The organism is Paraburkholderia sp. 40, from assembly GCF_050434105.1.
Taxonomy (GTDB): Bacteria; Pseudomonadota; Gammaproteobacteria; order Burkholderiales; family Burkholderiaceae; genus Paraburkholderia; species Paraburkholderia tuberum.
Window position 1 is genome coordinate 1787819 of sequence record NZ_JBNPVY010000004.1, and the last position, 114690, is coordinate 1902508.

Genomic DNA, 114690 nt, shown 5'->3' on the forward strand with positions numbered 1-114690 from the left:
AGCAGACCATCTATCGGACCGGCACCGACTCGCCGCTGATGGATGCGCTGATGCAGGCCGCGCGCAACGGCAAGGAAGTCACGGTGGTCGTCGAGCTGCTCGCGCGCTTCGACGAGGAAACCAACATCAACTGGGCCTCGCAGCTCGAAGCGGTCGGCGCGCACGTGGTCTACGGCGTAGTCGGCCATAAGTGCCACGCGAAGATGATGCTGATCGTGCGACGCGTGTTGGCGGGCGGCAAGGCGAGCCTGAAGCGCTACGTGCACCTCGGCACGGGCAACTATCACCCGCGCACCGCGCGCCTCTATACCGATTTCGGTCTGATGACCGCCGATCAGAAGATCTGCGAAGACGTGCACCATGTGTTCCAGCAGCTCACCGGCATCGGCGGCGAGCTGAAGCTGCACGAGCTGTGGCAGTCGCCGTTCACGCTGCATCCGAAGCTCGTCGACGCGATCCGCAAGGAAGCGGAGCATGCGCGCGCGGGCAAGAAGGCGCGCATCGTCGCGAAGATGAACGCGCTGCTCGAGCCGACGGTGATCGCCGAGCTGTACGAAGCATCGCAGGCCGGCGTGAAGATCGATCTGATCGTGCGCGGCGTGTGCTCGCTGCAGCCGGGCGTGCAAGGGCTCTCCGAGAACATCACGGTGCGCTCGATCGTCGGGCGCTTTCTCGAACACCATCGCATCTACTACTTCTACGACGGCGGCAAGGAACAGGTCTATCTGTCGAGCGCCGACTGGATGGATCGCAATCTGTTCCGGCGCGTCGAAGTCGCATTCCCGCTCAACAACCGGCGGCTGAAGCGGCGCGTGATCGCGGAAGGGCTGTCGGCGTTTCTCGGCGACAACCAGTCGGCCTGGCTGATGCAAAGCGACGGTCACTATCGCCGGCGCCGGCCGGGCAAGGCGTCGCGCAATGCTCAGATGAGTCTGCTCGGCAAGTTCTGTTCGTAGTGCGCGCATAAAAAAACCGCCTTTTTCAGGCGGTTTTTTTATGCGTCGACCAGTCGTATGACTGCCGCGTTCAAACCTGTGCGGTTTGACAGCGCGCCGTCCGATACACCGGAAAGCGCACCGTGAACGTGCTGCCGCGCCCTTCTTCGCTCTTCACGTCGAGTTGCGCATCGTGCCGTTGCAGTACGTGCTTGACGATCGCGAGACCGAGCCCGGTGCCGCCCGTGTCGCGCGAACGGCTGCGATCGACGCGATAGAAGCGCTCGGTGAGCCGCGGGATATCGGCGGCCGGAATGCCGAGACCGCTATCGGTGACCGAGAACACCGCATGGCCACTCTGCGCACGCCAGTTAACCTTGATCGAGCCGCCGTCCGGCGTGTAGCGGATCGCGTTCGTCACCAGATTGCCGAATGCGCTGAAAATCTCGGTTTCGACGCCGGTGACGGTCAGCGCTTCGTCGGCATCGAAGACGATCTTGTGATGATCGCTGGACAGGCTCTGCGCGTCGTCATGCAGATGCCGCAACACCGCGCGCATGTCGATCATCTGATCGCTCGGCGGCTTGTTGTCGCCTTCGAGCGTCGCGAGCACGAGCAGATCGCTGACGATATGACGCATGCGCGACGCCTGCTGCTCCATCAGCTCGAGATAACGCGCGCGCTCGGCTTCGCCCAACGGCAGCTCGCGCATCGTCTCGAGAAAGCCGGACAACACGGTGAGCGGTGTTTTCAATTCGTGCGACACGTTGGCGACGAAGTCACGCCGCATCGCATCGGTGCGCTCGAGCTCGGTGATGTCCTGCGACAGCACGAGCTTGCGATTGTCGCCGTAAGGAAACACCTGCACCGACAGCACGTTCTGGCGCTTGTCGCCCATGCCGCGCATGATCAGCATTTCCTCGTACCGATGCGAATTCAGATAGCGCACGAAATCCGGATGACGCACCAGATGCGTGATGTGCTGACGCAGATCGCGCTTCGCATCGAGCCCAAAGTGGCTTTCGGAAATCGCGTTGCACCACTCGATCTGATCATGATCGTCGAGCATCGCGACACCGTTAGGCGACGCCTGGATCGCCTGGATGAAACGCGAATGCTGCTGCTCGACCTGGCGCACCTGGGCGTGCCAGCGCTTCGCGAGCTTGTGCAGACGATAATAGATTTCGCCCCAGATGCCGGGGGCGCTCGGCACTTCGCCGTACACCGGCGCGTCGAGCAGACGCCACAGACGCTGCTTGTGGAAGGTACTGAAGACGCTCTGTGCGAGCAGCAGGACGATGGCGAGAGCGAGCCCTGCCTTGACGTTCAGCAGTGCGCCGACCACCGCGCACAGAACAGCAAGCAGCACGACCGATACGATGGAGCGCGCCCAGATGATGTTCATGGTCTAGCGATCGAAGAGAAAATACAGCGCAGGAGGGAGGTACGGCGGCACTGCGCCATGCGATGCAGCGCGCCGCCGACGGCTATCAGGCGCTCTTCGCCAGCCGGTAACCGCTGCCGCGTACCGTTTCAATCATAGCATCGCACCCGGCCGGCTTGAGTGCCGCGCGCAGACGTTTGATATGCACGTCGACGGTCCGCTCTTCGACGAACACGTGATCGCCCCACACCTGATCCAGCAGTTGCGTGCGGCTGTGCACGCGCTCCGGGTGAGTCATGAAGAAGTGCAGCAGACGGAATTCGGTCGGGCCGAGATCGAGCTTGATCTCGCTGCCTTCCGCATGCGCGGCGACGCGGTGCGTGGCCGGATCGAGCTTCAGACCGTTGATTGCGACCACGTCTTCGGTCAGCTGCGGCGCGCGGCGGCGCAGCACCGCCTTGATGCGCGCCATCAGTTCCTTCGGCGAGAACGGCTTCGTCACGTAGTCGTCGGCGCCGATCTCGAGGCCGAGCACCTTGTCCTGCTCGTCGCCTCGCGCGGTCAGCATGATGATCGGGATATGCTTCGTACGCTCGTTGTTGCGCAGATCGCGCGCGAACGAAATACCCGATTTACCCGGCAACATCCAGTCGAGCAGCACGAGATCGGGCAGCACGTCGCTGATCAGGTTGTGCGCTTGCTCCGCGTTGTACGCGCGAATCGGGCAGTGCCCGGCGTGTTGAAGATTGACCGAAATCAGTTCGGAAATGGCGGGCTCATCTTCAATGACGAGAATGCTGCTGGGCATCGGCACCTCTGTTCCTTATCTCTGGATTAGCTGAGCGCTTCGCGTTCGAGCGCGTCGCGCGACTGGTGCCGCACGTCGGTACCCTTGACGATGTAGATGATGAATTCCGCGATGTTCTTCGCGTGGTCGCCGATCCGCTCGATTGCCTTGGCGATGAACAGGAAGTCGAGGCCCACCGAGATCGAACGCGGATCTTCGGTCATATACGAAATCAGCTTGCGCACGAACGCGCGGAATTCCTCGTCGATCGCCTTGTCGTCGCGCACGATCTGCGCGGCGGCGACCGTGTCCAGACGCGCGAACGCGTCCAGCGCACGGCGCAAGATCGACACGGCCATTTCGCCCGACAGCTTGATCTCGGCGATGTTGATGGTGCGCGATGCGCCGTCTTCCATCAGACGCTTGGTGCGCTTCGCGATCTTTTCGGCTTCGTCGCCGGCGCGCTCGAGGTTCGTGATGGTCTTCGAGATCGCGATCAGCAGGCGCAGATCGCGCGCGGCCGGCTGACGGCGCGCGATGATGTTGCTGCACTCCTCGTCGATATCGACTTCCATCTTGTTCAGACGGTCTTCGGCGGCGATCACCTGCTCCGCGATGTTGAGGTCGAATTCGTTGAGCGCCTGCATCGCGTTGACGATCTGCGATTCGACGAGGCCGCCCATTTCTAGCACCTTCGACGAAACGAGGTTGAGGTCTGCGTCGAACTGGCTGGACAGATGTTTATCGGACATGTCGTACTCCGTTGTATTGCCCGGCGGATCAGCCGAAGCGGCCGGTGATGTAGTCCTCGGTTTCCTTGCGGACCGGCTTGATGAAGATCTTTTCGGTGTCGCCGAATTCGATCAGTTCACCGAGATACATATAGGCAGTGTAGTCCGAACAGCGGGCCGCCTGCTGCATGTTGTGCGTAACGATCACCACCGTGTAGTCGCTCTTGAGTTCAGCAATCAGCTCTTCGATGCGGCCCGTCGAGATCGGGTCGAGCGCCGAGCAGGGCTCGTCGAGCAGCAGCACTTCGGGGCGAATTGCAATACCGCGCGCGATGCACAGACGCTGCTGCTGGCCGCCCGACAAACCGTAGCCGCTCTGGCCGAGCTTGTCCTTCACTTCGTTCCACAGCGCCGCCTTGGTCAGCGCCCATTCGACGCGGTCGTCCATTTCCGAGCGCGACAGCTTCTCGAACATCTTCACGCCGAACGCGATGTTGTCGTAGATCGACATCGGGAACGGCGTCGGCTTCTGGAACACCATGCCGATGCGCGCGCGCAGCAGCGAAATGTCCTGGCGCAAGGTCAGCAGGTTTTCGCCGTCCATCACGATCTCGCCTTCCGCGCGCTGCTCCGGGTAGAGCGCGTACATCTTGTTGAAGGTACGCAGCAGCGTGGACTTGCCGCAGCCCGACGGGCCGATGAACGCGGTCACCTTGCCTTCGGGAATCTGCAGATTGATGTTCTTCAGCGCGTGATACTTGCCGTAGAAGAAGTTGAGGTCCTTGACCTCGATCTTCGGACGCGACGGCGTTTGCGCGTGAGCGCTGTGTTCGGGGTCGGATCCCGCGGGCGCAGCTGCGTGCCCGATCGGATTGAGTTGGGTTTCTGCCATGTTCATCGGGTTCACTCCGCCCTTACTTGTTCGAGAAGATCGTGCGCGCGAGGATGTTCAGTCCCAGCACCGCGAGCGTGATCAGGAAGACGCCGGCCCACGCGAGAGATTGCCACTGCGCGAACGGGCTCATCGCAAACTTGTAGATCGTGACCGGCAGGTTCGCGACCGGCTGGCCCATATCGACCGAGAAGAACTGGTTCGACAACGCGGTGAAGAGGAGCGGCGCGGTTTCGCCGGCAATCCGCGCGACACCGAGCAGCACACCGGTGACGATGCCCGCGATCGACGCCTTCAGCGTGATCGACAGCACCATCTTCCACTTCGGCGTGCCGAGCGCGAACGCGGCTTCACGCATCGCGCTCGGCACGAGTTTCAGCATGTTTTCGGTCGTGCGGATCACGATCGGAATCTGCAGCAGCGCCAGCGAGAGCACGCCGGCCCAGCCGCTGAAGTGGCCCATCTTCGCGACGACGAGCGCGTAGACGAACAGACCAATCACGATCGACGGCGCCGACAACAGGATGTCGTTGATGAAGCGCGTGAGGTTCGCGAGCCAGCCCTTCTGGCCGTATTCGGCGAGATAGACGCCCGCCATGATGCCGATCGGCGTGCCGACGAACGTTGCGAGCCCCACCAGCATCACGCTGCCGACGATCGCGTTGGCGAGACCGCCGCCATCGGTGTTCGGCGGCGGCGTCGACTGCGTGAACAGCTCGACCGACAGACCGCCGATACCAAGACGCAGCGTCGTATAGAGAATCCACACGAGCCACAGCAGGCCGAACGCCATCGCCGCGAGCGACAGCGTCAGCGCAAGCGCGTTGGTCATGCGACGGCGCCCTTGCAGACGCACGCGCATCGTTTCTAGCGTCGCGGCGTCCTTCAGACCCGGCATGTTCAGGGACGGCCCGCTCATTTCGCGCCCTCCCCTTTCTCGAGACGCAGCAGCATGATTTTCGAAATCGCCAGCACGATGAATGTAATCACGAACAGGATCAGGCCGAGTTCCATCAGGGCCGACGTATGCAGGCCCGGGTCCGCTTCCGCGAACTCATTGGCGAGCGCCGAGGTGATGCTGTTGCCCGGCGAAAACAGCGAAATATTGTCGAGCAGATTGGTGTTGCCGATCACGAACGTGACCGCCATCGTCTCACCCAGCGCGCGGCCGAGACCGAGCATGACGCCGCCTATCACACCGCTCTTCGTGAACGGCAGCACGATCTTCCACATCACTTCCCACGTCGTGCAGCCGATACCGTACGCCGATTCCTTCAGCAGGACCGGCGTGACTTCGAACACGTCGCGCATCACCGCTGCGATGTACGGGATGATCATGATCGCAAGGATCACGCCCGCGCACAGAATGCCGATGCCGATCGGCGGACCGGCGAACAGCGCGCCGACGATCGGAATGCTGCCGAGCACCGCGCCTAGCGGCTTCTGGAACCACACCGCGAAGATCGGCGCGAACACGAGCAGACCCCACATGCCGTACACGATCGACGGAATCGCGGCAAGCAGCTCGATCGCGATGCCGAGCGGCCGGCGCAGCCACGCGGGCGACAGTTCGGTCAGAAACAGCGCGATACCAAAGCTGACGGGCACCGCGATGAGCAGAGCGATGATCGACGTCGCGAGAGTGCCGTAGATCGGCACGAGCGCGCCAAATTGCTTGCTGGGTGGATCCCACACCGCCGTCCACAGGAACGCGAGACCGAACTCGCGAATCGACGGCATCGAGGCGATGATCAGCGACACGATGATGCCGCCGAGCAGCAGCAGCGTGACGATGGCGGAAAGGCGTGCGAGGCCGCCGAAAATCACATCGCCCGAGCGGCCAGGCGCCTTTTGCTGCGACGCGCGGCCAGGCGGAGTGGCCCGGCTCGTGCCGGACGCTAAATGAATATCGGACATGAGAGCCTGAGGGACCTGTTTCCAGTTGCCGGACGACACATGTCGGGCGGTCGGTGATGCATGCGGCGCATGCCGCGTGAAAGTCACAGGCCGTCCTCGCACGAGGACGGCCGGGGTGCTACAGGGCGCGGCCCAGATCGACCGCGCCAGCTTACGCCTGTTACTCGGCGAGCGTCTTGCCTGCCGAATCCTTGATCTTCTGCTTCCACTGCGTGCGGATTTCCGAGACGACCGACTGCGGCAGCGAGATGTAGTCCAGATCGTTCGCAGCCTGGCCGCCGTTCTTGAACGCCCAGTCGAAGAACTTCAGCGTTTCCGCGCCTTGCGGTGCCTTGTCCTGCGTCGTGTGCAGCAGCACGAACGTCGCGCCGACGATCGGCCATGCGTTCTTGCCCGGCTCGTTCGTCAGGATCTGATAGAACGACTTCGACCAGTCGGCGCCAGCCGCCGCTGCCTTGAACGTGTCGGTCTCCGGCTGAACCACCGCGCCGGATTCGTTCTTCATCGCGACGTAGTTCATGTGGTTCTGCTTGGCGTACGCCCATTCGACGTAACCGATCGCGCCCGGCAGACGCTGCACGAAAGCCGCGACGCCGTCGTTGCCCTTGCCACCCGTGCCGGTCGGCCAGTTGACCGTCGCACCTTCACCGACCTTCGTCTTCCATTCCGGGTTGACCTTCGACAGGTAGTTCGTCCAGATGAAGCTGGTGCCCGAACCGTCGGCGCGGCGCACCACGGCGATGTCCAGATCCGGCAGCTTGACCTTCGGGTTCAGCGCGACGATTGCCGGGTCGTTCCACTTCTTGATCTTGCCCAGGTAGATGTCGCCGAGCACTTCACCCGACAGCACCAGTTCGCCCGGCTTGACGCCCGGCACGTTGACTGCCGGCACCACGCCGCCGACCACCGTCGGGAACTGGAACAGGCCTGCCTTCGCGAGTTCGTCGTCCTTCAGCGGAGCGTCCGACCCTGCGAAATCGACGGTCTTCGCCTCGATCTGCTTGATGCCGCCCGACGAACCGATGCCTTGGTAGTTAACCTTGCCGCCGCCGCGTCTTCTGATAAGCGTCGGCCCACTTCGTGTAAATCGGTGCCGCGAACGTGCTGCCCGCGCCGGTGATGTCTGCGGCTTGCGCTGCGATTGCGAAGAGCGCGCCAGCGACGCCAGCGAACACGGTTTGCATCAATTTCATGAGACCTCCAAGGGGGTGTGAGCGTGTGGTGTGAGCGTGAAACTGAACACCGCGAAGCTTAGGGTCTCTTTATGACAAAAACGTGACTGATAATGAATCAAATGTGACAGTAATATTACCCCGTGAAAGGTGCCGAAGCCGCCGAATTGCCGCTGTGCCGATGCCCGTTGCATCGCATTTTTCAAGGTAGACGAAAAAGATGGGGCGCGAACGTTTGCGCTGCGCTCGGAGGTCGTTTTTGTGCGGGATGTGCCGTCCTTTTGGCGGCTGCGGAGTGGGGACTCGATGGGGTGAGGAATGAGCCTTCGTTGGGTGCGAAAGCCCGGCCGCCCAGTTTATGGAGCCCGCTGAATCTTCTGCCTGCGACGCTCAGGCAGGCGGCAAGCGGCCGCCACCGCCCGCCGTCGACTCGGGAATCGATCAGGCCGTCGCTACCCGCACGGCTTCGGCAATCGCTTCAGAATGCTCGAGCGCGTCCGCGACGTTCTGCGCCTCCACCATCACGCGCAGTACCGGCTCGGTGCCCGACGCGCGGATCAGCACGCGGCCGCGGCCGTCGAGCGCGCCTTCGGCCACTTTGATCGCACTGCGGATCGTCTCGCTGCCCTTCCAGTCCGAGCCGGGCTTCATGCGCACGTTGATCAGCTTCTGCGGAAACAGGGTGACACCGTCGAGCAGATCCGCGAGCGATTTGCCGCTGCGCTGCATCGCCGCCAGCACGAGCAGAGCGGACACGATGCCGTCGCCGGTCGAATGGCGATCGAGTGACAGAATGTGGCCCGAACCTTCGGCGCCGAGCTGCCAGCCGTGCTCGCGAAGCTGTTCGAGCACATAGCGGTCGCCGACCGCGGCGCGCACGAACTTGACGCCGACATTCTGCAGTGCGACCTCCACGGCCATGTTGGTCATCAGCGTGCCGACCGCTCCTTCCACGTGGCCGGCGGTCGCGATACGGTCCTTGACCAGCACGTACAACAGCTCGTCGCCGTTGAAAAGGCGGCCGGACTCGTCGACGACCTGCAGACGGTCGGCGTCGCCATCGAGCGCGATACCGAGGTCCGCGTGGTTTGCGCGCACCGCGCGAACCAGCGCATCCGGCGCGGTCGCGCCGACGCCGTCGTTGATATTGAAGCCGTTCGGCGAGACGCCGATCGGGATCACTTCCGCGCCGAGCTCATGGAACACGTGCGGCGCGACGTCGTACGCGGCGCCATGCGCACAATCGACGACGAGCTTCATGCCGCGCAGGTCGTACGCGGCCGGGAATGTGCTCTTGCAGAACTCGATGTAGCGGCCAGCTGCGTCATCGAGACGGCGCGCTTTGCCCAGTTGCTCGGAGGCCGCGCACGCGAGCGGCAGCTCGAGTTGCTCCTCGATCTGCGCCTCGACGTCGTCCGGCAGCTTGTTGCCGTCGGCCGAGAAGAACTTGATGCCGTTGTCGTAGTACGGGTTGTGCGACGCGCTGATCACGACACCCGCGGCAAGCCGCAGTGCGCGCGTCAGATAGGCGATGCCGGGTGTCGGCATCGGGCCGGCCAGCATCACGTCGACGCCGGCGGCCGAGAAGCCCGATTCGAGCGCGGCTTCGAGCATGTAGCCCGACACCCGCGTGTCCTTGCCGATCAGCACGGTCGGACGGGTGCCTGTTTTCGCCCATTGATCGGCGCCCGCGAGCACCTTGCCGGCCGCATAGCCGAGCCGCAACACGAATTCCGGCGTGATCGGGCCTTCGCCGACCTTGCCTCGAATGCCGTCCGTTCCGAAGTAACGACGTGCCATGTTTGTTCTCCCTGTCCGTGGCTGCGGGTTCAACCGTGCGCGCGGCTCTGCTTGTCCGCGTCGCGCAGGGTTGCCCATACTTTCAATGCATCGACTGTTTGCGCGACGTCGTGTACGCGCAGAATCGCGGCGCCCCGTTCGGCCGCGCACACCGCCGCGGCGATGCTGCCGGCCACGCGCTCCGGCGCCGGCCGCCCCGTCACCGCGCCAACCATCGACTTGCGCGACATGCCCGCAAGAATCGGATACGGCGAAGCGGCGCGCGGAGCCGTGTCGCGCAGATGCGCGAGCAGCGCGTAGTTATGCTCGACGACGACCTTGCCGAAGCCGAAACCCGGATCGACGCTGATACGCTCGCGCGCAATCCCCGCCTGCTGCAACGTCGCGACACGCTCCTCGAGGAAGTGGCGCACTTCGCCGACGACGTCGTCATAGTGCGGCTGGCCCAGCTGCATGGTCTGCGGCTCACCTAGCATATGCATGACACAAAGGCCGCAGTCGCTGTCGCGCACCGCGTCGATCGCGCCGGGCATGCGGAAGCCCCAGATGTCGTTGATCAGGTCGGCGCCCGCGTTCAACGCATGACGCATCACTTCCGGCTTGTACGTATCAACCGACAATGGCACGTTCGCGCCACGCAGTTGCTCGACGAGCGGCAACACGCGCTCCAGTTCTTCGTCGAGCGGCACCGGCGGCGCGCCAGGACGCGTCGATTCCCCGCCGATATCGATGATGTCCGCGCCCTCGAGCATCATGCGCTCGGCCTGGCGCAGCGCATCGCCGCGCATTGCGAACTTGCCGCCATCGGAAAAGGAATCGGGAGTGACGTTCAGGATGCCCATGACCAACGGGCGTTCGAACGTCAGCTTGAAACGGCCACACTGCAGCGGCTCTGGAAGGGGTACGGAAGAAGAATCGACTTTCGACACGTAGCAATGCTTCACTTGGAACGGATAAATGCAAAACGGGCCGGTGTGTAGCACACCGGCCCGCACTTTCTTCTGGCTGCCGATCAGGCCGGCGCCGTCGCGCTGCCCGGCTTGACTTCGGTGCCCGGGCTGCCGCCCGACGAGGCGTCGCTTGCCGACGGCGGCGAGCTCTTCGGTGAACGCGGCGGACGGCCTGCCATGATGTCGTTGATCTGATCGGCGTCGATCGTCTCCCACTCCATCAGGGCGGCGGTCATCGCTTCGACCTTGTCGCGGTTCTCTTCGAGCAGGCGCCGTGCGAGATTGTACTGCTCGTCCAGCACATGACGGATTTCCGCGTCGACCTTCTGTTGCGTCGCTTCCGAAATGGTCCGCGTGAAGCCTCGGCCGAACGGCGAAGCGTCGTTCTCGTCGTCGACATAGACCATCGGTCCGAGCGCATCCGTCATGCCGAAGCGGGCAACCATTGCGCGAGCCGTCTGCGTCGCCTTGTTGAAGTCGTCCGACGCGCCGGTGCTGATCAGGTTCAGGAACAGCTCTTCCGCGACGCGGCCACCGAACAGGATGGCAAGACGGTCGAGCAGATATTCCTTCGAGTACGTTTCGTTGTCATGCTCCGGCAATTGCCATGTGACGCCCAGCGCACGGCCGCGCGGAATGATCGTGACCTTGTGCACCGGATCGGCCTTCGGCAACAGCTTCGCGATCACCGCGTGACCCGATTCGTGATACGCGGTAGCACGCTTCGATTCTTCGCGGATCACAGCCGACTTGCGCTCTGGACCCATGAAGATCTTGTCCTTCGCGTCCTCGAAGTCCGTCATTTCGACGATGCGCTTGCCGCGCCGCGCCGCGAACAGTGCTGCTTCGTTGACGAGGTTTGCGAGATCTGCGCCCGAGAAACCCGGCGTGCCGCGCGCGATCACTGCCGCATCGACGTCGTTCGAGATCGGCACCTTGCGCAGGTGCACCTTCATGATGTGCTCGCGGCCGCGAATATCGGGCAGACCCACGTACACCTGACGGTCGAAACGGCCCGGACGCAACAGCGCCTTGTCGAGCACATCCGAACGGTTTGTCGCGGCGATCACGATGACGCCCGAGTTCGCCTCGAAGCCGTCCATTTCGACGAGCATCTGGTTCAGCGTCTGTTCGCGCTCGTCGTTGCCGCCGCCCATGCCGGCGCCTCGATGACGGCCGACCGCGTCGATTTCGTCGATGAACACGATACACGGCGCGTGCTTCTTGGCCTGCTCGAACATGTCGCGCACGCGAGCCGCGCCAACGCCGACGAACATTTCCACGAAATCTGAACCTGAAATGCTGAAGAACGGCACCTTCGCCTCGCCGGCGATGGCGCGCGCGAGCAGCGTCTTACCGGTTCCCGGCGGGCCAACGAGCAGCACGCCGCGCGGAATACGACCACCGAGCTTCTGGAATTTCTGCGGATCGCGCAGGAAGTCGACGAGTTCCGACACTTCTTCCTTGGCTTCGTCGCAACCGGCGACGTCGGTGAAATTGATTGCGTTGTTGTTCTCGTCGATCAGTCGCGCGCGCGACTTGCCAAACGAGAAGGCCCCGCCTTTGCCGCCCCCCTGCATCTGTCGCATCATGTAAAACCAGAAACCAATGATCAAGATCGTCGGTCCGAGGTAATACAGCACGGACATCAGTGCATTGGGTTCGTCGTCAGCCTTGCCGCTCACCTGTACGCCATACTTCATCAGATCGCCGACCATCCAGATGTCGCCGGGCGACACGATCTGGTACTTCTGGCCGTCTGCTGGAGTGACCGTGAGGTTCCGCCCCTGGACAATGACGTTCTTGACTTTGCCGTTCTTCGCGTCGTCCATGAACTGCGAATAGGAAACGCCTTCCTGGACACGGGGCTTGTCGAACTGCTTGAACACCGTAAACAGCACCAGTGCGATCACCAGCCACACTGCTGCTTTCGAAAACATATTGTTGTTCAAAGCACCACTCCTTCACTTAGACGGGCGCCTACATTTGCCTTGCGGCACCACGAAAGCATTCTAATCCAGTCCGCAGACCCCTGCCATAACGTTTCACTACCACGGAAATAGGGTAGCGGGCCGGCTTGACGCCCGTCTCCGGACGCATCGGGCTCATTATTGGCAGAGATGGAACCGGCTCGCCGCATCCCTACGCGGGACGCTTCAGATGCTTACCCAAAATAAATGTTTCTGACGATTTATCCCGCGACGCCTTCGGCTTGCGGGCCGCCACCACCTTGAATTGGCGTTTGAACTTTTCGACAATCTGACTATACCCGCTGCCGTGAAAGCATTTGACTAAAAGGGCACCATCCGGCTTCAGGTGATTTTGCGCGAATTCGAGCGCGAGATCGCATAAATGCTCGATCCGCGCCGCATCCGCGATCGCCACGCCCGACAGGTTGGGCGCCATATCCGAAATTACAAGGTCTACCTGGCGCGCACCGACCAATTCTTCGAGCTGGACCAGCACCGAGTCTTCGCGGAAATCGCCCTGGATGAAGTGCACGTCGGCCACCGGCTCCATCGGCAGAATGTCCAAAGCGATGATCGTGCCGTCGATGCCACCTTCGCGCTCCGCGTTGCGCTGCGAGCCGCCCGCGAGCTTGTTGCGCACGTACTGGCTCCAGCTGCCCGGCGAGGAACCGAGATCGACGATTACCTGCCCGGGACGGATCAGCTTGTCCTGCTCGTCGATTTCCTTGAGCTTGTAGGCCGCGCGGGCGCGATAACCTTCCCGCTGCGCCATTTTGACGTACGGATCGTTGATGTGGTCGTGCAGCCACGCGGTATTGAACTTGTTTTTTGCCATTAAAGATTGAACTATTGCTGCGTCGGGTCGCGCTTTAGGGGATAATACGCGGTTAATTCGCGCGGCCCCCGCCAGACTGGCGGCGATCCGCGATTCTGTTGTTCTGACGCGCGCCCTGCTGAATCGAGTCGCCCGAATCGCTCGGCGATCGGACGAAAACGCAGGAGCCGCCATTTTAGTCGAGTCTTCCACTTTTCATGCCAGCCCTCAAAGTCTCTTCCGACCAACGCGCCGAGTTGCGCTCCCAGGCACATCCGCTCAAACCGGTCGTGCTCGTCGGCGCCGAAGGCTTGACCGACGCTGTGCTCGCCGAAATCAAGGTGCACCTCGCCGCGCATCAACTGATCAAAATTCGTGTGTTCGGCGATGAGCGCGAGGAGCGCATCGCTATCTACGAAGAAATCTGCGACGCGTTGAACGCTGCACCGATCCAGCATATCGGCAAGCTGCTCGTGATCTGGAAGCCAGAATCGGCACCGCCGGCGGCAAAAGCGAAGCGCGGCGCGTTGCCGAGCGCCCGCGAAGCGGCGGCCGAAGAAACCCGGCCGGCCAAGGGACGCCCACCCCGCATCGTCAAGGTCGCCAAGCCGACAGACGTGCCGATGCGCAAGCCGCGAGCGAAAGCGGTGCTGGTGCGCGGCAATGAACGCGTGACGCAGGGCGGCAACATCAAGCGCGCGAAGAAGCGTCAAACCAGCGCGAAGCGTTCGCATCAGTCGAAGTAAGAGAACACGCGCCCAAGGTGCGGACCGACTCCGCACTGCGCATTGGCGGCCTTGAGCGCGAGGCCCGAAGCAGCGCGAATGAACCGTAGTTGGCCACCGGAATCGCGACGATTCGTCGCAATGTGATGAGGTTCATCGCGGGCATCGGCATCGGCCCGGCGGCCATGGCACGCGCACCGTCACACCATCAGCCACCCGCGAGCTTCAGCCCGCCACCTTGCCCGTGACGTCGCGCGCGCCCTCTTCCTCGGCCGCGGCACCAACAGGCGCCGGCAGCAGCCAAACGAGCGCAACCCCTAGCAGGCTCTCGATCAGGTAGAACAGACTGGACACGCCATGCAGGATGCCGAAGCGCGTCGCATAAACGGAATGCCCGATATCGCTGCCCGCTTCGAGCGCCGCCACGCGCATCGCGTTCATGAACGGCTGCAACGCGAAATAGCCAACCAGCACGCATACGAGCATACCGGCGAGCAGCCAGCGCAAGCGGCGATATGCGCCACTCCCGCGCCGCACGAGCAAATTGGCGAGACCGAGCAGCAAAATGCCGCACACGACGCCAATCACACCCTGAATACGAAACAACTGCGCGGCGACGGCGCCCGCCGTCATCCGGTCGAGCGTCGTGAACAGCACGGGCGCAACCGCATAGCCGATAGTCAACAGACTACCGACCCACACCACCGTCAACAGGCGGAAAAAACGATGCGGCATCAAAGGCACCGGCGCCACCCTCAGATGTAGCTGACCGCGATGATTTCGTATTCGCGCACGCCGCCCGGCGCTTGCACCGACGCGACGTCGCCTTCCGACTTGCCGATCAGCGCACGCGCGATCGGCGAGCTGATCGAGATCAGGCCGTGGTCGATGTCCGCTTCGTCGTCGCCGACGATCTGGTATTTGACCGACGCACCCGACTCGAGGTCTTCGAGCTCGAGCGTCGCGCCGAACACCACGCGGCCGTCCGCTTCCACTTGCGACGGATCGATCACCTGCGCGCCCGCGAGCTTCGACTCGATTTCGGCGATACGGCCTTCGATGAAGCCCTGCTTTTCCTTCGCAGCGTCGTATTCCGCATTTTCCGACAGATCGCCCTGGGCGCGCGCTTCCGCGATCGAGTTGATCACGGCCGGACGTTCAACCGATTTCAGGCGCTGCAATTCATCGCGCAGCATGTCTGCGCCGCGCTTCGTCAATGGAATAGTGCTCATAAACAACTCTGGAGGCAAAAAACGGCCATAAAAAAAATCACCGCGGTTAAGTGCATTCCGCGAAAGCCGCCGCCCGTGGACAAACCCGGGCCGCAGCACCTGCGGAACGCCGCTTAACCGCGGCACTTACATCTTGGACAGCTAGTCGAAGCCTTAGTTTAGGCGAGCATGGAGTCCTTGTAAATCATAGACTTCGAGGTTCTTCAGATAACGAAGACCCTCCACCGCCGCGCGTGCGCCCGACATCGTCGTGTAGTAGGTGACCTTGTTCGCCTGCGCGCTCATGCGGATCGAACGCGAATCGGCGATCGCCGCGCGCGTTTCGTCGACGGTCGTGAAGACGAGCGCGATCTCGCCGTTCTTGATCATGTCGACGATGTGCGGACGGCCGTCCTTCACCTTGTTGACGACCTTGACTGGCACGCCGGCCGCTTCGATCGCGGCAGCCGTGCCCTTGGTCGCGACGATCGGGTAGCCGAGCTCGTGCAGCATGCGCGCGACTTCGACTGCCTTCGGTTTGTCGGCGTCCATCACGGTCAGCAGCACCGTGCCCGATTCGGGCAGCCGCGAACCCGCCGCGAGCTGCGACTTGAACAGAGCCTCGCCGAACGTCTGGCCGACGCCCATTACTTCGCCGGTCGAACGCATTTCAGGTCCGAGCACCGGGTCGACCGCCGGGAACTTGACGAACGGGAACACCGCTTCCTTCACGCTGAAGTACGGCGGCTCGACTTCCTTCGTCACGCCTTGCGCGGCGAGCTTCTGGCCGACCATCGCGCGCGCTGCGATCTTCGCGAGCGGCAGGCTGGTCGCCTTCGACACGTACGGCACCGTGCGCGACGCGCGCGGGTTCACTTCGAGCACGTAGATGATGTCGTCCTTCGAGCCGTCAGCCTGCGGTACCTGCTGAATCGCGAACTGCACGTTCATCAGGCCGACCACGTTCAGCGCCTTCGCCATCGCGGCGGTCTGGCGCTTCAGTTCGGCCACGGTCGACTTCGATAGCGAATACGGCGGCAGCGAGCAGGCCGAGTCGCCCGAGTGCACGCCCGCCTGTTCGATGTGCTCCATCACGCCGCCGATGAACACGGCATCGCCATCGGAAATGCAATCCACGTCGCATTCGATCGCGTCGTTCAGGAAACGGTCGAGCAGCACCGGCGAGTCGTTCGACACCTTCACCGCCTCGCGCATATAGCGCTCGAGATCTCGCGGCTCGTGGACGATTTCCATCGCGCGGCCGCCCAGCACGTACGACGGACGCACGACGAGCGGATAGCCGATTTCGTCGGCGAGCTTCAGTGCTTCGTCTTCGGCGCGCGCGGTGCGGTTCGGCGGCTGGCGCAGACCGAGGTCCTGCAGCAGCTTCTGGAAGCGCTCGCGGTCTTCGGCCGCGTCGATCATGTCCGGCGACGTACCGATGATCGGCACACCGTTCGCCTCGAGGTCGAGCGCGAGCTTCAGCGGCGTCTGGCCGCCGTACTGCACGATCACGCCGACCGGCTTTTCCTTGTCGACGATTTCGAGCACGTCTTCGAGCGTCAGCGATTCGAAGTACAGACGGTCGGAGGTGTCGTAGTCGGTCGACACGGTTTCGGGGTTGCAGTTGACCATGATCGTTTCATAGCCGTCCTCGCGCATCGCGAGCGCGGCATGCACGCAGCAGTAGTCGAACTCGATACCCTGGCCGATCCGGTTCGGGCCGCCGCCCAGCACCATGATCTTCTTGTTGCTGGTCGGATTCGCTTCGCACTCTTCCTCGTAGGTCGAGTACATGTACGCGGTCCTGGTTGCGAACTCGGCCGCGCAGGTGTCGACGCGCTTATACACCGGACGCACGTTCAACTCGATACGACGCGCGCGCACGTCCGCCGGCTTCGCGCCGAGCAACTTGGCCAGACGACGATCCGAGAAGCCGCTCTGTTTCAGATACTTCAGCTCCTCCTTCGTCAGGCTCGCCAGCGCGCGGCCTGCCAGCGCCTTTTCCTTCAGCACGATCTGCTCGATCTGCGCGAGGAACCACGGGTCGATTGCGGTCTCCTCGAAGATCTCTTGCGCGCCCATGCCCACACGGAACGCGTCGCCAACATACCAGATGCGATCCGGACCAGCTTCGCCGATCTCGCGGATGATCTCATCGCGATTGGCGGTCTTTTCATCGAGACCGTCGACGCCGACTTCGAGGCCGCGCAGCGCCTTCTGGAATGACTCCTGGAACGTGCGGCCAATCGCCATCACTTCGCCTACCGACTTCATCTGCGTGGTCAGGCGCGAATCGGCTTCACGGAATTTCTCGAACGCGAAACGGGGGATCTTCGTGACGACGTAGTCGATCGTCGGTTCGAACGACGCCGGGGTCTGGCCGCCGGTGATTTCGTTCTTGAGTTCATCCAGCGTGTAGCCGACCGCCAGCTTCGCCGCGACCTTCGCGATCGGGAAGCCGGTTGCCTTCGACGCCAGCGCCGACGAGCGCGACACGCGCGGGTTCATTTCGATCACGATCATGCGGCCGTCTTTTGGATTGATCGAGAACTGCACGTTCGATCCGCCGGTGTCGACGCCGATCTCGCGCAGCACCGCGAGCGACGCGTTACGCAGAATCTGGTATTCCTTGTCGGTCAGGGTCTGCGCCGGCGCGACGGTGATCGAGTCGCCGGTGTGGATGCCCATCGGGTCGAGGTTTTCGATCGAGCAGACGATGATGCAGTTATCCGCCTTGTCGCGGACCACTTCCATTTCGTACTCTTTCCAGCCGAGCAGCGACTCTTCGATCAGCAACTCGCGCGTCGGCGACAGGTCGAGACCGCGCTTGCAGATCTCTTCGAACTCGTCGCGGTTGTACGCGATGCCGCCGCCCGAGCCGCCCAGCGTGAACGACGGACGGATCACGACCGGATAGCCGCCGCTGCCAGTTTCCACGGCGATCTTCGCCTGTACCTGCAGCGCTTCTTCCATCGAATGCGCGGTGCCCGACTTGGCCGAACCGAGGCCGATCTTCGTCATCGCGTCCTTGAACTTCTGACGGTCTTCCGCCTTGTCGATCGCTTCCGGCGATGCGCCGATCAGCTCGACCTCGTACTTCGCCAGCACGCCGTGCGCGTGCAGGTCGAGCGCGCAGTTCAGCGCGGTCTGGCCGCCCATCGTCGGCAGGATCGCGTCCGGGCGCTCCTTCGCGATGATGCGCTCGACCACTTCCCACGTGATCGGCTCGATATAGGTCACGTCGGCCGTGTTCGGGTCGGTCATGATCGTCGCCGGATTGCTGTTGACGAGAATGACCTTGTAGCCTTCCTCACGCAGCGCCTTGCATGCCTGCGCGCCCGAATAATCGAACTCGCACGCCTGACCGATGATGATCGGACCCGCGCCGATGATGAGGATGCTCTTGATGTCTGTCCGCTTGGGCATAACGCTCTCGCTAATGTATTCCTGAATTCTTTCCGTCGGCGCGCGGCGTATTCACGTTGCGCGCGCTGTTTCGCGGCATGCCCGCCGCGTAGCGCCGCGGGCTGCGGCGGCCGCCGCGAGCCGTTTCCGGCTGGCCTCTGCGGCCGGCCTGTACTACTTCAAGCCGCTGCGCTCTTGCCGTTCTTGTGCGCGTCCATCAACGCGGTGAAGCGGTCGAACAGGTACGCGATGTCGTTCGGACCGGGCGATGCTTCCGGGTGGCCCTGGAAGCAGAACGCCGGCTTGTCGGTCAGCGCGAAGCCCTGCAGCGTGCCGTCGAACAGCGACACGTGGGTCACGCGCGCGTTGGCGGGCAGCGTGTCGGCATCGACCGCGAAACCATGGTTCTGCGACGTGATCACCACGCGGCCGTCTTCGAGATCCTTGACCGGATGGTTCGCGCCGTGATGGCCGGTCTTCATCTTCATCGTCTTCGCGCCGACCGCGAGGCCCATGATCTGGTGGCCCAGGCAGATGCCGAAGGTCGGAATGCCGCGCTCGATGAACTCCCTGGTCGCCGCGATCGCGTAGTCGCACGGCTCAGGGTCGCCCGGGCCGTTCGACAGGAACACGCCGTCGGGGTTGAGCTCGAGCGCGTCAGCGGCGCTCGCTTGCGCCGGCAGCACGGTGACATGGCAGCCGCGCTCGGCCAGCATGCGCAGGATGTTCTGCTTGACGCCGTAGTCGAATGCGACCACGCGGTACGTCGGCGCTTTCTGCTCGCCGTAGCCCGTGCCCAGACGCCATTCGGTTTTGGTCCACTCGTAGGTTTCCTGGGTCGACACGACCTTCGCGAGGTCCATGCCGGCGAGGCCCGGGAACGAGCGCGCGAGTTCGATGGCCTTCGCTTCGTCGTCGGAACCAGCGAGGATCGCGCCGTTTTGCGCGCCCTTGTCGCGCAGGAGGCGGGTCAGCTTGCGGGTGTCGATGCCGGCGATGGCGACCACGCCTTCGTCCTGCAGATATTGCGGGAGCGTGCCCTCCATGCGGAAGTTCGACGCGAGAACCGGCAGATCACGGATGATCAGGCCGGCGGCATGGACTTTCGTCGCTTCGACGTCTTCGGCGTTCACGCCGACGTTGCCGATATGCGGGTACGTGAGGGTCACGATCTGGCGCGCGTAGCTCGGGTCAGTCAGGATTTCCTGATAGCCGGTGATGGCAGTGTTGAACACGACTTCACCGATGGCATGCCCGGGGGCGCCGATCGAATAACCACGAAAGACCGTGCCGTCGGCGAGCGCGAGTAGAGCGGGAGAAAATGACGGCAACACGGGAGACTCCTTGGGGGAACACCCTGTTGCCACCTGTCTATCCGATTGCAAGCCGCAGCGAAACACATCGTGGATGCGCGCGCAGACTCGCTCGCGAGCTGCCGGTGACGCTGCAAGGGGCGCGATGAGTCCATTGTGTGGACGACTCGGCTGGGTGTGGGGCCCTTCTTGCTACGCCAATGGCGCGCGGCGGATGAACGGTATGGGGGAGGTAGGCGCTAGGGTGCGGGTGGATAAGCTCAAACCTTGAAATTATAGCCTGAATCCACTGTTCCCTCCAAATCGGAGATAGGACGAGGCGTTGAGGCGACGTGCCTGGGCGGACCTTCAAAGCCTTGCCGGGCCGCGTCGCCAGATGCTTGCCACGCCTGTCTATGCGGTTCTGTCGAGACACCAATATTGACAGGACCGAACCGCCGTGGCGGCCCCTCCGGCTCCGACGCAAGGCCTGGCGCGGCCGTTCAGGCCTCCTGCTCCGCGCGCATCTCGCCCGAACGGACAAGCTGCCGACCCGGCAACACGTACCAGATCGCACTCAGCACCTGCAGCGCGACGAGGATTTCCCACGCGCTAAGATGCGCGAGCGCCGGGTAATGCCCGCCGCTCGCCGGCCAGTGCGACAGCACCGCGCCAACGCCGATCTGGAAACCGAAGATCAGCAGAAAAATAATTAGCGTCAGCGTCGTGTTGACCCGGCCGATCATCTGCGGCGGGAAATGCCGCGCCATCACCGCGTAGCTCAGAATCCCGGTGCCGCCGAAGATGCCGTAGGCGGCCCACAACAGGCTCGCCGGCAACGGCGCGTTAAACATGATGAGCATCTGCGTCAGCACATATAGCGCCATGCCGATGCCGCAGAACGCGTACAGCGAGAGGCCGCGCCGCTCGAGACTACGCGCCGCCGCGCCGAAACCGGCGCAGCCGGCCATCATCGCGAAGCCGAGAATCGACACGAGCGCCGCCGCCTGGTGCGGCTCGAAGCCTTGTACGTCGCGCAGCCATGCTCCGACCCACAACGACTGCATCGCGTAGAAGACGCCTTGCGTAACGACCGAGAACGACGCGATTTTCCAGAATGCCGCGCTGCGCAGGATATGCCACGTACCCTTGAACTGCGCGACGATGCTCGCCTGGCGATGCGTTTCGCGCGCGTCCGGAGCGAGCGTCCATTGCGCGAGCGCAACCGCTACCGTCATCACACCGAGTCCGACGCAAACCGGGCGCCAGCTGGAAAAACCGAGCACCCACGTGAGCGGCGAACCGACCATCACGCCGCCGAAACCGCCGATCGCCATCACAAGCCCGTTCATCAATGGCAAACGCGCCACCGGAAAATGCTGCGCGAGCGCCTTGAACGCGGCGCCGAGGCACACCGACACGCCAACGCCGATCAGCAGCCGCCCGACCATCATCATGCCGAGACTGTGCGCGGCGCCGAATACCCAGATGCCGAGCGCGGCAAAAAGCAGCATGACGGACGTCACGCGACGCGCCCCGAAGTGATCGAGCAGCACGCCAGCGGGGATCTGCGCGCCCGCGAAACCGAGGAAATACAGACTCGTCAGCACACCCAGATCGGCGGCTGACAGACCGAGATCGCGCGTGATGAACGGCGCGAAACCAAGATTGACGCCGCGAAACACATAAGAGACGAAGTAGCCGGCGGAAAAAAGCAGAAAGACGCGCAGTTGGGTCGACGACATGAATCAGGAAGTAAACCTGGAAATGACCTCAAGAACCTCTCCCGAGGTTCGGACGGATCAGGACGGACCGGCACCCCGCGGCCAACGCGGCCGAAGCACGAACAATAAAGTAAATACCACAAACGCGCAGGAAGCGTCCGCGCAATGAAAAACGCCGTCACCCTGAGGTGACGGCGTTGGATGAACACGGTACGTGATCGGAGCGCAATCCATGCGCTGCCCCCGCAACGCATGTGGTCACTACCGTGAGAGCCGCTATTGGTCTATTTACCCTTCTTCTTCGCGTTGGCCACGGTCTTCGGGCGGCTCTCAGCCGCGGCCTTCGATGCCTTGCCGGGCTCCGAGGCCGAGACCTTCTCGACCTTGCCCTTGCTGGTAACGGGCGCCGCCGGGTTGTTACCCTTGCCGCCCGGCTCGGAGACCTTGACGATGGCGGAGTGGCCGCGCCCTTTCTTTTTATCGTAGCGCGAATCACCATGTGTGTCTGCGACGTGGACGCCAATCTTCTGCACACTGCCGCCTTGCACGTCGGCGGCGATCTTTTCCGGACCCGGCTCGCTGGGTACCGGCTTGCCGACCGGCACGTGCAGCACGATCACCTGGCCGCGCGAAATCTGATCGCGATGCGTCCTGTTCCACGCCTTCAGCTGACCGACCGACACGCCGTAGCGCACCGCGATGGCCGCCATCGACTGATTGCGACGCACGCGGATCAGCATCTTGCGCGTGTCGGGTACGTCGGGTTCCATCGCGAGCACCGCGCTTTCGGCGACGTCGGCGCTGATGTCCTCGTCGTCGTCCGAGCCGCGCGGCACGACGATCGTCGAGCCCGGCTTCAGCCGCATACCGACCGGAATCTTGTTCACTTCCATCAGCGTGTCGGGGTCGACGCCGATCTTCTGTGCGATCGCCGCGGGCGTCGCGCGTGCGTCGACCGTGTAGGTGGTCCAGGACGACAGCGAGCCCGAGTACGTTTTCAGATTGCGCTCGAACGCGGACGCGTTGTCGAAAGGCAACAGAATCTGCGGCTGCGTCGCGCCGAGAATCACCGGCTTCCTGAACGACGGGTTCAGCGAACGGAACTCGTCCGTCGACATATTGGCGAGCCGCGCGGCGACGTCGACGTCGATGTCGTGCGAGGTCGTGACCGTCACGAAGTACGGGTGGTTCGGAATAGACGGCAGCGTGAGCCCGTACATCTGCGGGTTCATCACGAGGTTCTTGACCGCTTGCAGCTTCGGCACGTAGTTGCGCGTTTCGTTCGGCAGACGCAGGCTCATGTAGTCGGTCGGCAGACCCGCCGCCTCGTTGCGCGCGATCGCGCGCTGCACGTTGCCCTCGCCCCAGTTATACGCAGCGAGCGCGAGTTGCCAGTCGCCGAACATGTCGTGCAGGTTCGACAGGTAGTCGAGCGCGGCACTGGTCGATGCAAGCACGTCGCGGCGCTCGTCCTGCCACATGTTCTGCTTCAGGTTGTAGGTCCGGCCCGTGCCCGGCATGAACTGCCACATACCCGCAGCCTTGGCGACCGACAAAGCCTGCGGGCTATATGCAGACTCGATGAACGGCAAGAGCGCGAGCTCGGTCGGCATATGGCGCGACTCAAGTTCCTCGACGATGTGATACAGGTATTTCTGCGAGCGCTCGGTCATGCGCTGCACGTAATCGGGACGCTGCAGATACCAGTTAAGCTGCATGTCGACGAGGTCGCTCTGCAGGTCCGGCATCTGGAAGCCACGGCGAATGCGGCCCCACAGATCGGCGTCCTGGCTCGTCAACTGATTGACGGAGCTCTGGTCGACGTTGATGGTTTCTTTAGCGGTGGCGTTCTTGCGAAGGGCGTCGGCTACGGCCTGCTGGCTGGCGGGGTTAGTGGCGGTATTCGTCGTCGGTCCCTGACTCGCGCACGCGGCGAGTGTCAGGACCAATAACGCACTTAAGATAAATCGCATGAACGTCTCGGTTTCCACAAGGGCTGGAATTTGCAGCCGATAGTACGAAACGTCAACGTTTCCGTCAATTGGAAAATCAAGAAAAAAATCAACCAAATCTGGGGCTTGGCGAATTTTTCCGATTCATCGCGTGAAGAACCGCCGAATGCGCTCCGGATCAACGGAAGCGGTTCTTCCATTCGCGCATCAATGTGAAGGCCTTCAGCCGGTCAGACACCGTTTCGTGCAAACGTGCTTCGAGGTTCGACTGGATCGCCGGCTCGCCTGCGCGCAGGAACGGATTGACCGCGAGTTCGTGCGCGATCGTGGTCGGCAGCGTCGGCTGGTGGCGGGCGCGCAACTCGTTCGCCTTGTCGCGCCATGCCTGCAGTTCGGCATTCTGCGGCTCGCAAGCGAGCGCGAAGCGAATGTTCGACAGCGTGTATTCGTGTGCGCAATGCACTTCGGTTGCGCCGGGCAGCGCGGCGAGCGCATCGAGCGAATTCAGCATCTGCTGCGGCGTGCCTTCGAAAAGGCGCCCGCAACCGCACGCGAACAGTGTGTCGCCGCAAAACACGTGCGGTGTGCCGCGCGTATCAGCCGCCTGGAAATAGGCGATGTGTCCGCTCGTGTGACCGGGCACGTCGAGCACGCTGAATTCAAGTGCGGGTGCAGCGATCGTCACGTGATCGCCACTTTTCAGACGATGTGTCAGGTGCGCGATCGCTTCGCCGGCGGGGCCGTAGACCGGCACGTCCTGGCCGTTCAGCAGATCGGCCACCCCGCCGACGTGGTCTTGATGATGGTGCGTGAGTAAAATAGCGCTCAGCCGCCAGCCTCGTTGGGCCAGACAGGCGCGCACAGGGGCGGCTTCGCCCGGATCGACGACGACCGCGCGGTGTCCGTCAGCAATGACCCAGATGTAATTGTCTTCAAACGCCGGGACCGGTACGTACTCGAGCGCATTCATAGGCGACGCATTTTTAATATGACTGACCGAGCGATTATAGACTGGCCCGCCTGGACCGATTCGCCGCCAGGCCGCTACGTGCTCGACTGGGAGCAAACCCAGCTCGATCGCGTGGTGTCGGACGTGTTCGGCTATCATGCGCTGCAACTCGGCCTGCCGCAGCTCGACGCGCTGCGCGAGAACCGCATGCCGTGCCGCGGCCTCGTGCTCGACGCGGCGAGCGGCGCGAGCGCGCCGTACACGTATCCGCGCAGGGCACGTCGTGGCAGCGTGAGCGGCATCAGCAGCGCGGGCAAGGCTGGCGACGCTGGCGACGACAACCCCGCGAACGCCGCGCCAGGCGCCCCTGGTCTGCACGCGCCGGCCGGGCGCAGCGCGGTCTGGTGCGACCTGCTCGATCTGCCGTTTGAAGCGCAAAGCGTCGACCTGCTCGTGATGCCGCATACGCTCGAATTCACCAGCGACCCGCACCGGCTGTTGCGCGAAGCCGAACGCGTGCTGGTGCCCGAAGGCCAACTGATCATCCTCGGCTTCAACTCGTTGTCGCTGTGGGGCGTACGGCAGTCGATCGGCAAGATGACAGGCCGCCCGTTCGTGCCCTCCGCCGTCGATCTGATCGCGTTCACGCGCCTGAAGGACTGGATTAAGCTGCTCGGCTTCGACCTTGAACGCGGGCGCTTCGGCTGCTATCGTCCGCCGCTCGCGAGCGATCAATGGCTCGCGCGTTACGGCTTCATGGAAGCCGCCGGCGACCGCTGGTGGCCGATTTTCGGCGCCACCTACATGATCAAGGCGATCAAGCGCGTGCCCGGCATGCGTCTCGTCGGGCCGCTCAAAGTGAAAAAGCCCGTGCTCGCGGCGGGCCTCGCGCCCGCCGCCACCCCGAACACACGAAACCACACCGAATGACTCCAGATCACATCGACATCTATACCGACGGCGCCTGCAAGGGCAATCCCGGACCTGGCGGCTGGGGCGCGTTGCTGCGCTTCGGCAGCCAGGAAAAAGAACTGTTCGGCGGCGAGGCCAACACGACCAACAATCGCATGGAGCTGATGGGCGTGATTTCCGCGCTCGAGGCGTTGAAGCGCCCGTGCAAGGCGATCGTGCACACCGACTCGCAGTACGTACAGAAAGGCATCAGCGAGTGGATTCACGGCTGGAAGAAGAAAGGCTGGGTCACCGCGGCGAAACAGCCGGTCAAGAACGCCGATCTGTGGAAGCGGCTCGATGCGCTCGTCGCGCAACACGAGATTGAATGGCGCTGGGTGCGCGGCCACAATGGCCACCCGGAAAACGAGCGCGCCGATCAGTTGGCCAATCGCGGCGTGGCATCGCTCGCCGAGATGTAAAGAGCGTGCGCGCATCGCCAACACCGCGCGCCGCCCTCCCCGCATTTTTTCCGCAATTTTTTCGAAGCAGGCTAATCCGACATGCGTCAACTGATCCTCGATACCGAAACTACCGGCCTGAACGCCCGCGGCGGCGACCGGATTCTCGAACTCGGTTGCGTCGAGCTCGTGAACCGCCGGCTGACCGGCAACAACCTGCACTTCTATATCAACCCCGAGCGCGACAGCGATCCGGGCGCGCTCGCGGTGCACGGCCTCACCACGGAATTTTTGAGCGACAAGCCGAAGTTCGCGGAGATCATCGACCAGTTCCGCGATTTCATCCAGGACGCAGACCTGATCATCCACAACGCGCCATTCGACATCGGCTTTCTCGACGCCGAGTTCGCGCTGCTCGGTCTGCCGCCAGTGAGCATGCACTGCGGCGAGATCATCGACACGCTCGCGCAAGCCAAGCAGATGTTCCCCGGCAAGCGCAATTCGCTCGATGCGCTGTGCGACCGCTTCGGCATCAGCAATGCGCACCGTACGCTGCATGGCGCGCTGCTCGACTCGGAACTGCTCGCCGAGGTCTATCTGGCGATGACGCGCGGTCAGGAAAGCCTCGTCATCGACATGCTCGGCGAAGCGCAGGTCGGCGGCGATACGCATGCGCCGCGTGTTGCACTCGACTCGCTGGAGCTGGTCGTGATCGCTGCGAGCGACGACGAAAGCACCGCGCACGAAGCCGTACTCGACGATCTCGACAAGGCACTCAAAGGCGCGAGCGTATGGCGTCTTGAACCCGCGCCAGCAACTGATGAGCAAACTGCTTAAAAAAGACTAGACGAACCCTAAATTCCCTGACATAATCTTAATCTCTTCGGGTGGTTAGCTCAGCGGTAGAGCACTGCCTTCACACGGCAGGGGTCACTGGTTCGATCCCAGTACTACCCACCAGATTCTTGGTGTGTCGATCACCGAAGACAAAAGGGCTTACGCAGCAATGCGTAAGCCCTTTTTCTATTTGCCGGCAAATACGTCGCGTGCGCCATACGAGATATCGTTGGCTATAGAACCACGTCGTTCCGTAGGTTGGCGAGCGCCCCGCACTATTGCTATATTCGGCAAACGGACATTCGCCCGATCCGGCTCCGTCCGGTTTCTCCATCTTGAACCATCTCAGGGAGGCGCCACATGTTTGCAGTGCATCGCGCGCTCCCCCGCATTGTTCCACGACCGCCGGCCCGTCCGCCACGACCGATGCGACCTTGAAGCCGCAGCGTTGTCGCTGATGCGCCGCCGCCTCGGCAGGCGCAGCGCGTTCATTCCAGACAGTCCGTTGTTCCGTTGCCGTTGTTTGCCGTCGTATTTTTTCGCGCGTTCCCGCGCGCATTCCGGCATCCGCTGGCTGTCTACCCTTTTTCGCTTCTGACTGAAATCTCGGCGCGCTCGTGCTTCGCCGGGCCCAAAGCAAATGGCCAACAGAAAACTCGACTTTCGCGGACAAGCCTTCAAGGATGTCCTCGGCTTCACCTTCCGTCACTGGGCGCAACAGCCGGGGCGCATCGTCGTGATCGCGGCGCTCGCGCTGTTCACGGCGGGCGCGGACATCCTGACGCCGGTCTTCGCCGGACGTCTCGTCGACGCGATCGCGGCCGGTCCGGCGTCGTCGGCGCCCGTCTGGCATCACGCGCTCACGGCCTTCGGCGCGCTCGCCGCGCTCGGCCTCACCGCGACGCTGCTGCGCCAGGGCGTGTACTTCAACATCATCCGCTTCACGCTGAAGATGATGAGCGAGATCACCGCGCGCGCGTTTCATCGCGTGCAGCGCTTTTCGACCGACTGGCACGCGAACAGCTTCGCCGGTTCGACCGTGCGCAAGATCACGCGCGGCATGTGGGCGCTCGATCTGCTGAATGACACGCTGCTGATCGCGCTGCTGCCATCGCTGGTGATGCTGATCGGCGCGACCCTGCTGCTCGGCTCGCGCTGGCTCATGATGGGCATCGTCGTCGGCATCGGCTCGCTGCTGTACATCGGCGTGACCGTGACGGTGTCGCTGGGCTTCGTCGCGCCGTCCGCGCGTCTCGCGAACGCGTGGGACACACGCATGGGCGGCGCGCTCGCCGATGCGGTCAGCTGCAACGGCGTCGTCAAGGCATTCGGCGCGGAAGCGCGCGAGGAAGCGCGCCTCGCGCACGTGATCGGCAAATGGCGGCAACGCACACGCCGCACGTGGGTGCGCGGCACGCTCAACGGCGGCCTCCAGGGCGGCATGCTGGCCGCGATCCAGGCGGCGATTCTCGGCGTGGCGCTACTGCTGTGGGCACGCGGCGAAGCGAGCGTCGGCGACATCACGTTCGCGCTGACGATGTTCTTCATGCTGCAAGGCTATTTGCGTGACATCGGCATGCACATCCGTAACCTGCAGCGCTCGGTCAACGACATGGAGGAACTGGTGTCACTCGAGAGTCAGCCGCTCGGCGTCGAGGATCGTCCCGGCGCCGGCGCCATCGCAATCCGCGACGGCGAGATCCGCTTCGAGCACGTGTCGTTTCACTATGGCGCGCACAGCCGGCCGCTCTACGACGACTTTTCCATCCGCATCGCGCCGGGCGAGCGCGTCGGGCTGGTCGGTCATTCCGGCTCGGGCAAGACGACCTTCATCAAGCTGATCCAGCGCCTTCACGACATTTCGGGCGGGCGGATCACGATTGACGGCCAGGACATCGCGCAGGTCCAGCAAGCGTCGCTGCGCAGCCAGATCGCGATCGTCCAGCAGGAGCCGATACTGTTTCACCGCTCGCTTGCCGAGAACATCGCGTATGCACGGCCCGGCGCGAGCCGCCCCGACATCGAGCGGGCCGCGCGGCTCGCGAGCGCGCACGACTTCATCGCCGCGCTGCCGAACGGCTACGACACGCTGGTCGGCGAACGCGGCATCAAGCTATCGGGCGGCGAGCGTCAACGCGTCGCGATCGCGCGGGCTTTTCTCGCCGATGCGCCGATCCTGATTCTCGACGAAGCCACGTCGAGCCTCGACAGCGAAAGCGAAGTGCTGATCCAGCGCGCGATGGAGCGGCTGATGCAGGGGCGCACGACGCTGGTGGTCGCGCATCGTCTGTCGACGGTGCGCGCGCTCGACCGGCTCCTCGTGCTCGACAAGGGCAAGGTGATCGAGGAAGGCAGCCACGACGCGCTGATCAAACGCGACAGCGGCTTGTACCGTCGCTTGTTCGAGCGTCAGGCGCTGGAGCTGATCAAGGGTCTCGGCGAGCCGGAGCTCGTGCGCGAGTCGGCAAAGGTCAAAGCCGACCGGGTCGACGATTCTGGCTTGTTGGTCGGCTAGCGCGACGCAGGCATGCACCAGGCTTCACGGCAAACGACGCCACGCCTGGCACCACTAGCCACTGGCAATAGAAGGCCCGCCGCGCTACACCGCGCCGGCGGGCAACCCGATGCCGCGCGCCATTCCGGTCGCGGCAAACACCATCAGAACCAGCAGTACGGTCTGGATCACGCTGAAATGCGCGTAGGATCGCGCCTTCTTCAGATTCGGCGCCGCGCCGCTGCGGATCGACGCGCGCCAGCGCATCAGGCCGAGCATCGTGGGCACTTCGAGGATCAGGATCAGCACCAGCAACGTCATCTTCACGTGAAAGAGCGGCTGGTGCAGGTAGTAGTCGGCGCCCTTCTCATAGCTACCGAACACGCGCATCAGGCCGGTCACGATCAGCACCAGCGCGGCGATGCCCCAGCCTGAATCGGCGCGGAACACCGAACGCAACGCGGCGGGCACCGACGCGCGACGCAGCGACCACGTGCGTCTGAGAATCGACGCGAGCGCAAAACCATAAGCGAGCAGATGAAGGGCGGCAAGCAACCAGCGAACCAGCATGGCGACTCCTGCGAAAGACGCAATACGATCGATGAGTGTCCCACTCGCCCGCCTGCAGGCCGGGCGCCTTGATTGCATTATCGACGAAGCTTCGCTTCGGGATGCGTGCATCGGCCACGCGATGTGACCGATAGCACAAAACATGCAGCGTCAGACCTGGCGCAGCGTCGTGTCGAGCGCGCGGGCGGCGACGCGATCGCCTTCGGTCGTCAGCGCGGCGCGGAAAACGGTCTGCCGGTTATGACCCGCGGCGGCCGGCGAATCCCACAGCAACTCGACCTTCGGACGTACGCCGAACGCGCTGCGCGCAAGCGAGGGCGCCGCGACCGACCCTCTCGGCGCCGCCGACGCGCCGGCCTCGCCCGCCGCGCCGAACGCGACCGCGGGCGCCGGCGTCGCGCGCGCATTGGAACCGCTCGCCCAGCGCACCGACAATTCGCGCGCATCGTATTGCCCCACCTTGCGCCGCTCGGCCCACACGACGACGGTGCGGGTCAGCGGATCGAGCGACACCGCATAGCGGCCGATCGCAAAGCGCCGCGCCGCCACATTGGTGCGCCACAACGGCAGCGGCCGGCAGATCCACAAGACGATCGCATACAGCACCGGCGCCGCGACGAGCCAACCGTTGCTGGCCGCGACGGCCTGCATCGCGCGACGCCAGCCTGCGCTCGCGACGAACGCGCCGACCGACCACAGCGCAAACAAAAACCCGAGGAACGCGAACAGGCGCAGCGCCTGACGCAGCCATTGCGGCAACGGATGGAACGGACGCTCCGCCACGGCGTGCGCGCCCGGCAGGAAGATCAGCAGGAACAGAAAAACGAGGTTGATACATGCCCACGGTGAAGACGCCATCGCGGTCAGCGCGGTGGTCAGCTTCATCTCGGACATCGAGAAAAACCAGCGGGCGGCGAGCACGAGACCGATGGCGCGCAACGTGAAAATCGTTCCGGCGCCGGGCGCGGCGTTCGCGCGCGTCTCTTTCGTTCTCGCCAAGGCATCCTCCTGTCGTCGGCGGCACCGCAGCCCAATTTGCGGCACGGCAATTATAGGGATATTACCGAGACTGGCTCGTTCGCGCCGCGCGGAAACCCGTATTTTCAGTTGTGCACCGACGAAAAGCGCAGCGCGCATGCAACAACGCCCCGCCGGCGACGTGCCGGCGGGGCGTTCAGGGCAACGAAGGAAGCGTGCAACGAGTTGCTGCCGACTGCGTTTTATCTACCGCGAAACAACCGCGGCGAAACAACTGCGGCGAATCAACCGCCAATCAGCCCGCGTTGACTTCGCGCAGCACCGTGCGATGTTTGCGGCGCAGCAGCTCTTCATAGGTGGCGACGTAGTTCTGCGCCATCACCTTTGACGAGAAGCGTGCCTCGAACGCCTTGCGCACGCCAGCGCGGGGCAGCGTGTGCAGACGTTTGACGGCGGCGACCGCGCTGATTTCGTCCTCGACGACGAAACCCGACACGCCGTTTTCGATCACTTCCGGCACCGAACCGCGATTGAACGCGATCACCGGCGTGCCGCAAGCCATCGCCTCGATCATCACGAGACCGAAGGGCTCCGGCCAGTCGATCGGGAACACCAGTGCGTGCGCATTGCCGAGAAACTCGCGCTTTTCAGCTTCGCCGATTTCGCCGATGTACTCGACGTGCGACAACGACATCAGCGGCTTGATGACTTCTTCGTAGTAGGCACGGTCGGCCTTGTCGATCTTGGCGGCGACCTTGAGTTTCATGCCTGCCTGCCCGGCGATGCGAATCGCCCTGTCAAGCCCCTTCTCCGGCGAGACGCGGCCCAGGAATGCGAGGTAGCCGGGCTCGACGTTGGGAATCGGCTTGAGCACGTCTTCCGGCAAACCGTGATAGACGGTTTGCAGCCAGTGCGCCTGCGGCAGCGGAATGCGCTGGTTGTCCGAGATCGACACGACCGGCACGTCATTGAACGTGTTGAAGATCGGCTGCAGTTCAGGCAGATCGAGACGGCCGTGCAGCGTCGTGACGAACGGCACAGGCTGACGCGCGAACAGCGAGAACGGGTAGTAGTCGATGTGGAAATGCAGCACGTCGAATTCGTCCGCGCGGCGGCGCACTTCTTCGAGCAACAGCATGTGCGGCGCCATCACGTCGCGGATCGTCGGGTCGAGGCGCAGCGCCTGCGGCCAGAAAGCTTCGAGCTTCGCCGAGGTTTGCGAATCACCGCTTGCAAACAGCGTGACGTCGTGGCCCTGCTCGACCAGCGCCTCGGTCAGATAGGACACCACGCGTTCCGTACCACCGTACAGCTTGGGAGGAACCGCCTCGTGCAGCGGAGCGATTTGAGCGATTCGCATATTGACGAACTCCTATAAAAAATCAGGCAAAAGTACTGCATTTGGAAAAAGCGACTCGCTTGCTCGCCAGGGCAGTCTGGCCGGAAATGCCGGCGCGGGCCTGATTCTTTTGAGAAATCCTGCGATGGATCGCTTGGTAACGAGCCCGGACAAGTGGATCAGCGACTGGGCATGTGCGAGTAAACGCGCCCGTTGCACCGACGTTGACAAACTGTCAGAAAAATTGCCGGGCTAACGAGCACGCATTATCGATGCCCGGATTGTTGCAGCACCGCAGCATTTCAAAGTCTTTACGTTGTTACAAACGCGAAACACTTTGCAAACCCTTGTTTTCTAAGACAGTCCTACAGTATCCACGAGGTTTCGGGAGGCGCGGCGGTACCGTGTCTGTGAGCTCTCGCCCATCAACGTTGCCGGTAGGAATTGCAAAATTGCCGCAGCGCGGTTGAATGTAATCTGTAATTATATCTCGAAATTTTCCGCAATCTGCCTGAATGGCCCGTCGGCTGGTATGTCGGGACGACGCAGATCGCGGAGGTCCATCGCGAAATCAATCGCGTCAAAGCCCGGATACACAGGGCGCAATCGCCTTTGCATGTTTACAATGCGAAGCATCGGCTTCACGGAGAGCCATGCTTGTCCGTGTGGTCCGCGCATTGCATGCACAACCCGCAACACATCGATCTCAGCTCAATTGGAACACTTGACCATCGCCCAGCGTAACGCCCAGAACGCCAAGCTCGCGAGCTATGCGCACCGGCCGCTTGCGTTTCTCTTCCGCTTTATCCGCCGCCATCCGCTCGCGCATGCGATCGTGTTGTGCAGCGTGTTTGCGGCCGTGGGCTGTGCACTCGCTTCGCAGTACGCGATCAAACATCTGATCGACGTGCTCGGCGGCGGCAGGCATCATCCGGGACCGCTGTGGGGCGCGTTCGCGATCCTCGTCGGCCTGATCGCTGCCGACAACCTGTTGTGGCGGATCGGCGGCTGGTTCGCCGCGCACACGTTCGTCGCCGTGACGGGCGATTTGCGGCGCGACCTGTTTCAGTACCTGAGCGGCCACTCGCCGACCTACTACGCCGAAAAGCAGCCCGGCATGCTGGCAAGCCGGATCACCGCGACCTCGAACGCCGTCTACACCGCCGAAAACACCACCGCGTGGAACGTGCTGCCGCCGTGCATCGCGGTGCTCGGCGCGATCGTGATGATCATCGCGGTGAACCCGCTGATGGCCGCCGGCCTGATGCTGTGCTCGGCGATCCTGTCGGTCGTTCTGTACAAGCTCGCGGGCCGCGGTTCCGCGCGTCACCATAATTTCGCGACCAAGGCGGCATCGGTCGACGGCGAGCTTGTCGACGTGATCAGCAATATGGGGCTCGTGCGCGCGTTCGGCATGACGTTCCGCGAACAGCACCGCTTTGCTTCGACGGTCAAGTCGGAAATGGACGCGCGCCAGCAAAGCCTGCTGTACCTGGAAAAGCTGCGTCTGCTGCACGCCGTGATCACCGCGCTGCTGTCGGCCGGCCTGCTCGGCTGGGCGCTATGGCTGTGGGACCAGGGCCGCGCGACCTCGGGCGACATCGTGCTCGTCAGCTCGCTCGGCTTCACGATCCTGCACGGCACGCGCGATCTCGCCGTCGCGCTCGTCGACGTCACGCAGCACGTCGCGCGACTCGCAGAGGCCGTGCGCACGCTGCTCGAACCGCACGGCATGCCCGATCGCGACGACGCGACCGAACTCGTGCCGCAGGGCGGCCGCGTCACGTTCGACGGCGTCACGTTCGCCTATCCGCGCCGCCGGCCGATTCTCGATCACTTCGACCTCGATATCGAACCGGGTCAGCGCGTCGGGCTGATCGGCAAGTCGGGCGCCGGCAAATCGACCGTGCTCGCGCTGTTGCAGCGCTTCTACGAGACCCAGGGTGGCGCGATCAAGATCGACGGCCAGGACATCGCGTCGATTACCCAGGACAGCCTGCGCCACGCGATCGCGCTGGTGCCCCAGGACATCTCGCTGTTCCATCGCACGGTGTACGAGAACATCGCGTACGGCCGCCCGGACGCGAGCCGCGAGGAAGTGCTCGCCGCCGCGCGCGAGGCGCGTTGCGCGGACTTTATCGAAGCGATGCCGGAAGGCTACGACACGATCGTGGGCGACCGCGGCGTGAAGCTGTCGGGCGGTCAGCGCCAGCGCATCGCGATCGCGCGCGCGATTCTGAAAAACGCGCCGATCCTGCTGCTCGACGAAGCCACGTCCGCGCTCGACAGCGCGTCCGAGGAAGCGATCCAGAAGGCGCTCGACCGCCTGATGGTCGGCCGCACCGTGATCGCGATCGCGCACCGTCTGTCGACGCTGAACAACTTCGACCGGATCATCGTGATGAGCGCCGGCAAGGTCATCGACGACGGCACGCCGGAAGAACTGCGCCAGCGTCCTGGTCTCTATCGCGACCTGCTCTCGAAGCAGTATGGCAAGGGCCAGACGCTGCATATCGGCGGCAAGAAGGTCGACGAACAGCACGTAGCCTGACGCACGCTGGGTCCACGAGTGCGCATCGCTTGAAAAAAGCCGCTCCCTGGAGCGGCTTTTTGCTGTCTGTCTCGCGGCCCGGCTTGGCTTAGCCGGTCACGCTCTCGCGCGCCGCCCTCTTCCGCGCGGCGCCCGCAGCACCCGTGGCCGCGCGCGCTTTCCCGCTTCTGGCGCGCTTCGCGCCCTCGACGCTCTGCAGATCGCGCATGAAGTTATCGCGCCACACCGACACGTTGTTCTCGCGCAGCTGCGCCATCATGTCGCGATAGCGCCCCTGGCGCTCGGCGAGCGGCATGTCGAGCGCCCGCGCGAGCGCTTCGGCCATGCCGTCGATATCGACCGGATTGACGATCAGCGCGCCGTCGAGCTCCTGCGCCGCGCCCGCGAAGCGCGACAGCACCAGCACGCCGGGATTCTCCGGATCCTGCGCCGACACGTATTCCTTCGCAACGAGGTTCATGCCGTCGCGCAACGGCGTCACATAGCCGACGTGCGCGGTACGGAACAGCGCCGCCAGCACCGAGCGCTCGTACTGCTTGTGGATGTATAGGATCGGCGTCCAGTCCAGCTCGGCGAAACGTCCGTTGATCCGTCCCGACTCGCCTTCGAGCTGTAGCCGGATGTCTTGATACGCGTGCAGGTCGGCGCGCGTCGGCGGGGCGATCTGCAGGAACGACACCTTGTTGCGCTGCGCGGCCGTATGCTCGAGCAGGCGCTCGAACGCGCGGAATCGCTCGACCAGCCCCTTCGAATAATCGAGCCGGTCGACACTCATGATCAGCTTGCGCGAATGCAGCGTCGCCTTCATCGTGCGCACCGGCTTGCCGCGTTCGCCCGCCTTCGCGAGCTCCGCGATCTCGTCCGGATAGACGCCGATCGGATACGCAGAGGCGCGCAACATGCGGCCGAACGCATGCACGCTCAGCGGTCCTTTCGCCGACGCGTCGATCGAGCCGCCCGCCTCGTTGATCACGTAGTCGCAGAACGCGCGCAGATCGGGACCGGTCTGGAAGCCGAGCAGGTCGAACGAACACAGCGCCTCGACGAGCTCGCGATGCGGCGGCACCGTCAGCAGCACCTGCGCGGCCGGAAACGGAATGTGCAGAAAAAAACCGATGCGGTTCTTCACGCCTGCCGAGCGCAGCGCCTGAGCGAACGGAATCAGGTGATAGTCGTGCACCCAGATCACGTCGTCCTCGCGCAGGAGCGGCACGAGTTGCTGCGCGAGCCACGCGTTGACGCGGCAGTAGCCTTCGAAGTCGTGCCGGTCGTAATGCAGCAGGTCGGATCGATAGTGGAACGCGGGCCACAGCGTCGCGTTCGAGAAACCACGGTAGTACTGGTCGTAATCGCGCCGCATCAGCGGGACGGTCGCGAAGGTCACCGGACCGCGCTCCTCGAGCTTGATCTGCGGCTGGCCGGAGGTCAGCACGTCGCCGCTCCAGCCGAACCACATGCCGCCGGTCTCCTTCAGCGCGTCGTACACGCCGACCGCCAGACCGCCCGCCGCCGGACCGCCCTCCGAAATAGGCGCCACCCGGTTCGAAACAATGATCAGTCGGCTCATGCAGCGCGATTCCCGATGCAGTATGTTGTTTTCGTTGAACGGGGCCGCCGGCGTCATGCGCCGCGCGCCGCCGCGACAATCGTTTCGAGCCAGTCGAGCAGTGACGACACCGACTCGACGCGCGTGCGCGCCATCGTTTCGCCCGCGCCAACCTTGATCGACAGACCACCACGCTCGTTGACGACCGCGAAGCCCTTCTCGTCGGTCAGATCGTCGCCGGCGAAGATCGGCGTGCGGCCGGTGAACGGCAGCTCGTCGAGGAACGCGCGCGTCGCGCGGCCCTTGTCGACGTCCTTCGGCTTGATCTCGTAGACCATCTTGCCGGGCTGCAGCACGTAAGAAGCGGGGTAATCGGCGACGAGCCGCTCGGTCGCCTCGCGCGCGACCGGCTCGCGGTCCGGCGCGTTGCGGTAGTGCAGCGCGAGCGCCGCGCCCTTGATCTCGAGCAGCATGCCCGGATGTTCGTTGACGACCTGCGCGAGCACCCGCTCCATGCGCAACAGGCGCTCGTCGTGAAAGCCGATGCGCTGCGTGTCGCCATTCGCATCGCGCCGCTCGGCGCCGTGCAGACCCGCGACCGGCAGATCGGGCATGCCGAGAAAACTGTCGATGCTGTCGATGCCGCGCCCCGACACCACCGCGACCGCGCCATTCGTCAGACTGCGCAGTTCACGCAGCAGGTCGATCATGCGCGGCTGCACCAGCACGCCGTCCGGTGTGGGGGCGAGTTCGACGAGCGTGCCATCGAAGTCGAAGAAAAATGCCGTCTCGCTCGGAGACAGAACAGCCGGAAGTGCTTGCATCGCCTGGGTTCGCCTTTCAGCCAACTATGGCCGGAAAAGTGTGCGCATCTTACCGCGCATCCGTCAATTTTTCGAGAAAGTAAGCTGGGACTCAAGCCCGATGGACGGTCTGTCCGTCTGCTTGCGTCGATTGCGTTCAAATGCGCAACGATTCGGTTTCGCCGAGCTTTCAGCCGGCTGCGGCAAATTGACTCGCAATTCGTGCACCCGGCGCACCGCGCGACGCCGGCGCCAATTTTGCGCTACAGTCGCTGCCACGCGGACCGTCAGTGTGATGGACATCGTTGCACGCTCTCAATCAATCGCGTGTCGCGCGCGAATCTTGCGCGGCATGGTCGGGCGACGGTGCGGCCCCTGCTCCATCGATTCGTGTTGCCTGCTCTTCAATCGAGTCATTGAACCCTGCTTTGTTCCCGATCCTGCCACCCCAGCGCCCGCGGCCGAACCTGTCGCGCTCACGACCCAAGCGACTCACACACCGCTTGATGCACGGGTTGGCACGCCGGTTTGCGGCGGCAGCTGCGCTGGGCACGCTGGTCGCGCTCGCCGCGCTGACCGGTTGCACACAGCGCGCCGAGCCGTGGCAGTTGACCAACGTGACCGGCCACCTGCCGGATCTGGACTTCACCTTGACCGACGACACCGGCCGTCCCGTCAACGCCGCGTCGTTCAGGGGCCGCACGTCGCTGGTTTACTTCGGCTACACGCATTGCCCGGACGTCTGTCCCGAAACGATGGGCCGTCTGATGCAGGTGCTCGGCAAGCTCGGTCCCGAAGCGGAGAAAGTGCGCATTCTGTTCATCACCGTCGATCCCGCGCGCGACACGCCGCGGGCCTTGCACGACTATGTCGGCGCGTTCGACGCACAGCACGCCGAAGGGCTGACCGGCACCGACTGGCAGATCGAGTCGCTGGCCAAGCGCTATCGTGTCGCTTATCAGATGGAAAAGCGCGACCCGAACGGCAACTACGAGGTCACGCACAGCTCCGCCGTCTATGTGTTCGACAGCCGGGGCCGCGCGCGCCTGCTCGCCACCGATCACGACACGCCCGATGCGATCGCGCAGAACCTACGCCGCATCATCGATGACCAATCCTGATTCTTCTTTGATCCCACTCCATTCCATCATGACGATCAAGCTCAAACCAATCGCTTCCCTCGCCTGCGCGCTCGCGCTGTCACTCGGCGCCGCGTCGGCCGCGCAAGCGGCCGATGCTCACGCGATCAGCATCAAGGACGCGTGGGTGCGCTGGCTGCCGAACAACCTGCCCGCGGCCGGCTATGCGACGCTCGTCAACGCGAGCGACAAGCCGATCGACCTAGTCGATGTGTCGAGCGACGACTACGGCGATGCGATGCTGCATCAAACCGTATCGAACGGTTCGACGCAGAAGATGGTGATGGTCGACAAGCTGACGGTGCCCGCGCATGGCCAGGTCGCGATCGCGCCGGGCGGCTATCACGTGATGCTCGAGGACGCGAAGCACAAGGTCGCGCCGGGCGACACCGTGCGTCTGACGCTGAAGTTCTCCGACGGCGAAACAGTGAGCGCGCCGTTCGCGGTCAAGTCGCCGGGCCAGACCAAGTAAGCGGCACTACGGGGCGCCGCCACCGCACGCGCCATCGCCATGAACCTGCTCTACTGGCTCGATCCCTGGGAGTTTTCGCCGACCGTCGTGATCGCGTTGCTGATCCCCGCGATCCTGTTCGTGCGCGGCGCGCGCAAGGCGCGGCTGTCGTTCGCGCGGCGTCTGTCATTCTGGTTCGGGCTGGTCGCGCTGTATGTCGTGCTGCATACGCGGCTCGATTATTTCTTCGAGCATGAATTCTTCATGCATCGCTTGCAGCATCTGGTGCTGCATCATCTCGGGCCGTTCTTCATTGCGCTGTCGTATCCGGGCGCGGCGTTGCGCGCGGGAATTCCGTTGCGCTGGCGACAGCGCTTCGTGCGGCCCGCGCTGCAAACACCGCTCGTGCGCACGGCGCTCGACGTCGTCATGCACCCGGTCGTCGCGGTCACGCTATTCGTCGGGCTGATCTATTTCTGGCTGCTGTCGCCGATCCATTTCGTCGCGATGCTCGACTGGCGGCTCTATCGCGTAATGAACTGGAGCATGGCGATCGACGGCCTGCTGTTCTGGTGGCTCGTACTCGATCCGCGTCCGGCGCCGCCCGCGCGTCTGTCTCCGGGCAAGCGCGTGCTCGTCGTGATCGCGGCGATTCCGCCGCAGATCGTTCTCGGCGCATTCATCTTTTTTACGACGCACGAGTTGTATCCGATCTACTCGATCTGCGGCCGCGCGTTCACCTGGCTGAGCCCGATGCGCGATCAGCAGATCGGCGGGCTCCTGCTATGGATTCCGGGTTCGATGATGAGCGTGGTCGGCGCGCTGATCGCGCTGCGTCACTGGATGCGGCTGTCGTCTCGCGGACGCCTGCGCGCCGAGCGGCGTGCAAAAGCGGCGCGCGGGCTCACGCATGCGGCGTCGACGACCACGAACGTGCCCCGCTGACCCGTTCGCGTTCACAGCGCGCGCATCCACACATGCGGGATGCCGTCTTCGTCGTGAATCTCCGAGACCGGCATGAAGCCGAACGCACCGTAAAAACCTTGCAGATGCGCCTGCGCGTGGAGACGGATCGGCGTATCGGGCCACTGCGCACGGATTTGCGCGAGCGAGCGTTCGAGCATCGCATTGCCGAGACCGATGCCGCGAAACGGCGCGGTCGTCAACACCCGGCCGATGCGCACATCGGCATCCGCCGCATCGGGCAACAACACGCGCAGATAGCCGGCCAACGGCGGCAGCGCCGCACCGTCGCCGGTGCCATACGCAAGCAGATGCCAGGCGTCGACGTCGAGCCCATCGATATCGCCATACACGCAGTTCTGTTCGACGACGAACACCGCGCTGCGGGCGGCCAGCATCTCATAGACTTCGACGCTCGTGAGGTTCCCGAACGGCTTCCAGCGCCATTCGAGCTGGGCGAGCCGCGCGGCGGCGGTGTGTTGCGGTTCAGTCATCGGTAGCTTTCAGGGTCAATGCGCGACAGCGCAGGCAACGATCCGCAATTATGCCGCGCGCCTCGTCATCGAGCATGCGCAGGCCTGGCATCCGGGCGGTCGACACGGCTGTATTCAGTCGCGAAAGCCGCGCACGCGTTCAGAACACCGCTTGCACGGGTCGCGCGAGACAGTCCAGGGCCGCATAGATGCAGCGCGCCGACGACCACCAGCGTGCGCTCGCGAACCTCCAGCAATTCGCTCAGCCGCGCGGCCCACGCGCGATTGCGCACGTCGAGAATCGCCTGACGGATGCCGGCCAGATTGAACATCGGCGATTCGACGGCGATTTGCTGTATCGCGTGCAGATCGCCCTCCAGCCACGCCGCGTGCATCCGTTCGAGCGTGCGCTGCGGTTCGCCGCGGTCGGCCATCAGCATGTCGAGCGCCGCGGCAATGGCTTCGAGCGGAATCGATTCGAGCGCGACTGCGACGTCCCGCGCGGACTCGAGATATCGATACGGCTTCGCCTGCGCAAGCGCCGAGCGCAACATGCGCGGCTCGACACCCTCGACGACCTGCTGCAGCAGCGTCGGCGCGACGATCAGCGCGGCCCACGGACGCAGTGTTTCAAGCGGCGCGAGCAGGCCATCGGTCGGCCACAGCGCCTGCAGTTGAGTCCAGGCATCGTCGCGCATCCGGGGCCGCAGTTGCGCGGCGTCGGGGTGTGCGTCGGCTTTGAGAAACGGCAGGATCGTTGCTGGGTCGGACTCGAATACGAGCGCGTCGGCCCAGTCATAGGCTTCGGCGACCCATGGCGGCGTTCGACGGCTCGTCGCGGGAAACAGATGCATCGAGCCGAGCAGGCGGACCTGAGTGCCGGCGAGTTGGAAATACATGCGGCTTCAATGAAAACGGGCGATGACGATGGTGCGATTCTATCGCCCGGCCTGGATGAGGCGCGCCGGCGTGCGTTGCCCTTCCCCTGCGCGTGCCGTGCACGCCGTTAATCGGAATGCGCTGCTCGCGCGTGAGCCAAAAAATCAGACGCGATATCTGCGATCCCCCAATGAATGCGGGAACGCATCAAACGCCTGAACCCGATTATTGCCCGCCTTTTTTAAACGACTCGAGTTCGGTCGTATATCGCTCGTTTCTCACGCCATTGCTGCCGTAATACTCTTCCACCGATTTCACCCAACGGCCGACTTCCGGCACATACCAAAACGCTTTATACCTGCGTCCCGTCGCCTGAACAGGACCGATTCTCTGCGCATGCGTGATCATCGCGGTGTCGCCCTGCTCGACCGGGGTGGCTTGCGTGACCGTCCGCCGCGGCTCGAGTTGCGCGACCCAGTCGCCTTCGGCTTCGATCTTGATCACCTGGAATTTGCCGGCGGGCACTTCGACGGTTTCCGTTCCGACCACCCGATACTGCGGGTTCCACTTCTGCGAAGCGAATACCCGGTTCGGATGCTGCTCGGCGCATTCGACCGTCCAGCTCTTGCCCCGCGACAACGGAAACGCGAACGGCCGGTTCACGACTGTATCGGTGCCGTTCACGCTGCGCTCGCGGCTCCAGTCCGCTCCGGCGATCACTTCGCGTGGCGCCTGCGTCGAACCCGAGATCTTCGATTCGAAATAGATGTGCGATGGCGTCGCCCGCAGCACCGTCACCTGCTCGTGCGTCTGGTTCCAGCCCGACGGCCCTCTCTCGCTCGTCGACGTATATGTCCAGGTGTCCCCGGGTCTGACGTCGGGCGCCGGCGCCGATTGCGCAATCGCCGACAACGGCAAAGCGAGGCTCAATAGCAGCGCGGCGGTTCTTATTTTTTCATAGGTCGAATATAGTTTTATGTGCAACGAATAAGCAGCCGCGAATATCCGGGCGAATACTCGACGACGGACTTTAAAAAGCAAAAAGCCGGTGAGCACTTTACATGAATGTCGCTAGAATGCTGCCAGCCCACGCTGAATTGACGACATTAATAGTCACGATATAAATTAGAAAGAAAACAAAATACAAATGAAAGACCACCAAAAACGACCAGTAATCAGACCCGCCATTCTGGCTGCAACGAGCGCGTTGATGTTGTCCGCCTGCGGCGGAGGTTCGTCCAGCAATTCGGGATCGACGGCCAGCACCTCGAGTTTGAGCGACGCGCAGAAGAACTATGAGAGCTCTGCACTCACGTCTAACGGTGGACTGCATTATGTCGATGGCAGCCTTTCGCTCAGCGCGAATTCGGCGGGCAGGCTATCGGTCGGCTGGAGTAGCACGTTTTTCACCATCGACTCCAGCATCGCTCAAAGCCCCTCCACGGGCACTCAGTCGCTGATCGCCGGGACGGCTTCGCTCTCGTCGGCGCTCAAGCTCCCCACGTTGACCAATGGACGCCAGATCGTCAATGGCGCTGTGTATGTCGGCGCAGTTCCCGCGCGCAGGCGCGGGTCAGCTACGTGGGACCCAACGTGCAGGAAGACTATCTGGCGGCGGACGGTAGTACCGTGATCCGCACCTTGCTCGGCACCAGTTACACCGTCGTTTCGCTGAGCGGTCTGATATCCGCGACGCCGTCCGAACTCTTCACGAATAGCGCGTTGGGCCTGATCACGAATACGATCAACGGGCAATCGCTGTATAGCCCGCAGGCAAACTGGCAAGCAGGCGCTGCCTACATCAAGGTGGTGCGGCAAACGGTCGGAGACGAGTTGTACACCTACGACTGCATCTCACCGGCTACGACAGGCAGTAGTCCGACGCCCTGCTCGGCAACGGTATTGTACCGGCTCCGGTTGTTTGGACACGCTCTTGCAACTCAGGCGGCCAGCTTCATCAGCCGTTCCTGACGGGCTTCGAGGGGTGATTTGAAGCCCAGCTTTTCAAGGCGCCAGTTGCGATTGTATCGATCCCTGAACGCGATGGCGGCAGCGCGAACTTCCTCCAGGTTCTTGAAGATGCGCCCATGAATAGCTTGTTCCTTCATGGTCCGGTTGAACCGCTCAGCGACGCCGTTGGTCTGGGGTTCGGCGACGAAGGCGTAGCTCGGCGTGATGCCCCAGAACCTGATCTGGTCGCGGAAGTCATCCGAGGTGTATTGCGAACCGTGGTCCATGCGCAGCGACAACCCGCGGCCCGAGTCGGCGGCTACCGAGCCAAACGCGCCCAGCAGCCCCTGGGAGATAGGCTCGAGGGCCGCGAAGCGGTCACCGATTTTCGCGGCATGGATGCCGGTGCACATGCCATCGCAGTGATCAACGGCCGAGAAGATCCACACCATGCCGTCGTCCACGGTGGCAATGCGCACGCCGTCGGTGCCCCACATCTCATTGGGGCGATCAGTCGTGATCCGGCCGTCGTGAAGGCTGGGTTCGCCCCGTGCCTGACGGTGCGGCGAGAGCAACCGGTGCTCGCGCATCAACCGCAGGACGCGGGTCCGGGAGACGCGGATGTCGTGCACGATGCGCAGCCGCGCCCAGACCTTGCGGTGCCCCTCGCCGCTGAATGGTGAAGCCGCGAGATCATCGCGGATGGCCTTCAGCAGGTCAGCATCGTGCATCTTCGGCTTCGGTCCACGCCTGCGCGGAACCATCGGCGTCACCCTGGTGCTCGCTCTGGCACGGATGGCATAGATCGTCGAGCGCGGGAATTCGAGCACCTGGCAAACCCGTTGCAATCCAAAGGGCTTGCCTGCACTGGCGGAGATCTCGTGGCTCATGTCGACGATCTCCGACCGGTCAAAGGGCGACGGGCCTGCAGTTCACGTTCCCTGCGCAGAATCTCGTTTTCCATGGACAGCTCGCCAACGCGTCGCACGGCGTCATTGAGCCGCGCTTGCAGTGGATCGCTGGTCCGTGTCTTCAGGCCGGCCTCCATGCCGGCCAGTGCCAGCTCACGCCATTGCTCGAGCTCGGCGATCGTCACGCCGACTTCGCGGGACACGGCGTCAACAGGTTCGCCCCGCAGTAACCGAAGGACCACGCTACGTTTGCGGCCGGTCGACCACCGTTTGACTTCGGCGGCGCCAGAGGCGCTTCCAGTCGCGCTACGCGCTCCTTCCAGCGCCTCTGGCGCAACCGCATTCGCATTGGTTTTCTTCAACATCAACCACTCCAGTTTGGATCACACGTTTTACCCCAAATCTGTGTCCAAAAAAACCGGAGGCGCCGCACTCGGCAACGGTATCGACGCTGGAAAGTTTCTTTCCCTACGCCAGCACGACGGACGACAAGACCTATCAGCTTTCCGATGGCCAGATCGTCACGTTGCAGGGCGTTCGCGCATGGGTGGCCAACAGCGTGCTCGGGGCAGCACGACCGACTATCGCGTGTATTACCAGTACAACGGCGGCATCTACGCGGGTTACATGATCAGGAGCGGCACAACGATGGAGATAGCGCCGCTCGGAGGCGGTACGCTGCAAGAGAACTACTACTTCCTGAACACCGCTGCCGTGCAGTCGATTAAATCCGCGCTCAATTTCTGATCGATTCGGAGGAATCGTCTGCGGCACGCGGTCGGATCGACCGCTCCGCTCACATTGATGACGACGATCGACAAGGCTGGCGAAGAGAGGAACAGAAAAAGAAAAGCCCCGACAAGTCGGGGCTTTCGCTTTACATCAAAGACTGGAGGCGCGAGCCGGAGTCGAACCGGCCTAAACGGCTTTGCAGGCCGCTGCATAACCGCTTTGCTATCGCGCCGCAAGCGGACTGGAACCTGGACACGGGTTCGCAGATTTATCTGGTGATTACCAGAAGAACCGAAGCTCTGGAAAGTTCAGAACGAGCGGCCTTCCAAACAAAAAGGGAAGCGCTGCTTCCCCTGATGTATGGAGCGGGAGACGAGGCTCGAACTCGCGACCTCAACCTTGGCAAGGTTGCGCTCTACCAACTGAGCTACTCCCGCATTGAACTGCTTCACCGCGCTGCCTTTTTTTACTTCGCCAAACAACGCGATGCTTCAAATACTGGAGCGGGAAACGAGGCTCGAACTCGCGACCTCAACCTTGGCAAGGTTGCGCTCTACCAACTGAGCTATTCCCGCGTTGTGCTGCATTTACCGCTACTGCTTTACTGCGTCTCCGGTGGTTTCGCGTTGCGTGCATCGAAGAAGCGAAATTATGGAGAATCGACTGAAACGTGTCAACCCCTTTTGCCCATCTGTTTTAAAGAAAATATTTCTCTCGCAGTAGTGCGGGGTTCGAACACACTTTTGCGCCCCCCGAGCTCTTCTCTTCACACCGTCACGCAATGCCGCCGCGCTCGCGAATCTGCGGCCACGCGAGCTTCATGTAGTACAGCATCGACCAGATCGTCAGGAACGCAGCCAGATAGATCAGCCACAGGCCCCACACGCGCGTGTCGACCGTCACGCCGCCACCGAGCGGCAGCGGGCCATAGAACAGCAGCATCGGAATCGCGACCATCTGGCAAGCGGTCTTGAACTTGCCGAGCGAGTTCACCGCGACGCTCTTCGACGCACCGATCTGCGCCATCCATTCGCGTAGCGCCGAGATCGCGATTTCACGTCCGACGATCACGAGCGCGATCGCGGAATCGATCCGCGTGAGTTGCACGAGCACGAGCAGCGCCGCGGTCACCATCAGTTTGTCGGCGACCGGATCGAGAAACGCGCCGAACGCCGAGGTCTGATTCCATTTGCGGGCCAGAAAGCCGTCGAACCAGTCGGTGAGCGCCGCCAGGATGAAGATCGTCGCGGCCGCGAGATTGCGGTGCGCGGGGCTCATCATCATGTCGGGCAAATAGAACACACCGACGACGAGCGGAATCAGCACGATCCGCAGCCAGGTCAGGAATATCGGGAAATTAAACGGCATGGGGCAGGCGCAGCGTCTGACGAGTAAGTTGCAATTGTGCCGTGTCACAGGGCCTGCCACAAGCAAGCGCGCCCAGGCATGGCCGCGCGGGGGCGGCAAGCGAGCCGCCCCCGCGCGTGGTTCGCAGCCAGCCGCAGCGCGACGCCTCGGGTCCGACGAACCGTCGTTCCAATCACAGCGCGGCGTGGCCCGCCAATTCAATGCAGTTGCCGGTAGATCTGCTCGGCGAGCGCCTGCGAAATGCCTTCGACGCTCGCGAGATCCTCTACGCTCGCGGCCACCACGCCGCGCAAGCCGCCAAAGCGCGCCAGCAGGCGCTGACGCCGCTTCGCCCCTACGCCTTCTAGTTCTTCGAGCCGCGAGGTCTGGCGCGTCTTGCCGCGTTTGGCGCGCATGCCGGTGATCGCGAAACGATGCGCTTCGTCGCGGATCTGCGCGACCAGCATCAGCGCGGCGCTTTCCTTGCCGAGTTCGAGCGGCGTGCGGCCGTCTGCGAAAATCAGCGTCTCGAGACCGACCTTGCGCCCCTCGCCTTTCGCGACGCCGACGAGCATGCCAGTATCGAGCCCCAACTCCGTGAACACCTGCCGCGCGATCTCCACCTGCCCCTTGCCGCCGTCGATCAGCACGATGGTCGGCAGCACGCCGCCGGCCGCGGCCGGCTCGGCGGCATCGGCGGCGAGCGCGGGATCGGCGGCCGCGTCACTTTGCGATTCGGCGGCTTCGTCGCTCGCATTCGCGGCGGCCTGCGCGACCATCTTTTCGTAGCGGCGCGTGAGCACCTGGCGCATCGCCGCGTAATCGTCACCGGGCGTGATGCCGGCGATGTTGTAGCGGCGATACTCGGACGACTGCATCTTGTGGTGGTGATAGACGACGCAGGACGCCTGCGTCGCCTCGCCCATCGTGTGACTGATGTCGAAGCATTCGATGCGCAGATGCGCGAGGTCGTCGCACTCCATGCCGAGCGTGTCGGTCAACGCGCGCGTGCGCGCCTGCTGCGAGCCCTGTTCGGAGAGCAGGCGCGCGAGCGCGAGCCGCGCGTTCTGCTCGGCCATCGCGAGCCACGCGCGCCGCTGTCCTTGCGGTTGACGCAGTACGGTCACCTTGTGGCCCGCCTGCTCGATCAGCACGTCGACGAGTTCGCGCGCCGGCGCGTGGCTGACCACCAGCACCGGCGGCACGCGATTGCCGAGGTAATGCTGCGCGATGAATGCTTCGAGCACTTCGGATTCGATGCCGCCCAGTGCGCGGCCGTTGCGGCGCTTCGCCGCGGGGCCGGACTCTGCGTTTCCGTCTGTGCCTTCGTCCGCGACTTCGTCGCTGACGGCGTCCGGGGTCGCTTCGGCAGCCTCGTCGATCGCGTCTTCTTCGCTACCATCGGCGTCCTCGTCTTCCGACGGCATGTCCTGAGCGATCGCGAGCGCATCGGCCGAGGCGCTCGCCGCCGCGGCCGATGGCGCGACCGCTCGCACATCCGCCGATGCATCGTCCTGATCGCCGTCTTCTTCGAGCCCGCCTTCCTCCGCCGTCAACGCGCTCTCCACGTGCGTGGGAAAGTACGCCTTGTCGCCGAGATGTCGTCCGCCGCGCACCATCGCGAGATTCACGCACACGCGGCCGCCCAGCGCGACTACCGCGAGAATGTCGACGTCGCTGTCGCTGCCGACTTCGATTGCCTGCTGATGCAGCACCGTCGACAGCGAACTCATCTGGTTGCGCACCGCCGCGGCCTGCTCGAACTTCAGCTCGCTCGCGAACGCATGCATCTTCTGCTCGAGCTCCTTCATCACCTCGCCCTGGCGGCCGAGCAGAAAGCGCGACGCGTTGGCGACGTCGCGCGCGTAATCCTCCTCGCTGATGTTCGCGACGCACGGCGCCGTGCAACGGCCGATCTGATGCAGCAGACACGGCCGCGTGCGGTTGCTGAACACCGAGTCTTCGCAGGTGCGCAGCTGGAACACGCGCTGCAGGATCTGGATGCTCTCGCGCACCGCCCACGCGCTCGGGAACGGGCCGAAGTACTGGTTCTTGCGATCGACCGAGCCGCGGTAATAGGCCATGCGCGGAAACTTGTGCCCGGTCAGCTTCAGATAGGGATACGACTTGTCGTCGCGAAACAGGATGTTGTAACGCGGCGTGAGCGCCTTGATCAGGTTGTTTTCGAGCAGCAGCGCCTCGGCCTCGGAACGCGTGACCGTGGTCTCGATGCGCGCGATGCGCGTGACCATCATCGCGATACGCGGCGACAGCTGCGTCTTCGTGAAGTAGCTCGATACGCGCTTCTTCAGATCGCGCGCCTTGCCGACGTAGAGCACCGCGCCACTCGTGTCGTAATAGCGGTAGACGCCGGGCAGATGCGGCAGTTGGGCGAGCACTGTTTTCGGCTCGAAGGTGTCGGGGGCGTCGCTGGCTTCGGGTTCGGTCATGCGGGATCGATTGGGGTGGGACTGTCTCGCGCTGCCTCGCCGCTTGCACCGATTGCACTGATTGCGCCGATTGCGCCGCCGGGTGCCCGGCATCGTGCGCCGGGGGTCATGTCGCGTGTCGCCGATGCGGCCCGCATGGCGGACAAAGGGCGCGCGCGATCGCGAGCGAGGCTTTAGAATCGCCAGTTTAGAACATTCCGCGTTCGTTCGAACCCGCTCCGTTCGCCGGAATCACCGAGCCAGCCGAGCCGCCATGTCCTCCGTCGCGCCCGATTCCGGATCACCCGCCGCCCCTGCCAACCCGATCGCCTGCGATATCTTCTGCGCGGTGATCGACAACTTCGGCGACATCGGCGTGTGCTGGCGCCTTGCGCGCCAACTCGCGCGCGAGCACGGCTGGCAGGTGCGCGTGTTCGTCGACGATCTGCATGCGTTCAGGAGGCTGTGCCCGTCGCTCGAGCTGGAGCGTGCGCGGCAGACGCTCGACGGCATCGTCGTCGAGCATTGGCACGAGCCGTCCCATGCTGGCGATAGGCTCGAAGTCGCCGACGTCGTGATCGAGGCGTTCGCCTGCGAACTGCCGCCCGTCTATATCGCGGCGATGGCAGAGCGAGCGAGCGCGCCGCTCTGGTTCAACCTCGAATATCTGAGCGCCGAGGACTGGATCGCCGATTTTCATCTGCGGCCATCGCCGCATCCGCGCTACGCACTCAGCAAGACCTTCTTTTTCCCCGGACTCGGCCCCGGCACCGGCGGCGTCCTGAAGGAGCGCGATCTCGACGCGGCACGCGCCGCGTTCGAAGGATCGCCCGCCGCGCGCACCGACTGGTGGCGCAACGTCACGGGCCACGCGCCGCCGCCCGCCGACGCGACGGTCGTGTCGCTGTTCGCCTACGAAAACCCGGCCATCGACAGCCTGCTCGAACAATGGCGCGACAACGCAAGCCCGATCGTGCTGCTGGTGCCCGAAGGACGCATTTCCGGCGCTCTGGCGCGCTTTTTCGGCCTACCGTCGTTTGCAGCGGGCACCCATGCGACACTCGGCAACCTCAGCGCGCACGCGCTCGCGTTCACCGAACAGCCTGGCTACGACGCACTGCTCTGGGCGAGCGACGTCAATTTCGTACGCGGCGAGGACTCGTTCGTGCGCGCGCAGTGGGCCGCCAAGCCGTTCGTCTGGCACATCTATCCGCAGGCCGACGACGCCCATCTGCCAAAGCTCGACGCCGCACTTGCGCACTACACCCGCACGCTCCCAGCTGACGCGCGCGCCGCGCTCGAGCGCTTCTGGCACGCGTGGAACGGCGCTGGTCAGCCGGACTGGGCGGAATTCCAGCGCCACTATCCGGCCCTGAAACGGCGCGCCGCTGGCTGGGCGGTCGAACTCGCGCAAGTCGGCGATCTCGCCGGAAATCTGACCTCGTTCGCAAAAACTCAGTTAAAATAAGCGGTTATCCAACGGCCGACGACGCAAGCGCGGTCCGATTAGACCAACTACCCCATGGTCAGCCCGTCTGACCGGTCCCCTCGAAAAACACAGCACGCGTCCCAGTCTTCCGGTCGGGCACGCGAATGTCAAAAAAGGGACGTATGTTTGGGCGTGTTGCAGATCGGCGCCACTCGTGTACACGCCCGAACAGGGTAAAAATCAGGTAACGGACAGGTGGAACGCCGAGGCATTACGCCCCCGGGTTTTCGCCGCGAGCCGGTCCCGTTTCACGCATACGGGCTGCGCGGCCGCTTCACGCGGCGCGCGGCAGGCGGTGGGCGAAACGCCGAAGCCGCTTGCGCCGTATGCCGTTGAGCAACAGTTAAGCTATTTATCTCGTACAGGACAGTTTTATGAAGACCGCACAGGAACTCCGCACCGGCAACGTCGTGATGATCGGCGCAGACGCAATGGTCGTGCAAAAGGCCGAATACAACAAATCGGGCCGTAACTCCGCCGTCGTCAAGATGAAGTTCAAGAACCTGCTGACCGGCGCAGGCATGGAAACCGTGTACAAGGCGGACGACAAGTTCGACGTCGTCGTGCTCGAGCGCAAGGAAGTGACGTACTCGTACTTCGCCGACCCGATGTACGTGTTCATGGACGCCGACTACAACCAGTACGAAGTCGAAGCCGAAATGATGGGCGACGCGATGCACTACCTCGAAGACGGCATGGCTTGCGAAGTCGTGTTCTACAACGAGAAGGCGATCTCGGTCGAACTGCCGACCACGCTGGTTCGCGAAATCATCTACACGGAACCGGCCGTCAAGGGCGATACGTCGTCGGGCAAGGTGCTGAAGAACGCCAAGCTGAACACCGGCTTCGAACTGCAAGTGCCGCTCTTCTGCAACATCGGCGACAAGATCGAAATCGACACGCGTACGCACGAGTACCGCAGCCGCGCCTAAGCGCCCGTCTGCGTCACCCCGCCAGCGCCGGCGCCCTGCCGGCCTGCACAAAAAGCGCTCAATTTTTGGGCGCTTTTTCTTTTCTGTCGCGCCGTGTATGGTTTAGGAAAACTTTACCGGCAAATTTCTCAAAATTACCATCGCGACATCCGGTTTTCGCGTTGGGCGCGCGGCAAGCCCTTGATCGATTTCATCCACGCTCTTTGGCACGATCTCTGCTAGGTGGGGAGAGTTACGCGAGTATCGCTCATTTTCCACTCCTGGGAGAGGCACCATGAACAACGACATCGCTGAAGGTAAATGGAGACAGATGATCGGCAAGGCGAAGACCGCATGGGGCGAACTGACGGACGACGAGTTGACCAAGGCCGAAGGCCGGGCCGACAAGCTCGCTGGTCTGATTCAGGAACGCTATGGCAAAACCCGTGAACAGGCGGAACTCGAAGTGCGCCGGTTTTTCGATAGCAACCGGGATTTCTGACAGGACCAGTGAAGGAACTACAGGCGCCGGCCCGCGTGACTCAAGGCGCAGTGCCGGCGGCTGTCGTTTTTTCATCGCCCAAGCACCGTTCGTTTAGCCTGTCATCGAGCCCCCAGAGTCCGCGGTGCGCGCCATCAGCGTTGGCGGCGCACCGGGCATTCAACCCATTCATAAAATTGCGCTCGCCATGCCACACGCCCTGATTGTTGAAGACGATCCCAATAGCCTGTCCGGTCTGTCGGCAATCCTCGCCGCCGACGGCTTTTCAGTCGACACCGCGACCACGCTCGCCGAGGCCCGCGGCGCATTGACGCGCTTCATCCCCGACGTCGTGCTCGTCGACCTGAATCTGCCGGACGGCAGCGGCCTCGATCTGTTGCAGCATCTGCCCGCGCATCCGCCGGGCGGCGCGCTTCCGGTGATCGTGATGACCGGCAATGCGACCGTCGAGAGTGCGATCGAGGGCTTGCGGCACGGAATCTGGGACTATCTGCTGAAGCCGGTCAACATTCCGCGCCTGCGCAGCCTGCTCGCGCGCATTCCGCGGCCTTACGAGCTGACCGAGGAGGTCCAGGCGCTGCGCGCGGCGCTGCGTCAGCTTGGGCGCTTCGGCTCGATGCTCGGTCGCAGCGGCGCCATTCAGCACGTGTACGACACGATCGAGCGTCTTGCGCCGACAGAAGCCGCGGTGCTGATCTCCGGCGAGGCTGGCACCGGCAAGCAGATCGCCGCGCGCACGCTGCACGACATGAGCCGCCGCCGCAAAGGCCCGTTCGTCACGTTCGATTGCCGCGGCGCGACCGCGGGCGGGCTCAATCGCTCGCTCGACAGCATGCTGTTCGGTCACGAACGCGGAGCGTTCGGCGGCGCCGAGCAGCGCGAGCCGGGCCTCTTCGAACAGGCGAGCGGCGGCACGTTGTTCATCAACGAAATCACCGAGCTGCCGCGTACGCAGCAGGAAGCGCTGTTGCGCGCGCTCGATTCGCAGACCTTCATGCGCGTGGGCGGTACCAGCCAGATCGTGACCGACTTCCGGCTCATCGCGTCGACGCGCAAGTCGCCGCGCGCGGCGGTCGCGGACGGCTCGCTGCATCAGGACCTCGCGCTGCGCCTCGAAGCCGCCGCGGTCATGCTGCCGCCGCTGCGCGAGCGTGGTGAAGATCCGGTGCTGATTGCGCAGGCAGCCGTCGACGAACTGAATGTGGAAGCGACCGCGCGCGGTACGGCCGAGGTCGCGAAGCAGGCGGGGCCGAATTTCCTGCGCGAATGCCTCGCGTACGACTGGCCGGGCAACGTGCGCGAACTGCAGGAGCGCGTGCGGCGCGCTTATCAGGCATCGGGCGACGTGATCGAGTCGTTGCGCGCCGACGAAGCCAGCACGGCGAACGGCCGCGATCTGAACGGCAGTCGCGTGCAGGTGACCGTCGGTACGCCCCTCGCGGACGTCGAAGAAATGCTGATTCGCGCGACGCTCGACGCGGTCGGCGGCACGCGGCATCGAGCGGCGTCGTTGCTGGGAATCAGCCCGAAGACGCTGTACAACAAGTTGCAGCGCATGCGCTTGAACTGAGCGATCGGATCGCGCGTGCTGCGGTTGTCAAGCAAAGCTTGACGGCGGCTCGCACCGTTCGAAGCTGATAAAAAATGGCGCCTTGAATTGCTTCAAGGCGCCATTTCCGTTTATGCAAACGTACTGCGCAGTAGCCTCTGCGCTTCGGCGTACCGTGGCTCGGCCATCAGCTTGCTCCACGTGAGCGCTTTACCGCGCGGCCGCATGCGCTTCAGCCGCCGCTGCGATTCCCTCGACGGCGTGACGCGCAGCGCGTCGAGCACCTTCTTCGCTTCGTCCGGCTGGTTGCAGATCAGCACCATGTCGCAGCCGGCCTCCAGAGCCGCTTGCGCACCTTCGGTCAGCGTGCCGCCCTGGCGCGCGGCTTCCATCGACAGATCGTCGCTGAAGATCGCGCCTTCGAAGCCAAGCTTGCCGCGCAGGATGTCCTGCAACCAGATGCGCGAGAAGCCGGCCGGCTTCGCATCGACCCGCGGATAGACGACGTGCGCGGGCAGCACCGCGCCAAGCGACAGACCGAGCCAGTCGTACGGCGCGACGTCGTTGCCGAGGATTTCGTCGATCGGGCGTTCGTCGACGGGCATCGCGACGTGCGAATCTGCCTGCGCGAATCCGTGCCCTGGAAAATGCTTGCCGCAATTGCTCATGCCGGCGAGCGCGAGGCCGTGGTTCAAACTCTTCGCGAGCAGCGCGACCACGCGCGCATCGCGATGGAACGCGCGATCGCCGATCACCTGCGAGTGCCCATAGTCGAGGTCGAGCACCGGCGTGAAGCTCATGTCGATACCGCACGCGCGCAGTTCCGCGGCGAGGATATAGCCGACCGCGGTCGTCACCTTGGTCGCGTGCAGCACGTCCTGGTCCCACAGCGCGCCGAGCTTACCCATCGACGGCAGCACCGTGAAGCCGTCGGTGCGAAAGCGCTGCACGCGGCCGCCTTCGTGATCGACGGCGATCAGCAGATCCGGGCGAATCGCGCGGATGGCATCGGTCAGCCCGACCAGTTGCGCGCGGCTCTCGTAGTGGCGCGCGAACAGGATCACGCCGCCGGTCATGGGGTGAGCGAGACGCCTTTTGTCATCGCGGTTCAGCGTTTTGCCGACCACGTCGAGCATCACCGGTCCGGGTGTGGTTTTCATCGAATTCCGCTGGAAAGGACTGTGAGACAACACAAACGCGACCGCCAGCGGCCGCGCTCAACCTTTTCATTCTGTGGCGGGACGGGCGGACGAAGCCCGCGACGCCGACGCCGACGCCGCCAACGAAACTTCCGTATCGCCCGGCCGCTGCGTCTCCGCGATCACGAACGACACCGCGTAGTCGCGCTCGTCGCTGATCGTCACGCGCGCCGTGATGCCGCGCGCGTCGAGCCAGTCGGCCAGCTCGCCAGAGGCGACCACCATCGGCTCGCCGCTCGGCCGGTTCAGCGTTTGCAGCGCGCGCCAGCTCATCGGCCAGTGCATGCCGAGGCCGATTGCCTTCGAGAACGCCTCTTTCGCCGAGAAGCGCGTCGCAAGAAACGCGAGACCGCGCGCCGCCGAACGGGCGTGGCGCGCGTGGTACACGCGTAGTTCGTCGGGACCGAGCACCTTCTCCGCGAAACGGCCATTGGTGCGAGTCATCACCGCTGCTACGCGGCTGACCTGAACGATGTCCGTGCCGATTCCGTAGATTGCCATGCGTGCGTCCGTCGCCAGGTTGCGTTACGCGCGCGCGCCGAGACGCGCGGCGACCATGATCGCCTTCATCTCGCGCACCGCGTTGTCCCAGCCCGCGAAGATCGCGTGCGCGACGACCGCATGGCCGATGTTGAGTTCGACGATGCCGTCGATCGCCGCGATCTGCTGCACGTTCGTGTAGTGCAGGCCGTGGCCCGCGTTCACTTTGAGGCCGAGCGTCGCGCCGAATTCGACTGCTCGCACGATGCGCTCGTATTCGCGCTGCTGTTCCGCGGGATCATGAGCTTCCGCGTAACGGCCTGTGTGCAGCTCGATCACCGGCGCGCCGGCTTCGTGCGCGGCGCGAATCTGCGTCTCCTCGGGGTCGATGAAGAGCGACACGCGCGAGCTCGCGTCCGCCAGTTGCTTGCATGCGGCGCGCACCGCCTCGAACTGTCCGGCGACGTCGAGACCGCCTTCGGTCGTCAGCTCCTCGCGCTTTTCCGGCACGAGGCACACGTCGTGCGGTTGCACTGCGCACGCGATGTCGAGCATTTCCGGTGTGACCGCGCATTCGAGATTCATGCGCGTTTTCAGCAGCGGACGCAGCTTGTGTACGTCGGCGTCGACGATATGCCGGCGGTCTTCGCGTAGATGCAGCGTGATCGCGTCGGCGCCGGCTTCTTCGGCCATCAGCGCGGCGCGGATCGGATCGGGATAGGACGTGCCACGCGCGTTGCGCAGCGTGGCGACGTGGTCGATGTTCACGCCGAGATCGATCGCGGTCGGCGAAGTCAGGAAGAAGCTCATAGGTTCTGCAGGTCGATCAGGATCTGGCGGGTAGCAAGCGGCGCGCCGCCGAGATAGGTGTTGAGCAGGAAGCGCATCAGCGTTTTGCTTTGCGCGACGGTCTGTGCTCGATGGTAATCGTCCTTTTCCATATCGAGCAAGGTTTGTCCCGTCACTACCGGCCACTGCGCGGGCCATTCGTCCGATGCCTCGCGTACTCCGCGCTCGGGATCGAACACGTAGCGGCCGTCGGCGAGCACCGCTTTGCGCGCGACCGTGCGGTCGAGCGCCATCGCGTAACCGGTCTCGCGTAGCAGCACGCGTTCGAACGAGCGTAGCACCTGCACCGGCGGCTCATCGTGCGCGAGCCGCGTCAGCGTGACGACGTAGTGATGGAACAACTGAAGATGCGGGTCTTCGCGCGCGCAGAAGCGCACCAGCAGTTCGTTGACATAGAAACCGCACAGCAGCGCGTCGCCGGTCAGCGGCAGCATGCCGCCGACCCATTCGGCGCCGGTCAGCGTGCGCATTTCGGACTTGCCCGACCACGCGAGCGACAGCGGCTGGAACGTTTGCAGCACGCCGCGCAGCGCGGAGTGCGGGCGCTTCGCGCCCTTTGCGACCAGCGCGAGACGGCCGTGATCGCGCGACAGCACGTCGATGATCAGGCTGGTCTCGCGATACGGATAGCTATGCAGCACGAACGCGGGCTGCTCGGTGATCCGATATTCGGATGTGGAGGTGCGCGGCGCGCGGCGCGCCGGCGTCTTGCGTGGCTCGCCACCGTCGGCGGGTGCGCTTTTCGCGCTTTCTGCGCTTTTTGCGTCGGCCGACGATTTCCTCGCGCTACGCGTGGGCCGAGACGGTTCGTGCTCCGGCTGATCCGAAGCCTCGTCTGAATTGAGCGTCATCCACGCGTCATTCGTACCCATACGCACGAAGCCCGGCTTCGTTGTCGGCCCAGCCGCTCTTCACCTTGACGAAGGTCTCGAGGTACACCGGCCCGTCGAACAGCTTTGCCATGTCGAGGCGAGCCTCGGTGCTGATCTGCTTCAGCTTCGCGCCCTTCTGGCCGATGATCATCGCCTTGTGCATGTCGCGATCGACGAGGATCGTCGCGAAGATACGGCGCAGCCGCCCTTCGGTTTCGAACTTCTCGATCAGCACGGTGCTCGTGTACGGCAGCTCGTCGCCGGTCCAGCGGAAGACTTTCTCGCGCAGGATTTCGGCGGCAAGGAAGCGCTCGCTGCGATCGGTCAGGTCGTCCTCGCCGTAGATCGGCTCGCCTTCCGGCAGGAACGGCTTGACGGTGGCCATCAGACGTTTGATGTCGTCGGAATTTTTCGCCGACAGCGGCACGATCTCGTTGAACTCGCGCAGCGTGCTCATCTGCTGCATGAACGGGAACAGCGAGTCTTTATCCGACACGCGATCGAGCTTGTTCGCGATCAGCAGCGTCGGGACCTTCGCCGGGATCAGGTCGAGTACCTTCTGGTCGTCAGGGCCGAAGCGGCCTGCTTCGATGACGAACAGGATCGCGTCGACCGAGGTCAGCGTCGATGTAACGGCGCGATTCAGCGAGCGGTTCAGGGCGCCGCTGTGTTTGGTCTGAAAACCGGGCGTGTCGACGAAGATGTACTGGGCGTCTTCGAGCGTATTGATGCCGGTAATGCGATGGCGCGTGGTCTGCGCCTTGCGCGACGTGATGCTGACTTTCTGGCCGACCAGCGCGTTCATCAGCGTGGACTTGCCGACATTCGGGCGGCCGACGATCGCGACCATGCCGCAGCGAAAACCAGTGGGAGTGGGAGCGTTCATATTCGGACTACGGTAGGTTCAGTTCGGCGCGCGCGACGCGCACGCCGATGGCAATCAATGGCCCGCATCGGCGACGCGCGTTTGCACCGCGTCGGCGACGCCGGTTTCGTGTTCGGCAGGTGCCGGGGGCACCGAGACAACCGACGCGGGCGCGGCGGTCACGCCCGATGCAGCAGTACCCGGCGCGGCTTCGCGGCTGCGCTGACGGTCTGTGCCGCGAGCGTGTGACGGCGTGTCGGCTTTGAGGTCGGGGGTTTTGTCCGCTGCGGGTTTTTCGGCCGGCTTGTCGACAGATTTCTCGCCCGCGTGGATCGAAACCTTGTCGGCCCTCTCCGTCTTTTCGGACTTTTCGGCGCGCTCCGGCTTGTCCTGTCCGCTGTACTCCACATGCGCGGCACGAATTACAGCCAACGGCGCACCGGCGGCACCCGGCGCGGCACGCTCGGTCGCCGGTCTTTCAGCGGCTGATTTTTCCACGGAAGGTTTGTCGGCGTGCGCTTCCAGCGCGACAGCCGCGCGCCCTTCACCGCGCGCGCTCTTGCGATCCGGTGTGCGCAAATCCAGTGCGGCCTGTACGCCGGTCACGCCCGGCACGATTTCCTGCTCGGCATTTTTCGCGGCACGCGCGCCCTTCGAGCGCTTCGGCTTCGCGACCACGGCAGGCGCCGCGGCCATCACTTCGTCGAGCGCCTTCTTTGCGGCCGCCTGCTCCGCCGCGCGACGGCTCGCGCCGGAGCCAGACACCTTGACGTCCAGCTTCGGCACCGTACATTCCACTTCGAACTGCTGATTGTGCGCCGCACCATGCGTGGCGACGACCGTATAAGTAGGCAACGCAATCTTGTGGCCTTGCAGATACTCCTGCAGCAGCGTCTTCGCGTCCTTGCCGAGCGTACGCGGGTCGATATGATCGAGAATCGGTACGTAAAGGCGCTTGATGACCGTCTGCGCAGCCTCGAATCCGCCGTCCAGAAATATCGCACCGAGCACCGCCTCGAGCGTATCCGCGAGGATCGACGGGCGGCGGAAGCCGCCGCTGCGCAACTCGCCCTCGCCGAGGCGCAGGCCCTCCGAAATATTGAGTGCCTGAGCAATCTCGTAGAGGGACTGCTGTTTGACCAGATTGGCGCGCACGCGAGACAGGTCGCCTTCGTCGAGTTTGCCGAAACGTTGGAACAAAAGCGCAGCCACCGCGCAATTCAGAACGGAGTCGCCGAGAAATTCGAGCCGTTCGTTATGCGTGGAGCTATGACTGCGGTGTGTTAGAGCCTGGCGCAGCAATTCCGCATTGCGAAATTCGTAGCGCAAACGGCTTTCCAACGGAGATAGGGGCATGGGCAGAGTATAACGCGGGCGCCTGACCCGGCGGAAACACGGGGCGCCAGCGGAAAAAGCGTGGTGAAACGACGTTACCGCGAGTTCTTAAAGTAGCATGACAACACGCCGCGACCGAGATAACCGGGTGCCGGTTATTCGCGCGGCGTGTGAGAAGCGCTCATGAAGCGATCAATGCACGCGACTCACTGGAAAGAGCCGATGCGCCGCAGATCGCTGAAGTTCATCCAGATGAAAAATGCGCGGCCGACGATATTGCGTTCAGGCGCAAAACCCCAGTACCGGCTATCCGCGCTGTTGTCGCGGTTATCGCCCATCATGAAGAAATTGCCCGGCGGCACTTTGCAGATCACGCCACGCGCGTTGTACTGGCAGTTGTCGCGATACGGATAATCTTCCGCACCGACGATGAACGGCGGCACCGCCGGATTATTCAGAATCGCGTTCTTGCGGCCGTCGATATCTTCCTGGAACTGCTTCGCATAACCGAGACGCTCTTCGTCGAGATAATCGGGCAACGGCGTTTCAGGCACCGGCTTGCCGTTGATCGTGAGTTTCTTGTCCTGATACTCGATCACGTCGCCGGGCAGACCAATGACGCGCTTGATGTAGTCGACCGATTCGTCTTTCGGATAACGGAACACCACCACGTCGCCGCGATGGACCGGACTGCCCTGCGTGATCCTCGTGTTGGTAATCGGCAAACGTAGACCATATTCGAATTTATTGACGAGGATGAAGTCGCCCACCAGCAGCGTCGGCACCATGGAGCCCGATGGGATCTTGAACGGCTCGATCACGAACGAGCGCACGACGAACACCACCAGAATCACCGGAAAAAAGCTCGCCGTATATTCGAGCCACCACGGCTGACGCAGCTTGTCGTCGCGCAGACGCGCGCGCGTTTGCGCGGCGTTTTCATCGGCGAAACGCTCGCCGATGCGTGCCTGCTGACGATCGAATTCGGCGACTGCGGCTTCCGCCTCGCGGCGCCGTTTCGGCAGGAAAACCAGTTTGTCCGCGACCCATGCGACACCCGTCAAAACGACGAGCACAAAAAGAATCAGCGCAAAATTCATAGGGTTCCGTTATTCAACTTATTTGTCTTCGACACGCAGAATAGCGAGGAAAGCCTCTTGCGGGATTTCAACCGAGCCCACCTGCTTCATTCGCTTCTTGCCCGCCTTCTGCTTTTCAAGCAGCTTCTTCTTGCGCGTGATATCACCGCCGTAGCATTTTGCCAGCACGTTCTTACGCAACGCTTTAATGTTTTCGCGCGCAATAATGTTCGAACCGATCGTGGCTTGAACCGCTACGTCGTACATCTGACGCGGAATCAGCTCGCGCATTTTCGCCGCCACTTCGCGGCCGCGGTACTGGCTTTGCGAACGGTGCACGATAACCGACAGCGCATCGACCTTGTCGCCGTTGATCAGCATGTCGACCTTCACGACGTCCGACGCGCGGTATTCCTTGAACTCGTAATCCATCGACGCATAACCGCGCGAAATCGACTTCAGACGGTCGAAGAAATCGAGCACGACTTCACCCATCGGAATTTCGTACGTAAGCTGAACCTGACGACCGTGATACTGCATGTTGATCTGGTTGCCGCGCTTCTGCGTACACAACGTGATCACCGCGCCGACGTAGTCTTGCGGCATGTACAGGTTCACGGTGACGATCGGCTCGCGCACTTCCTCGATCTTCGACGGCTCCGGCATCTTGGCCGGATTCTCGACCATCAGGGTCGTGCCGTCGCGCTGCAGGACTTCGTAGACCACGGTCGGCGCCGTCGTGATCAGGTCCATGTCGAACTCACGTTCGAGACGTTCCTGCACGATTTCCATGTGCAACAAACCGAGGAAGCCGCAGCGGAAACCGAAACCGAGCGCCTGCGACACTTCCGGTTCGTACTGCAGCGATGCGTCGTTCAGCTTCAGCTTTTCGAGCGAATCGCGCAGCGCGTCGTACTGATTCGCTTCGACCGGATACAGACCCGCGAACACCTGCGGCTTCACTTCCTTGAAACCCGGCAGCGGCACGGCCGCCGGCTGGTTCACGAGCGTAACCGTGTCGCCGACCTTCGCCGCCGCGAGTTCCTTGATGCCAGCGATGATGAAGCCCACCTGCCCCGCCGACAGTGATTCGAGATCCTTCGACTTCGGCGTGAACACGCCGATATGTTCAACCGGATACTGCGCGCCGGTTGCCATCAGCCGGATCTTGTCCTTCGGACGCAGCGTGCCGTTGACGATGCGCACCAGCATCACGACGCCGACGTAGTTGTCGAACCACGAGTCGATGATGAGAGCCTGCAGCGGCGCTTGCGGATCGCCCTTCGGCGGCGGCACTCTCACGATCAGCGCTTCGAGCACGTCTTCGACGCCGAGGCCCGTTTTCGCGCTGCAATGCGTCGCGTCGGTCGCGTCGATGCCGATCACGTCCTCGATCTCGGCGATCGCGTTTTCGGGGTTCGCCGCAGGGAGATCGATCTTGTTCAACACCGGCACCACTTCGACGCCGAGTTCGATGGCCGTGTAGCAATTGGCGACGGTTTGCGCCTCCACGCCCTGGCTCGCGTCGACGACGAGCAGCGCGCCTTCGCACGCGGACAGCGAGCGGCTGACTTCGTACGAGAAGTCGACGTGCCCCGGGGTGTCGATCATGTTCAGGTTGTAGAGCTGCCCATCGCGCGCGCGGTACGACAACGCGGCGGTTTGCGCCTTGATGGTAATGCCGCGCTCGCGCTCGAGATCCATCGAGTCGAGCACCTGAGCTTCCATCTCGCGGTCGGACAGACCGCCACAAATCTGGATGATGCGATCGGCGAGCGTCGACTTGCCATGGTCGATGTGCGCAATGATCGAGAAGTTACGAATATGATCCATTCAGTGCCGATCAAGCGAAAAGGCGCGCCCGGACAATAGCGGAGCACGCCTTGTAAGTAGGTGAAAATCTTATCTATTTTAGCCGAAAAGCCCATCGGCCGGCGCATCTTGCGAAGCGCGGGCCTCAAGACGGCGTAGAGGATGCGAGAAAATTACTGTGCGCATCGCAGTGAGCCGCGGCAAAAATGCGCATGGATCGCGCGAAACCAGATGCCGCGCGGGTGCGTATCAGGATGCCGCCGCGACACGCGACGCATGTGCAGCCAATGCTGCCCGCACGGGTGCTTCGTCGAGATGGTAGTGGCACAGTTCGACGCCATCGCAAACCAGCACCGGCACCAACTCGTTGTAACGCGCTTCGAGCAACGGATCGCTGTCGACGTCGATCAGCGCCAGCTGCGCTCCGAACTCGGCCAGCAACGGCTCGAGCGCAGCGCGCATCTCCTCGCACAGATGGCACCACGCGCGCCCATAGAGCGTGAGCGATACCGTCTTCGTCATTTCTGCGCGCTGCGCGGACGAATCGGCACGAACTGCGTGTTGTCGCCGCGACGAACCAGCAACGCGACCATCTTCTGCGAATCGAGGTGTGAGGTCAGCTCGTCGAACTGTTTCGCGCTCGTCACATCCGTATCGCCAACCCGCAGGATGATGTCGCCCTTTTGGAGCCCAACACGCGCGGCCGGACCGTCGACCGCGTCGACCTGCACGCCGTTCTGAATCTTCAGCGCTTTCTGCTGATCGGCGGGAATGTCGCTGACCGCGATGCCGAGCGCGTTGGTCGCGCGCTGCTTTGGCGCTTGCGGCTTCTTCTGATCCGCCTTCGCGACCTTGTCCGGCTGCATTTCTGCGATCGTGACCGGCAGTTCGCGCGTTTGACCCTTGCGCCAGATCGTGATCGACGTCTTCGTGCCCGGCTTCGTATCGCCGACCATGCGCGGCAGGTCCGTCGCCGTGTCGACCGAATGAGCGTTGAACTTCAGGATGATGTCGCCCGGCTGCACGCCGGCCTTATCGGCGGGTCCGCCCGGCTCCACGCTGCTCACAAGTGCGCCCTGCGCCTTCGGCAAACCGAGCGAATCGGCGACGTCCTTCGTCACTTCACCAATCGCCACCGCGATGCGGCCGCGCACCACCTTGCCCGAACTCTTCAGCTGATCGGCCACGCGCATCGCCTCGTCGATCGGAATCGCGAACGAAATGCCCATGAACCCGCCGGTGCGGCTATAGATCTGCGAATTGATGCCGATCACCTCGCCCTGCATGTTGATCAGCGGACCGCCCGAATTGCCCGGATTGACGGCCACATCAGTCTGGATGAACGGCAGGTAGTCGCCGGTGTCGCGTCCCTTCGCGCTGACGATACCGGCAGTCACCGTGTTTTCGAGACCGAACGGCGAACCGATCGCGACAACCCATTCGCCGACGCGCACCTTGTTCGAATCGCCGATCGTGATGGTCGGCAGGTTCGACGCGTTGATCTTCACGACCGCGACGTCGGTACGGTCGTCGACGCCGATCAGCTTCGCCTTGAATTCGCGCTTGTCGGTCAGCGTCACGTAGATCGTGTCCGCGTCGTCGATGACATGCGCGTTGGTCATCACGTAGCCGTCCGCCGACAGGATGAAGCCCGAGCCTACCCCGCTGTTCTGCTCGGCGTCCGAGTTGTCCGGTGAATCCGGGCTGCCGCCACTACCGCCGCCGCCCCCGTTATCACCCCCGTGCGGCGATTGCGGTGACTGCGGCAACGGAATCCCGAAGAAGCGCCGGAAGAACTCCGACATGTCGCCGTCGTCCATACCCGGCGGCAGGCCGCCGCGGGAACTACCGTTCGACACGCGCGTTGTCGTGCGAATGTTGACGACCGCCGGGCCGACCTTGTCGACGAGGTCGGTGAAGTCGGGCAGGTTGGCAGCGGGAGCCGCCGATGCCATATGCGGCACAAGCGGCAAACACGCCGCCACCACTACGGCCGCGAGGAATTTGCGCACCGAGAAAGTCGTCATATCGTAGCAAGCCGAGGGATTTCAGGATTCGGAAGGGTTACTTCGGAGCTTTGTATTCTATGGCAGACGCGAACTGCTGCAATGTGGTTTGGGGCACTTCACCGAGCAGGGTAATCCAGAAGTCGCCCTGACGCTTGACCAGTACGTGCGTCGCGCCGCTATCGCCCGTGCCTTCCTTACGCGTATTTTTCTCGACGGGCTCGACGAACACCGAAATCGCTGCGAGGCCGTCGGAAAACACGGCCTGGTCGACCGGGATCGGAGGCTGCCCCGCCTCGCGCGAGGCCATCGGACGACGCAACTGGCGGATCATATGGAAGCCCGGTACCGACGGCATGATTTGCCAACCCTGCGCGGCCATGTCGACCGGCTCGACTGGCGGACGCACTACCGTCCAGCCCGTGAGATTGCGGATGCCGTTGACGATGCCCGTCTTGTCGACCGGCACGCCGATACGGACCTGCGAAAACGACAACTGCTCGAGCACCTGACCGCTCGGGTCGAGCGTCTGCGCGCGCAACAGCAGACCGGACTTTTTGTCTGCCCACAGCTTGTACGTGAAGCGGTACGCGTCTTTCGGATCGAGTTCCATCACGAGGCTGTCGACGCCCGCGACGCGGTCGTCGTCAAGCATCTTCGGCTCGTAGACGGACAGCACCTGCTCGCCGTTCACCGACAGCAGCGCAGGGAATGAGTCCTTGTTCTGCCGTTTTTCGAAGACCACGATACGCCGCTCCGGCAAGAACGTGTACATGTCGTCGTTGTGACGCAGCATTTTGCGCGGCTTGCCGTCGAGGCTTTCGAGCTGCTCGAACTCGCCGTCCGTACGCGTGGAGTAATGTGCGATGCGTGACGTCTGCACGAAACTGCCGCCGCTGATAGACGAACGCGCCCTCGTAGTTCTGCTGCTGGGCGGCCTGATGGATGCGGTCGAGCAGTTCCGCCGCCGTGCGACGGGCGACGGCAGGATCGTCTTGTGCGAAGACCCGCGGTGTAGCGGACAACAACACGGCTGCGCAGAACAGAAATGCTGGCAACCGCCCCCAGATAGTCGTTTTATTGAACCGCGGAGTCTGCATCAAACTATTGGCCCTGCGTGGAGACTGAGGCAGCGCGAATCACCGGCATCGAGCCTGCCATCGCCGGTTGTTGCGCGAATTGCTGATGAGCTTCGAGGTACTGATCGAGGCTCGCGTCGCGAATGATGTTGGAGTCTTGCTCGGGCACCGAGGCCATGGCGACACGCTGCACCGCGTCGCCGTGCGATTGAAGCGAAGCGATCTGCGCACCCGGACCACCCGGCACGCCCTGCAGCTGCGGCACGACGATCCAGGTCAACGTAGCGGCCGCGGCAGCGACGGCAAAAGCCGGCACGACTCGCCGGCGCAGCCCGAGCAGACGGCGCGCGACCGATGCAGACGCGGCGGCGGGCGCCAGCACATGCGGCTCGCTTTCCAGACGCGCGGCAAACCCGCTCAGAAAGGCACTGCTCCGTGCGGGGCTGACTGCCAGATCGTCGGAACGTAACGCGTCGCCGATCAGGTGGTAGCTCGACCAGGCAGCGCGATCATCGCCGCCCAGTTCCGCAAGAAACTTGTCCAGATTCACATGCTCTTCGCCGAACAACTCACCGTCGACGAAAGCTGACAGACGCTCGCTGTGCGAGCCCGCTTGCGATTGCATCGAGACCGACCCCATGATGCTCCCCATCTTCCAAATACCCCGTAGTGACACCACTAATCCAGATATTGCACCGCTGCCCCGCCAAGCCGGCTGGACGCTCGGAAACGTCTACCAGCGCTTGCCTTCGGGTGTGTCAAGCAACGGTCGCAATTTTGCCGCAATGGCTTCGCGAGCGCGGAAAATTCGTGATCTGACTGTGCCAATCGGGCAACCCATCATTTCGGCGATTTCCTCGTAACTCAAACCCTCAATTTCTCGGAGAGTAATGGCGGTGCGCAATTCTTCCGGTAAAACCGCCATCGCAGCATTGACCGTCTCAGCGATCTGCTTGCTCATCAACATCGACTCAGGTGTGTTGATATCCCTTAGTTGGTCGGCATCGGAGAAAGTTTCAGCTTCTTCAGCATCCGCTTCGGTCGAGGTCGGCGCGCGCCGGCCCTGGGTGGCAAGGTAGTTCTTCGCGGTATTGACCGCAATCCGGTACAACCACGTATAAAACGCCGACTCGCCGCGAAACTGCGGCAACGCGCGATACGCCTTGATAAAAGCGTCTTGCGCGACGTCTTCGACTTCGGCGGGGTCCCGCACGAGACGCGAGATCAGCCGGAGAATCTTGCGGTGGTATTTGGAGACCAGAAGCTCGAACGCGGCCTTGTCGCCCTTCTGGACGCGCTCGACCAGCACCTGATCAATTTCTTTTTCGCTCACCTGATAAATCCGTTAACTTAACTATAGGGCGCATGGCGGGGGACCATTGTAGCGTCCCCCTCGTGAGGGCACGTTACTACGGTAACAGCGGTTACAGTCGTTACAGTCAGGCGCCGGCCGCACGCCGGCCCAGCACGGAAAGTTCGCGGAAAATAGCGGACGGCAGCGCGTCCGCGGCGAGCAGCAGGGAGCGCCTGCGACCCGTCGGTGCGCGCATGAGGCCGCGCCTTCGACCACCCTCGGGATCGAGCTCAAGCACGAGCAAACGGCCGCTCCACTGCGCGCAACCGACCATGCGGCCCCGCGCGAGCAACTCACCCGCGTGGTTCCAGGCGGAAATCTCGCCCATCGCGACATGCAGCGCGATGGCCTGCGCCGCGTCATGCCTCGCCGCGCAGAGCATGAGCAGTGCTGCGACGGCGAGCGTCAACGGAGCGGCCTGCCAAGCGCCCACTCGCGGCGCGAGACAGGTATAAACGGCTAACGTCGCAATCAGCACGAACGCTCCCACCGCGGCACGCATTGCGATAGAGCGACGCAGCGTGATCCGCTGCGCTGCCCTACCCAACGTTGCCGGTGCGGGGGAAAGCGCCGGCGAAGCCGGCGTCGTGAACCGACGCGTCACCCGGGATCAGGCGATCAGGCGCGCTTGAACACCAGCGTGCCGTTCGTGCCGCCGAACCCGAACGAGTTCTTCAGCGCGACGTCGATCTTCATTTCCCGCGCGGTGTTCGCGCAGTAATCGAGATCACAGGCCGGGTCCTGGTTGAAAATATTGATGGTCGGAGGCGACACCTGGTGATGCACGGCGAGCACCGTGAACACCGACTCCAGACCGCCAGCGCCGCCCAGCAGGTGACCCGTCATCGACTTGGTCGAGTTGACGACCATGTTCTTCGCGTGGTCGCCGAACGCCCGCTTGATGCCGGTCGTTTCCGCCAGATCGCCGAGTGGCGTGGACGTGCCGTGCGCGTTCAGGTAGCTCTCACCTGATCGCCGTTGATGCCCGCGTTCTTCAGCGCTGCGAGCATGCAGCGGCGTGCGCCGTCACCGTCTTCGAGCGGCGCGGTCATGTGATACGCATCGCCGCTCATGCCGTAGCCGCCGATTTCCGCGTAGATCTTCGCGCCACGCGCCTTCGCGTGCTCGTATTCTTCGAGCACCATTACGCCGGCGCCTTCGCCCAGCACGAAGCCGTCGCGGTCCTTGTCCCACGGACGGCTCGCGGTAGCCGGATCGTCATTGCGTTGCGACAGCGCGCGCGCCGCCGCAAAGCCGCCGATACCGAGCGGCGACACGGTCGATTCCGCACCGCCCGCGATCATCACGTCGGCGTCGCCATATTCGATCAGGCGCGAAGCCTCGCCGATGCAGTGCAGACCGGTCGTACACGCGGTAACGATCGACAGATTCGGACCCTTGATGCCAAACTTGATCGACAGGTGGCCGGAGATCATGTTGATGATCGAAGCCGGCACGAAGAATGGCGAAATGCGACGCGGGCCGCGATTGAGCAATTCGGTTTGGGTGATTTCGATCATCGGCAGACCGCCGATGCCCGAACCGACCACCACGCCAATGCGCTCCGAATTCTCGTCGGTGACTTCGAGGCCGCTGTCCCGCATCGCCTGGATGCCCGCAGCCACGCCGTAATGGATGAACGTATCCATGTGGCGCGCTTCCTTACCGGGGATGTAGTCCTCGATATTGAAGCCCTTCACCTCGCCGGCGAAACGAGTCGAGAAGTTCGACGCATCGAACTTCGTGATATTTGCAATCCCAGGCTTGCCGGCGACCAGATTGGCCCAGCCATCGGCAACATTATTGCCAACAGGCGAAATCAGCCCCAGGCCTGTAACAACAACACGACGGCGGCTCACGGTAACCCCTTTTTCATAGATGACAAAAAGCAAAAGCCACAGCGGCCACAGGAATCGCCCTGTGTGCCCTGTGGCTGTTTAAGTCGGCAATCGCGCGGAAAGTTGCGCTGTCAACATCGCTGGCTCCCGCGTGGCAAGCGGCGCGACGTACGGTGTGCCAGTGGACACGCCCGATAGCGTCGACCCTGCTGGCGCCGGCAAGCCGCACGGCAGGGCGTCATGCGCGGCCCGTGCAGAAACGCAGGCGCGAATGACCTTAGGCCTTGACGTTTGCGCGAGCGTAGTCGATCGCTTGCTGAACGGTGGTGATCTTCTCGGCTTCTTCATCTGGAATTTCCATGCCGAATTCGTCTTCGAGGGCCATCACGAGTTCAACGGTGTCGAGCGAGTCGGCGCCAAGATCGTTCACGAACGACGCTTCGTTCTTGATTTCCGCTTCCGCAACGCCCAGTTGTTCCGCGACGATCTTCTTGACGCGCTGTTCGATATTGTCCATTACCCCTCCAAGGGAAAAGAAGTTCAAAAATACAGGTGCGCGCATTTTATCAGGTTTGACCCGGCAAAAAAGCGGCGCATCGGGTTCCTGTCAACGCATGCGCCTCGTGCTTTCCGCAAACGCATCAAGGCGCGGATAGTAACCGAAATTGGTTACTGCATATACATGCCGCCGTTCACGTGCAGCGTCGTGCCGGTGATGTAGCCCGCTTGCGGCGACGCGAGGAACGCGACCGCGTGCGCGATGTCTTCCGGGCTGCCGAGACGGCCGAGCGGAATCTGCGTTTTCAGCGCAGTCTGCTGCTCTTCGGGCAGCGCCTTCGTCATGTCGGTATCGATGAAACCAGGTGCCACGCAATTGACAGTGATGCCGCGGCTGCCGATCTCGCGCGCGAGTGCGCGCGTCATGCCCGCGACGCCGGCCTTCGCGGCCGCGTAGTTGATCTGCCCCGGGTTGCCGGCCGAGCCGACCACCGACGTGATGTTGATGATCCGACCGCCCTTCGCTTTCATCATCGGGCGCAGCACCGCACGCGACAGACGGAACACCGACTTCAGGTTGGTGTCGACCACGGCGTCCCAGTCGTCGTCCTTCATGCGCATCGCCAGTTGATCCCGCGTGATGCCGGCGTTGTTCACCAGCACGTTCAGCGCGCCGAATTCCTTGACGGTGCCGTCGATCAGCGCTTCGGCCGCGGCCGCGTCGTTGACGTCGAGCACCGCGCCGCGGCCGTTCACGCCCGCCGCCTTGAACGCTTCGGTGATCGCCGTCGCGCCGCTTTCGCTCGTCGCGGTGCCGATCACCGTCGCGCCCTGACGCGCGAGTTCCATCGCGATCGCACGGCCGATGCCGCGCGATGCGCCCGTCACGATTGCGATCTGCTTGTCGAGAGTCTTTTCCATCTGTCAGTCCGGATGCCCTTCAAATAGGGCTCATTGATTCTTGTTGATTCGTCTGTCGAGCAATGCCGCGCCAGCGCGGCATTGCTCGGTCGATACCCGTTCGCGAATGCGCGCTCAGTCTGCCGTCACGAGCTTCAGCGTTTCTTCGAGCGATGCCGGATCGAACACCGACGCGCCGACGAGATTGCCGTCGATGCGCCTGGTCAAACCCGCAAGGACCTTGCCCGGACCGCATTCGATCACGTGCGTGACGCCCTGCGCTGCCATTGCCTGTACGCATTCGACCCAGCGCACCGCACCAGCCGCCTGGCGCACGAGCGCGTCCTTGATTTTGGCCGGCTCGTTGACCACGGCGACGTCGACGTTGTTGATGACGGGAATCGACGGCACCTGCACCTCGATGCTCGCGAGGTATTCGCGCAATTGATCCGACGCCGGCTTGAGCAGCGACGAGTGGAACGGCGCCGACACCGGCAGCGGTAGCGCGCGCTTCGCGCCCTTCGCCTTCGCGACTTCGCAGGCTTTCTCGACCGCGGCTTTGTGGCCCGCGATCACGACTTGCGCCGGCGCATTGAAATTGACCGCTTCGACGACGCCCGCCGCCGACGCTTCCGCGCAGACCGCGCGCACCGTGTCGTCGTCGAGGCCGAGAATCGCGGCCATGCCGCCTTCGCCCACCGGTACCGCGGTTTGCATCGCCTGCGCACGGAAACGCACGAGCGGCACCGCGTCGCGGAACGCAAGCGCGCCGGCCGCGACGAGCGCCGTGTATTCGCCAAGGCTATGGCCGGCGACGAGCGCCGGCGCCGGGCCGCCCGCCTGCTGCCACGCGCGATAGATAGCGTAGGCCGCGGTCAGCATGACCGGCTGGGTATTGGTGGTGAGATTGAGATCTTCGGCGGGGCCTTCGGCGATCAGCTTGCCGAGGTCCTGGTTGAGTGCGTCGGAGGCTTCCTGAACCGTCTCACGCACGATCGCGTATTCGGCGAATGCGTTGAGCATGCCGACCGCCTGCGAACCCTGCCCAGGAAAAACGAACGCGAATTTCATATCGTCCCCAAAATCTGTTTGATCGGATGTGGCGGCCGGCCGCGGCTGCCAGATGGCGCGCGGTGTTATTCCGGCCGCACGGGCGCCGCCAGCGACGCCCCGGAATGCGTCGTCCCGCTCAGTAGCGGATGACCGACGCGCCCCACGTGAAGCCGCCGCCGACGCCTTCGATCAGCACGTTATGGCCGCGCTTGATGCGGCCGTCGCGCACCGCGACGTCGAGTGCAAGCGGAATGGACGCCGCCGACGTATTGCCATGCTCGCCCACCGTGACGACCATGCGCTCCTGCGGCAGGCCGAGCTTGCGGCAGGTGCTTTGCATGATGCGGATGTTGGCCTGATGCGGAATCAGCCAGTCGATCTGCTCGGGCTTCAGATCGGCTTTTTCCAATGCTTCGATCGCGACCTTCTCGAGCACGTTGACGGCAAGCTTGAACACCGCCTGACCGTCCATGTGCAGGAAGGCGCTGCCGGCGACCACGCCGCCATTCACGTTGCCCGGCGTGCACAGAATGTTCGAATGGCTGCCGTCCGCGTGCAGCGCGCTCGAAAGCACGCCCGGTGCGTCGGACGCTTGCAGGATCACGGCGCCGGCGCCGTCGCCGAACAGCACGCAGGTGGTGCGGTCGTTGAAATCGAGAATGCGCGAGAAAGTTTCCGCGCCGACCACGAGCGCCGTGCGATGCTGGCCGCTGCGAATCAGGGCGTCCACCGTCGCCACCGCATAGGCGAAGCCGGAGCAGACCGCCTGTACGTCGAACGCGGCACCGTGATTCTTGATCCTGAGCTTGTTCTGCAGCAGGCAGGCGGTGCTCGGGAACACGAAGTCCGGCGTGGAGGTGGCGACGACGATCAGGTCGATGGACTGCGGATCGATGTCCGCCGCTTCGATCGCTCGCTGCGAGGCGATCAACGCGAGGTCGCTGGTCGAGACGTCCGGCTCGGCGAAGTGACGCGCATGGATGCCCGTGCGCGCGACGATCCATTCGTCGCTCGTTTCAACGCCTTGCCTGGCGAGACGCTCAGCCAGATCCTGATTGGTGACGCGGTTGGGCGGCAGACAGCTGCCGGTGCCCAGCACGCGGGAGTAGATTGTGGATTGAGCCATTATGCCTTCGAGGATTGCGCAGCGTAGGGCTCGGCCGGCTGGCCTGCGATCGGGCTTGCGTGACCCGCACCGCTTGCGTCGCGCGCCGCCTGTTCGAGAGAACCCGCGTTCTCTTCCATCGCCCGCGCAAGGCGCTCCAGCACGCCGTTTTTGACGGCATCATACCCGCGTTTGATAGCCCACTCAAACGCGTAGGCATCGGCTGCACCGTGGCTTTTGATCACGAGACCGCGCAAGCCGAGCAGCGCGGCGCCGTTATATTGCCGATGATCGACGCGTTTCTTGAAGCGCATCAATACCGGCAGCGCGAGCACCGCCATCACCTTGGTCAGCCACGAACGGCCGAACTCTTCCTTGATGATGTTGGACAGCATCTGCGCGAGACCTTCCGAGGTCTTCAGCGCGACATTGCCGACAAAGCCATCGCAGACGATCACGTCTACGGTGCCCTTGTAGATGTCGTCGCCTTCGACATTGCCATGAAAGTTGAGTGTACTCGCACGCAGCAGTTCGCCGGCGCGCTTGATGATGTCGTTGCCCTTGATGACTTCTTCGCCGATGTTGAGCAGGCCGATGGTGGGCCGCTCTTTTCCTTCGAGCGCGGACACGAGCGCGTGCCCCATCTCGGCGAACTGCAGCAGATGCTGCGGCTCGCAGTCGACGTTGGCGCCCAGGTCGAGCATCATCGTATAGCCGGTGGGATTAGGCAGGGCAAACGCGATGGCCGGGCGTTCGATGCCCGACAGCGTTTTCAGCACATAGCGCGAGACCGCCATCAACGCGCCGGTATTGCCGGCGGAGATGCAGGCTTGCGCCTCGTCTTCCTTGACGCGGTTCAGCGCCACGCGCATCGACGAATCTTTTTTCTTGCGCAACGCGACCTCGACCGGGTCGTCCATCGCGACGACCTCGGTAGCAGGTACGACGGTCAGCGCCGGCAGATCCTGAGCCTTGAGCTTCTTCAGCTGCGCACGAATCGCACTTTCAATGCCGACGAGCAGCAACTGCGCGTCGGGATGCGAACGAACGAAGTTGACGGCAGCGGGAACGGTCACGGACGGGCCGTGGTCGCCTCCCATGCAATCTATCGTGAGCTTTACTGTCATGGAGTGCGACGAATTTCAGACACAAAAAAGCGGCAGTTGAATGCCGCCTTTTTGCCGAACCGGGAAAATGTCAAGCGAGCCGATCGCTACGCGAAACGCCACAGGGCGCATCGCAGTCAACGATTAGTCGTTTTTCGTCTTGACGACTTTCTTGCCGCGATAGTAGCCGTTCGGGCTAATGTGGTGACGCAGATGCACTTCGCCCGTGCTCGGCTCGACGGCCATCGGCGCTGCCGTCAGGAAATCGTGCGAACGGTGCATGCCGCGCTTCGACGGCGACTTCTTGTTTTGTTGAACTGCCATGACTAAAACTCCAAAAAATTTTCCGAATTCTAACACAGCCCGACGCGGACTTAACCACTGGCCGAATGGCCAATGCGCCCGCATCGCGCCCCCTGCAACTGTTTAGCGCTTCTTGCCGCCCGGTTCGTCGCGTTTCAGACTTTCGAGCGCCGCGAACGGATTGCGCCGCTCGCTGGACTGGTCCGGCTTGCTGGCATCGCCAGCTTCTTCCTGCGCGGCTTCGTCGCCCTCGCCTTCGCCTTCGCTACCGTCCGTGCCCGAGACAAGGCTCTCGTGCACTTCGGGACAGACCTCGTGTTTGGGCACGAGCGGCAAGGAAAGCAGCAACTCTTCTTCGATCAAGTCGATGAGATCGAACTGGCGCGAGCCGACGATCACCTCGACTTGATCCTCGTCCAGCGGAAACTCTTCGGCTTCCGCCTCCGTATTGACGATCCGGTAAGTTGCATCGACGTTGAACGCCTGCGAATACGGCGTCAAGCACCGCTGGCATTCGAGCCACGCGGCACCGTGAATCGCCAGCCGCAGATAAGGCTGGGAACCTTCGGTGCCATCGTCCTGCAATTCCGGCTGCGTCGTCCCTTCGGCCTGCCATGTGAACACGGTGTCGCGATCTGGCGCTTCCGCCGGGACTTCGTTTAACATGCGCGGCAGTTGCGAGACGCGCACGACACCCGCGGCCTGACGCCCGCTCCGCGCAAATTCGAACAGATCGAGTTCATGCGGGTCGGACAGACCTGCAGGTTTGCCAGGATGTTGAGTCATGTGCGCTCCTGCGTCGGCAAGCATGTTGCCGGGGTGATTCGCGAAGGATGATCAGATCCGCCGCGAAGATAATCCGGTGTGCGGGGCAGCCAGTGGGGCCCGCGGCCGTTGCGTTCACCCTGCCGGGCTTTTCTTCAACCTTCCGACTGCCGAAAGCCGCTGAACGCGCCGAGACCCTTCAAGTGCAAGCATACCGTGAAAAGCCCGAAATGATATCCGTTTTGTCTTTTCGAGTCAAACACTTAAGCCCGTACGTACGGGAGCCTCGCGCGACCCCGTACGACCCGCCGCTCCCGTTGCCCGCAAACTATGCCTGAATCCTCCAAACGCCCGCCACGCCTGATTCTGGCGTCGAGTTCGCGGTATCGCCGCGAGTTGCTCGAACGCCTGCGCGTGCCGTTCGACGTCGTCGTGCCTGCGATCGACGAAACCCCGCTCGCCGCCGAAACGCCCGAAGCCACTGCGCTGCGCCTCGCCGAAGCCAAAGCGCGTGCGGCCGCCCAAGGCCTCGCCGCCGACCAACACGCGCTCGTGATCGGCTCCGACCAGGTCGCCACCTACGACGGCCTGCAGATCGGCAAACCCGGCACGCACGACAGGGCACTCGCGCAATTGCAGGCGATGCGCGGCCGCGACGTTTTGTTTCACAGCGCGCTGTGTCTGTTCGACAGCGCGACGGACAGCGCGCAAACGATCGACGTGATCACCCGCGTGCGCTTTCGCGATCTGCCGGACGCGGCCCTCGACGCCTACCTGCACGCTGAAACACCGTACGACGTGGCCGGTAGCGCCAAATCCGAAGGGCTTGGCATCGCGCTGCTGGAGGCCATCCATTCCGACGACCCGACCGCGCTCGTCGGCCTGCCGCTTATCGCGCTGTCGCACATGCTGCTCGCGGCCAACTACCCGCTTTTGGGGGCCCGATGACCGGTACGCTCTATCTCATTCCCAACACGCTCGGCGAAGGCGACGCAAGCGCGCTCGATCTGGTGCTGCCCGCGCCCGTACGCGCCCGCGCCGCGTCGCTGCACTATTACATTGGCGAAAACGCCAAAACCACGCGCGCGTTCCTGAAGAAAGTCGGCCCCGATCGGCCGATTCAAGAAATCGAGATTCGCGAACTGAACGTCAATACGCCGGCCGGCGAAATCGACAAGCTGCTCGCGCCGCTGCTGTCGGGCACCGATGCGGGCCTCGTCTCCGAGGCTGGCTGCCCTGCAGTCGCGGACCCGGGCGCGCTGCTGGTGCGACGCGCGCACGAGCGCGGCGTAAAGGTTGTGCCGCTGGTCGGGCCGAGTTCGATTCTGCTCGCGCTGATGGCATCGGGGCTGAACGGCCAAAGCTTCGCGTTTCACGGCTACCTGCCCGTCGACGTCACCGAGCGCGCTAAACGTCTGCGCGAACTCGAGCAGCAGTCGCGCAAGAGCAAGCAAACGCAGATCTTCATCGAAACGCCGTACCGGAATCGCGCGCTGCTCGATACCTTGCTCGCGACCTGCGCGCCGTCGACGCTGGTCTGCGTGGCGGTCGATCTGACGCTGCCGAGCGAAGTGATCGCAAGCCGGAGCGTCGCCGACTGGAACAAGAAGGCGGAGATCGACCTGCATAAGCGGCCGGCGATTTTTCTGATTCTGGCGGCCTGAACGTAGGCACCGGCCAGGCAGCTGAGGGCGACCTGGGCCCGAAACTCACAACGCAAAGTCCGCGCGATCGGCCAAAACCGACCGCGCGGGCGGCCTTTTTGAACTGTGGATTCAACGCAGATTCATTTTCGCGCCGAGCGCCATCGCCCGAACCGCGCCGGCGCCGACGGCCGCGCCGAATTTGCGGGCAACGCGATCCGTAATGCTCTCTTTCACCGTGTAATCGATGATATCCGGCGCCTTGAAGATCTCCCGCGCGACGTAATCTGCATCGCCAAAGCCGTCCGCGAGTCCAAGTTCGACGCTCTTCTGCCCCGTCCAGAATAGACCCGAGAACATGTCCGGTGTCTCACGCAGACGCTTGCCGCGCCCTTGACGCACCGCGTCGATGAACTGCGCGTGGATCTGATCGAGCATAACCTGCGCATGTTCGTCCATCTTCGGCGTTTCGGGCGAAAACGGATCAAAAAAGCCTTTGTTCTCACCCGATGTGTGCAGTCGGCGCTGAATCCCCAACTTGTCCATCAGGCCGGTGAAACCAAAGCTGTCCATCAGCACGCCGATCGAACCGACGATACTCGCCTTGTCGACATAGATCTTCTCCGCCGCCGCGGCCGCGTAGTAGCCGCCGGACGCGCACATGTCGCCGACCACGACATATAGCGGAATAGACGGATATTTGCCGCGCAATCGCCGAACTTCGCTGTTGATAATGCCCGCTTGCACTGGACTGCCGCCCGGGCTGTTGCAATAAAGAATCACGCCGGCTGTGTCGGAATCTTCAAACGCGGAATCGAGTGCAGTGTTGATATCTTCGGCGTTCGCACGCGCATCCGTTGCGATCTCGCCATCAAGCGAAACCATTGCCGTATGACGGCCAGTCGTGGCGACCCGCTCGCCCGAGAAGTTCAGCGCACCCCATACCGCCAGCGCGAGCACTGCGAGGAACAGGAAGCGGAAGAAAATCCGCCAACGTCGCGCGGCGCGTTGCTCGTTGATCGCGGCGAGCGCGATGCGCTCGAGCGCGGCCCTTTCCCAGCCGGGCTGGTCGGCGGATGCACGGGAGCCGCCTCCCGAGGCAGGATCCTTTTCGGGGGTCAAATTGTCGGACATGCGGACAGTGGAAAATTGGAAGAGGAAATCAGCGCGTAACCGGCAGCAAATCGCCGTCAGGCAGCCAGAATACCGCACGGCCCTCGAGCGTATCGCGTTCCTCGACCTGCACGGGACGCAATCTGCCCCCGCGACACGGACCACCGACGCATTTGCCAGTATCCGGCGCGTAAATCGCGCCATGTGTCGCGCACATCAAGTATAAGCCGGACGATTCGAAGAACTGCCCTTCCTGCCAGTCGAGCTCCATCGGCACATGAGCGCAACGGTTCAAATAGCCGTAGGCGCAGCCATCATAGCGGACAAAAAACACCACGGCATCCTGCCCGCCGAGCCGCGCGTCGCGCCGGATGCCGTCGCCACCGTCGACCAGCTCGTCGGCCGCGCAAATGCGCACTGCCTGCGCAGCCGCGGCAGTAGCAGTACCCACGCCGTCGGCGCTCATGCGTTCTCCCGCAACCAACCGGACAGATCGCTGATGCTCGACGCCACGAACTTCGGTGACATCGCATTCAGCGAATTCGCCGGATGCGCGCCATAAGTCACGCCAATGCCCGCCACGCCGGCGTTGAGCGCCATCTGCAGATCGTGTGTCGTATCGCCGATCATGACCGTGCGCGCCGTATCCTGCCCCAATTCGCGAGTGAGCTCGTGCAGCATGGCCGGATGCGGTTTCGAGAAGGTTTCGTCAGCGCAGCGCGTGCCGTCGAACAGGCTCGTCAGGCGCGCCTGGTCAAGCGCGCGATTGAGCCCGACGCGGCTCTTGCCGGTCGCGACCGCGAGCAGATAGCCGACGTCGCGCAACTCCTGGAGCATCTCGCGCACGCCGGGGAACAGCTCCGTAGTCTGGTCTTTTACAAGAAAATGGAAGCGGTAACGCTCAGAAAGCCGCGGGTAGTCAGCCGGATCGAGCGTCGGCGCGGCAATCTGCAGCGCGTCGCGCAGGCCGAGGCCGATGACGTAGCTCGCGGCTTCGTCCGCGGGAACCGGCAGGCCGAGATCGCGGCACGCCGCCTGGATGCTGCGCGTGATATGCGCGGTGGAATCCATCAGCGTGCCATCCCAGTCAAACACGATCAGATCGAATTGCTCTCTAGCCATGCAAGGTCGTCTCCGGGTTGAACCCAGTGCGCAGTTCGTTGAGTTGTTCTATAAAGCCGCGGCAGTCGGCAGGCAGCGGTGCCTCCAGCTGCAGCGGCGCGCCCGTCGCAGGATGCGTGAGCTTGAGCCGGTAAGCGTGCAGAAACATCCGCTTGATGCCGGGCTTCGCGTTGGCGCGCGCAAGCGCCTTGTTCAGCGCGAAATCACCATATTTGGCGTCACCGACGATCGGTAGTGCCAGATGCTGCAGATGCACGCGAATCTGGTGCGTACGCCCCGTCTTCAGTTCCGCCTCCAGCAGCGCATATTCCGGCCAGCGCTCGACCAGATTGAAGATCGTGTGCGAAGCGAGGCCATCGACCTGCACGCGCACGCGGCGCTCGCCGTCGGCGGTCAGGTACTTGTGAAGTGGCTCCTTTACCACGCGGCGGCGACCCCAGTCGCTCGCCCATTCGCCGTGCACGCAAGCGTAGTAGCGCTTGTCCATCCGGTTATCGCGAATCTGCTCGTGCAGATTGACGAGCGCCGCGCGCTTCTTCGCGAGCATCAGGATGCCCGAGGTCTCTCGATCCAGTCGATGCACCAGTTCCAGGAATTTCGCCTGCGGCCGCGCCTCGCGCATCTGCTCGATTACACCGAACGCGACGCCGCTGCCCCCGTGGACCGCAACGCCAGCCGGCTTGTCGATCACGAGCAGATGCTCGTCTTCGAACAGGATGTGAAAGCCCGGCGCGGGCACGGGCACGCGGGCTGCGGCCTGATTCGGCTGCGCGACGCGGATCGGCGGCACACGCACCAGATCGCCCAGTTCGAGCCGGTACTGCGCGTCGATCCGGCCCTTGTTCACGCGCACTTCACCGCTGCGCAGGATGCGATAAATATGGCTTTTCGGCACGCCCTTGCAGACGCGCAGCAGGAAATTGTCGATGCGCTGACCAGCCGACCGGTCGTCGATTTCGATCAGCGAAACCTGGTCGCTTGAAACCGAGTCTTCGACCGCGCCTGCAACCGATCTCTGGGATGTTTTGCCTAACTCTTTCATTCTGAATATAATTTGCCCAGCAGTCCGCGACGGCCGGCGCAGTGTCCGGAATGCGGGCGGATTGCGCGAGCGCAAGCGATAAACCGTTATTTTACTTGCGCCGGGGTCTGGTTGCTCGCCCTGAAAATGAGATGCAACAAGTTGCACGCACGAAGTCAGCTCCCGGCAGGGACGGCGCCCGCAGGCGCGTTCGGTCAAGGTCGGCTTCGACGGTAACGGAATTTTGGTAAAAAAGAATTTAGCTTTCAGCTTCGTGATCCGGGTGGTATGACGCCCAGCTGGACGAAGCTGCAAGTCGCGAAAATACGGCGTGCGCCCAAGGCGTCTTGTAGAAAGTACAAGATATGGCGACGTCAAAAGAAGGCGAGACACCCCCAGCAGGAAAAGACGCGCCGCCTGCGCGAACTTCCCGTTGCGGCATGACCGCGGACTTCGGCCCTTCGCTCGCGCGCCCAATTGGCGCGCCGGCTTCAGAGGGCGAAGACTTATGAAGGTCTGCTGGCTAAACGCGGCGTGTCAGGCCATGATTTGAAGCCGTGTTCGCATGTGCCCTGCGGCACCGTGCCCTTTTTTATCGGGCTGGGCCCTCTCAGGCAATTCTCCCGCCATCTTTCCCGCTCCAGCGTGTTTGTGAAAACACAAAAAGACGCGGCACGCCTACTCTCCCCGCTCTCGCGACTGACAACCGCGCAGCTGGGCTGGCGAGGCCGTTCTGGAGCCGTTCAATGAAACGAATGTTGTTCAACGCGACGCAGCAGGAAGAACTGCGCGTCGCCATCGTCGATGGGCAAAAACTCATCGACATCGATATCGAAACCGCCGGCCGCGAACAGCGCAAAGGCAATATTTACAAGGGCATCATCACGCGCATCGAGCCGTCGCTCGAGGCCTGCTTCGTCAACTACGGCGAAGACCGTCACGGCTTCCTGCCGTTCAAGGAAGTCGCCCGCCAGTACTTCCGCGATGGCGTCGACATGCGTTCCGCACGCATCCAGGACGCACTGAAGGAAGGTCAGGAACTGATCGTCCAGGTCGAAAAGGAAGAACGCGGCAACAAGGGCGCAGCCCTGACCACGTTCATCTCGCTCGCCGGCCGCTATCTGGTGCTGATGCCGAACAACCCGCGCGGCGGCGGCGTGTCGCGCCGGATCGAAGGCGACGACCGTCAGGAACTGCGCGAAACCATGGCGCAGCTGCAACTGCCGGAAGGCATGAGCATCATCGCGCGCACGGCCGGCATCGGCCGCAGCGCCGAAGAGCTGCAATGGGATCTGAACTACCTGATGCAGCTGTGGCGCGCAATCGAAGCCGCGTCGCAAAGTGGCACGGCCGGCCAGCCGATGCTGATCTATCTCGAATCGAGCCTCGTGATCCGCGCGATTCGCGACTACTTCCAGCCCGACATCGGCGAAATCCTGATCGACACGACCGAAATCCATGACCAGGCCCGCGCCTTCATGGACATCGTGATGCCGGACAACGTCGGCAAGGTAAAGCGCTATCACGACGACGTGCCGCTCTTCTCGCGCTTCCAGATCGAGCACCAGATCGAAACCGCGTACTCGCGCACCGTGCCGCTGCCGTCGGGCGGCGCGATCGTCATCGACCACACCGAAGCGCTCGTCGCGATCGACGTGAACTCGGCGCGCGCCACCAAGGGCGCGGACATCGAGGAAACGGCCGCGCGCACGAACCTCGAAGCCGCCGACGAAGTCGCCCGCCAGCTGCGTCTGCGCGACCTGGGCGGCCTGATCGTGATCGACTTCATCGACATGGAATCGGCCAAGAGCCAGCGCGAAGTCGAACAGCGCCTGAAAGACGCGCTCAAGCACGACCGCGCCCGCGTCCAGATGGGCAAGATCTCGCGCTTCGGCCTCATGGAGCTGTCGCGTCAGCGTCTGCGTCCGGCGCTGTCGGAAGGCAGCCATGTGACGTGTCCGCGCTGTAACGGCACGGGCCACATCCGCGATACCGAATCGTCCGCGCTGCAAGTGCTGCGGATCATTCAGGAAGAAGCGATGAAGGAAAACACCGCGGCGATCCACTGCCAGGTGCCGGTCGAAGTGACCGCCTTCCTGTTGAACGAGAAGCGCGCCGAAATCAACAAGATCGAGTCGCGTTTCAAGGTCAACGTCGTGCTGATCCCGAACAAGCACCTCGACACGCCGCACTACAAGCTCGAGCGTCTGCGTCACGACGACGCGCGCCTCGACGAGCCGCGCGCATCGTGGAAGATGGCCGAAGAAGCGGCCCGCGAACTCGAATCGGAAACCGGCTACAGCAAGCGCGCTGAGGAAGTGAAGCCGAAGCAGGAAGCGGCGGTCAAGGGCATCACGCCCGAGAAGCCCGCGCCGAGCGCGCCGGTCCGCCCGGCGGCTACCCCCGCTCCGGTCGCGGTGACGCCGGCCAGCGGCGGCTTCATCGGCTGGCTGAAGAATCTCTTCGGCATGCAGCCGGCTGCTCCGGCACCCGCGGCGCCGGCCACCACCGACAAGCAGGCCCGTCCGCAACGCGGCGAGCGCGCCGAGCGCGGTGAGCGCACGGGCGAGCGCGGCGGCGATCGCAACCGCAATCGCCGTGGCGGCGCAGGCGGTCGCGACGCGGCAGCGCGTGGCGAAGGCGTGACCGGCGGCCGTCAGGCGCAAGGTCAGCAGCCGTCGCCGCGTCGCGAGGAACGCGAAGGCCGCGAGGCACGCGAGGGCCGCGAACCGCGCGCGCCGCGTGAGCAACGCGAACCGCGTGAGGCGCGTGAAGGCCGTGAACTGCGTGAGGCTCGGGAGCCGCGTGAAGCGCGTGAACCGCGCGAGGCTCGCGAACGCGACACCCGCGGCGCCGAGCGCGCGGAAGCCGTCGAAGGCACGGCACGCGGTGAGCGTCGCGAGCGTGGCGAGCGTGGCGAGCGCGCTGAACGCGTCGAGCGTGGCGAGCGTCGCAAGCCGCAGGCGGAAGCCGTCTCGGCGCTGACGCAAACCGACACGCAAGCTGCCGACGAACTGGCGCACATCCGCGCCGCAGCGGGTGAAAATGGCGTGCCGGTCGATCAGGAAACAGTCGCACGTGACGGCGAAGAGCGTCGTCGTCGCCGCCGCGGCCGTCGTGGTGGTCGTCGCGAGCGTGAAGAGGACGTGAATGGCAATCTCGCGGCGGATGTCGCGGAAGCAGAAGGCGACAACGTTGCCGCCAGCGACGAAGCGCCGGTGCGCACCCAGCAGCCGGTCGAGCACACGCCTGCAGTCAGCGAAGCGAAGGAAGTGACCCCGGTCGAAGTGGTGGTCGCCGCTGTCGCAACGGAAAGCGCCGTCGTGGCCGAACTGCATGCGGCAGCCGAAACGCCGGCTCTCGCCGCGGAGAATGCCGCGAAGACCGAAAAGGTCGTGCCGGTGGAAGAGGCCCCGGCGGCGTCGATCGAACCCGTGGCGGCGGAGCCGGCTATCGAAGCGCCAGCGCAGGCAGAGCAAGCCGCGTCGGCCGCGAGCGAACCGGTTACGCCGGCCGCTTCGGTCGAACCCGCCGCGCATGCCGAATCCCCGGCAGTCGAGCCGGCCCTGGAAGTGCAGCCGACCGTCCCGACCGAACCGCGAGCCGTCCCGGCTGCGCTCGACACCGCGGCTCCGGCCACGATCGTCGAAGCGCCGGCAGCCGTGCCGGCACCGCAGGCCGAAATCGTCGAGCCGCAACCGGTCGTCGCAACGGAACCGGCCGTGGTCGAACCGGCGCCCGTCGCCGCGGCCCCGCAGCCGGCCCCCGTCCGCAGCGCAGCCCCCGCCGCCGCATCGGCCGACGCCTTGCAGCCGATCCTCGAGCAGGCTGGCCTGACCTGGGTGAACACCGACGCCGACAAGCTGCGTGCCGCGCAGGAAGCGGCGGCGCAGACGGTCAAGCCGCCGCGCGTGATCCGTGAGCGCAAGGCGCTGCCGCCAGTCGACCACGCGCCGATGCAACAGGTCGAAACGATCAAGCATCCGCAGTAAGCCGCGTCGTTGTTCGTGAAAAAGCCCGCCCTTTCCGGCGGGCTTTTTCTTTAGGCGGTCATTTGTCGCCGCGAGCCGCGCCGCTCCGCTCCCCGTATACCCCGACAACGTCCGTCGCGCACCTGCCGCCACCGGCATTTCCGATAGAATCAATCATCCCGGTCCGTTAAAGCACCTGACGAAGCATTTCATGTCACGACGCATCATTCCTGTTGCCGATCTCAGCGCAGCGCCGGTCATCACCGGCCCAGTGCAGACACCTAGCGGCGTGCTGCACGATGCGCTCGCGCGTCCGCTGCACGATCTGCGCATCTCGGTGACGGACCGCTGCAACTTCCGCTGCGTGTATTGCATGCCGCGCGCAGTGTTCGACAAGGACTATGCTTTCCTGCCGCACAGCGCGTTATTGAGTTTCGAGGAAATCGAGCGGCTCGCGCAGTTGTTCGTCGCGCATGGCGTCGAGAAAATTCGCCTGACCGGCGGCGAGCCGCTACTGCGCAAGAACCTCGAATTCCTGATCGAACGGCTCGCCCGGTTGACCACGCCTGCGGGCCGTCCGCTCGATCTCACGCTGACCACCAACGGCTCGCTGCTCGCGCGCAAGGCGCGCAGCCTGAAGGACGCCGGCCTCACGCGCGTGACCGTCAGCCTCGATGCGCTCGACGATGCGCTGTTCCGCCGCATGAACGACGCCGACTTCGCGGTCGCCGACGTGCTCGATGGCATCGCCGCCGCGCACGCGGTCGGGCTCGCGCCGGTCAAAGTAAACATGGTCGTCAAACGCGGTACCAACGACGGCGAAATCGTCCCCATGGCGCGTCATTTCAAAGGCACGGGCGCGGTGCTGCGCTTCATCGAGTACATGGACGTCGGCACCTCGAACGGCTGGAACATGACCGAAGTGCTGCCTTCCGCCGACGTCGTCACGCGCATCGCCGAGCATCTCCCGCTGGTGCCGCTCGAAGCGCACAGCGCCGCCGAAACTGCGCAACGCTGGGGTTATGTCGACGGCGGCGGCGAGATCGGCGTCATTTCGAGCGTCACCCGCGCGTTCTGCGGCAATTGCACGCGCGCGCGTTTGTCGACCGAGGGCAAGCTATACCTGTGCCTGTTCGCATCGACCGGACATGACCTGCGCGCGCTGTTGCGCGGCGGTGCGAGCGATGCCGGGATCGCCACCGCCATCGCCGAAATCTGGCATGGCCGCGGCGACCGCTACTCGCAGCTGCGCGGCAGCCAGCCGGCCGATCAGGGCGAGCCGGCCAAGCGTCGCGTGGAAATGTCCTACATCGGCGGCTGAGCGGCCGACGCATGTCCATCCCCCGCGAACAGATCACTGGCCTCGTGCTCGCGGGCGGGCGCGGCACGCGCATGGGCGGCGTCGACAAGGGGTTGCGGCCGCTGCACGGCGAACCGCTCGCCGCTCACGTGCTGCGGCGCCTCGCGCCGCAGACCGGCCCGCTGATGATCAGCGCGAACCGCCATCCCGACACCTATGCGGCGCTCGGCGCGCCATATCGCGCAACGCTCGTCGCCGACACCCTCCCCGACTTTCCCGGCCCGCTCGCCGGCATGCTCGCCGGACTGCGCGCCGCCGGCACGGCGTACCTGCTGAGCGCGCCCTGCGATTCGCCGTGGCTACCGGCCGACCTCGCCGCGCGCCTCGCGGATGCGCTCGACGCGAACCACGCCGACATCGCAACGGCCACCACCGTCGACACCGGTGGAGAAATCTCCCTACACCCGGTATTCGCGCTGATGCGCACCGCCGTCGCGGACGACCTGGCCGCGTTTCTGGCCTCCGGCGAGCGCAAGGTCCGCGCGTGGTACGCGCGCCACAAGACGGTCGAAGTCGTCTTTGCCGACGAGCGCGCGTTCTACAATGCCAACTCGTTACAAGAACTCGCCGACCTCGAACGCAATCGGGGCCCCGGCTGACATCCGCTCCGGCCGCACGGCAACAGCCGCGCCCGTCACCGGTCGCGACGCCCAGCCATTCATGACCACGCTCAACGACTTTTCCCGCTGCGTCGCGCAGTACGATCCTCATGCGCTACCCGTCCCGGCCGCTCAGGCGATCGTCCGGCAGTGGGCGACGCCGGTCGCGGCCGTCGAGCGCTTGGCGTTGCGCGATGCACTCGACCGCGTGCTAGCCGCCGACATCGTGTCGCCGATCGACGTGCCCGCGCACGACAACTCCGCGATGGACGGCTACGCGTTCAATCACGCGGCGCTCGCGGCCGGTATGCGAGGCGGCGCGGACAGCGTCGAGCTGACGGTCGCCGGCAAGGCGCTCGCCGGTCATCCGTTCACGGGCCGCGTCGCGGCGAACCAGTGCGTGCGCGTGATGACGGGCGCCTGCATGCCTGCCGGTTGCGACACCGTCGTGCCGCAGGAACAGGTGGAGCGCGACGGTGCGGATTCCACGTCGATCCGCTTCGCCGCCAGCGCGGTGGCGGCGGGCGCGAACCGCCGCCGCGCCGGCGAAGATCTCGCGCGCGGCCACGTCGCGCTGCATGCCGGCCGCATCGTGCGCGCGTCGGACCTCGGCCTGCTCGCGTCGCTCGGCATTGGCGAAGTCAGCGTGCGGCGGCGTTTGCGCGTCGCGTTCTTTTCGACCGGCGACGAACTGCGCTCGCTCGGCGAGCCGCTCGACGCGGGCTCGGTCTACGACAGCAACCGCTACACGCTGTTTGCGATGCTGCGGCACCTGAACATCGACGCGCTCGATCTCGGCGTCGTGCGTGACGAGCCGGCCGCGCTCGAAGCCGCGCTGCGCAGTGCCGCGGCCAACGCCGACGTGGTGCTGACTTCGGGCGGCGTGTCGGTGGGCGAAGCGGACTTCACGAAGCAGCTGCTACAGACCTTCGGCGACGTCGCCTTCTGGAGTCTCGCGATGCGCCCCGGCCGGCCGCTCGCGTTCGGCCGCCTGTGGTCCGGCGCACAGCCCGGGCTCGGCAAACCTGCGCTATTCTTCGGCCTGCCCGGCAATCCGGTCGCCGTGATGGTGACGTTCTATCAGATCGTGCGCGAAGCGCTGCTGCTGATGGCCGGCGCGACGCCGCGGCCGCTGCCGGTGATTCACGCGACGAGCCGCGTGGCGGTGGGCAAGCGCGCGGGCCGCACCGAATTCCAGCGCGGCATCGCCGTGCAGGACGCGCACGGACACTGGCACGTGAGCCCGACCGGGTCGCAAAGCTCAGGCGTGCTGAGCTCGATGAGCGAAGCGAACTGCTTCATCGTGCTCGGCCACGACGAGGGCGACATCGACGTCGGCGATCGCGTGTCGATCATGCTGTTCGACGGGCTCATCTGACGTTCCAGGCGGCGCATCGATCGCACGACATCGGCACCGCAGCAGCACTTCATCGACACTCCACCCACTATCACTACTACGACACACGGGTTTGACTTACATGAAAAAACAGATCTCGTTCATCGCACCAGGACAGACGGCCAAAGCGCTGATCCTCGTGTATCTGACGTTCTCGGTGCCGATCGTGCTGCTCGGCGTGGTGGTCGCGTTCGTGCGCTATGGCTCGGTCGAGCTGAGCACGGTGTTCAGCGCGCTGCTGCTGAACGCGATCCTCGGCTTCGTGCTGTTGTGGATCGCGTGCCACGCCTACAACTGGGTCGCGTCGCGCTTCGGTGGTATCGAAATCCATCTGGCTGACGCACCGGAAGAAGCGTAATGCCCGCGACGATCCGCGCCGCCAAGCCCACGGATACCGGCGCGATCTTCGCGCTCACCTACGAACTCGCGCAGTTCGAGAACCTCACGCACATCTTCGTCGCGACGGAAGATAGCCTGCGCGACGCGCTGTTCGGCGCGCGGCCGTCGATCGAAGCGCTGGTTGCCGAAGACGCGGGGAGCATCGTGGGCTATGCACTGTTCTTCCACAATTTTTCGAGCTTCGCGGGCCGCCGCGGGCTCTATCTCGAAGACGTCTACGTGCCGCCCGCGCAGCGGGGCAGCGGGCTCGGCACCGCGCTTCTGCGACACGTCGCGGCACTGGCCGTGGAGCGGCAATGCGCGCGCTTCGAGTGGACCGTGCTCGACTGGAATCAGCCGGCGATCAGCTTCTATCAGAAGATGGGGGCGACGGTGTTGCCGGACTGGCGCGTCGTGCGCGTGACGGGCGATGCGCTGGCGCGGCTGGCTGCAAGGGCGTGAATTCCAGCGCCTCGCCCCTCATTGCTCATCAGGCTCCACATTCGACAGCGCATCGCCGATCAACCCGCTCGCCTCGTCGCCCGGTAACGCCTCGACGTCGCGCAGCTTGCGGTTCATCATGCGCGTGCGCGTTTCCGCGGCCTCGATCGAACGCGTGACGGTTTCGAGCTGCGCCTTGGTCTTCGCGAGCACGTCGCCGAATTTGCCGAACTCCGTCTTCACCGCGCCGAGTACCTGCCACACCTCGCTCGAACGCTTTTCGATCGCGAGCGTGCGGAAACCCATCTGCAGACTATTGAGCAACGCGGTCAGCGTGGTCGGCCCCGCAATCGTCACGCGATAGTCCCGCTGCAGCTGATCCGTGAGTCCCGGTCGGCGCAGCACTTCCGCGTACAGGCCTTCGGTCGGCAGGAACAGCAGCGCGAAGTCGGTCGTATGCGGCGGCGCCACGTACTTCTCCGCGATCGTGCGCGCCTCCGCGCGAATTCGCACTTCGAGCGCGCGCGATGCTTCCTCGACCGCGACCGGATCGGCGCGCTCCTGCGCTTCGATCAGCCGCTCGTAGTCCTCGCGCGGGAATTTGGCGTCGATCGGCAGCCATACCGGCGTATTCGCGCCGCCGGGCTCCGGCCGCCCCGGCAGACGAATCGCGAACTCCACGCGATCGGCGCTCTTCGGCACCGTCGCGACGTTCTTCGCGTATTGATCGACGGTCAGCAGTTGTTCGAGCAAGGCTTCGAGTTGCACTTCGCCCCACGTGCCGCGCGTCTTCACGTTGGTCAGCACGCGCTTCAGATCGCCGACGCCGGCCGCCAGCGTCTGCATTTCACCGAGGCCGCGATGCACCTGTTCGAGCCGGTCGGACACGAGCTTGAACGACTCGCCGAGACGCTGCTCAAGCGTTGCGTGCAGTTTTTCGTCCACGGTACGGCGCATTTCCTCGAGCCGCGTCGCGTTGTTCGCCTCGATGTCCTTCAGACGCTGCTCGATCGTCGCGCGCACTTCGGCGAAGCGCCGGTCGTTCGCCTCGGTTAGTTGCCCGAGTTGCAGGCTCAGCGTGTCGCCGAACTGCTTCAGCGAGCGGCCCTGCTCGTCGCGCGCCTGCTGCGCCTGTGCCTGCAGGCTGTGACGCACGGCGTCGAGCTGTTGCGCGAAGCCGTCGATCTTGCCGCCCTGCACCGTCGTCATGCTGCTGAACTGCGCGGCGAGCGTCTGCTGAAAATGCGCGAAGCCGCTGCTTTGCTCGGTGCGCGACACGCGCGCGGTCTCGGCGATGTCGTTGCGCAGTTGCCGCTCGAGCCGCTCGGCGGTATGCGCCTGCGCGTCGACAACGGCATCGACGCGTTCGTTCAGCATCTCGAACTGTTCGCGCTGCTCCGTGCGGTCGTGACCGCGTAGCAGCAAGGCCAGTGCGATCACGAGGGCAACCGCCAGCACCGCGACGGCCGCCACCAGAATCATTGTCATGAACGCGCCTTGCCGATCACGTCGGGGTTGATCGGATTCGGCGGCTGACCGGCGCGCGGTCCTGCGCCGAGGCCGGCGATCAGGTTGTCCGCGGCGAGATTCGCCATGGCGCGGCGCGTGGTTTCGGTCGCGCTCGCGATGTGCGGCGTCAGCACGACGTTCGGCACGTTCAGCAGCGCCGGGTGCAGCTGCGGCTCGCCTTCGAACACGTCCAGACCGGCCGCCGCGATGCGCCTGTCACGCAGCGCGTCGGCCAACGCCGCATCGTCGACGATGCCGCCGCGCGCGATGTTGGTGAGCGTCGCGCTCGGCTTCATCAGCGCCAGTTCGGCCGCGCCGATCGTGTGGTGGTTGCCTTTGTTGTACGGCAGCACCAGCACGACGTGGTCGGCGCGCCGCAGCAGATCCTCTTTCGACACGTACTCCGCGTTCAGCTCGGCCTCTATTTGCGGCGCGACGCGCGAGCGATTGTGATAGAGGACCCGCATGTTGAAGCCCTGCGCGCGCCGCGCGAGCGCCTGGCCGATGCGGCCCATGCCGATCACGCCGAGCGTCGAACCGTATAGGTCGTTGCCGAGGAAGCCATCGTAGCTCCACTTCTGCCAATGTCCGGCGCGCAGCCAGTGCTCCGATTCGGCGATGCGGCGCGCGGCGGCCATCATCAGCGCCCAGCCGAAATCGGCGGTCGATTCGTTCAGCACGTCCGGCGTGTTGGTGCCGAGTACGTTCGCCGCGTTGAACGCGGCCATGTCGAAGTTGTTGTAGCCGACCGCCATGTTCGACACGACGCGCAGACGCGGCGCCGCGGCGAGCACGCCCGCGTCGATCATCTCGCCGGCCGTCAGCGCGCCGTCCTTGTCCGCGAGACGGCGCTTCAGTTCGTCGGCGGGCAACACGTCGCCCTCGTTCCAGTCGACGTCGAAGTACTGCTTGAGCTGGTCGATCACGTCGGGAAAGATCGAACGGGCAACGAGGATTTTCTGCAATGCAAGTCTCCGTATCGCACGTCGAGGGATTGTCTCGGCGTTGCAGAGTCAGCGTTCAAAAAAGAGCCAGCCAGTCAGCGCGAACAACGGCAGCAGCACCGCGCCGGACCAGCCCAGATACGCAAAAAAGCTCGGCATGCGCACGCCGCGCGATTGCGCGATCGCCTTCACCATGAAGTTCGGCGCGTTGCCGATGTAGGTGTTCGCGCCCATGAACACGGCGCCGGCCGAAATCGCCGCGAGCGTGGTCGCGCCGGTGGTCATCAAGGTCTGCGCATCGCCGCCGGCCAGGTTGAAGAACACGAGGTAGGTCGGCGCGTTGTCGAGAAACGAAGATAGCAGGCCGGTCGCCCAGAAGTACATGATGTCGCGCGGCTCGCCTGACGGATCATTGACCAGATGGACGATGCCCGCGAACGCGCCGGCTTCTCCCGCGCGCAGGATCATGATGACCGGCACGATCGTCACGAAGATGCCGGCGAACAGTTTGGCGACTTCCTCGATCGGCGCCCACTTGAAGTCGTTGCCCGCGCGGGCCGCGCGCGGTGTCCACGCGAGCGATAGCAGCGTGACGGCGATCAGCGCGGCGTCGCGCACGATGTTTTGCAACGCGACGTGCGTGCCGAGCACGTCGAATGTGATTTGCGGGCGCCAGAGTCCGCTCATCAGCACGAGCGCGATCACCGCGGCGAGCAGCACGAAATTGATCTTGCCGTCGATGCCGAGCGGCGCGCCGTCGGGCGTCGGATCGAGGAAAGCCGAACGCACTTCCTCGCGCTGGTGAAAGTAGTACGAGTCGAGTGCATAGAAAACGGCAAGCAGCAGGCCGCTCACGAACAGCATCGGGGGCGCGAGATGCGTAGTGGTCCAGAAAAAGCTCACGCCTTCGAGAAAACCGAGGAACAGCGGCGGGTCGCCGAGCGGCGACAGCGCGCCACCGACGTTCGCGACGAGGAAGATGAAGAACACGACCACGTGGGTCACGTGGCGGCGATTGTCGTTTGCGCGCAGCAACGGGCGGATCAGCAGCATCGCCGCGCCGGTCGTACCCATCACGCTCGCGAGCAAGGTGCCGAGCGCGAGAATCGCGGTGTTCAGACGCGGTGTGCCATGCAGGTTGCCGCCCACGCAGATGCCGCCCGCGACGGTATAGAGCGCGGTCAGCAGGATGATGAACGGGATGTACTCGTCGAGCATGGCATGCGCGAGCGCGCCGAGCGCCGCGCTCGCGCCGAAGCTCACGGCAAACGGCACGATGAACGCGAGCGCCCACGCCGCGGCGATCTTGCCGAAGTGGTGATGCCAGAGGGCTGGCGCGATCAGCGGAAAGATCGCGATCGACAGCAGCACACCCGCGAAGGGCAAGCCCCACAACGCCGACAAGCGCGCGCCGTCGAGCGTCTCAGCCTGCACGGACGGCGAGCACAGCGCAAGCATCGACGCAACGGCGAGCCACCGGCCCGCGCGGCCGGCCTGCGAATTCATGCCGAGACAGGCCGCGCGACGGCTTGCAACCGCACGCACGACAGATATCGCGTGTGTCGCGTATGCGCTGGCACGCCGCCGCGCGACGCGTTCAAGCATCCTGCACGACGATCGCATGCACCCGATAGGGGCCGTGCGCGCCCAGCACGATGGTCTGCTCGATGTCGCCGGTGCGCGATGGTCCCGACACGAAATTGACCGCGCGCGGCAGCTCGCCGCGTTCCTTGCGGATCAGGTCGAACGCCTCTTCATGACCCGCGACGATGCGCGAGCCCGGCACGATCGCGATGTGCGTCTCCGGCAGCAGCCCGGCCGACGCATACGTCTCGGGACCGGACAGCAACACGAGCGTGCCGGTCTCCGCGGTCGCGCAGAAACAGCCGGTGAGACCGACCACGTCATTGTCTTGCGGTTTGCGATATTCGACGGCGAGGCCGGCTGCGGCCCACGGCAGATCGCGCAGCGTTTGCCACGCGATGGCCTGCAACGGCAAACCGTGTTGCGTCAGATAGCGATGCGCGGCGGCGGGTACATCGGCGAAGGTCTGAACGGTGTCGACAGTACTCGCCATTTTCTGCGCTTCCTCGATGAAGCGCGCGCGCAGATCGGTGGGCATGTCCGGACGCGGGCCGGCCGGATGACGCGCGAGATAGTCCGCCGCGGCTTCGCGCTCGGCGGCGCTCGGTTCGGGCTCGCGCCCTTGCGCGGCGCGGATGCGCGCCAGGATGTTGCGGCGGGCAATCGATGTGTCCATGGGAGAAATCCTCGTGTCGACGGCCGTGCGATATGGCGAGGATTATACCGGCCGCGCTCCGCGCGAACACCCTGGCCGAACGGCATATTGCCGCCAGTCGATCGCGCGGCGACACTGTTCGCCGTGCCCCCCGAGCGCGAGCAGATCATGGTCAGGCGATGAACCGAAAAGCAGTCCGCAAAGCGCGCTACCTGGCCGCTTCTTCTTCCGGCTGCGCGATGCCGAACACCTGGCGCAGATACGCAAGATACGCCTTGTCCTCGCACATGTTCTTGCCCGGCGAGTCCGACAATTTCGCGACCGGCTGACCGTTGCAACGAACCATCTTGATCACGATCTGCAGCGGGTTGTAGCCGAGGTCGTTGGTCAGATTGGTGCCCACGCCAAACGCGAGCTTGCAGCGGCCGCGGAAGCGCTCGTATAGCTGCAGCACCTTCGGGATGTCGAGCGCGTCGGAGAACACGAGCACCTTGGTGCGCGGGTCGCAACGATTCGCCTCGTAGTGTTTGAGCAGGCGCTCGCCCCAGTCGAATGGGTCGCCGGAATCGTGGCGAGCGCCGTCGAACAGCTTGCAGAAGTACATGTCGAAGTCGCGCAGGAACGCCTGCATGCCGTACACGTCGGAGAGCGCGATCCCGAGGTCGCCGCGATATTCCTTCGCCCACATCTCGAAGCCGAAGATCTGCGAGTCGCGCAGACGCGGACCGAGCGCCTGGCAAGCCTGCAGGTACTCGTGCGCCATCGTGCCGAGCGGTGTCAGGCTGTGCTTCATCGCGTAGAAGACGTTGCTCGTGCCGGCGAACTGCTCGCCGAGACCGTCCTTCAGCGTGAGGATCACTTCCTCGTGCCATTGCTTCGAGAAGCGGCGGCGCGTGCCGTAATCGGCGATCTTGCAGTCGGCGAACTCCGGACGAGCGCCGAGCAGTTGGATCTTGTCGAGCAGACGGCCACGGCCTACGTGATAGTCGGGCGTTTGCTGGGTGTTGCGGAAATAGACTTCATTGACGATCGCGAGCACCGGAATTTCGAAGAGGATCGTATGCAGCCACGGCCCCCTGATGTCGATGTCGATTTCGCCATTGCCCTTCGGCGACGGCGTGATCGAAATGTACTTCTCGTTCAGATGGAACAACGCGAGGAACTCGATGAAGTCGCCCTTGATGAAGCGCATGCGGCGCAGGTAGTCGAGTTCGTCGTCGGTGAAACGCAGTTCGCAGAGTTTGCGCACTTCGTCGCGAATCTCGTCGATGTACGGCACCAGATCGACGTTCGGCGTGCGGCAGCGGAAGCGGTACTCCACGTTGGCGGCGGGGAAGTGATGCAACACCACCTGCATCATCGTGAACTTGTACAGATCGGTATCGAGCAGCGAAGTAATAATCATGATGGTACGAACTGGACCGCTGAAAAAACGAAAAGGGCTCACTGCACCCTTGCAACGGACGCGCTGAGCCGAGCGGCGCGCCAACCTGATGCATGTTACCCGAATGCGTCCGCATCCAGCGTGCCACCGGCCTTCGCCGCCATTCCGCGGCCGCTCGCGGCACCCCATAAACTAATCACAAAAACATATATAAGACGCACGGCCCGCTGCTTTATGCGCATGTTGACGTTACGTTACAATATGTCTTTTGGCGTCCGCGCCTTCCCCGATTCCGCATGCAGGAGCTGCCTGAATGACTCACGTTGTGACCGAAAGCTGCATCAAGTGCCGCTATACCGACTGCGTCGATGTGTGCCCGGTGGACTGCTTTCGCGAAGGTCCCAACTTCCTCGCGATCGACCCCGATGAATGCATCGACTGCGCCGTGTGCGTGGCCGAGTGCCCGGTGAACGCCATCTATGCCGAAGAAGACGTGCCGGGCGACCAGCAGGACTTCATCGCGCTGAACGCCGACCTGGCGAAAGCGTGGCCGAGCATCACGAAGACCAAGGCGCCGCTGCCGGAAGCCGAGGAATTCAAGGATGTGAAGGAAAAGCTCGCGCTGCTCGCGCGCTGAGCGCGGCCGCCTGTCACCTGCCTTGGCCGTTCAGATTCAGTATCAGGATGAACGCCGAGGTATTGACAGACGTTTCAGCTGCTTCTACAATTTCGCTTCTCTGCTGTTGTTGTTCTGTTCCTCGATAGCTCAGTCGGTAGAGCGCCGGACTGTTAATCCGTAGGTCCCTGGTTCGAGCCCAGGTCGAGGAGCCAAGAATTGCAAAAGCCCGTTAATCAAGACGGGTTTTTTTATGTAGATCAAGTTGTACTGCTGTTCCTCGATAGCTCAGTCGGTAGAGCGCCGGACTGTTAATCCGTAGGTCCCTGGTTCGAGCCCAGGTCGAGGAGCCAAAAATTTCGAAAGGCCCGCATCCATGCGGGCCTTTTTGTTTTTGTGCCACGATGGACAGCCTCACGCGCGCCGCGCGCCGTTATACGATGGCGACTTCACGGCGCACGTTTCGCCCGCTCTGGCGCCGGCACACTCCAGACACTCAACCGGCACGCTCATGAAATCCACCTCGCTACGCATCGCGCTCGCGGCCGTCGGCGCCCTGCTGCTTTCTTCGGCGCGCGGCGAAGAAATCGCCAGCGTCAATACGAATTTTCACGTTACCGGCTCCGACCGCGTGGTCGTGGAGGCGTATGACGATCCCGTCGTGCAAGGCGTCACCTGCTACGTGTCGCGGGCGCGGACGGGCGGCGTCAAAGGCACGCTCGGCATCGCCGAAGATCCGACCGAGGCGTCGATCGCGTGCCGCCAGGTCGGGGAGTTGCATTTCACCGGCCCCGTCAAGCAGAAGGACGACGTGTTCTCGGTCAGCATGTCGCTGATCTTCAAGTCGCTGCACGTGGTGCGCGTGGTCGACACGAAGCGCAACGCCCTGGTCTATCTGACCTACAGCGACCGCGTCGTCAGCGGCAGCGCGAAAAACAGCGTGAGCGCCGTGCCCATGCCCAATGGCACGACGATTCCGGTCAAGTAAGGGCAAGTCAGGACAAGTACCGGCAATTGACGGCACCAGCGGCACGCGGCGCGGCGCTGCACACCCGCCGCCGTCCCCGACAACGACGCGTTAAACTGACCGGTCCAGCTAGACTTTCGTCATGACCGCCACCCCTCGTTTCCGCGATTCCGCCCGCTACTGGCGCACGCCGCTACTGCCCGGCGCGGATCTGCTCACTGCCGAATATCACGATCACGAGTTCGCGCCGCATTGGCACGACGCCTACACGATCCCGGTGATCGTCGCGGGTGCGGAATGCTATCGGTATAGCGGCGAGCACCATGTCGCCGAAGCGGGCAGCGTGCCGGTCATCAACCCGGGCGAGTTGCATACGGGGTCGAAGGCGGTCGAAGCGGGCTGGCGGTATCGCGTGATGTATGCGCCGGTCGAGTTCCTCTGCGCGCTGGCCGACGAAGTCGCCGGCAAGCCGCAGGCCTTACCGTGGTTCGCGCCCGGCGTGATCCGCGATTCCGATCTCGCGACGCGGCTCGCGCACGCCCACCGTCTGCTCGAAGCCGGCGACGACGCGCTCGCCGCCGAAACCGCGATGCTCGACGCGCTGTCCACGTTGCTGGTCCGCTATGCGCGGACGCGCCCCGCCGCCGCTCGCGTCGCCACCGACGACACTCGCGTCGCACTGATGCAGGAGCGTCTGACCGGCGACCTCGTCGAACCGGTGACGCTCGCCGAGGTCGCGAAGGCAGCGGGTCTGTCGTCGTTCCACGCGGCGCGGCTATTCACCCAATCGACCGGCCTGCCGCCCCACGCGTGGCGCAATCAGGTGCGCCTGCAGCGCGCGCTCGCGCCGTTGCGCGCCGGCGTCCCGGTGACCGACGTCGCCGCCGCGAGCGGCTTCACCGATCAGAGCCATTTCACGCGGCATTTCCGGCGCATGTTCGGCGTGCCGCCGGGCCAATGGCAAGGAACGCAGCGCGGTTCGTAACGCGAAGCGGCACCGCCGGCGCCTGCACCGCGCGCCGTGAGCGTGCCGCCGCAATCCGTCAGCCCGTCATCAGCCATCCCCCCGCTACACCGTAGCACCCCATCAGCAACCCGCCGCAAGAACGTACAAGTCCGAACGCCGGTCAGCCGCTATGCTTCCGAAATCAAGGAGGCTTAGATTGACCGATTCCACCCAAGGACAGCCCACCCGGGACGGCCATCTCAAAGAATTCGCCGCCGGCGCGCGCGACATCATCCCGATGATGGTCGGCGCCGCGCCGTTCGGCGTCATTTTCGGCACGCTCGTGACCTCCAGCCCGCTGCATCTGTGGCACGGCCAGTTGATGTCGCTCGTCGTTTTCGCGGGCTCCGCGCAGTTCATCGCGCTCGGGCTGATCGCCGGGCATGCGAGCTTCGCCGTGATCTGGTCGACCACGCTCGTCGTCAATCTGCGTCATGTGCTGTATAGCGCGACGCTCGCGCCGCACGTCGCGCATCTGCCGAAGCGCTGGCGTTGGGCGCTCGGCGCGCTGCTCACCGACGAAGTCTTCGCGGTCGCGTGGGAGCACTACCGGCATCGCGAGCCCGGCACGGTCGGCCCGTACTACTTCTTCGGCGCCGGCGTCGCGATGTATCTGAACTGGCAGCTATGGACCGTCGCCGGCCTGCTGTTCGGCGCGGCCTTCCCCGGCCTGCAGTCGCTCGGTCTCGACTTTGCGATGGTTGCGACGTTCATTGCGATCGTCGTGCCGCAACTGGTCGCGCTGCGCTATATCGCGGCGGCCGTCACCGCCGGCACGCTGGCGTTTTTCTGGCAGGCGTGGCCGTACAAGCTCGGCCTGCTCGGCGCAGTGTTCGCGGGAGTCGCGGTCGGCGTGCTGCTGTCGATGTCGCGTCTGAACCTGCGTGGCGCGCGCCGTCCCGTGGAGGCCACGCGATGAACTACGTCGTTCTGATCGTCGGCATGGCCGCGATTACGTGGTTGATCCGCGCGACCGTGTTCGTGCTCGGCGACCGGCTCGTGTTCCCGCCGCTTCTGCGCACCGCGCTTAGCTTCGTGCCGGTCACCGTGCTGACCGCGATCATCGTCCCGATGGCCGTGTCGCCGCACGGCAACAACGCCGAGCTGAGCTGGCGCAATCCGCAGCTGGTCGGCGCGCTCGCCGCGATCGTCGTTAGCGCGCTGACGCGCCGGCCGCTGCTGACGATCGCAGTCGGTCTAGGCGTGTTCTTCGTCTGGCAGGGCGTGGTGCTGAAGTAAGCGCGCCCTGTCTCTACGCTCATCGACTCATCAGCGGTCCCGTCGACACCTCGCCGCGTCGCGGGCCGCGCACTCCCGTTCAAGCGACTCCCAAGCGGGCCATTGCCCGAAGCTTCCCTCCAAAGCGCCCGCGCGTCGCCGGGCCGCCCTCAAGTTTCCCGCTACCCCGCCGATATGCAGTCGAGGTCCGCTCATCGGGAGTCGTCCCGCTGGTTACGCGGCAACAGGCTGGAATCAAGCGCGTCGGCATCCGGCGTCGCGTCGCCTCGGTCCGCGAGCGGCCGGGCGATCTTGCGACGGCGCGCCGCGCGCGGCCGCATTAAACGGGATAACACATGGGTCAAATCACCCTGAAGCTCAAGGACGAGACCGTCGCGTCGCTGCGCAAGGACTTCGAGGCCTTTTTACGGGTCTCGCTGAAGCTCGATCCGCAGTTCGCGACGCCGTCGTTCGAGGATTTCTTACGCGCCAAGCTGCTCGACAACATGGTGCCGCTCACCGAGCACGCGGTACAGCGGATGCTGCAAGGCGGCCAGTACGCGTGGGCCAAACGCACGCTCGACAAGGAATTCCCGGACGTCGTGTCGATCCTGATGCGGCAGGCGGGCGAGTTCGGGTTCGGTTTCGCGGCGCGCTCGGAATGGACGCCCGAGGAGCTCACCAGGCAATGCCGCGAGTGGGCCGCCGCAATCGTCAAGGAAGCGGAAGGCGACGCGACGCTGGTCGACCCCCTCGCCTCGCAGATCAAGAGCACCGTGCAGGACATTCAGGCACTCGAGGAAGTGATGCAGACGCCGGCATGGCGGCTCGTCGAATCGCTGCGCCAGCGCGTCTACGAGGCGAAGGTCGCGTGCGAGACGAGCGTGGGCAGCACCGCGCGCGAGAAGCTCGGCGAACTGCGTGGGCTGTTGCGGCTAGGCATTTCGCACGGCACGTTCCAGAAGCAGGAAGCGCAGCAGATCATGGAGTATCTGCGGCTCTTGAAGCCGGAGATTTTCGTCGAGGAGCCGTACGACGTGTTCTCGCGGCTGGCGGCATGGCTGCGCAATTTCTTCGTGCCGCCGCCTCCGGTCGCGCAGCAACGGCAGCGGCAGTCGCGCTGAGCTTCCACTGGCCCGCGCGGCGCGCGTCCCTTCGTCGGATAAACGCGCCCCCTGCCCGCGCGTCGATCCCAACGCGCGGTGCTAACCGCTCAATCCCACATCTTCCTGAGCTTCGCCGCGATCTCGATCTTCGCCTGGGCGGCCGCGGCGAGCCCAGCCGCGCTCGGCGCGCTCGCCACCGCAATGCGCGGCCATGCATAGGCGTCGAACAGCGGCAGCATCGGCGTGGCGATGAAGCGCGTGCGCGACGCCCACACATGGCGGTCGCCCAGATGCGTCTGGTTGTGCACGTAAAAGCGCTGCGGCACGACGATGTGCAGGTCTTCCTTCGCGCGCGTCATCGCCACGTAAAGCAGGCGCCGCTCCTCGTCGATTTCCTCGTCGCTGCCGGTGCCGAGATCGGAAGGAATGCAGCCGTCGACGCCGTTCAGCACGAACACGTGGCGCCACTCCTGACCCTTCGCCGAATGGATCGTCGACAGGATCAGGTAGTCCTCGTCGATCAGCGGCACGCCGGATTCGTCGCTGGTCGCGTCGGGCGGATCGAGCGTCAACTCGGTCAGGAAGCGTTCTCGCGACGGATACGTACCCGCAATGCTTTCCATCTGCAGCAGGTCCGCGTGACGGATCGCGGCGTCCTCGTGATTGCGCTCCAGATGCGGTTCGTACCAGCGTCGCACCATCTCGAACTCGGCGGGCCACGGCGTTTGCCGGCCGTACACGCCCGACATCAGCTTGACGAACGGATGCCAGTCTTCCTGCGTGCGCGCGGGCGCCGCAAACGCGGCCAGCACACCGCCCGCGGTCGCGACCGGATCGCCGCCGTCCGCGCGCGCGACGATGTCGTCGAGCACCTTCGCCGCGGTGGCCGGGCCGACGCCCGGCAGCAGCTGCACGACGCGAAAGCCGGCGACGCGATCGCGCGGATTCTCGGCCCAGCGCAGCACCGCGAGCACGTCCTTCACATGCACCGAGTCGAGAAATTTGAGCCCGCCGAACTTGACGAATGGAATGTTGCGCCGCGTGAGCTCGATCTCGAGCGCGGCACTGTGATGCGCAGCGCGAAACAATACCGCCTGCGACTTCAGCTTCACGCCCTGCTCGCGCGCCTCGAGCACCTGCTCGACGACGTAGCGAGCTTGCGCGGCATCGTCGGCGACCGTGACGAGGCGCGGGCGCTGCGCCGACGCCTTGTCGGTCCACAGATTCTTGGTGTAGCGCTCGCTCGCGAGTTCGATCACCGCGTTCGACGCGGCGAGAATCGGCTCGGTCGAGCGATAGTTGCGCTCGAGCGTGACCTGCCTGGCGGGCGGCTCGAACTGCGTGGGAAAGTCGAGGATATTGCGCACCGTCGCGCCGCGAAACGAATAGATGGACTGCGCGTCGTCGCCGACCACGGTCAGGCCACGGCCGTCTGGCTTCATTGCGAGCAGGATCGACGCCTGCAGGCGGTTGGTGTCCTGGTATTCGTCGACCAGAACATGATCGAAACGCGCCGACAGATCGGCCGCGATGCTGGGCTCGGCGGCCATGTGCGACCAGTAGAGCAGCAGATCGTCGTAGTCGAGCACGCTCTGCTTCTGTTTGGCGTCGACGTATGCGGCGAACAGCCGGCGCAGATCGTCCTCCCACTCGCGACACCACGGAAACGCGCGGTCCAATACCTGGCCGAGCGATGAGCCGGTGTTGACGACACGCGAGTAGATCGCGAAGCAGGTGCCCTTCGCCGGAAAGCGCCGCTCCTTCGCGGACAGTCCAAGCTCGTGGCGCACGAGGTTCATCAAGTCCGCGGAGTCTTCGCGGTCATTGATCGTGAACGCGGGCGCGAGGCCGATCAGATCCGCGTATTCGCGCAACAGCCGCGCGCCGACACTATGGAAGGTACCCGCCCACGTGAGCCCTTGCGCGAGCGCGGCGCGTGGGCCGACGGTAGTGGCCGCGGCGCCCGCGATGCGGGTCACGCGGCGGATCATTTCGAGCGCCGCGCGGCGCGAGAAGGTCAACAGCAGGATGCGCTGCGGATCGGCGCCCTTCACCACCAGATTGGCGACGCGGTGCGCGAGCGTGTTGGTCTTGCCGGAGCCGGCGCCCGCGATCACGAGCAGTGCGCCGGGCAGCGCGTCTGGCGTGTCGGTCCCGTATTCGACGGCTTCGCGTTGGGCGTCGTTGAGCTTCGCTAGCCAGGCGGCGGTATCGAACGACGGAGCGGATTCGGCGACGGTGGACACTAATCGGTTTCGCGGGTTGGATGGATTTTCAGGATGCGACGCATACTGTATATCCATACAACCTCATGCGACAAGCGCCCCTTTTTTCGGGCGCCTATCCGCCGGTCTACGCCGCGCACTACTGTTTCTTCACGTCCTTCAGATTGGCAGCAGCGCTGGCCTTGTCGGCGTCGGCCTGCGCGTCGGCTGTGGTCTTGTCCGCTTTCGCCTGGGCAAGCGCGGCTTTCCTGTCGGTCTTCGTCTGTGCTTTCGCGGCCTTTTTGTCCGCATGCGTGGGGGGCGCCGCGGCCGGGTCGGTCGTCTGCGCGAACACCGCCGACGATAGACAACCCGCCATCAGGGCGGCGTAAATGCGGTTTCGGGTGGAATGGTTGATGTTCATCTGAAATCTCCCTGAAGTACATCCTGCCAAGCGACAGCGCCCGCGGCGCGCGAGCCTCACAGACCCACGCGCCGCGGCATCCAGCAGGGCTTAGTGCTTGACGTCCGCGCCATCGCCCTGCGCGGCAGCCTGCCCTTCCATGTTCATCTTCATTTCGTTATTGGCGGTCTGTTTGTCCGCCTTCTGGTTCAGCTTCGCGCCGCGCACCTGCTCCTTGTACTGGTCCTTCGCGGCCTTCTGCTCCGCCTTCAATTCCGCTTTCGAGGACTTCCTGGCCGCGCGATACTCGGCGTTGGCCTTCGCGTCGGCGTCGCGCTTCTGCACGAGCGGGTCGGTGGAGCCCGAAGCCGTCAAACGGGCCGGCGGCGGCGCCTCGACGCCTTGCGCGGCGGGTGCGCCCGGGACTTGCTGCATGCCTTGCGTCGAAGGCGGCACCTGCATGCGCTGGGCGCCAGCCGCGGATGGCGGCGCCATGTCGGCGGCGCCCTGGCTCTGGATCTGCGCCTGAGCGCCGATGCCTGCTGCCGGCTGCGCGGTCTGCGCAACGGCGGCCGTCGCGGCAAAAGCAGTGAGGGCGGTACCGATCAGGAGCGAACGAATCTGGGTCATGGCTATCCTCTCTGGGTTGTTGTGACACGGGCGGACTCTCTGGCGTCGTGATGACGGAACGTCGCGCGCGCCTCGTCCGGTCTGTGCGTCGCTGGACGGGTGGCCGGGGAGTGATCCCGCAAGCCAGCGGGCTTTGCTGCTGAACTGCACTCTAGGAGTGAAATCCGTCCGGTGCGACCTGCGTTACGGAACGTTTCACTTTCCGACATTTGAATAACATCTACTTTCATTTGCTTGCGCGAAGAGCTCGCTGGATGGCCGCGCCGCCGCTCCGCGTGCGCTTGCTTTATGATGCGAACCCCAACGCGACCCCGTGCCCAAGGTGCAAACGCCATGCCCAACCTCAATTTCACGCTGACCGGCGAATACGTCGAACTCCACAATCTGCTGAAGATCACGGGCCTCGCGGATAGTGGCGGCTCCGCGAAAATGATGGTTGCCGACGGCGCCGTGATGGTCGATGGCCGGGTCGAGACGCGTAAGACCTGCAAGATCCGCGCGGGCCAGGTCGTGCTGCTCGGCGATACGCGGATCGCGGTCCACGAAGGCTGACGGCAGTCCGGAAAATCGCAGGACGGCACGCACCAGAATTGTGCGTCGTCCATCGACAGCGGCCGGGGGAAGGCAATAAGCTGTCGGTTTCGACAGGTAAACGACGAACCGCGCCACGGGCGTGGAGTCGGCTGACCGGCTCGCCGCCGCGTCGCGTTTTTTCCCGCCCGCTGCCCGGCCGCTCCAACGCCCGTCGGAGCGCGCGGCGAGATGCAATGCGGCGCCGCTTGCGCCCGCCTTTCGCTGACGCCATCGCTGTTGCCACCGCTGTTGCCACCGCTGTTGCCACTTTTCGCCGTCAGGCATTCGATGACTCAACCCAGCTTCGCCCGCGCGGCCAGCCGGCCGCCGACCCTATCCCGCCACGCGGCCGACACCGCGCGGCTCGCCGCGCCGCTCGCGATCGCGCAACTGTCGCAAATGGCGATGAGCGTCACCGACACGATCCTGCTCGGCTCGCTCGGCCCCGATGCGCTCGCCGCCGGCGGCCTCGGCGCGAACCTCTTTTTCGTCGTCGTCACGCTGCTGCAGGGCGTGCTGACCTCGGTCAGCGTCAGCGTCGCGCACGCGCGCGGCGCGCAGGACGACGGCCGGGTGCCGCATATTTACTGGACCGGTTTCGTGCTGTCGGTGCTGCTGTCGGTGCCGGCGTTCATCCTGCTGTCGTTCGCGTCGAGGGTCCTGCTCGCGGTCGGCGAGCCGGGCCTGCTCGCGCACAACGTCGGCCGATACGCGGCGGTGTTGCGCTGGGGCGCACCCGCGAGCCTGATCGGCGTCGGCCTGATGCGCTCGTTTCTGCCGGCGATCGGCGCGGCACGGCGCCTGTTGTGGGTGTCGATCACGAGCGTCGGTGTGAACGGCTTCCTGAACTACGGGCTCATCCACGGCGCGTACGGGCTGCCGCGGCTGGGTTTTCTCGGCTCGGCGGCCGCGACCACGATCACCGTGTGGCTGACCGCGCTCGTGCTGATGGCGCTGCTGCATCTGCGGCCGCGCTTCCGCCATTTCGTCGTCGCGACGCGGCCGAAGCTGCCGTTGATGGGCGAATTGTTCGGCATCGGCTGGCCGGTCGCGATCACCTACGGCGTCGAGTCGACGCTGTTCCTCGCCACTGGCCTGATGGTCGGCCTGCTCGGCGAATCGCAACTGGCCGCGCATCAGATCGCGCTGAACGTCGCGTCGGTCGCGTTCATGGTGCCGCTGTCGATCGGCCAGGCGGCCAACGTGCGGGTCGGCTACTGGGCCGGCGCCGGTCAGCCGCTCGCCGCGCGCCACGCGGGCTTCGTCGCGCTCGCACTCGGCGTCGGCTTCATGTCGATGTCGGGCCTCGTGCTGATCACCGCGCCGCACTGGATCGTCGGTCTGTATCTGCATCTGGACGACCCGGCCAACGCGCCGACCATCGCGCTCGCCAGTTCGCTGCTCGGCGTGGCGGCGATTTTCCAGATCGTCGATGGGATGCAGGCGGTGGGCTCCGGTTGTCTGCGCGGCCTGAAGGACACGCGCGTGCCGATGATCGCGGCTGCGTTCGGCTACTGGGTGATCGGTTTTCCGACCGGCTATCTGCTCGCGTTTCACGCCGGCCTCGGCGCGCGCGGCTTGTGGTGGGGGCTCGCCGCAGGTCTCGCGAGCGTCGCGCTGCTGATGACGCTGCGTTTTCACAGGCTAAGCCGGCGGCAGGCGCCGACGGCCGCATCGGCCACGCCGCCCGCGCGCTCCATTTGAGCGAAGTAGCCGTACGCTCCACTCCTGAAGCACTCCCTGTAAAAGGTAAAATGGCCGCCGCGGCATGCGAGCGCTAACCCGCGCTCACGCGCCACGAACCGCACGACGGCGCGCCTCACGAAGGCAGGCGCCGGACTGGCGTCGCGCGCGCACTCACCATTGCCCGCGTCGCGAGCGGCTGCAATTGGCCGCCCGTTCTTGCCGCGCTTTCGCCACGGCGCTCGCCGTAGCCGCTTCACCCGCATTGGCGCGGCAAACGCCGCAACGCCAGCCGACACCCGGCCGCGCCGCAGCCCCGCTTTCCCGCGATACAACATAACCAAGGACCACCCGCCATGCTTGCCCGCGTCACCCGCCTGTTCCCGCTCTGGGCCGTGCTCGTCTCGGTCGCCGCGTACCTGTCGCCGACCTCGTTTTCCGGCGTTGCGCCGCACGTCACCACGCTCCTCACGATCATCATGCTGGCGATGGGCGTCACGCTGTCGGCCGGCGATTTCCTGCGCGTGTTTTCGCGGCCCGCGCCGGTGATCGCCGGCATCGTGCTGCACTACCTCGTGATGCCGCTCGCCGCGTGGGTCATCGCCAAGGCGCTGCGCATGCCGCCCGACCTGACCGCCGGCATGGTGCTGGTCGGCAGCGTCGCCAGCGGCACCGCATCGAACGTGATGATTTATCTCGCGCGCGGCGACGTCGCGCTGTCAGTGACGATCAGCGCGCTGTCGACGCTCGTCGGCGTGTTCGCGACCCCGCTGCTCACGCGCCTTTACGTCGACGCGTCGATCGTCGTCGACGTGCACGGCATGCTGACGAGCATCCTGCAGATAGTCGCGCTGCCGATCGTCGTCGGTCTCGTCGTCAATCATCTGTTCGGCAAGCTCGTGCGCAAGATCGAACCGATCCTGCCGCTCGTGTCGATGGTCGCGATCGTGCTGATCATCGGCGCGGTGGTGGGCGGCACGCAGAAGAGCATCGCGTCGGTGGGCCTCGTCGTGATGGTCGGCGTCATCCTGCACAACGGCATCGGCCTGCTCGGCGGCTACTGGGGCGGCCGTCTGCTCGGTTTCGACGAAGCCGTCTGCCGTACGCTCGCGATCGAAGTGGGCATGCAGAACTCCGGTCTCGCCGCGACGCTCGGCAAGCTCTACTTCACGCCGCTGGCCGCGCTGCCGGGTGCGCTGTTCTCGGTCTGGCACAACCTGTCGGGCTCGCTGCTCGCGGGAGTGTGGGCGGGTCGCCCGGCGAAAGGCTCGACCCATCCCGACGGCGAGCGCGCGCTGCACGCCGGGCGCGTCTGATAGAGCGTCGGCGCGCCGCGGTTCGCATCGGGTGATGGATCACCGAATCGCGGCGCCCTCCCGACCGACGCGCGGCACTCTGCTGCGTTTGCAGACGAACGACGAACACGCGCCCCAATTCCCTTAGAATGGTTTTCTCGACAGCGTGCGCAGGCCTTCGCTGTCGCCACGCGAAAAGCTTGCAAAACAAGGGGAAAACAGCGTGCAGGGCCAATTCGAACAACATCGGCGGGCCGCGCGCCGCCACGCGATAGTCAGCACGACGAGGCAATTTTTCCTGCTCTGTTGCGCGGCGGCATTTGTGGCCGCCTGCGCGACGAAGCCGCCCGCCACCGCGTTCAACCGCCAGCTCACGCACGCACTCCCCGCCACCGCGGAAACGCCGCTGCGCGAAGCGCTCGCGCCGTTCGAGGCGAAGCATCCGGAGCAGTCGGGCTTTCGCGTGCTGGCGAACGGCACCGACGCGTTGCAGATGCGCATCGCGCTCGCGCGCGCGGCGACCAAAACCCTCGACATGCAGTACTACATTGCCAACGAGGACACTACCGGCAAGCTGCTGCTCGGCGCCGCGCTGTATGCGGCCGATCACGGCGTGCGCGTGCGCATGCTGGTCGACGATCTGAACTTCAAGGACATCGACCGCATCATGGCGGGGCTGAACTCGCACGACAACATCGAGATTCGCGTCTTCAATCCGTTCGGCAGCGCCCAGCAAGGCATGTTCGAGCGCACCACGAACGTGTTCACGCAGATCGGCCACTTCACGCGCCGCATGCACAACAAGGCGATGATCGCGGACAACCAGCTCGCGATCGTCGGCGGGCGCAATCTTGGCGACGAGTACTTCAGCGCCAGCGAAACGCTGCAGTTCCGCGACATGGACGTGCTCGCGGCGGGCCCGATCGTCGCCGACGTCTCAGCGAGTTTTGACGACTACTGGAACAGCGACCTCGCCCATCCGCTGCCCGCGCTGAACAAGCAGAAATTCGACCAGAAAGAACTCGACCAGACGCGCGACGACCTGCGCCACCACTGGCGCACCAATGCCGATCCGTACAACGCGAAACCGCTGAACGCGACGCCGCTCGCCGCGCAGATTACGAGCGAGCAGCTCGGCCTCACGTGGGCGGGTGCGGAATTCAGGGCGGACCTGCCGGAGAAGATCGCGCATCCGTCGCCGGACTACGTGAGCCCGCCGCTCGCGCGGCTGCGCGAACTGATGCGCGACGCGCAGCACGACTTCCTGATCGTGTCGCCCTACTTCGTGCCGCACGCGTCGGGCGTGCAGGCGGCCGGCGAGCTCACGCGCCGCGGCATCCGCATCGCAGTGCTGACCAACTCGCTCGCGGCTACCGACGCGGTCGCCGTGCAGGCCGGCTACAGCCCGTTCCGGGTGCCGCTGCTAAAGGCAGGCGTCGAACTGTACGAATTCAGGTCATACCAGGACGCGCCGAACGTGGGGCTGGTCGGCTCGCGTTCGCGCGCGAGTTTGCATGCGAAGACTTATGTGATTGACCACCAGATTCTCGTCATCGGCTCGATGAACCTCGACCCGCGCTCGGCCAATCTGAACACCGAGCTCGCACTCGTGATCCACAGCCCCGAACTCGCGAATCAGGTCGCCAGCATCTTCGAGCGTGCCATCCAGTCCGATCACAGCTACCACGTGACGCTCGCCGACGCGGCCCAGCTCGCCTATCTGCGCTCGATCGGCGCGCCCCTGTCGCCGCTCGTCTGGACCGACGTCGAGGACGGCCAGACACGCACCTACATTTTCGATCCGCAGGCCGGTTTTTACCGGAATGCGCTAACGGGTCTATTCTCGTTATTGCCTGTCAACTCGGGACTTTGAGAAGCGGAGTCAACCATGACTGAAGACGTACGGATGGAGCGCGACACGTTCGGCGAAATCGCGGTGCCGAACGCCCGCCTGTGGGGCGCGCAGACGCAGCGCTCGCTGCAGAACTTCAAGATTTCGACGGAAAAGCAGTCGCCCGAGCTGATCACCGCGCTCGCGGTGATCAAGCGCGCGGCCGCCGAGGTCAACCTCGGCCTCGGTGTGCTCGACGAGCAGAAGGCCCGCGCGATCATCCAGGCGGCCGACGAGATCATCGACGGCAAGCATCCGGACGAATTTCCGCTGGCGGTCTGGCAGACCGGCTCGGGCACGCAGACCAACATGAACCTGAACGAGGTGATCGCCAACCGCGCGAGCGAGCTGCTCGGCGGCGAGCGCGGCGAAGCGCGCAAGGTGCATCCGAACGATGACGTGAATCGCGGGCAGTCGTCGAACGACGTGTTTCCGACCGCGATGCACGTGGCTGCCGCGGATGTCATCGTCAAGCATCTGCTGCCCGCGCTGAAGACGTTGCGCGACACGCTCGACGGCAAGGCGAAAGCGTTCACCGACGTCGTCAAGATCGGCCGCACGCACCTGCAGGACGCGACGCCGCTCACGCTCGGCCAGGAATTCTCGGGCTATGTTGCGCAGCTCGAGCACGGCATCCGGCACGTCGAGTCGGCGTTGCCGCATCTGTACGAGCTTGCGCAGGGGCGGCACCGCGGTCGGCACGGGACTGAACGCGCATCCAAAGTTCGCCGACGGCGTCGCCGCCGCGATCGGCAAGCTGACCGGTCTGCCGTTCGTGTCGGCGCCGAACAAGTTCGAGGTGATGGCAGCCGCCGACGCGCTGGTATTCGCGCACGGCGCGCTCAAAACGGTGGCAGCGAGCCTGAACAAGATCGCCAACGACATCCGCTGGCTCGCGAGCGGCCCACGCTGCGGTCTCGGCGAGCTGTCGATCCCCGAAAACGAGCCGGGCAGCTCGATCATGCCGGGCAAGGTCAATCCGACCCAGTCCGAAGCGTTGACGATGCTGTGCGCGCAGGTGTTCGGCAACGATGTCGCCGTGAACATCGGCGGCGCGAGCGGCAACTTCGAGCTCAACGTGTTCCGTCCGATGATCGCGCACAACGTGCTGCAGTCGGTGCGCCTGCTCGCCGACGGCGCGCACAGCTTCAACGACAACTGCGCGGCCGGCATCGAGCCGAATCATGAGCGCATCGATACCTTGCTTAACGAATCGCTGATGCTGGTGACGGCGCTCAATCCGCACATCGGCTACGACAAGGCCGCGCAGATCGCGAAGAAGGCGCATAAGGAAGGCACGACGCTGAAGGCGTCGGCGCTGGCGCTCGGCTATGTCACCGAGCAGCAGTTCGACGAGTGGGTGCGACCGAAGGATATGGTCGGACGCACCGCATGATGATGCGCTGCGCTTAGATCTTTCCCTGCGCGACTTCTTCCGGCTTCAGCTCGACGATCGCGTCGAGCGCTTCCTTCACGTCCATCGCGTACCTGGCGAGGCGTTTCTGCTCCTCGGTCTCTGGCAGGAAGGCGGCCACCGGCACCGGATGGCCGTTCTCGTTGACGGCGACCATTACGACGAGACAGTCGGTGGTCTGCAGCAGTTCGCCGCCTTTCGGGTCGCCCGCGTGCACCGACACGTGGATGTGCATGCTAGTGCGGCCCGTCGCGACGACGCGCGCGCGCAGCTCGACCAGATTGCCGACGAGGATCGGGCGACGGAAACGGATATTGCCGACGCTGACCGTCACGCAATAGCGCCCAGACCATACCGCCGCGCATGCGTAGGCGGTTTCGTCGATCCACTTCATCAGCGCGCCGCCATGCACCTTGCCGCCGAAGTTGACCGAGGTCGGCTCGGCGAGAAAGCGGAAGGTGGTTTCCGAACGGTCCAGCGGTGCGGTGGGAACAGTGCTCATCTTGACTCCGGTCAATCGGATGCATTGAAAGGAGGCGATTATACGAGCGCAATATTGCGCGCGGCGCGGCGTCGATTGGGGACGCGGCGCGAAGCGCGCCGATGGGCCGACTGTGGGCCTAGTTGTGGACGCTGATCCCTGTGTCGACGGTGCCGTACATGTTGATGCTGCCGCTACCGGCAGACCCCGAGCCGGCTCCGCCCCCCGCGCAGGCGCTGGACAGCAGAACCGCCGCGGCGACGGCGAGAAGAGTTTTCATCACATCGATTTCCTGCAAGGACAGGCTTCGATTCTAGCCTGGTGGCCCGCGACGACGCGCAAACGCGGGCGAGCCGGACACGTCCGTCGCATTGATTGTTCACGCGAAGCTGAAACATCGAATACCCGATGCGCGTAGAGTAGGAATCGTGGCGGCGGGCTTTGCGATTGGACCGCGTTGCCCTGTGCCGCCCATTCAGGAGACGCGCCATGACCGCCCCCCTCTTAGACGACCAGAACCACTTCCCCGGCCTGAGCCGCATCGGCGCGCTACTCGCCGATCCCGGCCGCGCTGCGATGCTGTGGGCGTTAATGGACGGCAGCGCCCGCCCAGCCGGCGAACTGACGATGATCGCGGGGCTGTCGCCATCGGCGGCGAGCGCCCATCTCGGACGGCTCACCGACGGCGGGCTGCTCGCGCTCGAAGTGCGCGGCCGGCATCGCTATTTCCGTATCGCGTCGGCGGACATCGCCGCATCGATCGAAGCACTCGCCAACGTCGCGCAGGTCAGCGCGCCACTGCGCTCCGTGCCGCGTCCGGCACGCACCGTGCCGCTAGAAATGCGCTACGCGCGCACCTGTTACGACCACATGGCAGGCGAGCTGTCGGTGCGCATGTTCGAGCGCATGCTCGAGCGCGGACTGCTGACGCAAGACGGCGCATCGCTCGAAGCGACCGCGCAGGGCGTCGCCCGCTTCGCCGACTGGGGCATCGATATGGCCGCGCAGAAGACCCGACGGCGGCGCTTCGCTTGCACCTGCCTCGACTGGAGCATGCGCCGACCGCATCTGGGCGGCGCGCTCGGCGCGGCGTTGCTCGATGCGTGGTCGGCGCATGGCTGGGTCGAGCGGACCGAGCGGCCGCGCGTGCTGCGCGTCACGCCGGCCGGCCATCAACAATTCGATGCGTTTCTGGCCGGATAGACCGTTCACCTGCCGGCGGCCCGACGTGGCGAGACCTTTTGTTACACGCCAGCGAATCCACCTTACAAATGAGCGGGTCTTGAAACATAGGCGGCAGGTACAGTGACTGAAGGGACCCGGCCCAGTGCCACGTCCGTCGGAGATCAGTCATGACACACGCCAAGCAGCCCGTGCAGCATGCCGGGATCCAACGCCGGATGAGCGGCTATACGCTGATCGCGGCCGCCGTCGTCGCGCTCGCGGCGCAGAGCGCCCTGGCGCAGCAAGCAACACCCACGCCACAGGCCGCGACGGCCGTCGGGCCGGGCGGCGATCCGTCGGGCGTCGATCCGCCGGGGCGCATCGCGCGTCTGAACTACACGGCCGGCGCCGTGACCACCGAGCCCGCCGGCGCGACCGACTGGTCGTACGCGCAGATCAACCGGCCACTGACGACCGGCGACCAGCTATGGAACGACCAGAACGCACGCTCCGAGCTGCACATCGGCTCGACCGCGGTGCGCCTCGGCCAGAACACGAGCCTCGACGTGCTCAATCTCGACGACACGACCGCACAACTGAAAGTCGCGCAAGGCACGCTATCGACGCGCGTGCGCGAGTTCGCGCCGGGCTCGTCGTATGAAATCGACACGCCGAACCTTGCGCTCGGCGTAAATGGTCCCGGCGACTACCGCGTCGACGTCGCGCCGGACGGCAGCAGTACGACCGTCACCGTGCGCAGCGGCAGCGCGATCGCGTACGGCGACGGCAGCCAGATGCCGGTCGCGGCGGGTCAGCAGATCCGCTTTGCCGGCACCAGCCTGCAGCAAGTCGCCGACAACCGCGCCCCCGCAGCCGACGAGCTCGACCAGTGGGCCGCCAGCCGCGACGCCAGCGAAGACCGCTCGCTGTCGGCGCGCTATGTGTCGCGCGACATCCCCGGCTACGAGGACCTCGATGCCAACGGCACATGGCGCGAGACGCCGCAGTACGGCGAAGTGTGGGTGCCGAACGCGACGCCGGCCGGCTGGGCGCCGTATCACGACGGCCACTGGGTCTGGCAGGCGCCGTGGGGCTGGACCTGGGTCGACGACCAACCTTGGGGCTTCGCGCCGTACCACTACGGCCGCTGGGCCGAGGTCGACGGCACGTGGGCCTGGGTGCCAGGTCCGCTCGAAGCGGACGCGGCGCCGGTCTATGCGCCGGCGCTGGTCGCATTCGTCGGCGACGACGACGGCGGCGTCGACTGGGGTGTGAACCTGGCGGTCGGCGGCGTCGTCGCGGCGGGCGTCGCGTGGTTTCCGCTCGGGCCGGGGGAGCGGTGGCATCCGCATTGGGGCGATCACGACCGCTGGAGCGCTGGGTACTACAACCGCGTGAACCGCACGACGATGGTCAACGACTACCGCCGCAACGTGAACATCCACAACACATACGTGAACTATCGCGTGCCGGGCGGTGTGACAGCCGTGCCGGCGACAGCGTTCGTGCACGGCCAGCCAGTCCGACGCTTTTCGCAGAAGGTCGATCCGGCGCAGTGGCGCAACGCGCGGATCAACCCGGGCGCACCGGGGATCGCGCCGGTGCGCGAAAGCTTCGGGTCGGATCTCCGGCGCGCGAACTACCGGCCACCGGCGAGCGTCGTCGGCCGGCCGGTCGTCGCGACTCGCAATCCCGTCATGCCGGCCGCTTATCACGACGAACTCGCGCAGCGCTTCGCGCAAAGCGGCGGTCGGGTGCCCGGCGGCGGCCAGCCGGTCGTGCGCACCGCGGTGCCGGCGCATATGACCGGCGCACCGAGCGCGCTGCCGATGGCGAACGTGCGGGTCGTGCAATCGCATGTGCCGGGACGTCCGCCGGGGATGGCGGCGGGTGCGCCTGGCGCGCCTGGCGCCCCCAGCGCAATGGGCGGTAACGGCCCGCATGGCGTCGAGCAGGCTGGCCAGCGGCCCGCCGAAGCCGGCGTCGTGGGGCCGCATGGCGAAGCGCCGCAAGCGCGTCCGGGCATGCCGCCGCAGATGGTCGGCAACCCGCGTCCGCCGCAGTCTGGCGAGAGCGGGCTCGCGGGCAATATGGGCCATCCGTCGAATGGTGTGCCGCGGCCGCCGCAAGCAGCCGGTGGGAATTCATCCAACACGGCGGCGTACACACGGCAGCGCGGCGCGCCGCAGGAATGGAGCGCGGTCGGCAGATCTCAGCCGGCATGGACGCAGCCGCATACCCCGATGGCGCAGCAGGCAACGCGCATGGCGCAACCGGGCGGCCCGCAACAGCCGAGCTTCGCGCAACAGGCCGGTGCGCCCCATCCGCCGGACAACCCGGCCGCGCAGCAACAGGCGCGTGTGCCAAACTGGCATCCGCCTGTGACGCAACAGGCGCCGCACGCCGTCCCGCCGCAGCAATCGCGTCCCGAACCACAAATGCAGCAGGCGCAACAGCCGCGTGTCGAAGCGCGTCCGCAGCCGATGCCGCAAGCCCCTCGACCCGAACCGCAGATCCAGCAGGCGCAACAGCCGCGTGTCGAACCGCGTCCGCAGCCGATGCCGCAAGCCCCTCGGCCCGAACCGCAGTTCCAGCAGGCGCAGCAGCCGCATTTCGAACCGCGTCCACAGCCGATGCCGCAAGCCCGGCCCGAGCCGCGTCCGCAGATGCAGCAGCCACGCCCGGAACCGCGGCCCCAGCAGGTGCAGCAGCCACGTCCGCAACCCCAGCCGCAACCGCAACATGCCGAGCAGCACCAGGGCGGCGGCAATCGCGACGAGCATCACAAGAGCTGAGCAGGACGCCTGCCGTCGCGGCAATCGGCATAGGGGGCAGCCTGAGGCTGCGCCCCTGCCACACCACCCGGCATGCGGGTCCGCACCGGGCGGTTCGGGAAGTTGAGGTTAGGAGAGTCGGGGCACACCCAGCTGATCGAAGTAAGTGATGGTCAGCACGCTGTTGAGGAGCTTGCCGCTGTTGCACCACCAGCGGCGACTGTTCGCCGCCACCTGTTGTGCCACAGAGCATGACGCGCCCAGCGCGCGCAGTTCCCGGTAGATGGTTGAGCCACGGCGCCAATGCTTAAGCTGGATGGCGCGTAGTCGGTGGCGCAGCCACTCATCCAGCTCACGCCAGACTCTGGGGGTTTGCGCCAACCGGAAGTATGCCCTCCTCCAGCCCTGCACATAAGTCCGCAACCGTGCCACCACGTCCTTCATGCTGCGCCCGCCAGATCGGCGGGTCAGTTCACGAATGCGGTGCCTGAACGCCAGCAGCGGTTTGGCCGCCACCTTGCGCTTGACCACACCGCCTGGAGCCACCCATAAGCTGTAACCCAGGAACTTGCGACCGAACACACTCGCGACCGCACTTTTGGTCTCGTTGACCTTCAGGCGCAATCGCCCATACAGACGTCGCAGCAGCACCATTACCCGTTCGCCCGCGCGGCGGCTACGAACATACACGTTCGCATCGTCGGCGTAGCGCGCAAAGCAGTGGCCCCGCCGCTCCAGTTCCTTGTCCACCTCATCCAGCAACACGTTGGCCAGCAGCGGCGATAGCGGCCCGCCTTGCGGCGTGCCCTGGGCTCGCTGCTGAACCACTCCATCATCCATGATGCCGCTGTTCAGATACGCCCTGATCAGCCGGATTACACCAGCGTCTCCAATGCGTTTCTGTAGGCGGTCGATCAGGATGTCGTGGTTGACCCGGTCGAAGAACTTCTCCAGGTCAACGTCCACCACGATTCGCCGGCCTGACTGCACGTACGACTGCGCGGCAAGCACCGCATCGTGTGCACGCCGTCCGGGCCGGAAGCCGTAGCTATGCTCGCTGAAGGTGGGATCCAGAACCGGCTGCAGCACCTGCAGCAGAGCCTGCTGGATCAACCGGTCCGTTACCGTCGGGATACCAGGCTCGCGCTCGCCTCCGTCCGGCTTCGGAATCGTCACCCGCCGTACCGGGCTGGGCCGGTACGTCCCCTTCAGCAGTTGTTCACGAATCGCTGGCCACGCCGTCACCAGATGGCGCGCAGTCTGGTCAACGCCCAGACCATCCACCCCAGCGGCTCCTTTGTTGGCCCGCACCCGTTTGAACGCCCGCTTCAGGTTCTCTCTCGTCAACGCCGCTTCCAGCAACGCTGACCCTGTGCTCCCGGGTTCATGCCGCGGGCAGCCGGCTTCGTCGCTCACAGGTACATGCGCAGCTTCACCACGCGCTGCTCCCGCTCGCCCCGTTTGCACGGGCATCTGACGCATTGCCTGCCGCATCGGCATATCCCTGAACACTCCTTCCCGTTCGGTCCTTCGTCACCAGCTTCAGCCTTGCCGACCTGTCCTGTGACTACTACGACCTCGGCTGACTTCCCGCTCCGGTTCGACACCGTTGCCCTTTCAGGCATGAGGCGAGATCTCCCCAGGTAAGAACGCACTCCTTCACCGCACAACCGCCGGATTTACGGCACCAATCCTTGACCACAAGAGCTTCGCAGATTCGTGCCCGCTCGCCCTGATCGGTGCCGCCTCATATCCGGTTCTTGTCCATCGGCTCACGGCTTTGCTCCACGCTTCCTCCCCACGCTCGGTCACCCTTACGCAGTTGCGCTTCACTTCATTCGCTGTGGTCAGCTTATGGGAGGACTTGCACCTCCAGGAGTGCGCCCATGCTGGGCGCACACAAAAAAGCCCCGCGATGCAAACCATCGCGGGGCTTTTGTTATTCGACGACGACGAGGGCGAGCGCTACCGCCCCGCTCCCACCGGCATCAGATCGCCATCGGCGCCGTCAGCGGCTCGTGATGCCGATAGCCGACCAGAGAGAAATCCGCAGGCTCGATCGTCTCGAGCCATTCCGGCTCGTACATGCCGGTCTTCGCGTAGTCGGGCACGCAATCGGAAATCGCGAGCCGCGGACTCTCGTACGGTTCGCGCTCAAGCTGCTGGTGCAGCATATCGAGCTGATTCTCGTAGATATGCGCATCGCCGATGAAATAGCTGAACCAGCGCGGCGTATAGCCCGTCAGTCGTCCGACCAGATGCAGCAGCGCCGCGCCTTCGGTCAGATTGAAGGGCGTGCCAAGCCCGACGTCGTTGCTGCGGATATACAGGCACAGCGAAATTTCGCGGCGCGTAACGTTCGGCAGAAACTGGTACAGCAGATGGCAAGCCGGTAGAGCGATCTGGTCGAGCACGGCTGGGTTCCAGGCATGGAACAGAATGCGTCGATCGGCGGGGTTCTGCATGATCGTGTCGAGACACTGGCGCAGCTGGTCGATCGCCTTGTAAAGCAGCACCTTCGAGCGGCCTTCTTCGTCGAACTGCGTGATCACTCGAAAACCGCGCGCCTGCGCGTCAGCGAGTTGCGCACTCGCGCTGGCGTCGAGCACCTTGTAGGCCGGCCACTTGCGCCATTGCACGCCGTAGACATCACCGAGATCATCCGGGCCCTCGCGATACGGATTGGCGAGCCACTGCGCGTTCTGATTCGCGTTCCCGTCCCACACCTTGCAGCCGAGCTCGCGGAAATCCGCGGCGCTGCGCGAAGCACGCAGAAAGCCGACCAACTCGCCGATCGCCGACTTGAACGCGAGCTTCTTCGTCGTGACCGCTGGAAAGC

The 114690-nt window shown here is 64.3% G+C and carries 101 protein-coding genes, 6 tRNA genes and 5 pseudogenes (2 of these 112 only partly in view); 41 read left to right on the forward strand and 71 right to left on the reverse strand.

Annotated elements, in window-relative coordinates; translation table 11 throughout:
• Positions 1-956: the 3' portion of a polyphosphate kinase 1 gene (gene ppk1 / locus OKW28_RS29900; RefSeq protein WP_429454499.1), read on the forward strand. Its footprint begins 1108 nt before the window's first position; only the last 956 of its 2064 coding nucleotides appear in the window; its start codon lies beyond the left edge, outside the window; it ends in the stop codon at positions 954-956.
• A 70-nt stretch (positions 957-1026) separates the two neighbouring features.
• On the opposite strand, the gene phoR is transcribed toward ppk1, so the two are convergent.
• From phoR to OKW28_RS29955, 11 genes and pseudogenes are all read right to left on the reverse strand, one after another.
• A complete protein-coding gene (phoR, locus tag OKW28_RS29905; protein ID WP_429450964.1) occupies positions 1027-2340 on the reverse strand; it encodes a phosphate regulon sensor histidine kinase PhoR in 1314 nt (437 codons plus the stop codon).
• A gap of 85 nt (positions 2341-2425) precedes the next feature.
• The gene (gene phoB / locus OKW28_RS29910) at positions 2426-3127 is read right to left on the reverse strand and encodes a phosphate regulon transcriptional regulator PhoB (protein WP_008922879.1); all 702 of its coding nucleotides are present in this window, start codon (positions 3125-3127) and stop codon (positions 2426-2428) included.
• 26 nt (positions 3128-3153) lie between these two features.
• Positions 3154-3858, reverse strand: coding sequence for a phosphate signaling complex protein PhoU (gene phoU / locus OKW28_RS29915; RefSeq protein ID WP_018421232.1), 705 nt, complete (start codon positions 3856-3858; stop codon positions 3154-3156).
• Between the two features lie 28 nt (positions 3859-3886).
• Positions 3887-4735 (reverse strand): phosphate ABC transporter ATP-binding protein PstB, encoded by an 849-nt coding sequence (gene pstB / locus OKW28_RS29920; protein WP_429450966.1) that lies wholly within the window; start codon positions 4733-4735, stop codon positions 3887-3889.
• Positions 4736-4751: 16 nt separating this feature from the next.
• Entirely contained in the window at positions 4752-5648 is an 897-nt protein-coding gene (gene pstA, locus OKW28_RS29925; protein ID WP_429450968.1) for a phosphate ABC transporter permease PstA, read from the reverse strand.
• Complete coding sequence (gene pstC / locus OKW28_RS29930; RefSeq protein ID WP_429450970.1) at positions 5645-6646, reverse strand: phosphate ABC transporter permease PstC; 1002 nt, start codon at positions 6644-6646, stop codon at positions 5645-5647. The genes pstA and pstC overlap by 4 nt, the downstream gene beginning before the upstream one ends.
• Before the next feature lie 160 nt (positions 6647-6806).
• A pseudogene (gene pstS / locus OKW28_RS29935) lies at positions 6807-7839 on the reverse strand (phosphate ABC transporter substrate-binding protein PstS).
• A gap of 420 nt (positions 7840-8259) precedes the next feature.
• Entirely contained in the window at positions 8260-9618 is a 1359-nt protein-coding gene (gene glmM, locus OKW28_RS29940) for a phosphoglucosamine mutase (protein ID WP_429450971.1), read from the reverse strand.
• A gap of 29 nt (positions 9619-9647) precedes the next feature.
• A complete protein-coding gene (gene folP, locus OKW28_RS29945; protein WP_429450973.1) occupies positions 9648-10547 on the reverse strand; it encodes a dihydropteroate synthase in 900 nt (299 codons plus the stop codon).
• An 83-nt stretch (positions 10548-10630) separates the two neighbouring features.
• A complete protein-coding gene (ftsH, locus tag OKW28_RS29950; protein ID WP_018421239.1) occupies positions 10631-12520 on the reverse strand; it encodes an ATP-dependent zinc metalloprotease FtsH in 1890 nt (629 codons plus the stop codon).
• A gap of 190 nt (positions 12521-12710) precedes the next feature.
• A complete protein-coding gene (locus OKW28_RS29955) occupies positions 12711-13373 on the reverse strand; it encodes an RlmE family RNA methyltransferase (RefSeq protein ID WP_184028328.1) in 663 nt (220 codons plus the stop codon).
• A gap of 197 nt (positions 13374-13570) precedes the next feature.
• Between OKW28_RS29955 and OKW28_RS29960 the strand changes: the two genes are divergently transcribed.
• Positions 13571-14098 (forward strand): YhbY family RNA-binding protein, encoded by a 528-nt coding sequence (locus OKW28_RS29960; protein ID WP_429450975.1) that lies wholly within the window; start codon positions 13571-13573, stop codon positions 14096-14098.
• 204 nt (positions 14099-14302) lie between these two features.
• On the opposite strand, the gene OKW28_RS29965 is transcribed toward OKW28_RS29960, so the two are convergent.
• The 7 genes from OKW28_RS29965 to gloB form a co-directional block, all read right to left on the reverse strand.
• Positions 14303-14812, reverse strand: a complete 510-nt coding sequence (locus tag OKW28_RS29965) for a DUF4149 domain-containing protein (protein WP_429450976.1) — start codon at positions 14810-14812, stop codon at positions 14303-14305.
• A gap of 20 nt (positions 14813-14832) precedes the next feature.
• Positions 14833-15309: a transcription elongation factor GreA gene (gene greA / locus OKW28_RS29970; protein WP_026225947.1), complete on the reverse strand. Its 477-nt coding sequence runs from the start codon at positions 15307-15309 to the stop codon at positions 14833-14835.
• A 153-nt stretch (positions 15310-15462) separates the two neighbouring features.
• Positions 15463-18717: a carbamoyl-phosphate synthase large subunit gene (gene carB, locus OKW28_RS29975; RefSeq protein ID WP_429450978.1), complete on the reverse strand. Its 3255-nt coding sequence runs from the start codon at positions 18715-18717 to the stop codon at positions 15463-15465.
• 158 nt (positions 18718-18875) lie between these two features.
• Positions 18876-20030 carry a glutamine-hydrolyzing carbamoyl-phosphate synthase small subunit gene (gene carA, locus OKW28_RS29980; protein ID WP_429450980.1) on the reverse strand — a complete coding sequence of 385 codons (1155 nt, stop codon included), beginning with the start codon at positions 20028-20030 and terminating at the stop codon, positions 18876-18878.
• Positions 20031-20491: 461 nt separating this feature from the next.
• On the reverse strand, positions 20492-21733 hold the full coding sequence (locus OKW28_RS29985) for an MFS transporter (RefSeq protein ID WP_429450982.1): 1242 nt from the start codon (positions 21731-21733) through the stop codon (positions 20492-20494).
• Between the two features lie 263 nt (positions 21734-21996).
• The gene (locus OKW28_RS29990; RefSeq protein WP_429450984.1) at positions 21997-23685 is read right to left on the reverse strand and encodes a transglycosylase SLT domain-containing protein; all 1689 of its coding nucleotides are present in this window, start codon (positions 23683-23685) and stop codon (positions 21997-21999) included.
• A gap of 157 nt (positions 23686-23842) precedes the next feature.
• Complete coding sequence (gene gloB, locus OKW28_RS29995) at positions 23843-24634, reverse strand: hydroxyacylglutathione hydrolase (RefSeq protein WP_429450985.1); 792 nt, start codon at positions 24632-24634, stop codon at positions 23843-23845.
• Between the two features lie 18 nt (positions 24635-24652).
• On the opposite strand from gloB, the gene OKW28_RS30000 reads away from it, so the two are divergent.
• The 5 genes from OKW28_RS30000 (at position 24653) to OKW28_RS30020 (ending at position 29317) form a co-directional block, all read left to right on the forward strand.
• Complete coding sequence (locus tag OKW28_RS30000) at positions 24653-25543, forward strand: class I SAM-dependent methyltransferase (RefSeq protein ID WP_429450986.1); 891 nt, start codon at positions 24653-24655, stop codon at positions 25541-25543.
• On the forward strand, positions 25540-25986 hold the full coding sequence (rnhA, locus tag OKW28_RS30005) for a ribonuclease HI (protein ID WP_184028269.1): 447 nt from the start codon (positions 25540-25542) through the stop codon (positions 25984-25986). The genes OKW28_RS30000 and rnhA overlap by 4 nt, the downstream gene beginning before the upstream one ends.
• Positions 25987-26067: 81 nt before the next feature.
• Positions 26068-26802, forward strand: a complete 735-nt coding sequence (dnaQ, locus tag OKW28_RS30010; protein ID WP_429450988.1) for a DNA polymerase III subunit epsilon — start codon at positions 26068-26070, stop codon at positions 26800-26802.
• A 48-nt stretch (positions 26803-26850) separates the two neighbouring features.
• Positions 26851-26925 (forward strand) — tRNA-Val (locus tag OKW28_RS30015).
• A 517-nt stretch (positions 26926-27442) separates the two neighbouring features.
• Positions 27443-29317 (forward strand): ABC transporter ATP-binding protein, encoded by a 1875-nt coding sequence (locus tag OKW28_RS30020; RefSeq protein WP_429450989.1) that lies wholly within the window; start codon positions 27443-27445, stop codon positions 29315-29317.
• 84 nt (positions 29318-29401) lie between these two features.
• Here the strand turns inward: OKW28_RS30020 and OKW28_RS30025 are convergent, their stop codons facing one another.
• The 3 genes from OKW28_RS30025 to OKW28_RS30035 all read right to left on the reverse strand — a co-directional run bounded on the left by OKW28_RS30025 (position 29402) and on the right by OKW28_RS30035 (position 32204).
• The gene (locus OKW28_RS30025) at positions 29402-29866 is read right to left on the reverse strand and encodes a DUF2214 family protein (RefSeq protein WP_429450990.1); all 465 of its coding nucleotides are present in this window, start codon (positions 29864-29866) and stop codon (positions 29402-29404) included.
• Positions 29867-30016: 150 nt separating this feature from the next.
• Entirely contained in the window at positions 30017-30865 is an 849-nt protein-coding gene (locus OKW28_RS30030; protein WP_429450991.1) for a hypothetical protein, read from the reverse strand.
• 274 nt (positions 30866-31139) lie between these two features.
• Positions 31140-32204, reverse strand: a complete 1065-nt coding sequence (locus OKW28_RS30035) for a glycosyltransferase family 4 protein (protein ID WP_090801132.1) — start codon at positions 32202-32204, stop codon at positions 31140-31142.
• A gap of 1 nt (position 32205) precedes the next feature.
• Between OKW28_RS30035 and OKW28_RS30040 the strand changes: the two genes are divergently transcribed.
• Positions 32206-32439, forward strand: a complete 234-nt coding sequence (locus OKW28_RS30040) for a hypothetical protein (protein ID WP_429450993.1) — start codon at positions 32206-32208, stop codon at positions 32437-32439.
• A gap of 459 nt (positions 32440-32898) precedes the next feature.
• Positions 32899-34734: an ABC transporter ATP-binding protein gene (locus tag OKW28_RS30045; protein WP_429450995.1), complete on the forward strand. Its 1836-nt coding sequence runs from the start codon at positions 32899-32901 to the stop codon at positions 34732-34734.
• A gap of 88 nt (positions 34735-34822) precedes the next feature.
• Here the strand turns inward: OKW28_RS30045 and otsA are convergent, their stop codons facing one another.
• Together otsA and otsB are read right to left on the reverse strand one after the other, a co-directional pair.
• Positions 34823-36301 (reverse strand): alpha,alpha-trehalose-phosphate synthase (UDP-forming), encoded by a 1479-nt coding sequence (gene otsA / locus OKW28_RS30050; protein WP_429450996.1) that lies wholly within the window; start codon positions 36299-36301, stop codon positions 34823-34825.
• Between the two features lie 53 nt (positions 36302-36354).
• Complete coding sequence (otsB, locus tag OKW28_RS30055; RefSeq protein WP_429450998.1) at positions 36355-37104, reverse strand: trehalose-phosphatase; 750 nt, start codon at positions 37102-37104, stop codon at positions 36355-36357.
• 485 nt (positions 37105-37589) lie between these two features.
• Between otsB and OKW28_RS30060 the strand changes: the two genes are divergently transcribed.
• The 3 genes from OKW28_RS30060 to OKW28_RS30070 are packed head-to-tail and all read left to right on the forward strand — an operon-like array spanning position 37590 to position 39618.
• Entirely contained in the window at positions 37590-38204 is a 615-nt protein-coding gene (locus OKW28_RS30060) for an SCO family protein (protein WP_429451000.1), read from the forward strand.
• Between the two features lie 28 nt (positions 38205-38232).
• Positions 38233-38694 (forward strand): copper chaperone PCu(A)C, encoded by a 462-nt coding sequence (locus tag OKW28_RS30065; protein WP_090801139.1) that lies wholly within the window; start codon positions 38233-38235, stop codon positions 38692-38694.
• A 39-nt stretch (positions 38695-38733) separates the two neighbouring features.
• Positions 38734-39618 carry a cytochrome c oxidase assembly protein gene (locus tag OKW28_RS30070; protein WP_429451002.1) on the forward strand — a complete coding sequence of 295 codons (885 nt, stop codon included), beginning with the start codon at positions 38734-38736 and terminating at the stop codon, positions 39616-39618.
• An 11-nt stretch (positions 39619-39629) separates the two neighbouring features.
• Here the strand turns inward: OKW28_RS30070 and OKW28_RS30075 are convergent, their stop codons facing one another.
• The 3 genes and pseudogenes from OKW28_RS30075 to OKW28_RS30085 form a co-directional block, all read right to left on the reverse strand.
• Positions 39630-40130 (reverse strand): GNAT family N-acetyltransferase, encoded by a 501-nt coding sequence (locus tag OKW28_RS30075; protein WP_429451004.1) that lies wholly within the window; start codon positions 40128-40130, stop codon positions 39630-39632.
• A gap of 139 nt (positions 40131-40269) precedes the next feature.
• Positions 40270-41008 (reverse strand): annotated as a pseudogene (locus OKW28_RS30080) (TraB/GumN family protein).
• Positions 41009-41213: 205 nt separating this feature from the next.
• A complete protein-coding gene (locus OKW28_RS30085; protein WP_429451006.1) occupies positions 41214-41918 on the reverse strand; it encodes a hypothetical protein in 705 nt (234 codons plus the stop codon).
• Between the two features lie 663 nt (positions 41919-42581).
• Here OKW28_RS30085 and OKW28_RS30090 point away from each other — a divergent pair.
• The gene (locus OKW28_RS30090) at positions 42582-42959 is read left to right on the forward strand and encodes a hypothetical protein (protein WP_429451008.1); all 378 of its coding nucleotides are present in this window, start codon (positions 42582-42584) and stop codon (positions 42957-42959) included.
• Here OKW28_RS30090 and OKW28_RS30095 read toward each other — a convergent pair.
• Entirely contained in the window at positions 42929-43828 is a 900-nt protein-coding gene (locus OKW28_RS30095) for an integrase core domain-containing protein (protein ID WP_187639742.1), read from the reverse strand. The two genes, OKW28_RS30090 and OKW28_RS30095, sit on opposite strands and share 31 nt — an antisense overlap.
• Positions 43825-44214: a transposase gene (locus OKW28_RS30100; RefSeq protein WP_187639741.1), complete on the reverse strand. Its 390-nt coding sequence runs from the start codon at positions 44212-44214 to the stop codon at positions 43825-43827. Before OKW28_RS30100 ends, OKW28_RS30095 begins: the two co-directional genes overlap by 4 nt.
• Positions 44215-44392: 178 nt before the next feature.
• On the opposite strand from OKW28_RS30100, the gene OKW28_RS30105 reads away from it, so the two are divergent.
• Positions 44393-44596, forward strand: a complete 204-nt coding sequence (locus tag OKW28_RS30105; protein WP_429451010.1) for a hypothetical protein — start codon at positions 44393-44395, stop codon at positions 44594-44596.
• A 143-nt stretch (positions 44597-44739) separates the two neighbouring features.
• On the opposite strand, the gene OKW28_RS30110 is transcribed toward OKW28_RS30105, so the two are convergent.
• The 5 genes from OKW28_RS30110 to uvrC all read right to left on the reverse strand — a co-directional run bounded on the left by OKW28_RS30110 (position 44740) and on the right by uvrC (position 48378).
• A tRNA-Cys gene (locus OKW28_RS30110) sits at positions 44740-44813 on the reverse strand.
• Between the two features lie 129 nt (positions 44814-44942).
• A tRNA-Gly gene (locus OKW28_RS30115) sits at positions 44943-45018 on the reverse strand.
• Between the two features lie 62 nt (positions 45019-45080).
• Positions 45081-45156: transfer RNA gene (locus tag OKW28_RS30120), tRNA-Gly, on the reverse strand.
• A 199-nt stretch (positions 45157-45355) separates the two neighbouring features.
• Positions 45356-45949, reverse strand: a complete 594-nt coding sequence (gene pgsA, locus OKW28_RS30125) for a CDP-diacylglycerol--glycerol-3-phosphate 3-phosphatidyltransferase (protein WP_062127799.1) — start codon at positions 45947-45949, stop codon at positions 45356-45358.
• Between the two features lie 197 nt (positions 45950-46146).
• A complete protein-coding gene (uvrC, locus tag OKW28_RS30130; RefSeq protein WP_429451012.1) occupies positions 46147-48378 on the reverse strand; it encodes an excinuclease ABC subunit UvrC in 2232 nt (743 codons plus the stop codon).
• A 253-nt stretch (positions 48379-48631) separates the two neighbouring features.
• On the opposite strand from uvrC, the gene earP reads away from it, so the two are divergent.
• From earP to OKW28_RS30150, 4 genes are all read left to right on the forward strand, one after another.
• A complete protein-coding gene (gene earP / locus OKW28_RS30135) occupies positions 48632-49825 on the forward strand; it encodes an elongation factor P maturation arginine rhamnosyltransferase EarP (protein WP_429451014.1) in 1194 nt (397 codons plus the stop codon).
• 395 nt (positions 49826-50220) lie between these two features.
• Positions 50221-50778, forward strand: coding sequence for an elongation factor P (efp, locus tag OKW28_RS30140; protein WP_008919334.1), 558 nt, complete (start codon positions 50221-50223; stop codon positions 50776-50778).
• Positions 50779-51052: 274 nt separating this feature from the next.
• Positions 51053-51259 carry a CsbD family protein gene (locus OKW28_RS30145; protein WP_090801149.1) on the forward strand — a complete coding sequence of 69 codons (207 nt, stop codon included), beginning with the start codon at positions 51053-51055 and terminating at the stop codon, positions 51257-51259.
• A gap of 187 nt (positions 51260-51446) precedes the next feature.
• Positions 51447-52829, forward strand: a complete 1383-nt coding sequence (locus OKW28_RS30150) for a sigma-54-dependent transcriptional regulator (RefSeq protein ID WP_429451016.1) — start codon at positions 51447-51449, stop codon at positions 52827-52829.
• A 110-nt stretch (positions 52830-52939) separates the two neighbouring features.
• Here the strand turns inward: OKW28_RS30150 and nagZ are convergent, their stop codons facing one another.
• The 22 genes and pseudogenes from nagZ to OKW28_RS30260 all read right to left on the reverse strand — a co-directional run bounded on the left by nagZ (position 52940) and on the right by OKW28_RS30260 (position 73327).
• Entirely contained in the window at positions 52940-53968 is a 1029-nt protein-coding gene (nagZ, locus tag OKW28_RS30155; RefSeq protein ID WP_429451018.1) for a beta-N-acetylhexosaminidase, read from the reverse strand.
• A 66-nt stretch (positions 53969-54034) separates the two neighbouring features.
• Complete coding sequence (gene acpS, locus OKW28_RS30160) at positions 54035-54508, reverse strand: holo-ACP synthase (protein WP_429451020.1); 474 nt, start codon at positions 54506-54508, stop codon at positions 54035-54037.
• Between the two features lie 24 nt (positions 54509-54532).
• Positions 54533-55297: a pyridoxine 5'-phosphate synthase gene (pdxJ, locus tag OKW28_RS30165; protein WP_429451022.1), complete on the reverse strand. Its 765-nt coding sequence runs from the start codon at positions 55295-55297 to the stop codon at positions 54533-54535.
• Positions 55294-56208 (reverse strand): DNA repair protein RecO, encoded by a 915-nt coding sequence (gene recO, locus OKW28_RS30170; protein WP_429451023.1) that lies wholly within the window; start codon positions 56206-56208, stop codon positions 55294-55296. The genes pdxJ and recO overlap by 4 nt, the downstream gene beginning before the upstream one ends.
• On the reverse strand, positions 56195-57094 hold the full coding sequence (gene era / locus OKW28_RS30175) for a GTPase Era (RefSeq protein ID WP_026225953.1): 900 nt from the start codon (positions 57092-57094) through the stop codon (positions 56195-56197). Before era ends, recO begins: the two co-directional genes overlap by 14 nt.
• 54 nt (positions 57095-57148) lie before the next feature.
• A complete protein-coding gene (rnc, locus tag OKW28_RS30180; protein ID WP_429451025.1) occupies positions 57149-58429 on the reverse strand; it encodes a ribonuclease III in 1281 nt (426 codons plus the stop codon).
• Between the two features lie 185 nt (positions 58430-58614).
• Positions 58615-59508, reverse strand: coding sequence for a signal peptidase I (gene lepB, locus OKW28_RS30185; protein WP_429451027.1), 894 nt, complete (start codon positions 59506-59508; stop codon positions 58615-58617).
• Between the two features lie 18 nt (positions 59509-59526).
• On the reverse strand, positions 59527-61320 hold the full coding sequence (gene lepA / locus OKW28_RS30190; RefSeq protein ID WP_429451029.1) for a translation elongation factor 4: 1794 nt from the start codon (positions 61318-61320) through the stop codon (positions 59527-59529).
• A gap of 228 nt (positions 61321-61548) precedes the next feature.
• The gene (locus tag OKW28_RS30195) at positions 61549-61821 is read right to left on the reverse strand and encodes a glutaredoxin family protein (RefSeq protein ID WP_429451031.1); all 273 of its coding nucleotides are present in this window, start codon (positions 61819-61821) and stop codon (positions 61549-61551) included.
• Positions 61818-63326 carry a DegQ family serine endoprotease gene (locus tag OKW28_RS30200; RefSeq protein WP_429451033.1) on the reverse strand — a complete coding sequence of 503 codons (1509 nt, stop codon included), beginning with the start codon at positions 63324-63326 and terminating at the stop codon, positions 61818-61820. Before OKW28_RS30200 ends, OKW28_RS30195 begins: the two co-directional genes overlap by 4 nt.
• Before the next feature lie 37 nt (positions 63327-63363).
• Positions 63364-64405, reverse strand: a pseudogene (locus tag OKW28_RS30205) (MucB/RseB C-terminal domain-containing protein).
• Between the two features lie 4 nt (positions 64406-64409).
• A complete protein-coding gene (locus OKW28_RS30210) occupies positions 64410-65024 on the reverse strand; it encodes a sigma-E factor negative regulatory protein (RefSeq protein WP_429451035.1) in 615 nt (204 codons plus the stop codon).
• 93 nt (positions 65025-65117) lie between these two features.
• Positions 65118-65717, reverse strand: a complete 600-nt coding sequence (rpoE, locus tag OKW28_RS30215; protein WP_006051939.1) for an RNA polymerase sigma factor RpoE — start codon at positions 65715-65717, stop codon at positions 65118-65120.
• A 106-nt stretch (positions 65718-65823) separates the two neighbouring features.
• On the reverse strand, positions 65824-66240 hold the full coding sequence (locus OKW28_RS30220; RefSeq protein WP_429451036.1) for a hypothetical protein: 417 nt from the start codon (positions 66238-66240) through the stop codon (positions 65824-65826).
• A 116-nt stretch (positions 66241-66356) separates the two neighbouring features.
• A pseudogene (gene fabF, locus OKW28_RS30225) lies at positions 66357-67597 on the reverse strand (beta-ketoacyl-ACP synthase II).
• Positions 67598-67853: 256 nt separating this feature from the next.
• Positions 67854-68093, reverse strand: coding sequence for an acyl carrier protein (gene acpP / locus OKW28_RS30230; RefSeq protein ID WP_004197638.1), 240 nt, complete (start codon positions 68091-68093; stop codon positions 67854-67856).
• Between the two features lie 152 nt (positions 68094-68245).
• Positions 68246-68995, reverse strand: a complete 750-nt coding sequence (gene fabG, locus OKW28_RS30235) for a 3-oxoacyl-ACP reductase FabG (protein ID WP_429451038.1) — start codon at positions 68993-68995, stop codon at positions 68246-68248.
• Positions 68996-69109: 114 nt separating this feature from the next.
• Positions 69110-70045, reverse strand: coding sequence for an ACP S-malonyltransferase (gene fabD / locus OKW28_RS30240; RefSeq protein ID WP_429451040.1), 936 nt, complete (start codon positions 70043-70045; stop codon positions 69110-69112).
• 118 nt (positions 70046-70163) lie between these two features.
• Positions 70164-71153 carry a beta-ketoacyl-ACP synthase III gene (locus tag OKW28_RS30245; protein WP_429451042.1) on the reverse strand — a complete coding sequence of 330 codons (990 nt, stop codon included), beginning with the start codon at positions 71151-71153 and terminating at the stop codon, positions 70164-70166.
• Entirely contained in the window at positions 71153-72259 is a 1107-nt protein-coding gene (gene plsX, locus OKW28_RS30250) for a phosphate acyltransferase PlsX (RefSeq protein WP_429451044.1), read from the reverse strand. The genes OKW28_RS30245 and plsX overlap by 1 nt, the downstream gene beginning before the upstream one ends.
• A 123-nt stretch (positions 72260-72382) precedes the next feature.
• On the reverse strand, positions 72383-72562 hold the full coding sequence (gene rpmF, locus OKW28_RS30255; RefSeq protein WP_027198353.1) for a 50S ribosomal protein L32: 180 nt from the start codon (positions 72560-72562) through the stop codon (positions 72383-72385).
• Positions 72563-72664: 102 nt separating this feature from the next.
• Entirely contained in the window at positions 72665-73327 is a 663-nt protein-coding gene (locus OKW28_RS30260) for a YceD family protein (RefSeq protein ID WP_429451046.1), read from the reverse strand.
• Positions 73328-73636: 309 nt separating this feature from the next.
• On the opposite strand from OKW28_RS30260, the gene OKW28_RS30265 reads away from it, so the two are divergent.
• Both OKW28_RS30265 and OKW28_RS30270 read left to right on the forward strand, forming a co-directional pair.
• Positions 73637-74254, forward strand: a complete 618-nt coding sequence (locus tag OKW28_RS30265) for a Maf-like protein (RefSeq protein ID WP_429451048.1) — start codon at positions 73637-73639, stop codon at positions 74252-74254.
• Positions 74251-74970 (forward strand): SAM-dependent methyltransferase, encoded by a 720-nt coding sequence (locus OKW28_RS30270; protein ID WP_429451050.1) that lies wholly within the window; start codon positions 74251-74253, stop codon positions 74968-74970. The genes OKW28_RS30265 and OKW28_RS30270 overlap by 4 nt, the downstream gene beginning before the upstream one ends.
• 111 nt (positions 74971-75081) lie before the next feature.
• On the opposite strand, the gene OKW28_RS30275 is transcribed toward OKW28_RS30270, so the two are convergent.
• Genes OKW28_RS30275 through OKW28_RS30290 form a run of 4 tightly spaced genes read right to left on the reverse strand, consistent with a single transcriptional unit; the run spans position 75082 to position 78226 of the window.
• Entirely contained in the window at positions 75082-76083 is a 1002-nt protein-coding gene (locus OKW28_RS30275; protein ID WP_429451052.1) for a S49 family peptidase, read from the reverse strand.
• A gap of 28 nt (positions 76084-76111) precedes the next feature.
• Complete coding sequence (locus tag OKW28_RS30280) at positions 76112-76528, reverse strand: Rieske (2Fe-2S) protein (protein ID WP_429451054.1); 417 nt, start codon at positions 76526-76528, stop codon at positions 76112-76114.
• Positions 76525-77184, reverse strand: coding sequence for an HAD-IA family hydrolase (locus OKW28_RS30285; protein WP_429451056.1), 660 nt, complete (start codon positions 77182-77184; stop codon positions 76525-76527). Before OKW28_RS30285 ends, OKW28_RS30280 begins: the two co-directional genes overlap by 4 nt.
• The gene (locus tag OKW28_RS30290; RefSeq protein ID WP_429451057.1) at positions 77177-78226 is read right to left on the reverse strand and encodes an RluA family pseudouridine synthase; all 1050 of its coding nucleotides are present in this window, start codon (positions 78224-78226) and stop codon (positions 77177-77179) included. Before OKW28_RS30290 ends, OKW28_RS30285 begins: the two co-directional genes overlap by 8 nt.
• Positions 78227-78951: 725 nt before the next feature.
• Here OKW28_RS30290 and OKW28_RS30295 point away from each other — a divergent pair.
• The 6 genes from OKW28_RS30295 to OKW28_RS30320 all read left to right on the forward strand — a co-directional run bounded on the left by OKW28_RS30295 (position 78952) and on the right by OKW28_RS30320 (position 86371).
• Positions 78952-82197, forward strand: coding sequence for an Rne/Rng family ribonuclease (locus OKW28_RS30295; RefSeq protein ID WP_429451059.1), 3246 nt, complete (start codon positions 78952-78954; stop codon positions 82195-82197).
• A gap of 190 nt (positions 82198-82387) precedes the next feature.
• Complete coding sequence (gene moaA, locus OKW28_RS30300; RefSeq protein ID WP_429451060.1) at positions 82388-83497, forward strand: GTP 3',8-cyclase MoaA; 1110 nt, start codon at positions 82388-82390, stop codon at positions 83495-83497.
• Between the two features lie 11 nt (positions 83498-83508).
• The gene (gene mobA / locus OKW28_RS30305; RefSeq protein ID WP_429451062.1) at positions 83509-84135 is read left to right on the forward strand and encodes a molybdenum cofactor guanylyltransferase MobA; all 627 of its coding nucleotides are present in this window, start codon (positions 83509-83511) and stop codon (positions 84133-84135) included.
• A gap of 61 nt (positions 84136-84196) precedes the next feature.
• Positions 84197-85513, forward strand: a complete 1317-nt coding sequence (gene moeA, locus OKW28_RS30310; protein ID WP_429451064.1) for a molybdopterin molybdotransferase MoeA — start codon at positions 84197-84199, stop codon at positions 85511-85513.
• Between the two features lie 100 nt (positions 85514-85613).
• A complete protein-coding gene (locus OKW28_RS30315) occupies positions 85614-85889 on the forward strand; it encodes a hypothetical protein (protein ID WP_008923126.1) in 276 nt (91 codons plus the stop codon).
• A complete protein-coding gene (locus OKW28_RS30320; RefSeq protein ID WP_429451065.1) occupies positions 85889-86371 on the forward strand; it encodes an N-acetyltransferase family protein in 483 nt (160 codons plus the stop codon). The genes OKW28_RS30315 and OKW28_RS30320 overlap by 1 nt, the downstream gene beginning before the upstream one ends.
• 18 nt (positions 86372-86389) lie before the next feature.
• Here OKW28_RS30320 and OKW28_RS30325 read toward each other — a convergent pair whose 3' ends face one another.
• The 5 genes from OKW28_RS30325 to pncB all read right to left on the reverse strand — a co-directional run bounded on the left by OKW28_RS30325 (position 86390) and on the right by pncB (position 92447).
• Positions 86390-87838, reverse strand: coding sequence for a DNA recombination protein RmuC (locus OKW28_RS30325; protein WP_429451066.1), 1449 nt, complete (start codon positions 87836-87838; stop codon positions 86390-86392).
• Positions 87835-88824, reverse strand: a complete 990-nt coding sequence (locus tag OKW28_RS30330) for a 2-hydroxyacid dehydrogenase (RefSeq protein ID WP_429451068.1) — start codon at positions 88822-88824, stop codon at positions 87835-87837. Before OKW28_RS30330 ends, OKW28_RS30325 begins: the two co-directional genes overlap by 4 nt.
• Positions 88825-88872: 48 nt before the next feature.
• On the reverse strand, positions 88873-90261 hold the full coding sequence (locus tag OKW28_RS30335; protein WP_429454501.1) for a sodium:proton antiporter: 1389 nt from the start codon (positions 90259-90261) through the stop codon (positions 88873-88875).
• 139 nt (positions 90262-90400) lie between these two features.
• Positions 90401-91063 carry a LutC/YkgG family protein gene (locus tag OKW28_RS30340; RefSeq protein WP_184073768.1) on the reverse strand — a complete coding sequence of 221 codons (663 nt, stop codon included), beginning with the start codon at positions 91061-91063 and terminating at the stop codon, positions 90401-90403.
• 187 nt (positions 91064-91250) lie between these two features.
• Positions 91251-92447: a nicotinate phosphoribosyltransferase gene (gene pncB / locus OKW28_RS30345; protein ID WP_429451070.1), complete on the reverse strand. Its 1197-nt coding sequence runs from the start codon at positions 92445-92447 to the stop codon at positions 91251-91253.
• Between the two features lie 292 nt (positions 92448-92739).
• On the opposite strand from pncB, the gene fdxA reads away from it, so the two are divergent.
• The 8 genes from fdxA to OKW28_RS30385 all read left to right on the forward strand — a co-directional run bounded on the left by fdxA (position 92740) and on the right by OKW28_RS30385 (position 97357).
• Positions 92740-93063 (forward strand): ferredoxin FdxA, encoded by a 324-nt coding sequence (gene fdxA / locus OKW28_RS30350; RefSeq protein WP_090801209.1) that lies wholly within the window; start codon positions 92740-92742, stop codon positions 93061-93063.
• Between the two features lie 118 nt (positions 93064-93181).
• Positions 93182-93257, forward strand: a tRNA-Asn gene (locus tag OKW28_RS30355).
• A gap of 62 nt (positions 93258-93319) precedes the next feature.
• Positions 93320-93395: transfer RNA gene (locus OKW28_RS30360), tRNA-Asn, on the forward strand.
• A gap of 158 nt (positions 93396-93553) precedes the next feature.
• Complete coding sequence (locus OKW28_RS30365; RefSeq protein ID WP_429451072.1) at positions 93554-94030, forward strand: CreA family protein; 477 nt, start codon at positions 93554-93556, stop codon at positions 94028-94030.
• Positions 94031-94151: 121 nt separating this feature from the next.
• The gene (locus tag OKW28_RS30370; protein ID WP_429451074.1) at positions 94152-94994 is read left to right on the forward strand and encodes an AraC family transcriptional regulator; all 843 of its coding nucleotides are present in this window, start codon (positions 94152-94154) and stop codon (positions 94992-94994) included.
• 178 nt (positions 94995-95172) lie between these two features.
• Positions 95173-95934 (forward strand): AzlC family ABC transporter permease, encoded by a 762-nt coding sequence (locus OKW28_RS30375; RefSeq protein ID WP_429451075.1) that lies wholly within the window; start codon positions 95173-95175, stop codon positions 95932-95934.
• Positions 95931-96254, forward strand: a complete 324-nt coding sequence (locus tag OKW28_RS30380) for an AzlD domain-containing protein (protein ID WP_429451077.1) — start codon at positions 95931-95933, stop codon at positions 96252-96254. Before OKW28_RS30375 ends, OKW28_RS30380 begins: the two co-directional genes overlap by 4 nt.
• 335 nt (positions 96255-96589) lie before the next feature.
• Positions 96590-97357, forward strand: coding sequence for a DUF4088 family protein (locus OKW28_RS30385; RefSeq protein ID WP_429451078.1), 768 nt, complete (start codon positions 96590-96592; stop codon positions 97355-97357).
• Positions 97358-97446: 89 nt separating this feature from the next.
• Here OKW28_RS30385 and OKW28_RS30390 read toward each other — a convergent pair whose 3' ends face one another.
• From OKW28_RS30390 to OKW28_RS30400, 3 genes are all read right to left on the reverse strand, one after another.
• Positions 97447-99642 (reverse strand): ATP-dependent helicase, encoded by a 2196-nt coding sequence (locus OKW28_RS30390; protein WP_429451080.1) that lies wholly within the window; start codon positions 99640-99642, stop codon positions 97447-97449.
• A gap of 61 nt (positions 99643-99703) precedes the next feature.
• Positions 99704-99967, reverse strand: coding sequence for a hypothetical protein (locus tag OKW28_RS30395; protein ID WP_429451081.1), 264 nt, complete (start codon positions 99965-99967; stop codon positions 99704-99706).
• A gap of 90 nt (positions 99968-100057) precedes the next feature.
• Positions 100058-100576 (reverse strand): hypothetical protein, encoded by a 519-nt coding sequence (locus tag OKW28_RS30400; RefSeq protein ID WP_429451083.1) that lies wholly within the window; start codon positions 100574-100576, stop codon positions 100058-100060.
• Positions 100577-100909: 333 nt separating this feature from the next.
• Between OKW28_RS30400 and OKW28_RS30405 the strand changes: the two genes are divergently transcribed.
• The 5 genes and pseudogenes from OKW28_RS30405 to fumC all read left to right on the forward strand — a co-directional run bounded on the left by OKW28_RS30405 (position 100910) and on the right by fumC (position 107414).
• Positions 100910-101128, forward strand: coding sequence for an RNA-binding S4 domain-containing protein (locus OKW28_RS30405; RefSeq protein WP_013090085.1), 219 nt, complete (start codon positions 100910-100912; stop codon positions 101126-101128).
• Positions 101129-101437: 309 nt separating this feature from the next.
• Positions 101438-102853, forward strand: a complete 1416-nt coding sequence (locus tag OKW28_RS30410) for an MATE family efflux transporter (protein ID WP_429451084.1) — start codon at positions 101438-101440, stop codon at positions 102851-102853.
• 335 nt (positions 102854-103188) lie between these two features.
• Positions 103189-104148 carry a ketopantoate/pantoate/pantothenate transporter PanS gene (gene panS, locus OKW28_RS30415; RefSeq protein WP_429451086.1) on the forward strand — a complete coding sequence of 320 codons (960 nt, stop codon included), beginning with the start codon at positions 103189-103191 and terminating at the stop codon, positions 104146-104148.
• A gap of 250 nt (positions 104149-104398) precedes the next feature.
• A complete protein-coding gene (locus OKW28_RS30420; protein ID WP_429454503.1) occupies positions 104399-106000 on the forward strand; it encodes a phospholipase D family protein in 1602 nt (533 codons plus the stop codon).
• 15 nt (positions 106001-106015) lie between these two features.
• Positions 106016-107414: pseudogene (fumC, locus tag OKW28_RS30425) on the forward strand (class II fumarate hydratase).
• Between the two features lie 13 nt (positions 107415-107427).
• Here the strand turns inward: fumC and OKW28_RS30430 are convergent.
• Positions 107428-107934 carry an acyl-CoA thioesterase gene (locus OKW28_RS30430; RefSeq protein WP_429451087.1) on the reverse strand — a complete coding sequence of 169 codons (507 nt, stop codon included), beginning with the start codon at positions 107932-107934 and terminating at the stop codon, positions 107428-107430.
• 118 nt (positions 107935-108052) lie between these two features.
• The gene (locus OKW28_RS30435) at positions 108053-108193 is read right to left on the reverse strand and encodes a hypothetical protein (protein WP_167368602.1); all 141 of its coding nucleotides are present in this window, start codon (positions 108191-108193) and stop codon (positions 108053-108055) included.
• A gap of 209 nt (positions 108194-108402) precedes the next feature.
• On the opposite strand from OKW28_RS30435, the gene OKW28_RS30440 reads away from it, so the two are divergent.
• Both OKW28_RS30440 and OKW28_RS30445 read left to right on the forward strand, forming a co-directional pair.
• Positions 108403-109116, forward strand: a complete 714-nt coding sequence (locus OKW28_RS30440; RefSeq protein WP_429451089.1) for an ArsR/SmtB family transcription factor — start codon at positions 108403-108405, stop codon at positions 109114-109116.
• Between the two features lie 149 nt (positions 109117-109265).
• Positions 109266-111872, forward strand: a complete 2607-nt coding sequence (locus tag OKW28_RS30445) for a DUF6600 domain-containing protein (RefSeq protein ID WP_429451091.1) — start codon at positions 109266-109268, stop codon at positions 111870-111872.
• A gap of 108 nt (positions 111873-111980) precedes the next feature.
• On the opposite strand, the gene ltrA is transcribed toward OKW28_RS30445, so the two are convergent.
• Both ltrA and OKW28_RS30455 read right to left on the reverse strand, forming a co-directional pair.
• Entirely contained in the window at positions 111981-113351 is a 1371-nt protein-coding gene (ltrA, locus tag OKW28_RS30450; protein WP_429451092.1) for a group II intron reverse transcriptase/maturase, read from the reverse strand.
• A 488-nt stretch (positions 113352-113839) separates the two neighbouring features.
• Positions 113840-114690, reverse strand: the 3' portion of a protein-coding gene (locus OKW28_RS30455; RefSeq protein WP_429451093.1) for a thymidylate synthase. 121 nt of this gene lie beyond the right edge of the window; the window shows 851 of its 972 coding nt (coding positions 122-972); the start codon falls outside the window, past its right edge — the gene reads right to left on this strand; its stop codon occupies positions 113840-113842.

Excerpts from the sequence above, each read along its gene's own strand:
- OKW28_RS30270 (WP_429451050.1), top strand. The coding sequence starts at position 74,251 with ATGACCGGTACGCTCTATCTCATTCCCAACACGCTCGGCGAAGGCGAC.
- OKW28_RS30400 (WP_429451083.1), bottom strand. The coding sequence starts at position 100,576 with ATGACCCAGATTCGTTCGCTCCTGATCGGTACCGCCCTCACTGCTTTT.
- rnc (WP_429451025.1), bottom strand. The coding sequence starts at position 58,429 with ATGCCCCTATCTCCGTTGGAAAGCCGTTTGCGCTACGAATTTCGCAAT.
- OKW28_RS30325 (WP_429451066.1), bottom strand. The coding sequence starts at position 87,838 with ATGACAATGATTCTGGTGGCGGCCGTCGCGGTGCTGGCGGTTGCCCTC.
- OKW28_RS30095 (WP_187639742.1), bottom strand. The coding sequence starts at position 43,828 with ATGAGCCACGAGATCTCCGCCAGTGCAGGCAAGCCCTTTGGATTGCAA.
- OKW28_RS30020 (WP_429450989.1), top strand. The coding sequence starts at position 27,443 with ATGGCCAACAGAAAACTCGACTTTCGCGGACAAGCCTTCAAGGATGTC.
- OKW28_RS30245 (WP_429451042.1), bottom strand. The coding sequence starts at position 71,153 with ATGGCTCAATCCACAATCTACTCCCGCGTGCTGGGCACCGGCAGCTGT.
- OKW28_RS30220 (WP_429451036.1), bottom strand. The coding sequence starts at position 66,240 with ATGCGTGCCGCGGTGGGAGCGTTCGTGCTGATTGCGACGTTAGCCGTT.
- pstC (WP_429450970.1), bottom strand. The coding sequence starts at position 6,646 with ATGTCCGATATTCATTTAGCGTCCGGCACGAGCCGGGCCACTCCGCCT.
- efp (WP_008919334.1), top strand. The coding sequence starts at position 50,221 with ATGAAGACCGCACAGGAACTCCGCACCGGCAACGTCGTGATGATCGGC.
- OKW28_RS30370 (WP_429451074.1), top strand. The coding sequence starts at position 94,152 with ATGACCGCCACCCCTCGTTTCCGCGATTCCGCCCGCTACTGGCGCACG.
- acpP (WP_004197638.1), bottom strand. The coding sequence starts at position 68,093 with ATGGACAATATCGAACAGCGCGTCAAGAAGATCGTCGCGGAACAACTG.
- fabG (WP_429451038.1), bottom strand. The coding sequence starts at position 68,995 with ATGGAAAAGACTCTCGACAAGCAGATCGCAATCGTGACGGGCGCATCG.
- era (WP_026225953.1), bottom strand. The coding sequence starts at position 57,094 with ATGAACGCTCCCACTCCCACTGGTTTTCGCTGCGGCATGGTCGCGATC.
- moeA (WP_429451064.1), top strand. The coding sequence starts at position 84,197 with ATGACCACGCTCAACGACTTTTCCCGCTGCGTCGCGCAGTACGATCCT.
- OKW28_RS29960 (WP_429450975.1), top strand. The coding sequence starts at position 13,571 with ATGCCAGCCCTCAAAGTCTCTTCCGACCAACGCGCCGAGTTGCGCTCC.
- moaA (WP_429451060.1), top strand. The coding sequence starts at position 82,388 with ATGTCACGACGCATCATTCCTGTTGCCGATCTCAGCGCAGCGCCGGTC.
- OKW28_RS30410 (WP_429451084.1), top strand. The coding sequence starts at position 101,438 with ATGACTCAACCCAGCTTCGCCCGCGCGGCCAGCCGGCCGCCGACCCTA.
- OKW28_RS30105 (WP_429451010.1), top strand. The coding sequence starts at position 44,393 with ATGGGTGGCCAACAGCGTGCTCGGGGCAGCACGACCGACTATCGCGTG.
- OKW28_RS30145 (WP_090801149.1), top strand. The coding sequence starts at position 51,053 with ATGAACAACGACATCGCTGAAGGTAAATGGAGACAGATGATCGGCAAG.
- glmM (WP_429450971.1), bottom strand. The coding sequence starts at position 9,618 with ATGGCACGTCGTTACTTCGGAACGGACGGCATTCGAGGCAAGGTCGGC.
- OKW28_RS30340 (WP_184073768.1), bottom strand. The coding sequence starts at position 91,063 with ATGGACACATCGATTGCCCGCCGCAACATCCTGGCGCGCATCCGCGCC.
- OKW28_RS30295 (WP_429451059.1), top strand. The coding sequence starts at position 78,952 with ATGAAACGAATGTTGTTCAACGCGACGCAGCAGGAAGAACTGCGCGTC.
- OKW28_RS30070 (WP_429451002.1), top strand. The coding sequence starts at position 38,734 with ATGAACCTGCTCTACTGGCTCGATCCCTGGGAGTTTTCGCCGACCGTC.
- OKW28_RS30280 (WP_429451054.1), bottom strand. The coding sequence starts at position 76,528 with ATGAGCGCCGACGGCGTGGGTACTGCTACTGCCGCGGCTGCGCAGGCA.
- phoR (WP_429450964.1), bottom strand. The coding sequence starts at position 2,340 with ATGAACATCATCTGGGCGCGCTCCATCGTATCGGTCGTGCTGCTTGCT.
- earP (WP_429451014.1), top strand. The coding sequence starts at position 48,632 with ATGTCCTCCGTCGCGCCCGATTCCGGATCACCCGCCGCCCCTGCCAAC.
- OKW28_RS30210 (WP_429451035.1), bottom strand. The coding sequence starts at position 65,024 with ATGGGGTCGGTCTCGATGCAATCGCAAGCGGGCTCGCACAGCGAGCGT.
- OKW28_RS30320 (WP_429451065.1), top strand. The coding sequence starts at position 85,889 with ATGCCCGCGACGATCCGCGCCGCCAAGCCCACGGATACCGGCGCGATC.
- OKW28_RS30035 (WP_090801132.1), bottom strand. The coding sequence starts at position 32,204 with ATGCGAATCGCTCAAATCGCTCCGCTGCACGAGGCGGTTCCTCCCAAG.
- rnhA (WP_184028269.1), top strand. The coding sequence starts at position 25,540 with ATGACTCCAGATCACATCGACATCTATACCGACGGCGCCTGCAAGGGC.
- OKW28_RS30000 (WP_429450986.1), top strand. The coding sequence starts at position 24,653 with ATGACTGACCGAGCGATTATAGACTGGCCCGCCTGGACCGATTCGCCG.
- fdxA (WP_090801209.1), top strand. The coding sequence starts at position 92,740 with ATGACTCACGTTGTGACCGAAAGCTGCATCAAGTGCCGCTATACCGAC.
- fabD (WP_429451040.1), bottom strand. The coding sequence starts at position 70,045 with ATGAAATTCGCGTTCGTTTTTCCTGGGCAGGGTTCGCAGGCGGTCGGC.
- ltrA (WP_429451092.1), bottom strand. The coding sequence starts at position 113,351 with ATGCCGATGCGGCAGGCAATGCGTCAGATGCCCGTGCAAACGGGGCGA.
- pstA (WP_429450968.1), bottom strand. The coding sequence starts at position 5,648 with ATGAGCGGGCCGTCCCTGAACATGCCGGGTCTGAAGGACGCCGCGACG.
- pstB (WP_429450966.1), bottom strand. The coding sequence starts at position 4,735 with ATGAACATGGCAGAAACCCAACTCAATCCGATCGGGCACGCAGCTGCG.
- OKW28_RS30405 (WP_013090085.1), top strand. The coding sequence starts at position 100,910 with ATGCCCAACCTCAATTTCACGCTGACCGGCGAATACGTCGAACTCCAC.
- phoU (WP_018421232.1), bottom strand. The coding sequence starts at position 3,858 with ATGTCCGATAAACATCTGTCCAGCCAGTTCGACGCAGACCTCAACCTC.
- panS (WP_429451086.1), top strand. The coding sequence starts at position 103,189 with ATGCTTGCCCGCGTCACCCGCCTGTTCCCGCTCTGGGCCGTGCTCGTC.
- OKW28_RS30265 (WP_429451048.1), top strand. The coding sequence starts at position 73,637 with ATGCCTGAATCCTCCAAACGCCCGCCACGCCTGATTCTGGCGTCGAGT.
- phoB (WP_008922879.1), bottom strand. The coding sequence starts at position 3,127 with ATGCCCAGCAGCATTCTCGTCATTGAAGATGAGCCCGCCATTTCCGAA.
- lepA (WP_429451029.1), bottom strand. The coding sequence starts at position 61,320 with ATGGATCATATTCGTAACTTCTCGATCATTGCGCACATCGACCATGGC.
- pdxJ (WP_429451022.1), bottom strand. The coding sequence starts at position 55,297 with ATGAGCTTCTTCCTGACTTCGCCGACCGCGATCGATCTCGGCGTGAAC.
- uvrC (WP_429451012.1), bottom strand. The coding sequence starts at position 48,378 with ATGACCGAACCCGAAGCCAGCGACGCCCCCGACACCTTCGAGCCGAAA.
- OKW28_RS30365 (WP_429451072.1), top strand. The coding sequence starts at position 93,554 with ATGAAATCCACCTCGCTACGCATCGCGCTCGCGGCCGTCGGCGCCCTG.
- gloB (WP_429450985.1), bottom strand. The coding sequence starts at position 24,634 with ATGAATGCGCTCGAGTACGTACCGGTCCCGGCGTTTGAAGACAATTAC.
- OKW28_RS30390 (WP_429451080.1), bottom strand. The coding sequence starts at position 99,642 with ATGGATATACAGTATGCGTCGCATCCTGAAAATCCATCCAACCCGCGA.
- dnaQ (WP_429450988.1), top strand. The coding sequence starts at position 26,068 with ATGCGTCAACTGATCCTCGATACCGAAACTACCGGCCTGAACGCCCGC.
- otsA (WP_429450996.1), bottom strand. The coding sequence starts at position 36,301 with ATGAGCCGACTGATCATTGTTTCGAACCGGGTGGCGCCTATTTCGGAG.
- acpS (WP_429451020.1), bottom strand. The coding sequence starts at position 54,508 with ATGGCAATCTACGGAATCGGCACGGACATCGTTCAGGTCAGCCGCGTA.
- OKW28_RS30025 (WP_429450990.1), bottom strand. The coding sequence starts at position 29,866 with ATGCTGGTTCGCTGGTTGCTTGCCGCCCTTCATCTGCTCGCTTATGGT.
- OKW28_RS30445 (WP_429451091.1), top strand. The coding sequence starts at position 109,266 with ATGACACACGCCAAGCAGCCCGTGCAGCATGCCGGGATCCAACGCCGG.
- OKW28_RS30100 (WP_187639741.1), bottom strand. The coding sequence starts at position 44,214 with ATGTTGAAGAAAACCAATGCGAATGCGGTTGCGCCAGAGGCGCTGGAA.
- OKW28_RS29985 (WP_429450982.1), bottom strand. The coding sequence starts at position 21,733 with ATGTCGTCGACCCAACTGCGCGTCTTTCTGCTTTTTTCCGCCGGCTAC.
- OKW28_RS30430 (WP_429451087.1), bottom strand. The coding sequence starts at position 107,934 with ATGAGCACTGTTCCCACCGCACCGCTGGACCGTTCGGAAACCACCTTC.
- OKW28_RS29965 (WP_429450976.1), bottom strand. The coding sequence starts at position 14,812 with ATGCCGCATCGTTTTTTCCGCCTGTTGACGGTGGTGTGGGTCGGTAGT.
- OKW28_RS30285 (WP_429451056.1), bottom strand. The coding sequence starts at position 77,184 with ATGGCTAGAGAGCAATTCGATCTGATCGTGTTTGACTGGGATGGCACG.
- OKW28_RS30075 (WP_429451004.1), bottom strand. The coding sequence starts at position 40,130 with ATGACTGAACCGCAACACACCGCCGCCGCGCGGCTCGCCCAGCTCGAA.
- OKW28_RS30260 (WP_429451046.1), bottom strand. The coding sequence starts at position 73,327 with ATGACTCAACATCCTGGCAAACCTGCAGGTCTGTCCGACCCGCATGAA.
- plsX (WP_429451044.1), bottom strand. The coding sequence starts at position 72,259 with ATGACAGTAAAGCTCACGATAGATTGCATGGGAGGCGACCACGGCCCG.
- pncB (WP_429451070.1), bottom strand. The coding sequence starts at position 92,447 with ATGATTATTACTTCGCTGCTCGATACCGATCTGTACAAGTTCACGATG.
- OKW28_RS30385 (WP_429451078.1), top strand. The coding sequence starts at position 96,590 with ATGGGTCAAATCACCCTGAAGCTCAAGGACGAGACCGTCGCGTCGCTG.
- OKW28_RS30335 (WP_429454501.1), bottom strand. The coding sequence starts at position 90,261 with ATGCTTGCGCTGTGCTCGCCGTCCGTGCAGGCTGAGACGCTCGACGGC.
- otsB (WP_429450998.1), bottom strand. The coding sequence starts at position 37,104 with ATGCAAGCACTTCCGGCTGTTCTGTCTCCGAGCGAGACGGCATTTTTC.
- carB (WP_429450978.1), bottom strand. The coding sequence starts at position 18,717 with ATGCCCAAGCGGACAGACATCAAGAGCATCCTCATCATCGGCGCGGGT.
- OKW28_RS30150 (WP_429451016.1), top strand. The coding sequence starts at position 51,447 with ATGCCACACGCCCTGATTGTTGAAGACGATCCCAATAGCCTGTCCGGT.
- OKW28_RS29990 (WP_429450984.1), bottom strand. The coding sequence starts at position 23,685 with ATGCGATTTATCTTAAGTGCGTTATTGGTCCTGACACTCGCCGCGTGC.
- lepB (WP_429451027.1), bottom strand. The coding sequence starts at position 59,508 with ATGAATTTTGCGCTGATTCTTTTTGTGCTCGTCGTTTTGACGGGTGTC.
- nagZ (WP_429451018.1), bottom strand. The coding sequence starts at position 53,968 with ATGAAAACCACACCCGGACCGGTGATGCTCGACGTGGTCGGCAAAACG.
- OKW28_RS30065 (WP_090801139.1), top strand. The coding sequence starts at position 38,233 with ATGACGATCAAGCTCAAACCAATCGCTTCCCTCGCCTGCGCGCTCGCG.
- OKW28_RS30200 (WP_429451033.1), bottom strand. The coding sequence starts at position 63,326 with ATGACGACTTTCTCGGTGCGCAAATTCCTCGCGGCCGTAGTGGTGGCG.
- OKW28_RS30315 (WP_008923126.1), top strand. The coding sequence starts at position 85,614 with ATGAAAAAACAGATCTCGTTCATCGCACCAGGACAGACGGCCAAAGCG.
- rpmF (WP_027198353.1), bottom strand. The coding sequence starts at position 72,562 with ATGGCAGTTCAACAAAACAAGAAGTCGCCGTCGAAGCGCGGCATGCAC.
- OKW28_RS29955 (WP_184028328.1), bottom strand. The coding sequence starts at position 13,373 with ATGGCAAAAAACAAGTTCAATACCGCGTGGCTGCACGACCACATCAAC.
- OKW28_RS30435 (WP_167368602.1), bottom strand. The coding sequence starts at position 108,193 with ATGAAAACTCTTCTCGCCGTCGCCGCGGCGGTTCTGCTGTCCAGCGCC.
- OKW28_RS30060 (WP_429451000.1), top strand. The coding sequence starts at position 37,590 with ATGCACGGGTTGGCACGCCGGTTTGCGGCGGCAGCTGCGCTGGGCACG.
- OKW28_RS30395 (WP_429451081.1), bottom strand. The coding sequence starts at position 99,967 with ATGAACATCAACCATTCCACCCGAAACCGCATTTACGCCGCCCTGATG.
- mobA (WP_429451062.1), top strand. The coding sequence starts at position 83,509 with ATGTCCATCCCCCGCGAACAGATCACTGGCCTCGTGCTCGCGGGCGGG.
- OKW28_RS30440 (WP_429451089.1), top strand. The coding sequence starts at position 108,403 with ATGACCGCCCCCCTCTTAGACGACCAGAACCACTTCCCCGGCCTGAGC.
- pgsA (WP_062127799.1), bottom strand. The coding sequence starts at position 45,949 with ATGCCGTTTAATTTCCCGATATTCCTGACCTGGCTGCGGATCGTGCTG.
- OKW28_RS30195 (WP_429451031.1), bottom strand. The coding sequence starts at position 61,821 with ATGACGAAGACGGTATCGCTCACGCTCTATGGGCGCGCGTGGTGCCAT.
- OKW28_RS30275 (WP_429451052.1), bottom strand. The coding sequence starts at position 76,083 with ATGTCCGACAATTTGACCCCCGAAAAGGATCCTGCCTCGGGAGGCGGC.
- OKW28_RS30380 (WP_429451077.1), top strand. The coding sequence starts at position 95,931 with ATGAACTACGTCGTTCTGATCGTCGGCATGGCCGCGATTACGTGGTTG.
- OKW28_RS30290 (WP_429451057.1), bottom strand. The coding sequence starts at position 78,226 with ATGAAAGAGTTAGGCAAAACATCCCAGAGATCGGTTGCAGGCGCGGTC.
- recO (WP_429451023.1), bottom strand. The coding sequence starts at position 56,208 with ATGGGTACGAATGACGCGTGGATGACGCTCAATTCAGACGAGGCTTCG.
- greA (WP_026225947.1), bottom strand. The coding sequence starts at position 15,309 with ATGAGCACTATTCCATTGACGAAGCGCGGCGCAGACATGCTGCGCGAT.